This window comes from Mesorhizobium sp. M1396 (genome assembly GCF_040317725.1).
Taxonomy (GTDB): domain Bacteria; phylum Pseudomonadota; class Alphaproteobacteria; order Rhizobiales; family Rhizobiaceae; genus Mesorhizobium.
Window position 1 is genome coordinate 1 of the sequence record NZ_JAMYLA010000031.1, and the last position, 80952, is coordinate 80952.

Here is an 80952-nt window from a genome sequence, read left to right on the forward strand (position 1 = left end):
GCGGCGATCCGATCAACGGCTCGTCCTTCAAGGACATTCTGAAGCTGTTCGAGCAGGACGACGAAACCGACGCCGTGGTGATGATTGGCGAGATCGGCGGACCGCAGGAAGCGGAAGCAGCGATCTGGGCGCGCGACAACATGCGCAAGCCGCTGATCGCCTACATCGCCGGGCTCTCCGCGCCGAAAGGCCGGCGCATGGGCCATGCCGGCGCCATCATCTCGGCCTTCGGCGAATCGGCGCAGGAAAAGGTCGAAATCCTGAAAGAGGCCGGCGTCGCCATCGTGCCGACGCCATCGTCCTTCGGCGAGGTCGTGGCCGATACCCTGGCCCGGAAGAAGAAGGCGGCGTGATTTGAGGGCTTCGCCCCAGATTGCGGCGCGCATCATTCATCCGAGCTCAGCCAAATCGCATCTGTTTGTGAAATTGATTTCACAGTCACAAGAAGCCCGCTGCGTTCGCAGCGGGCTTTTTTTTCGATTTAGGCTAGTGCCTATCGCTTGGTGTTCGAATTCGTTTGAGCGTTCGAAACACTTTTAACGACGAAAGGCCCCCTCAATTCCTGCGGACGCTGACTCAACGATTTTGCAGCTTGGCTGAGGCTTTTCTCAATCTGCATCGAATACTTGTGGTTCGACGTACTCACAGCATGCGCTCCATGAGATTCCTTTGCCATGTTTCAATCCTCCACGATTCTGATTATTGAATCGTTCGGGGAGAACCGACAAGGGCATTGTTGGTTCCGAGGGGGCAAAATGACAAATAGTGATCAAGCGACAGCGGATTCCACCAATTTTCCGGAATTGGTTTTTGGATTGGTGGGGCCAATCGGCGTGAATATGGACATCGTTGAACGGAAACTCGCCGATGCTCTGACTTCTGTCGGCTACCTTTCTGAACGGCTGAGACTGACCGAACTGATGAAGGGCATCGAAATTGAAGGGCTTGATGTCGAAGACAGCCAAGACCCATACGTCCGCTATAAGTCCCGAATTGATTTCGCCAATGCCGTACGAAAGAAATGTGAAAATGATGCCGCGCTAGCTGCTCTAGCGATTGCTGAAATCCGAACCAGGCGGGCAAAATATTCGGTTGGCAATCGAGATGACGTCGAACCAGAAGATATTCCTGTTGAGAAGACGGCTTACATTCTGCGGCAGCTGAAACGGGCTGAAGAAATTCAACTACTTAGAAAGGTGTATGGTCGAAAATTCATACAAATATCTATCCATGCAAGCGATCGCGAACGACTAAAAAACCTGGAAAGGAACATCGCGCTCTCCAATCCCAACCTGTCGCCAGCCGATTGCACCGACGCGGCCGAATTTCTTATGGATACCGACATGAACGAAAGGTCGGACGTTCATGGGCAGCGAATTGAGGAAGTCTTTCATCTCGGTGATGCATTTATAAATGGCAGAAATGAAGACAGCATTTCGCGCACTTTGGTTCGCTTTATTGACGGCCTCTTCGGAAAAAATTCTATCAGCCCTAATCGGGATGAATACGGAGCTTACATAGCTGCGTCCGCATCACTGAGGTCGATCGATCTCGCGCGGCAGGTCGGTGCGGCGATCTTCACTCCCAGAGGCGAAGTTATCGCGATGGGCTGCAACGAGGTCCCTAAGTTCAGCGGAGGAACCTATTGGACCGAGGACCAGGATACGCATCGGGATCTGGACGACGGAATTGACGCAAACAGGACGGAAAAAAATCGGATAATCTTTGATTTCCTTCGAACACTGGAGGAGGCGCAGGTGCTGAAATCCGGTGAAACGGCGTCATCTTTGTTTGCAGATGCCGAAGTCAAAAAGCGGATAAAGTCCGCTTCAATCTCAGACATCACCGAATTTGGTCGGATGACACATGCCGAAATGACGGCGCTTTGCGACGCCGCTCGTTTGGGACGACCAACTGCCGGAGCTTCGATTTTCGTAACGACATTTCCTTGCCATAATTGTGCCAAGCACATTATCGCAGCTGGCCTCAAGCGCGTCGTTTTCATTGAGCCCTATCCAAAAAGCAAAGCTCTGGCATTCCACGAGGATTCTGCGATTTTGGATGAAAAGAACGATCAACGAGTGACCTTCGAACATTTTGTCGGAATATCGCCTCGTCGCTACCGCGACATTTTTGAAAAAGCTTCTCGCCGAGGGTCGGACGGCAAGATTGCAGAATGGTACCGTGGCGAGCCCATGCCAATGATTGAAGATAAAGGACCAGCTTACGTCTACAACGAAGCGTCGGCCATTTTCTCATCTCTATCAAATGTAGCAGCGGAACTGGGCATAGAGGTAGAACCGAAATAAGCGTTCATTGCCAGTCATGCATGACCAGCTACCTAATCAGTGGAACGTGTGCCACACCGACGTCAGCGCAAATCCCAATGGGAAATTTTGGTGCGGTCGAGAAGACTCGAACTTCCACGGGTTGCCCCACAGCGACCTCAACGCTGCGCGTCTACCAATTCCGCCACGACCGCACGTGGTAGAGCCGGAACCGACCGGCTCGCGGCGTGTAGCAAATCGTTTCCGGCGAAACAAGTGCGCGACACGTAATAATCGCCAGCCATTTTGGCATAATGGTCGAGAAGCTTGAAACGCCCCTCGAACTGGACGTTTTGCCCGATTGCCGCCATATGAAGGACTAGGCATGTCGTCCAAAAGGCGCCGAGCGTTTTCGGGACCACGACATGAACAAGACAAGCACCCAGGGCGTGTCGCGCATTTGAAATGACGCGCCGTGGACGAGAGCCGTGATGACAGAACGCAGCCAGATCGCCACGTCGTTCCTGCCCCTGACCGGCTCAGCGCCGGTCGAATGGCGCATTGAGCCCGGCCTCACCGCCTATCCCGATGCGCTTGCCTTCATGGAGGCACGCGCCGAGGCGATCCGAAGCGGGGCCGCCGGCGAAATGGTCTGGCTGGTCGAACACCCCCCGCTCTACACCGCCGGCACCAGCGCCCGTGACAAGGATCTGATCGACGCCAACCGCTTCCCGGTCTTCGCGGCCGGCCGCGGCGGCGAATACACCTATCATGGGCCGGGCCAGCGGGTCGCCTATGTCATGCTCGACCTGAAGCGGCGGCGCGAGGATGTCCGCGCCTTTGTCGCCGCGCTTGAACAGTGGATCATCGGCACGCTCGCCGCCTTCGATGTGCATGGCGAGCGCCGCGAGGACCGGGTCGGCGTGTGGGTGGTGCGGCCGGATCGCCCTTCGCTGCCGGACGGCTCGCCGGCCGAGGACAAGATTGCGGCAATAGGCATCAGGCTGCGGCGTTGGGTGAGCTTCCACGGCATCGCCATCAATGTCGAGCCGGACCTCGACCATTTCAGCGGCATCGTGCCCTGCGGCGTGCAGGACCACGGCGTCACCAGCCTCGTCGACCTCGGCCTTCCCCTGACAATGGCCGACCTTGATCTCGCGCTGAAATCCGCCTTCGAGGACGTGTTCGGTCCCGCCACGGCTTTGCCCGCCGAAGCCGCACGCAAGGCCGGCTGAATCGTCCCGCCTAGGACAAGCTCAGATGAGTTGCGCCGACGCCCACAAAACGCCGCAGCCATGGATAGCAAACACCGCCAGCAACGCCCCGGCGATGGCGAAGCGGTCGACGGTGCGGATCGGCTTCAGCTCATGGCGCGGCTTTATTCCGCTGCTCATCGTCAGCAGGCTGAGAATTGAAAACACCGCTCCTGTAGCGAGCAGAAAGTTGGAAGAAAAGCCGGCCTGCCAACCCACCGCCAGGAAGGCCGAGAGCAGGAAGAACGAGGCCAGCGCCAGCGCGACCGGCCCCGGGCAGATCTGGCGCAGCACCTGGCCGCCGTCGAACTTCCACACCGGCACCAGATTGGCGATGTTGAACAGGGCGGCGAAGCCCGCCAGCGTCGCCAGCAGCCCAGCCGCCAACCGATGCCCTTCCGCGCCGGCAAAGGTGCTGGCGGCGATTGCGATCGGCACCAGGAAGGCGGAGAAGCCGGCGCCCATCAATGCCACGAAGGCGACCTCGAAACGGCTGTCATAGGGCCGCCCGCCAATGGCGATGCCACCGAGCAATGGAATGAAGATCATCCGTGCCCTGTTGTGACCCATCAGCCGAAATGCGGCCATGTGCCCGAGCTCGTGCAAGGCCACGACCGATGTCAGGATCGCGGCCAGTGCCAGCCCGCCGAAGTGAAGGCCGAAGAACGGCCACAGGATCAACGCCGAAAGACCGGCGAACCCGATCTGGCTGAGCGGATGCTCGAACCAGCCGCCCTTGCGATACTGCCCGGTCCGCGTCCAGCGCCGCAGTTTGCCGAGTTCGCGGCGCATGGCGAAATAGCGGAACACCAGGAAGGCAACACCGCGATAACGATCGGTCTGGCTGAGCGTCACCCGCGTGCCGTTGCCCTCGGAAACGAGTTCAGCGGTTTCGCGATAGTCCTTCCAGAACGAAGCGTCGAGCGCGGTGTCCTCGATGACGCGCATCGAGAACCGGCTGCCCTCGACGACGTCTTCAAACCGCGACTTGCGCTCGATCGGCTTGCCGTCGCGTCCTTCCCAGGACAGCGTGATGCGGGCCACGCCCTCGCCGTCCGGCGCCTCGGCGGAAAGGATCTCGCCCGACCAGCCGGCATCGCTGCCATGCGGCCACAGCGCCTGCCAGAGGCGCTGCCGGTCCGCTGCTATCACGCGGCTGAGCCGGACTGTGCGCAGACCAAGCGGCACGGTCATCAAGAGAAAGATCAGCCCGAGATTGCTGGCCACGAGAATGGCCGTGACGATGGGCGACACCTGACGTTGCTCCCTGTCTTTCAGGGCACCCTAACGTCGCGGCGGCAAGAAATGCTTAACGGCGGAGCGGCCCTGTCCCTTCAGGAACAGCGGCGGCGAACGCCGCCAAATCACATGGCTCCGATCCAGATCGCCATGGAAACGAGAAAGGTGCTCATGCAAACCAGTGAGATGACATCCTGAACCAGATCGGTCATAACTCTCTCCTGTTGTTGATATGTTCGTATTTTGTTCTAATTTTGTTCAAATGTCAACGCGCGCAATCCGGCTACATCAGGAATTTTCGGGCGATCAAATCGGCAAGGTTAAGGAAAGGTTGAGGTGCGAGCGACAGCTGCGGAAACAGGCATCGGTGGCGGACTGTCAGTGAGCCCGCCATGATTTGTCGAGACCGAGGTCAGCCCGAGCCGAGCGGCACCACTTTGCCATCTGCCAGCGTCACCCGCCGGTCCATGCGCGATGCCAGCTCGTGATTGTGGGTGGCGATCAGCGCCGCAAGGCCCGATTGCTTGACCAGCGCCGCCAGCGCCTCGAACACATAGGAGGCGGTGACCGGGTCGAGATTGCCGGTCGGCTCATCCGCCAGCAGCACCAGCGGCGCATTGGCAACGGCGCGGGCAATGGCGACGCGCTGCTGCTCGCCGCCGGAGAGCTCGGACGGCCGGTGCGACGCGCGCTTGCCGATCTGCATGTAGTCGAGCAGCTGTGCCGCACGCTCGGCCGCGTCCTTGCGGCTCAGCCCTTTGATGAGCTGCGGCATCATGATGTTTTCCAGCGCCGAGAATTCCGGCAGCAAATGATGGAACTGATAGACGAAGCCGACATCGTTGCGGCGGATCGCCGTGCGCTCGTCGTCGGAGAGCCGCCCGCAGGCACGGCCGGCGAGGATGACGTCGCCGGCGTCGGGACGCTCCAGCAGACCGGCAGTGTGCAACAGCGTCGACTTGCCGGTGCCCGACGGCGCCACCAGCGCCACCATCTCACCGCGCTTCAGCGAGAAATCGGCACCGTTCAAGATAGTGAGCTTGCGCGGCCCCTGGACATAGTGCCGCTCGACGCTCTTCAGCTCGATAATGGCCTCGGCCATCACTCGTACCTCAAGGCTTCGACGGGATCGAGGCGCGCGGCCCGCCATGCCGGAAACACCGTTGCCAGGAACGACAGGCCGAGCGCCATCAGGATGACATAGGTCGTCTCGCGCGGATCCATCTTCGCCGGCAACTGGCTGAGGAAATAGAGTTCCGGATTGAACAGAACCTTGCCGGTCATCCACGAGAAGAACTGGCGGATCGATTCGATGTTGGTGCAGATCAGCACGCCGAGCAGCACGCCGGCGAGCGTGCCCGTCACGCCGATCGCCGCACCCGTCATCAGGAAGATGCGCAGGATGGCGCCGCGCGACGCCCCCATGGTGCGCAGGATGGCAATGTCATGCCCCTTGTCCTTCACCAGCATGATCAGGCCGGAGATGATGTTCAACGCCGCCACCAGCACGATCAGGGTCAGGATCATGAACATGACATTGCGCTCGACCTGCAGGGCGGAGAAGAACGTTTCGTTGCGCTGGCGCCAGTCGACCATGTCGATCGGCCGCTGCGCCGCCGCCTCCACCTTCGGTTTCAGCGCGTCGACATCGTCGGGATTGTCGACATAGATCTCGATCGTCTGCGCCCGGCCGTCCATGTTGAAATAAAGCTGCGCCTCGGAGAACGGCATGTAGACGATGGAAGTGTCATATTCCGACATGCCGACTTCGAAGATCGCCGCGATCTTGTAGCCCTTCATGCGCGGCGTCGTGCCAATCGGGGTCACATCGCCGTCCGGCGAGATCAAGGTGACGGTGTCACCAAGCGTCAGGCCGAGATTCTCGGCCATGCGCTTGCCGATGGCCACGCCCTCGCCGGAGTCGAAATCGGCGATCGAGCCCTGCTTGATGTTGCTGGCAACGATCGAGATCTTGCTGAGATCCTCGCCGCGGATGCCGCGCACCAGCGCTCCGGTTCCGCCGCCGACATTGCCTTGCGCCAGCACCTGGCCATCGATCAGCGGGATGGCGTATTTGACGCCTGATACACCGTTGATGCGGCCGGCGACCTGCGCATAGTCCTCAAGCGGCGAATCGAGCGGCTGCACGATGAGATGGCCGTTGACGCCGAGGATGCGCGTCAGCAGCTCCGCGCGGAAGCCGTTCATCACCGCCATCACCACGATCAGCGTGGCGACCCCCAGCATGATGCCGAGGAAGGAGATCGAAGCGATCACCGAGATCACCGTCTCCTTGCGCCGCGAGCGCAAATAGCGCCACGCGACCATGCGCTCGAAGATGGAAAAAGGCCCGGCGCCCGCCGATCTTGCCGCCACCGCCTCGCTCATGCGGCGACACCGAAGCGCTTCTTCACGTCCGCGACCGGCAGCGTCTCACGCTCGCCGGTCTTGCGATTCTTGATCTCGATCTCGCCGGCAGCCACGCCGCGCGGTCCAACGATCACTTGCCACGGCAGGCCGATCAGATCGGCGGTGGCGAACTTGCCGCCGGGCCGCTGGTCGGTGTCGTCATGGAGCACGTCCTTGCCGGCGGCCACGAAAGCGGCATGCAGCTCGTCGCAGACGCGGTCGCACTCGGCATCGCCCACCTTCATGTTGATCAGCCCGATGTCGAACGGCGCCACCGCCTCCGGCCAGATGATGCCGTTGTCATCGTGGCTCGCTTCGATGATCGCCGCGACAAGGCGCGACGGACCGATGCCGTAGGAGCCGCCGGAGACGAAATGATCCTTGCCGTCGGGCCCGGTCACCTTGGCGCCCATCGGCTTGGAATACTTGTCACCGAAATGGAAGATGTGGCCGACCTCGATGCCGCGAGCCGAAACCTTGTCGTTCTCGCCGATCTTTTCCCACGCCGCCTCGTCATGCATCTCGTCGGTGGCGGCGTAAGGCGTCGTCCACGTCTTGACGATGTCGCCGATCTCGGCGTCGTTGGCGAAGTCGGTCTTCTCTCCGGGCACATCAAGCGAAAGATAGTCGCGGTGGCAGTAGACCTGGCTCTCGCCGGTGTCGGCAAGGATGATGAATTCATGGCTGAGATCGCCGCCGATCGGCCCGGTGTCGGCTCGCATCGGGATAGCCTGCAGGCCCATGCGGGTGAAGGTCCTGAGATAGGACACGAACATCCTGTTGTAGGCCGCCTTGGCGCCTTCGAAGTCGAGGTCGAAGGAATACGCGTCCTTCATCAGGAATTCCCTGCTGCGCATGACGCCGAAGCGCGGCCGTACTTCGTCGCGGAACTTCCACTGGATGTGGTAGAGATTGAGCGGCAGGTCCTTGTAGGATTTGACATAGGCGCGGACGATCTCGGTGACCACTTCCTCATTGGTCGGGCCGTAGAGCATGTCGCGGTCCTGCCGGTCCTTGATGCGCAGCATCTCCTTGCCATAGTCGTCGTAGCGGCCGCTTTCGCGCCACAGATCGGCCGACTGGATGGTCGGCATCAGGATTTCCAGCGCACCGGCGCGATTCTGCTCCTCGCGGATGATGCGGCAGACCTTGTCCAGCACCCGCCTGCCGAGCGGCAGCCATGAGAAACTGCCCTGCCCCTGCTGGCGGATCATGCCGGCGCGCAGCATCAGCCGGTGCGAGACGATCTCGGCCTCGCGCGGATTTTCTTTGAGAATGGGCAGGAAATAGCGCGACAAACGCATGGACTGGTCCGTGAGTGAGAATGGCCGCGCGGGAATCGGCGCGGCACGGGCTTGCTTGCCCCGGCTTCATAGCCATTTCATGGCGGAATGGAAACCCGGACGCACTGGCCCGAAAATCGGAAATTGATTTTCAAAAATACGGCGGTGCTGGGAGTAAAACTATTGCAGTGTACCTCGCGCGTCCGGCAAACGCGCGGCGTTCCAAGGCGCCGCATTTGCCCCGTGCGCCTTAGTGGTCGTTTCCCAAGCAACGCCTGCCGCACTATTGTGCAGTGCAGCACGAGAATGCCCGTTTCAAGGCAAAATTCTTCGTGACATTTTCATTCGCGTTAGGCTAATGTGCCCTGATAACCGAGAGGGTGGAAAAAAATCCGCTCTCCTACGCGGTCAAAGTCTTGGGAGGATGCGATCTAGGCGCGGTTACTCGCTGCCGCCGGAAACCGGAAACAGATCGGACGCGTTTAAATTGCAAGGCCTTGTGCCTTGCATTTTTTTTGTGCAATCATCCGCTTAGCGCAACGAGTTGCCAAACTACCTTACCTTGCGGCAGCACTCGCGCAGCCGCAAAGGACACGGCATTCCTGTTCGGAACGCGCACGATTCCGACTGATAAAAACGCCCTTGCGGGACGGTCTATTTGGTTGGGGTTTGGTTGAATTCCGGCACGATGTGCGGGATGTCGTCGAGGCTGTATCCCAGCCCGTGCGTCAAGCCATAAAAAATGCCCATGAGAACGCCCGTGGCGATGGTGGTGCGGATCACGGCGCGCAGCATATGGGGGCCGCGCGGCGCGCTCGGAACCGTGCCCAGCGTCACATCATGATCGTCATCCTGCGTCTTCACGCTGAACGGCAGCACGGCAAACAGCACCACCCACCAGGTCGCGAAAAACAGGGCGGTGAACGAAACCCAGCTCATGATTGCTCCAGTTCGATCAGCGTGCCGAAGAAATCCTTCGGATGCAGGAACAGCACCGGCTTGCCGTGGGCGCCGATCTTCGGGTTGCCGTCGCCCAGCACGCGGGCGCCGGCAGCCTTGAGCTGGTCGCGCGCGGCGAGGATGTCTTCGACTTCATAGCAAAGATGGTGCATGCCGCCGGAAGGATTCTTCTCCAGGAAGGCAGCGATCGGCGACCCCTCGCCCAAGGGCTCCAGAAGTTCGATCTTGGTGTTGCCGACATTGACGAACACCACGGTGACGCCATGCTGCGGCAGCGCCCGCGGCTCCGTCACGTCCGCGCCGAGCGTATTGCGATAGACGGCGACGGCGGCAGCCAGATCCGGCACGGCAAGCGCGACATGGTTCAGACGTCCGAGCATAGGGTGCTCCGTGGGAATGGTGAATGGTGAATGGTGAATGGTGAATGGTGAACCCAATCTCGATCACCACAGGACGTCGAGCACTATTCACTATTCACTATTCACTATTCACTATTCACTATTCACTATTCACTATTCACTACCTAGTCACAAACACCGTCACCAATGGCTTCTTGCCCCAGGCTTCGTTGGCGGCGCCGCGCACGGCGCGCCGGACTGCTTCCTGCACAAGGTCGAGGTCTTTTCGGCGCTGACGGGGGATCGAGTCCACCGCGCCGATTGCCGCATCGATCATCAGGTCCTCGAGCGTCTCACCACGGCCATCGGCTTCGGCGACGCCGATGGCGACCAGGTCGGGATCACCGGCCAGCTCATATTTGTCGTCGAGCACGACATTGACCGCGACATGACCGGCAAAGGACAGTTTGCGCCGGTCGCGGATGCCCATCGCCTGGTCGGTGCCGATCAATCTGCCGTCCTTGTAGACGCGGCCGAACGGCACCTGGTCGATAATGGTGGCGGGGCCGGGAGCAAGCCTGAGCATGTCGCCGTCGCGCACCTGCGCCACCTGGCCGATGCCAGACATCGACATCAGCGATCCCTGCGCCACCAAATGCGCCGCCTCGCCATGCACGGGAACGCCGATCTGTGGGCGCACCCATTCATACATCTTGCGCAATTCGCTGCGCCGCGGATGGCCGGAGACATGCACCAGCGCGTCGCCGTCCTCGATGATCTTGATGCCGAGGTCGATGAGGCGGTTCTTGATCTCGAGGATCGCCTTCTCGTTGCCCGGAATGGTGCGCGAGGAAAACACCACCGTGTCGCCGGCCGTAAATGATACCGATTTCATCTCGTCGCGCGACAGCTTGGCCAATGCGGCAAGTGGCTCACCCTGGCTGCCGGTGCAGATGATGACGAGGTTCTCGCGCGGGATGAAACCAAAATCCTCCTCGGCGATGAACTCCGGCAGCCCGTCCATGTAGCCGAGTTCGCCAGCCACATCGATCACCCGCTTCAGCGAGCGGCCGAGCACCAGGCACTGGCGGCCGGCATCCCGAGCCGCCCTGGCGATGGAGACGATGCGTCCGACATTGGAGGAAAACGTGGTGACGGCGACACGGCCCTTGGCAGCCTGGATGACGCCTTTCAGTCCTTCGCCGACCGCGACCTCCGACGGCGACTCGCCTTCCCGCAGCGCGTTGGTCGAATCGCAGATCAGCGCCAGAACGCCCTTGTCGCCATAGGCGCGGAAACGCGCCTCGTCGGTCTTCGGCCCGATCGTCGGCTCCGGATCGATCTTCCAGTCACCGGTATGGATGACGGTGCCGGCCGGCGAGGTGATCGCCAGCGACATCGGTTCGGGGATCGAGTGCGCCACCGGAATGGCCTCGATCTCGAACGGACCGACGGTGAATTTCTCACCCGCTTTGTAGATCGTCACCGGTATTTTCGGAGCCCCCTGCTCGCCTTGCCGCTTGGCTTCGAGCAAGCCGGCGCTGAACGGCGTCATCCAGACCGGCGCCCTCAGCTTCGGCCATGTGTCGAGCAGCGCGCCATAGTGGTCTTCATGCGCATGGGTGATGACGATGCCGCGCAGATTGGCGAGGTTCTCCTCGATGAAGCGCGTATCGGGCAAGATCAGATCGACGCCCGGATGCGCGGCATCGGGGAAGGTCACACCTACATCGATGATGATCCACTCGCGCGCACTGGGCGGGCCGTAGCCGTAAAGAGCGAAGTTCATACCGATCTCGCCAACGCCGCCGAGCGGCACGAAGACGAGTTCGGCGTTTTCCGCTTTCGCCATGATTTTTCCCTTCCTGGTCCTCAGACCAAGTCCATAAAGCAATTCCAGGAAAAGTGTCTAACGGTTTTCCCACAGGAATTGCATGAAAACAAACACTTAGAGCCGTTAGCGAACGGGCTCTAAACGCGGGCAGACGCGACCGCTCCGAAATGCACGTCGCCGGCGGCGATCGTCAGAACCGAACCTTCATCGTCGCGGATCACGAAACGGCAGTCCTCGTCAATGGTTTCAAACACCCCACGCACCACACTACCGTCAATTCTGACAGCAACCTGCTCGCCGAGCCCCGCCGCGCGAGCCAACCAGCGTCGCCTGACGGCCGCAAGTCCGCGGCCTTCGTCCCACAAGCGGGCATTCTCGCTCCAGGCATCCGACAGCGCCAGGAACAGTGTTTCCGCATCGCATGTCGCGCCCAGCGCGTTGAGTGATGTTGCCGGATAAGGCAAATCCTCGGGGTATGCCACCACATTCACGCCGATGCCGACCGCCACCGCGAAACGGCCGCCGTCCAGGATCGCCGATTCCAGCAGGATGCCGGCCAGCTTGGCGCCCGAGGCAAGCACGTCGTTCGGCCATTTCAGCTCGAAACGGTTCTTTCCCTCATTGCCGCCGTCGAGGCCGATGGCGATCCGCCCCTTCGGCACCACGGCATCGAGCGCATCGGCCAGCGCCAGCCCGGCGACGAAGCCCAGCGTTGCGGCAAGGCGAAGCTCGGCACTGGTGATGACGAGCAGCGTCGCCGCCAGATTGCCTTCCGGCGTCGCCCAGACGCGCCCGCGCCGCCCACGCCCGCTTTCCTGCCTTTTGGAAACGATCCACAGCCTGCCCGGATCGCCCGCCCTTGCATGGTCCAGCGCCAGCGCATTGGTTGAGCCGACGCTGTCATGCGCTTCGAGCCGGAACCCTTCCGACGCCGAGGTTGGAGCCAGCCGAAATACCATGCCGTCTAGAAAAACGTCTTGGCGGCGGCTTCGGCATAGGTGCCGATCGGTCCGCCGATCAGCACATAGAACAGCACGAAGGCGCCAGAGATGCCGAGGACGACACGCAATTCGCTCGCCATCGGCACGAAGCTGCCAACCGGTTCGTCGAACCACATGATCTTGATGATGCGCAGGTAATAATAGGCGCCCACGACAGAGGCCAGCACACCGATGATCGCCAGCGCGTAGAGATTGGCATTGATGGCGGCGAGGAAGACGTACCATTTCCCCCAGAAGCCGGCGAGCGGCGGGATGCCGGCAAGCGAGAACATCAGGATGGTCAGGATCGTCGCCATGATCGGATTGGTCGACGACAGGCCGGCCAGATCGCTGATCTGCTCGACATTGCCTTCCTTGCGCCGCATGGCGAGAATGAAGGCGAAGGTGCCGAGCGTCATCACCAGATAGATCAGCATATAGATGGCAACGCCGCGCACGCCGGCCTGGCTGTTGGCGGCAAGGCCGACCAGCGCGTAGCCCATATGGCCGATCGAGGAGTAAGCCATCAGCCGCTTGATGTTGGTCTGGCCGATCGCGGCGAAAGCGCCGAGCGCCATCGAAGCGATCGAAATGAAGACGATGATCTGCTGCCAGTCGGCGGCGATCGGCTTGAACGCGCCCATGGTGACGCGCACGATCAGCGCCATCGCCGCCATCTTCGGTGCCGCCGCCAGGAAGGCCGTCACCGGCGTCGGGGCGCCCTCGTAGACGTCGGGCGTCCACATGTGGAACGGCACCGCCGAGATCTTGAAGGCAAGGCCGGCCAGCACGAAGACGAGACCAAAGACAAGGCCAAGCTGGCGCTCGCCGCCGCCCAGCGCCGTGGCGATCTCCTGAAAGCCGGTGTTGCCGGTGTAGCCGTAGACCAGGCTGATGCCATAGAGCAGCATGCCCGACGACAGCGCGCCGAGGACGAAATATTTGAGGCCGGCCTCGGTCGAGCGCAGATTGTCACGATTGATCGCGCACAGCACATAGATCGCCAACGACTGCAGCTCGAGGCCGAGATAGAGGCCGATCATGCCGTTGGCGGAGATCATCAGCATCATGCCGAGCGTGCAGAGCAGGATCAGTACCGGATATTCGAACTTGTCGAACCGTTCCGCCTTGGCAAAGCGCATCGACATAACCAGCGTCACCGCCGAGCCGACCAGCGCCAGCACTTTCATGAAGCGGGCGAAGGTGTCCTGGATGAAGGCATTGCCGTAGGCGCTGCCCTGCACGGTATGGAAGATCAGCCAGGCGCCTGATATCACCAGCACGGCGACCGCAAGGCCGGTCACCGTGTTGGCGGTGTTGGCGCGCGAATAAGCCCCGACCATCAGCAGCGCCAGGGCGCCGACGGCGAGGATCAATTCTGGCGTCGAGAGCGACAGGCTGGAAAGAAGGTCCGGCGTCATGTTTCGCAAAACCTCTGGTCAGTTCGCCGCCGCGGTCTGCGCGGCGCCGATGGATGCAGTGACATTGGTGACGAGCGACTTGACCGATTCGGCCGTAGCGTCGAAGACGGGCGCGGGATAGACGCCGAAGAAGATGACCAGCACGACCAGCGGGTAGATGATCACCCTCTCGCGCGGCGACAGATCCAGCAGGTTCTTCAGGCTGTCCTTGGTCAGCGCGCCGAAGATCACCCGGCGATAGAGCCAGAGCGCGTAGGCGGCCGACAGGATGACGCCGGTGGCGGCGAAGAACGCCACCCAGGTGTTGACCCGGAACACGCCGAGCATGGTCAGGAACTCGCCGACGAAGCCGCTGGTGCCGGGCAGGCCGACATTGGCCATGGTGAAGATCATGAACACGGTGGCGTATTTCGGCATGTTGTTGACCAGGCCGCCATAGGCGTCGATCTCACGCGTGTGCATGCGGTCGTAGATGACGCCGACGCACAGGAACAGCGCGCCGGAGACGAGGCCGTGGCTGAGCATCTGGAAGATGGCGCCCTGCACGCCTTCCTGGTTCATGGCGAAGATGCCCATGGTGACGAAGCCCATATGGGCGACCGACGAATAAGCGATCAGCTTCTTCATGTCCTCCTGCATCAGCGCCACCAGCGAGGTGTAGATGATGGCGACGACGGACAGTGTGAACACCAGCGGCGCGAACATCTCGGACGCCAGCGGGAACATCGGCAAGGAGAAACGCAGGAAGCCGTACCCGCCCATCTTCAACAGGATGGCGGCCAGGATGACCGACCCTGCGGTTGGTGCCTCGACGTGCGCGTCCGGCAACCAGGTGTGCACCGGCCACATCGGCATCTTCACCGCGAAGGAGGCGAAGAAGGCGAGCCATAGCCATGTCTGCATGTTGGCGGGGAAATTGTGCGTCAACAGCGTCGGGATGTCGGTCGTGCCGGACTGATAGAACATCGCCATGATGGCGAGCAGCATCAGCACCGAGCCGGCCAGCGTGTAGAGGAAGAACTTGAACGAGGCGTAGACGCGCCGCTTGCCGCCCCAGACGCCAATGATGATGAACATCGGGATCAGGCCGGCTTCGAAGAAAACGTAGAACAGCACGATATCGAGCGCGCAGAACACGCCGATCATCAATGTTTCGAGCAGCAGGAAGGCGATCATGTAGGCCTTGACGCGCTTCTCGATCGATTCCCACGACGCCAGGATGCAGAGCGGCATCAGGAAGGTCGTCAGGATGACGAACAGCATCGAGATGCCGTCGACGCCCATATGGTAGGAAATGCCGGAGTCGAGCCAGGCGGCCTTCTCGACGAACTGGAAGCCGGACTGCGAATTGTCGAAGCCGGTCCAGATGAACAGCGAGATGATGAACGTGAACGTCGTCGTCAACAGCGCGATGGCGCGGATGTTGCGGCGCGCGTTTTCACTGTCATCGTTGATGAACAGGATGAGCAGCACACCAACCAGCGGCAGGAAGGTGACCAGCGAGAGGATTGGCCAGGCGGTCATCAGAGCATCATCCAGGTGACGAGTGCGGCAACGCCGATCAGCATGGCGAAGGCATAGTGGTAGAGGTAGCCGGTCTGCAGCTTGACGACGCGGTTGGTGACATCGACGACGCGCGCCGAGATGCCATCCGGGCCGAGGCCGTCAATGACGGCGCCGTCGCCGGTCTTCCACAGGAAATGGCCGAGGCGCTTGGCGGGCCGCACGAACAGGAAATCGTAAAGCTCGTCGAAATACCATTTGTTGAGCAGGAAGGCATAGAGCCCGCGATGGTGGGCAACCAGATTGACGGGCATTTCCGGCGAGCGGATGTAGAACTTCCAGGCCACCGCGAAGCCGATCAGCATGGCGATGAACGGCAACAGTTCGACCCACAGCGGCAATTCGTGGATCTCGTGCAATATGTGGTTGTCCGGCAGCGTGAACAGCGACGCCTTCCAGAACTCGGCATAGCCTTCACCGATGAAGGCCCCGTGGAAGATGACGCCGGCAAACAGCGCGCCCGCGGCCAGGATGAACAGCGGCACCAGCATAACCGGCGGCGATTCATGGACGTGGTGCATCACCTCATGGCTCGCCCGCGGCTGGCCGTGGAAGGTCATGAAGATCAGCCGCCAGGAGTAGAAAGAGGTGAAGCAGGCGGCGATGACCAGAAGGATGAAGGCCATGCCGGCAACCGGATTGTGGCTGGCAAAGGCGCTCTCGATGATGGCGTCCTTGGAGAAGAAGCCGGCGGTGCCGATGACCGTCACCGGGATGCCGACGCCGGTCAGCGCCAGCGTGCCGATCACCATCATCCAGTAGGTGGTCGGGATCAGGGTCCTGAGGCCGCCCATCTTGCGCATGTCCTGCTCGTCGGAGACGGCATGGATGACCGAGCCCGAGCCGAGGAACAGCAACGCCTTGAAGAAGGCATGGGTGAACAGATGGAAGATCGCCGCGCCATAGGCGCCGACGCCGAGCGCCACGAACATGTAGCCGAGCTGCGAACAGGTCGAATAGGCGATGACGCGCTTGATGTCGTTCTGCACCAGGCCGACCGTCGCCGCGAAAAAGGCGGTGAAGGCGCCGATGAAGGTGACCACCATAAGTGCCGAATGCGACAGTTCGAACAGCGGCGACAGACGCGCCAGCATGAACACGCCGGCCGTCACCATCGTGGCGGCATGGATCAGCGCGGAAACCGGCGTCGGGCCCTCCATGGCGTCCGGCAGCCAGGTGTGCAGCGGCACCTGCGCCGACTTGCCCATGGCGCCCATGAACAAGAGCAGGCAGACGATCGTCATGGCCGCCTGCTTGTCCAGCGCATAGCCAAGGAAGGTCAGCACGGCGGCCCCCTGCGGCGCGCCTTCAGCCGGAATGAACGTCGCCGCATTGGCGAAGATAGTGCCGAGATTGACCGAGCCGAACAGCACGAACAGGCCGAAGATGCCGAGCGCGAAGCCGAAATCGCCGACGCGGTTGACGACGAAGGCCTTGATCGCCGCGGCGTTGGCCGACGGCTTCTTGTACCAGAAACCGATCAGCAGGTAGGAGGCGAGACCGACCCCTTCCCAGCCGAAGAACATCTGCACCAGGTTGTCCGCCGTCACCAGCATCAGCATGGCGAAGGTGAACAGCGACAGATAGGCGAAGAACCGCGGCCGGTTCGGATCGTGGTGCATGTAGCCGATCGAATAGATGTGAACCAGCGCCGACACGGTGTTGACCACCACCAGCATCACCACCGTCAACGTGTCGATGCGCAGCGCCCAGGACGCTTCCAGTCCGCCCGACTGGATCCAGCGCAGCACCGGCACGGTGAACACCTCGCCATGGCCGAAACCAACGGTTAAGAAGGCGACCCACGACAGCACGGCCGCAATCACCAGGAAACCGGAGGTGATGTATTCGGACGCCTTGGCGCCGAGCGACGTGCCGAACAGGCCGACGATCAGGAAGCCGAGCAGGGGAAGGAAGACGATGGCCTGATACATGGTGGTTCCGTCAACCCTTCATCATGTTCACGTCTTCGACCGCGATCGAGCCGCGGTTGCGGAAGAAGACGACGAGAATGGCAAGTCCGATGGCGGCTTCAGCCGCCGCGACCGTCAGCACGAACAGCGCGAACACCTGGCCGACCAGATCGCCGAGTGCTGCCGAAAAGGCGACGAAGTTGATGTTGACCGCCAGCAGGATCAGCTCGACCGACATCAGGATGACGATGACGTTCTTGCGGTTCAGGAAGATGCCGAACACGCCGAGCGTGAACAGAACAGCCGATACGGTCAGATAATGTGCGATGCCGACAACCATCTCAGAGCCCCTCGCCTGTCTTGACCTTGCGGATTTCCATGCCCGTTGCCGGCGTGCGGCCGACCTGGGCTGCGATCGACTGCCGCTTGATTCCCGGTTTGTGGCGCAGCGTCAGTACGATGGCACCGATCATGGCGACCAGCAGGATGAGGCCCGAAATCTGGAAGTAGTAGAGGTAATCGGTATAGAGGATGTCGCCGAGTGCGGCGGTATTTGTCCGCGCCGCGAGATCCGGGATGGGCTTCGAGACCGTCGAGGCAAGCTGCGGCGCGAATGTATAGCCGCCGAGCACGACGATCAGCTCCGCCGCCAGGATCAGCCCGACCATCGCGCCGATCGGCGCATACTGAAGAGCGCCTTCCTTCATCTCGGCGAAATCGACGTCGAGCATCATGACGACGAACAGGAACAGCACCATGACCGCGCCGACATAGACGACGAGCAGGATCATCGCCAGGAACTCGGCCCCGGTCAGCATGAACAGGCCGGCGGCGTTGAAGAAGGTCAGGATCAGGAACAGCACCGAATGCACGGGGTTGCGCGACGAAATGACCATGAACGCCGACGCCACCGCGACAAAGGCGAAGAGGTAGAAAAAGGCCGCCTCTAGTCCACTCAGCATTGGGGTTCCCCAAGGTTCCTGTCAAAACAGGACGCTCGTCCTGTTTCGATTTTTTGCCACCGCCTCCGGTCGGCAAGTTGCGTGTTCCTAGCCCATGTTCCGATCGGGTTGAAAGGCCCGATCGAAAGAAACATGGGCCACTCTGGATTCCGGAGGACGATCTGGTCCGAAAAGTCTGCAACTTCTCGGGATCATCCTCTGGACGAGGCCCCTCGCCCCGTCCATGCGTCAAATATCAGCGGTAAGGCGAGTCCAGCGAGATGTTGCGCGCCAGTTCGCGCTCCCACCGGTCGCCATTCGCCAGCAGCTTGTCCTTGTCGTAGTAGAGTTCTTCGCGCGTCTCCGTCGCAAATTCGAAATTCGGCCCCTCGACGATGGCGTCGACCGGGCAGGCTTCCTGGCAGAAGCCGCAATAGATGCACTTCACCATGTCGATGTCGTAACGCACGGTGCGGCGTGTGCCGTCATTGCGGCGCGGACCGGCCTCGATGGTGATGGCCTGCGCCGGGCAGATCGCCTCGCACAATTTACAGGCGATGCAGCGTTCCTCGCCATTGGGATAGCGGCGCAACGCATGCTCGCCCCGGAAGCGCGGGCTGGTCGGCCCCTTCTCGTGCGGATAGTTGATCGTCTCCTTCGGCGCGAAGAACTGGCGCATCGACAGGAAGAACGCGCTGACGAAATCCTGCAGCAGCAGCGATTTTGCGGCTTGGGAAAGAGCGGACATCACGCAAACCCCGTGATCTTGAGGAAGGCGGCTGTGGCGACCACCATGAACAGCGAGATCGGCAGGAACACCTTCCAGCCAAGCCGCATCAGCTGGTCGTAGCGATAGCGCGGCACGAAGGCCTTCACCATGGAGATGCCGAAGAACACGAAGCAGACCTTCAGCACGAACCAGATGACACCAGGCACCCAGGTGAACGGCGCGAAGTCGAAGGGCGGCAGCCAGCCGCCGAGGAACAGGATGGTGGCCAGCGCGCACATCAGCACGATGGCGACATACTCGCCGAGGAAGAACAGCAGGAACGGCGTCGACGAGTACTCGACCATGTGACCGGCGACCAGCTCCGATTCGGCTTCCACCAGGTCGAAGGGCGGACGGTTCGTCTCGGCCAGGGCCGAGATGAAGAAGATGATGAACATCGGGAACAGTGCCAGCCAGTTCCAATCGAGGAAGGTGTTGGGCAGGCCAAGCCGCGTACCAAGCCCGTCATGCTGCGACAGCACGATTTCGGACAGGTTGAGCGAGCCGGCCGTGAGCAGCACGGTGACGATGACGAAGCCGATCGAGACTTCGTAGGACACCATCTGAGCTGCCGAGCGCAGCGCGCCGAGGAACGGATATTTCGAGTTCGACGCCCAGCCGCCCATGATCACGCCATAGACCTCGAGCGAAGAGATGGCGAAGACATAGAGGATACCGACATTGACGTTGGCGATCGCCCAGCCCTGGCTGACCGGGATGACCGCCCAGGCCGAGATCGCCAGCACGGCCGAGACCAGCGGCGCCAGCAGGAAGACGCCCTTGTTGGCGCCTGACGGGATCACCGGTTCCTTGAAGACGAATTTCAGCAGATCGGCGAAAGCCTGCAGCGTGCCCCAGGGGCCGACGACATTCGGGCCGCGGCGCAATTGCACCGCCGCCCAGATCTTGCGGTCGGCGTAGAGGATGTAGGCGACGAAGATCAACAGCACGACGATCAGCACGACCGACTTCAACAGGATCAGCAGCGCCGGCAGCACGTAGAAGGAGAAAAAAGTGTCCATGCTTATTCCGCCGCCTGCTTGAAGCCGCTCTTGGCCAGTGCCGAGCATTCCGCCATCACGGCCGATGCCCGCGCGATCGGGTTGGTCAGGTAGAAATCCTTGACCGGCGAGGTGAAGGTGCCCTTGTTCAGGCGCCCGCCGAGCTTCGCCAGTTTGCCGATGTCCTCGGCATTGCCGGCCGCGACCTGATCGATGCGGGCCAGATGCGGGTATTCGCCATAGAGCTTGGCACGCAGCTGCGGCAGCGAATCGAACGGCAGTTTCTTGCCCAGCACATCCGATAGTGCCCGCAGGATAGCCCAGTCCTCGCGGGCATCGCCCGGCGCGAAGCCGGCGCGGTTGGTCTGCTGCACGCGGCCTTCGGTGTTGACATAGGTGGCCGACTTTTCCGTGTAGGCCGCCGCCGGAAGGATGACATTGGCGCGGTGCGCGCCCTGGTCGCCATGCGTGCCGATATAGACGACGAAGGCGCCGCCGGTCTTGGCCATGTCGATCTCGTCGGCGCCGAGCAGGAACAGCAGCTCCATGTCGCCCAGCATGCCGGCGACATTCTTGCCGCCCTCACCCGGCACGAAGCCGAGATCGAGGCCGCCGACACGTCCGGCCGCGTTGTGCAGCACGGCAAAGCCGTTCCAGTCCGCGCGAGCAGCGTTCACGGCGGTGGCCAGTTTTGCCGCCTGGCCGAGCACGGCCGCGCCGTCGGAGCGCGCCAGCGCGCCCTGGCCGACGATAACAAGCGGATGTGTCGCCTTCTTCAGCACCTGGAAGAACTTGCCGTTGCCGTCCGCCAAATCCTTCAGCGAATCCGGTCCGGCGCCCAGCTGTTCGTAGTCGTAGCGCGTGTCGCCGACATCGCCGATGACACCGACCGGCAGATTGCCGATCCGCCAGCGCTTGCGGATGCGGGTGTTGAGCACCGAGGCTTCATAGCGCGGGTTGGCGCCGATGATCAGCACCGCATCCGCCTGCTCGATGCCTTCAATGGTCGGGTTGAAGATGTAGCTGGCACGGCCAAGCGCCGGATCGAGTGCCGCACCATCCTGGCGGCAGTCGGTATTCTTCGAGCCGAGCGAGGCCATCAGCAGCTTCAGTGCGTAGATTTCCTCAACCGCGGCGAGATCGCCTGAAATGGCGCCGATCTTCTCGGGAGCGGTCTTCGACACCTCGTCCTTGATCGCGGCGAACGCCTCGGCCCAGCTTGCCGGAACCAGCTTGCCGTCCTTGCGCACATAGGGGCGGTCGAGGCGCTGCGTGCGCAGGCCGTCCCAGATGAAGCGGGTCTTGTCGGAAATCCACTCCTCGTTCACCGCTTCGTTGACGCGCGGCAGGATGCGCATCACTTCGCGGCCCCGGCTGTCGACGCGGATCGCCGAGCCGACCGCGTCCATCACGTCGATGGATTCGGTCTTGGTCAGTTCCCACGGCCGCGCCTGGAAGGCGAAGGGTTTTGAGGTCAGCGCGCCAACCGGGCAAAGATCGATGACATTGCCCTGCAGCTCGGAAGTCATCGCGCTTTCGAGATAGGTGGTGATCTCGGCATCCTCGCCACGGCCGATCAGGCCGAGTTCGGAAATGCCGGCGACTTCCGTGGTGAAGCGGACGCAGCGCGTGCAGTGGATGCAGCGGTTCATCACCGTCTTGACCAGCGGTCCGATATACTTGTCTTCGACCGCACGCTTGTTCTCGTGATAGCGCGAGGAATCGACGCCGAAGGCCATCGCCTGGTCCTGCAGGTCGCATTCGCCTCCCTGGTCGCAGATTGGGCAATCCAGCGGATGGTTGATCAGCAGGAACTCCATCACGCCTTCCCTGGCCTTCTTGACCATCGGCGTGTTGGTGAAGATTTCCGGCGGCTCGCCATTCGGGCCGGGGCGCAGGTCGCGCACGCCCATGGCACAGGAAGCCTGCGGCTTGGGCGGTCCGCCCTTCACCTCGATCAGGCACATCCGGCAATTGCCGGCGATCGACAGCCGCTCATGGAAGCAGAAGCGCGGCACTTCCGCGCCAGCGTCTTCCGCCGCCTGCAGCAGCGTGTAGTGGTCGGGTACAGTGATCTCTTTCCCGTCGACCTTGAGCTTTGCCATTCGCCTCAAACCTCTGCGGAGTGCCCGCAATCTCTTTTTCCGGACATGGTCGAGACCACACCGGGCATTTCATTCAATTCTTGACGGCGAGCGCCGCCGCTTGGGCCGTCCAGTCGTCGCGGCCGATACGGCCGCCGAGCGACAGATAGTCCTCGACCCAGGCAACCTCTTGCGGCGTCCATGCCGCGATCTGGTCATACGTCCAGATGCCCAGGCCGTTGAGAACCTTTTCCAGCTTGGGACCGATACCCGATATGGCCTTGAGATCCGCCGGTTTCGCCGGCTTTTCCATCGCCCTGGGCTGCCTGAAATCCTCTGGCATCAGCACATCGGCGGCGTCGCCGGCCGCCGGGACGGCATTCGCCGCCGGCACTGCAGGTACGGCTTCCTTCGCGGCAATGTCGGTGACTTCCTGGGCAAAGGACTGCGCCTCGGCGATCATGGTTTTCGCCGTCGCGCGCGCCTTGGTGGAGGACGGGCTCGGATCGTCGAACCGCGCGACGCGCGCCTCGAAATCATCGACGATCGGCTGCAGCAACCGTTGCGAGGCTTCGGCCGCTCCCGAAAGCGCGCCCAGCCAGACGCCGAACGCGTGATTGGCGAACCCGAGGCCAAGCGCCGACATCGCCGCCGCACCCGCCACGGGATGCACGAGAAGGTTGACGGCGCTGGCCATCTCTTTCGGCATCATCCTGGTCAGATCCTGGTTCATTTTCTCGAGCTGGTCCAAATTGGGCATTGGATTGGGTGTCGAATACGGCGCCATAGAGTTCTCCTGGTCGTTTTTCGTTCGCCCGCCCCGGTTGTCTCAAATCGGGCACTCGCCCGTATTTCAAATCGGGCCTTCGCCCGTATCTCGCTTCGGGCCTTCGCCCGCATTCAAAATCTTCTATTCGGCCGCTACCATCACCGGTTCTGCCCGGTGCGCGTTGCGGGAAAACTCGTCGATGCGCCGCTCCACCTCGCCGCGGAAATGCCGCATCAGGCCCTGGATCGGCCATGCCGCCGCGTCGCCCAGCGCGCAGATCGTGTGGCCCTCGACCTGCTTGGTGACGTCGAGCAGCATGTCGATCTCGCGCTTCTGCGCCTCGCCGCGCACCAGTCGCTCCATCACCCGCCACATCCAGCCGGTGCCTTCGCGGCACGGCGTGCACTGGCCGCAGCTCTCATGCTTGTAGAAATAGGAAAGCCGCGCGATCGCCTTCACGATATCGGTCGACTTGTCCATGACGATGACAGCCGCCGTGCCGAGGCCGGATTTGAGGTCGCGCAATGCGTCGAAATCCATCGGTGTGTCGATGATCTGCTCGGCCGGCACCAGCGGCACCGAGGCGCCGCCCGGGATGACCGCCAGCAGATTGTCCCAGCCGCCGCGAATGCCGCCACAATGCGTCTCGATCAGTTCGCGGAACGGGATCGACATCGCCTCTTCGACCGTGCACGGATTGTTGACGTGGCCGGAGATGCAGAACAGCTTGGTGCCGACATTGTTGGGCCGCCCGAAGGACGAGAACCACGCTGCACCGCGGCGCAGGATGGTCGGCGCAACGGCGATCGATTCGACATTGTTGACGGTGGTCGGGCAGCCATAGAGGCCGACATTGGCCGGGAATGGCGGCTTCAGCCTGGGCTGGCCCTTCTTGCCCTCGAGGCTTTCGAGGAGTGCTGTCTCCTCGCCGCAGATATAGGCGCCGGCGCCATGGTGCATGTAGATTTCGAAATCATAGCCGGAGGTGTTGTTCTTGCCGATCAGCTTGGCCTCATAGGCCTCGTCGATCGCCCGCTGCAGCGCCTCGCGCTCACGGATGAACTCGCCGCGTACATAGATGTAGGCGGCGATCGCGCCCATGGCGAAGCCGGCGAGGAATGCGCCCTCGACCAGCGTGTGCGGGTCATTGCGCAGGATGTCGCGGTCCTTGCAGGTGCCGGGCTCGGATTCATCGGCGTTGATGACCAGATAGCTCGGCCGGCCGTCGCTCTGCTTGGGCATGAACGACCATTTGAGGCCCGTCGGGAAACCGGCGCCGCCGCGGCCGCGCAGGCCCGACGCCTTCATCTCGTTGACGATCCAGTCGCGTCCCTTGGCGACGATGCCGGGCGTGTTGTCCCAGGCACCGCGCGCCTTCGCGCCGGCCAGCGACTTGTCGAAGAGGCCGTAGATGTTGGTGAAGATGCGATCTTTGTCCTGAAGCATTTTTCGTCCCTCAGACCGGCTTCTTGCCGAAGACGCGGATGTATTCGGCGACGCCGCCCTTGGCCAGCGCCTTGGCCTGCTTGACCCAGTCGTCGCGGTCGATGCGGCCCTGGAAGGAGAGATAGCCGTCCACCCACTCGCGCTCCGCTTTCTTCCACGAAGCGACCTGCGCGAAGGTGAAGATGCCCAGCGAATGCAGGATGCCTTCGATCTTCGGCCCGACGCCGGAAATCAGCTTGAGGTCATCGACCAGCGCCGGCCTGTCGATACCGGCCGGACGGTTCTTGTCCTCGAGCGACGGTTTGGCCGGCTTGGCCGCCTTCGCGGCTGGCACCTTGACTTCCGGCGATTTGAAGGCAGAAGCCGGCTCGGCCTTGTTCTTGGGGCCACTGCGCTGCTTGGAAACCTGCTCGACCTCGGGGTCCGCCTTGTTGGCATTGGCGGCCGAATGCAACGGTGCCGAAACGCTCGCCGCCTTTTCAACGGCCGGCGCCACCTTGACCGGCGAAGGCGATTTCAGCGCAGGGCTGGTCTCCGGCGCATCGGTTTTCGGCTTGCTGGCCTTCGAAGGCCCAACCGGAGCGGCAGCCGCTATTGGTGCGACCGTGGCGATGATCGCATCAGGCGCCGCCTGGGCGGCCTTGGTCGCGGCCTTGGCTTCCCTGTCGCGGGTCGACTTGAGGATCGCCTTTTCACTCTTCAAGGTTGTGAGGCCGGAGGCCGGCTCCGAGCCGGTGCGGCCGTTCTGCGGCCCCGTTGGCACCGAGGCGCCCTTGCCGGCGCCGTAGAGATCGATGATCTCGGCCAGCCGTTCCGGCGTGAGGTCTTCGAAAGTGTCCTTGAAGATCATCACCATCGGCGCGTTGACGCAGGCGCCGAGGCATTCGACCTCTTCCCACGACAAGGTGCCCTTGTCGTTGGTGTGGAACTGGTCGTGGTGGATCTTCGACCGGCAGACATCCATCAGCGCTTCCGAGCCGCGCAGCATGCAGGGCGTGGTGCCGCAGACCTGGATATGCGCGCGGGTACCGACCGGATTCAGCTGGTACTGCGTGTAGAAGGTCGCGACCTCGAGCCCGCGGATACGGGGCATGCCGAGCATGTCGGAAATCGTCTCGATCGCCGCCTTGGTCACCCAGCCTTCCTGCTCCTGTGCTATCATCAGCAAGGGAATGATGGCCGACTGTTCGCGGCCCTTCGGGTACTTCTTGATCCATTGCTTCGCCGCTGCCGCGTTCGCCCGGTTGAAGGCGAAGGATGCTGGCTGGACGCTGGTTTCTGCGAGACGGCGGACTGACATTTAGCGATCGACCTCACCAAACACGATGTCGAGGGAGCCGAGAACGGCGGTGACGTCGGCCAGCATGTGGCCGCGGCAGAGGAAGTCCATCGCTTGCAGATGCGCGAAACCGGGGGCTCGCAGTTTGCAGCGGTAGGGCTTGTTGGAGCCGTCGGAGACCAGATAGACGCCGAACTCACCCTTCGGCGCCTCGACGGCAGCGTAGACCTCACCGGCCGGCACGCGGTAGCCTTCGGTATAGAGCTTGAAGTGATGGATCAGCGCTTCCATCGAGCGCTTCATCGCCTGGCGCTTGGGCGGCACCACCTTGCCGTCGAGGTTCGACACCGGGCCGGTGCTTTCCTTGCCGAGCAAGAGATCGACGCACTGGCGCATGATCTTCGCCGACTGGCGCATTTCTTCCATGCGTACGAGGTAACGGTCGAAGCAGTCGCCGTTCTTGCCGATCGGAATGTCGAAATCCATTTCCGAATAGCATTCATAGGGTTGCGACTTGCGCAGGTCCCAGGGCGCGCCCGAGCCGCGCACCATGACCCCGGAAAAGCCCCAGGCCCAGGCATCGGCCAGCGAGACGATGCCGATATCGACATTGCGCTGCTTGAAGATGCGGTTGCCGGTCAGCAACTGATCGAGGTCGTCGATCGACTTCAGGAACGGGTCGATCCACTTGCCGATATCCTCGACCAGCTTTTGCGGCAGGTCCTGGTGGACACCGCCGGGACGGAAATAGGCTGCATGCATGCGCGAGCCGGAGGCCCGCTCATAGAACACCATCAGCTTTTCGCGCTCGACGAAGCCCCACAGCGGCGGCGTCAGTGCACCGACGTCCATCGCCTGCGTCGTCACATTGAGGATGTGCGACATGATGCGGCCGATCTCGCAGTAGAGCACGCGGATCAGCTGCCCGCGCTTCGGCACCTCGATGCCGAGCAGCCGCTCGGCGGCCAGCGCGAAGGCGTGCTCCTGGTTCATCGGCGCGCAATAGTCGAGCCGGTCCAGATAGGGAATCGCCTGCAGATAGGTCTTGGCCTCGATCAGCTTTTCCGTGCCGCGATGCAAGAGCCCGATATGAGGATCGACGCGATCGACGACTTCGCCGTCCAGCTCCAGCACGAGGCGCAAAACACCATGCGCCGCAGGGTGTTGCGGGCCGAAATTGATGTTGAAGTTGCGGACGGAGGTCTCAGCCATGGATCGCCCTTGGCGATGAGTGAATGGTGAATGGTGAATGGTGAATGGTCATGCGCGTGCCCCATCCTGGTCCAGCGACCGAACGAACGAAACCAGCCTCTTGCCCAGCTTTGTGTAGCTCGGTTCCAGCTTCGCTGCCTGCTCCTGGGACAACAACCCGATCCGTATGCAAAGCATGGTATGTGTTTCCAGTTCCTTCAAAGAACCTTGTGCGATGCGAAGAAACTGAATGAACGTTCGTCGCTGTGCGCGACCAAACCCTTCCGCTATATTCGCCGGGATTGAGACTGCGCAGCGTCGCATCTGGGATGTGATTCCATACAATTCCTCGCGCGAAAACCCGCGCGTCAAAACATAGATTTCCTCGGCGATATCCATCGCCTCTTTCCAGACGATGAGATCGCGATAATCGCGTATAGCTTCCGGCGTCTTGTCCATTCACCATTCACTATTCACCATTCACTGCTTCGCTTTTTCGTCACCCGGCAGGACGTAATCAGTACCTTCCCACGGGGACAAAAAATCGAAATTGCGGAATTCCTGCTTCAGTTCCACAGGCTCGTAGATGACGCGCTTGGCTTCGTCGTCATAGCGCACTTCGACAAAGCCGGTCAGCGGGAAATCCTTGCGCAGCGGATGGCCTTCGAAACCGTAATCGGTCAACAGGCGGCGCAGATCGGGATGGCCGGAGAATAGCACGCCGTAGAGATCGTAGGCCTCGCGCTCGAACCAGTCGGCGCCGGGGAACACGCCGGTGATCGACGGCACCATGGTTTCCTCGTCGGCCTGCACCTTGACGCGGATGCGTACGTTCTGCTTCGGCGACAGGAGATGGTAGACGACGTCGAAGCGCTTGGCCCGCGACGGATAGTCGGCGCCGCAGACGTCGATGATCGAGATGAACTGGCAGCGCGCATCGTCGCGCAGGAAGGTTATCACCTCGACCAGATCGCGCGGCTCGACGTGAATGGTAAGCTCGCCATAGGCGATATCAGCGTCATTCACGCGGTCGATCAGCTTCTCGCCGAGATAGGTCGACAGTTCACTCAGGGATGCGGTCATGGATTTACCGTTCGATCGTGCCGGTGCGGCGGATCTTCTTCTGCAGCAGAAGGATGCCGTAAAGCAGCGCTTCGGCGCTCGGCGGGCAGCCGGGCACATAAATGTCGACCGGCACGATGCGATCGCAGCCGCGCACCACCGAATAGGAATAGTGGTAGTAGCCGCCGCCATTGGCGCAGGAGCCCATCGAGATGACGTAGCGCGGCTCCGGCATCTGGTCGTAGACCTTGCGCAGCGCCGGTGCCATCTTGTTGGTCAGCGTGCCGGCAACGATCATGATGTCGGACTGGCGCGGAGACGCGCGCGGCGCGACACCGAAGCGCTCGCTGTCATAGCGCGGCATCGAAGTGTGGATCATCTCGACCGCGCAGCAGGCAAGACCGAAGGTCATGAACATCAGCGAACCGCTGCGCGCCCAGGTGATCAGTGCCTCGGTCGAGGTGACGAGAAAGCCCTTGTCGGCCAGCTCATTGTTGATCTCGAGGAAGAAGGGATCGTCCGCCCCTACCGGCTGGCCGGTATTGGGATCGATGATACCTTTGGGCTTCGGCGCGACGAGGGTGCCTGAACTATCGTTCAATCCCATTCCAGCGCTCCTTTTTTCCATTCATAGGCAAAGCCGATGGTCAGCACCGCCAAAAACACCATCATCGACCAGAAGCCGAGCATGCCGATCTTCGAGAACGACACAGCCCACGGAAACAGGAAGGCCACTTCCAGGTCGAAGATGATGAACAGGATCGACACCAGGTAGAAGCGGATGTCGAATTTCATGCGGGCGTCATCGAACGAGTTGAAACCGCACTCGTAGGCGGAGAGCTTTTCGGGATCGGGATTGCGGTAGGCCACCAGGAAGGGCGCGGCCAGCAGCGCCAGGCCGACAACCAGCGCCACGCCGATGAACAGGACGATGGGCAGGTATGAGCTCAAGAGTGCGTTCATGCTCGGCTTTCCGTTGGCGCCAATCCACGTTGATTACAGCACCGGACCCTAATGCGGAAGCGTGACAGTTTAACCGCTGAACCGTTTTAAGGGCCTATGCTGCAACGCGGCGAGGGTTAGCGCAGCACTTCCAGCGAAGCAAGTCAAACCTTGTTCAAAAGACCGACCTGGACGGCATATCGCGGCAAACTGGTCCGATCCGCTCTTGTTTGATTTCCTTCGCTTTTTACTCCACTTTTCTCTCCTGACATGGTTGCCGCCAAAACCCTGCTAGCATCGGCCGGAATCACCCCCTCAAATCGCCCTCAGAGTGACGCCTGCATGAAGGAAAAGATTTCGCTCCCCATGGCCCGGCGCATCGCGCTTGCCGCCCAAGGGTTTCTCGATCCCCGCCCAATCGGCACGCCGAACCGCCGGCACTTCGCCCGGGTACTGGCCCGCACCGGCCTGCTGCAGATCGATTCCGTCAGCGCGGTGGTGCGCGCCCATTATATGCCGCTCTATTCGCGCCTTGGCCCCTACCCGCTCGCTCTGCTCGACAACGCGGCCGTGACGCGCAAGCGCACGGTGTTCGAATACTGGGCGCACGAGGCTTCCTTCCTGCCGGTCGAGACATACCCGCTGATGCGCTGGCGCATGGAACGGGCCGAGCGCGGCGATGAGATGTATCTGGGCCTCGCCAAATGGGGCCGCGAACACGCCGCCTATATCGAAGAGATCTACCGCCATGTCGCCGATCGCGGCCCGATCGCCGCTTCCGCGCTCGAAGGCCAGAAGGGCTCGGGCGGCTGGTGGGGCTGGAGCCACTCCAAGCATGCCTTCGAATGGCTGTTCTGGGCCGGGCGCATCACCACTGCGCACCGTCGCGGTTTCGAACGCTTCTATGATCTGCCCGAGCGTGTGCTGCCGCAGGCGATCCTCGATCTGCCGGTGCCGGCCGCCGAGGACGCGCACCGCGAATTGCTGCGCATTTCGGCCCGCGCCCACGGCATCGCGACATCAGGCGATTTGCGCGACTACTTTCGGCTGTCGCCGGCGGACATGAAGGGCCGGCTGGAGGAACTGGTCGAAACAGGCGAGCTTTTGCCGGTGCGTGTCGAAGGCTGGGACAAGCCGGCTTATCTTCACCGGGACGCCCGCCTGCCACGCAAGGTCGAGGCCCGAGCCTTGCTGGCGCCGTTCGATCCGGTCGTCTTCGAGCGGTCGCGCACCGAGCGTCTCTTCGACTTCCACTACCGCATCGAGATCTACACGCCGGCCGACAAGCGGCAATACGGCTATTACGTCCTGCCGTTCCTGCTCGGCGACAGGATCGTGGCGCGCGTCGATCTCAAGGCCGACCGGCCGGCCAGCGTGCTGCGCGTCCACGCCGCTTACGCCGAAGCTGGCGCCCCGCCGCGGACCGCCGCCGAACTGTTCGAGGAATTGAAGCAGATGCAGGGCTGGCTCGGCCTCGAACACATCGAAGTGACGTCCGCCGGTGACTTGGGTCCGGCGTTGGCCGACCTAACCGTGTCGTAAGCTCGCGTTGACACCGCTACCCGCAAAAGCCTAAATCCCGGTCGAGACGGTCTCTTCTCTTCAACGAGAGGAGCCAAGAGGGAATGCGGTGAGGGATATCTGTCCCAAATCCGCGGCTGTCCCCGCAACTGTAAGCGAAGAGCCAAGGCCTAAAGCCACTGGGATGGTCCCGGGAAGGCGGCTACCAAGGCGATGACCCGCGAGCCAGGAGACCTGCCGTCCGCGACTATAGAATCCGATCGCCCGGCGGGTTTCCGGGCAAGGAGCCGATCTTTGGACCACGACAGCAGTTTTTCGGCTGGCACAGCGGATGTTTCGTCCGGGCATGATGATGCGTTGGCCGGCGTCACCGTGATCGTCTGCGCCTCCTGTCGCGACGAGACCGGCTCCGACGCCCATCCTCGCGCCGGCGAACTGCTGGCGGACGACACGCGCCGCGCCGCATCTGGCGACAACATTCGCGTCCGCGGCGTTGAATGCCTCGGCAATTGCAAGCGACGTCTCAGCGCCGCCATCCTGCGCGACGGCTGCTGGAGCTATGTCTTCGGTGACCTGACCGCGACCAGCGGCGCCGACCTCGTTACCGGCGCCAAGCTCTTCGCCACCTCGACCGACGGCCTGATCCCGTGGCGCGGCCGACCCGACAGCCTGAAGCGCGGCCTCGTTGCCCGCATCCCTCCACTCGACATGCTGAAGGACTTGAAATGACAGTTTCCGTCTCCCGTGTTCCGTGCACCGTCGTCACCGGCTTTCTCGGCGCCGGCAAGACGACGCTGGTCCGCCATCTCCTGGAAAACGCCGGCGGCAAGCGTATTGCTATCATCGTCAATGAATTCGGCGACATCGGCATCGATGGCGAGATCCTGAAAGGCTGCGGCATCGATACCTGCCCGGAGGAAAACATCGTCGAACTGGCCAATGGCTGCATCTGCTGCACCGTCGCCGACGACTTCGTCCCGGCGCTCGACCAGATCCTGGCGTTGACGCCGAGGGTCGACCATATCCTGATCGAGACCTCGGGCCTGGCGCTGCCCAAGCCGCTGGTCCAGGCTTTCCAGTGGCCAAGCGTGAAGAGCCGCGTCACCGTCGATGGTGTGATCGCCGTGGTCGACGGCCCGGCGCTGGCCGACGGCCGCGTCGCCAACGACATGGATGCCTTGCAGGCGCAGCGCACCCAGGATGAGACGCTCGATCACGACGATCCGGTCGAGGAGGTGTTCGAGGACCAGATCGCCTGCGCCGACCTGATCATCCTGTCGAAGAGCGACCTGATGGACGCAGCCGGCACCGCCCGCGCCAATGCCATCATCAACGAACACTCCGCTCGCGCGGTGAAGATCGTGCCGACGTCGCACGGCAAGGTCGATCCCTCGGTGCTGCTCGGCCTGGGTCTGGCCGTCGAGGATGACATCGAAAACCGCAAGTCCCATCATGACGGCGCATTCGACCATGAGCATGACGACTTCGATACGTTCATCGTCGACATTGCCTCGATCGCCAATCCCGATGAACTGGCAAAGCGCGTCGCCACCGCCGCCGAGGAAGAAAACGTGCTGCGCGTAAAGGGCTTCGTCGAGGTCGGCGGCAAGCCGATGCGGCTGCTGCTGCAGGCCGTCGGGCCGCGCGTCAACCACTACTATGACCGCGCCTGGACCGCCACGGACGACCGCCGCTCGCGCCTCGTCGTCATCGGCCTCAAGGGGCTGAACCGCCCGGCTATCGAGCGTATACTCGCCGGCTGATTTCGGACACGGGTCGCGATGCACATCCTAACCACGACATCCGCCTCGCTCGACGACCTCGCCGAGCCGGTCGATCTGCGGCAGATGCCGGCGGATATTGTGGCCCTGTCCTTCACCGACAGCGATCTCGCCGGACTGGCAGCGGCCTGGAAGGCCGATGCCGGCCGCCTGCCCTCGATGCGGCTGGCCGCCCTGCGTGATCTGCGCCATCCCATGTCCGTCGACCTCTGGGTCGACAGCGTCGCCCGCCACGCCAAAATCATCCTCGTCCGCATCCTCGGCGGCTACGACTGGTGGCGCTACGGCTGCGACCAGCTTGCCTCGACCGCCCGCGAGCGCGGCATAAAACTGGCGCTGCTGCCCGGCGAATGCCGCGACGAGGATCTGCGCCTGATCGAAGCCTCGACGCTGCCGCGCGAAGAACTCGACGGCCTGCTCGACTATTTCCGCGAGGGCGGCCCGACGAATATGAGCGCGCTGATGCGGAGGCTGGCAAGGTTGGCGGGGTCTGATGCGGACGTAGCAGAGCCGGTCGCAGTGCCGAAAGCCGGTTACTACGACCCCGAACGCGGCGTCGTCCCCCTCCCCCTCGAGGGGAGGGTCCGGCCGCAGGCCGGGGGTGGGGTCCTCTCCGCAGCGCGCCGGCTCAAAGAGACGTCGAGTCCGGTCGTACCGACCCCACCCGGCCCTTCGGGCCACCCTCCCCTCGAGGGGGAGGGAAAGGTCGTGCCGATCCTGTTCTACCGCTCGATGCTGCTCGCCGCTGATGTCGCGCCCATCGATGCGCTGTTTGACGCTCTGCGGCAGCGTGGCATCAACCCGATCCCCATCTTCGTCTCCAGCCTCAAAGACCCAACGTCACTCGCCTTTGTCGAGACCGCGCTTGCCGCGCTGAAACCCTCTGCAATCATCACCGCGACCGCTTTCGCCTCCGGTGCCGAACCTGACGTCGAAACCCTGTTCGACAGAGCAGGCGTGCCTGTCTTCCAGGTTATCGTCGCCACCACCCGCCGCGACATCTGGCAGAACAACCAGCGCGGCCTGGCGCCCGCCGACCTTGCCATGCATGTCGTGCTGCCCGAACTCGACGGCCGCATCCTCGCCGGCGCCATTTCCTTCAAGGGCGAGAGCGAGGTCGACCCGGCACTCGGCCACCGCGCCTTCGCCAACCGGCCGGAAGCGGATCGCGTGGCGCAGGTGGCTGATCGTGTAGCGGCCTTTATCCGCCTACGGGAGACGCCCCGCGCGACGCGCAAGCTGGCCATTCTGATTCCGGACTATCCCAGTGCCCCGGGCCGCACCGGCTATGCCGTTGGCCTCGACGTGCCATCCAGCGTGCTGGCCATGCTGCATGATCTGAGGGAGCAGGGTTATGGTGTTGAGGGGATTCCGGAGACGCCGCGTGGGTTGCTGGGGCTGCTGGCGCGGAGCGGCGAAGGGCTGGGGCTGGAAGACTATGTTGGGTTCTCAAAAGAGTTGCCCGCCGAGGCAATCACAGCCGTAGAAGCCGCTTGGGGCAAGGCTGAAGGCGAGACAGGTTTGCGCGAGGCACCCCCCTCTGTCCTGCCGGACATCTCCCCCGCAAGGGGGGAGATTGGCAGTTCCGCCGCCGTCGCTCATTCTGCGACGTTCGTAGTTGGCGAAAGCAGCAGTGACAGCTCAATCTCCCCCCTTGCGGGGGAGATGTCCGGCAGGACAGAGGGGGGTGTTCAAGCGCACACCTCTGCCAAATTCTCCTTCCGCGCCGCAACCTTCGGCAACGTCACCGTTGCACTTGCCCCAGACCGCGGCCGTTCAGCCGACCGTCGCGCCGATTACCACGACCCGACACTACCGCCGCGCCATGCACTGATCGCCTTCGGTCTGTGGCTGCGCAAATCGCTCGGCGTTCATGCGCTGGTCCATGTCGGCGCCCATGGCACGCTGGAATGGCTGCCTGGCAAGACAGTTGCGCTCTCGGAAAACTGCTTTCCCGAGATCGTCACCGGTCCCCTGCCCGTGATCTATCCGTTCATCGTCTCCAACCCCGGCGAAGCGGCACAGGCCAAGCGGCGCATCGCCGCCGTCACGCTTGGCCATCTGCCGCCGCCGCTGACCGGTGCCGGCTTGGATGAAGACCAGCACAAGCTGGAAAGGCTGGTCGACGAATACGCCCAGGCCGACGGGCTCGACCGCCGCCGCCGCGACCGTCTGGCCAAGCTTATCGTCGACACCGCGCAAAAGACCGGCCTCGCCTCCGAAGCCGGCGTCGCCAGGACCGACGCGCCGGACGAGGCGCTGCGCCGCATCGACGCCTGGCTCTGCGACCTCAAGGATTTCGCTATCAAGGATGGGCTGCATATCTATGGCCGCGCCCCCGAGGACGAGCCCGACGCCATGCGCCGCCAAAGCGCGCAAGCCGAGAAGATGGCGCTGCTAGCGGCGCTCGATGGCCGCCACGTCAAGGCCGGTCCGGCCGGAGCGCCCGCGCGGGGGCGCTCCGATGTGCTGCCCACCGGCCGTAATTTGTTCACGTCGGACCCACGCACCATGCCGACGCCGACCGCTTATGATCTGGGCAAGGCGGCGGCGGAGGAAGTCGTGCGCGGCTACATGCAGTCGCATGGCGACTGGCCGCGCTCGCTGGTCATCGACCTCTGGGGCTCGGCATCGCTGCGCACTGGCGGCGAGGAGATCGCGCAAGGCCTGGCACTGATGGGCTGCCGGCCACAGTGGGACTCGGCGACCGGCCGCATCACCGGCATCGAGGTGCTGCCGCCGGCTGCCCTCGGAAGGCCGCGCGTCGACGTCACCTGGCGTATCTCCGGCCTGTTCCGCGACATGTTCCCGACGCAGATCGCGCTGATCGATGCCGCCGCCAACGCGGTTGCCGCGCGCGACGAGGAGGATTCTGAAAACCCGCTCGCGGCCAAAACCCGTGCCGATGGCAGAATCAGCCCGCGCATCTTCGGCACCTCGCCCGGCACCTATGGCGCCGGCGTCGAGGATCTGCTGTCGAGCGGCGACTGGGCGGCACGCGAGGAGATCGGCCGCGCCTATCTCGACGCCACATCGCATGCCTATGGAGGCGCGGAGGGCGAAGGCATCTCGGCGCCCGGCGCCTTCGAGGGCCGCATCGCCGAGGCCGATCTTCTCGTCCACACCGGCGACGACCCCGGCCGCGACATTCTCGAAGGCTCCGCCGATGTCGCCTTCATCGGCGGGTTTTCGGCCGCCCTTGCGGCGCTCGGCAGGAATGCCGACGTCATCGTGCTCGACACCACGGACCCGCAAAAGCCGAAGCCCCGCTCGGTCAGCGAGGCCGTATCGCGGGTGGTTCGCGCCCGCGCCGTCAATCCGCGCTTCATATCAGGCCAGATGCGCCACGGCCCGCGCGGCGCCTCCGAATTCGCCGAAACGGTCGACCGGCTGGTCGGCTTTGCCGAAACCACGCATGCCATATCGGGAACGCTGATCGAAGCCGTGCATGACGCCTATCTGGGCGATCCGGCTGTTCGCGCCTTCATCCTGCGCGAGAACCCCGCCGCCGCAAAAGTCATCGCCGAGCGCTTCCTGTCGGCGCGCCGGCGGGGCCTCTGGCATCCCTTGCGCAATTCCATAGACGACGATCTCACGGCCCTGATTGCCGAGGCGGAAGCGCTTGGGGTGGCGGCATGAACGCCTTCTCGCGTCGCGGCGCCTGCCCGGCTCTGGCAGCGCCCATGCAGACCGGCGATGGCCTGCTGGTGCGGCTCAACCCGGTCGCTGGAGGCCCATCTTCCGGAGGGTTGTCGCCGAAGCTTTTGATCGAACTTGCCCAATCCGCTTTGCGTCATGGCAACGGCATCATGGAAGTGACAGCGCGCGGCAGCCTGCAGATACGCGGGCTGACGGCGGAAAGCGCCGCGTTGCTGGCAACGGAGGTCGATGCGCTGGGCATTGCGGTGCGCACCGGTGTGCCGGTCGAGACCGGGCCGCTTGCCGGCATCGATCCTCAGGAGATCGCCGATCCGCGGCCTTTGGCGGAACGGATCAGGGCAGCGGTCGAAGAGGCCGGGCTGACGGAACGGCTCGGCCCGAAGGTTTCGGTTGTCGTGGATGGGGCTGGGCAGCTTGGGCTGGATTCGGTGACCGCCGATATCAGGCTGAAGGCGGTGCGCATCGATGCCGGAGTTCGGTGGCGGGTGTCTGTCGCGGGTGATGGGCAGAACGCGAAGCCGCTCGTCATCGTAGAAGACGATGCTGCGCGCGATATCGCTGTGGCTACGCTGAGGATGGTTGCCGAGAAAGGCCGCGAGGCTCATGGGAGGGATTTGTCGGAGAGGCAGTTGGCTTCTCTCGCAGGTTGGCATTCCTTCACACCCCCCTCTGTCCTGCCGGACATCTCCCCCGCAAGGGGGGAGATTGCGCTGTCGTCAATGATTTCGCCAATCACCAACGTTGTGCGAATCGCTGAGGCTGCAAAAGGAGTGCCGGCGCTGGAACTGCCGATCTCCCCCCTTGCGGGGGAGATGTCCGGCAGGACAGAGGGGGGTGTGAAGGATCTCCGACCCATCGGGCTTTTCCCTTTGAGCGGCCATGCCATCGCCCTCGGCATCGCTCTCCCCTACGGCAGCATGCCGGCGGACAAGATCATCGGCCTCGCCCAAAACGCCCTCACCCTCGGCACAACCGAAATCCGCCTCGCCCCCGGCCGCGCCTTGCTTCTCCTGGGCCAACCGGCGGCCGCCAGCCAATCTCTCCAGCAGACAGCCGCCACCCTCGGCTTCGTCACCTCTCCCACCGACCCGCGCACGCGCATTGCCGCTTGTCCTGGCACGCCGGCCTGCGGTTCCGGCCGGATCGCCACGCGCGACATCGCCGAGACGATCGCCGCCGAAAACGCCGACATTCTCGACTTCACGCTGCACATTTCCGGCTGTGCCAAGGGCTGCGCCCACCCCGGCCCGACGGCACTGACGGTGGTCGGCGGCGAAAACGGAGCCGGACTTGTCGTGAACGCGACGGCGAAGGGTCTTCCTGCCGGCTACAGGCCGGGCTATGACGCCGCACGTGGCATCGGCCACGTCGCGGCAATGATCCGCAGCGAACGATATCAAGGCGAAACCGCCGCCGCTTGCCTGACAAGGCTCGGGCCAGACGGTATCGCCGAGGCTTACCGACAGGCCCGAACTTACCAACAGGAATGAGCATGGCCGCCTACGACTACATCCATGACGGCACGGCGATCTACGAGCGCTCCTTCGCCATCATCCGCGCCGAGGCTGATCTTTCGCGCTTCTCCGAAGCCGAGGCCGATGTCGCCATCCGCATGATCCATGCCTGCGGTCAGGTCGAAGCATCAAGTCATTTCGTGTTCTCCACCGATTTCGTCGCCGCCGCGCGCACCGCTCTGGCGGCTGGCGCACCGATCTTCTGCGACGCTGAGATGGTCTCGCATGGCGTCACCCGCGCCAGGCTGCCGGCCGGCAACGAGGTGATCTGTACCTTGCGCGACCCGCTCACGCACGGCATTGCCAGGGAGATCGGCAACACCCGTTCGGCCGCCGCGATCGATTTGTGGGGCGAGCGCATGGCGGGGTCAGTGGTCGCCATCGGCAATGCACCGACCGCACTGTTTTATCTCCTGGAAAAACTGCGCGACGGGGCGCCGAAGCCGGCGGCCATCATCGGCATGCCGGTCGGCTTCGTTGGCGCGGCCGAATCCAAGGATGCATTGGCCGAGAATTCCTACGGCGTTCCCTATGCCATCGTGCGCGGCCGGCTTGGCGGCAGCGCCATGACTGCCGCCGCGCTCAATTCGTTGGCGAGGCCTGGCCTGTGAACGCACTTGTCAAAGGTCGTCTCGTTGGCGTCGGCACCGGTCCCGGTGACCCCGAGCTGCTGACGCTGAAGGCCGCGCGGACTCTGGCCGAGGCCGATGTCGTGGCGTATTTCGCCAAGCGTGGCAACAACAGCAACGCGCGCGCCATCGTCGAGGCCCAGTTCCGGCCTGAAATGACGGAACTGCCGTTGCTCTACCCTGTCACCACGGAAATCGACAAGGATCACGACGACTACCGGTCGCAGATCACGGCTTTCTACGAGGAGTCGGCCGAGAAGGTCGCCGAGCACCTCCAGGCAGGCCGAATGGTTGCCGTGCTGTCCGAAGGTGACCCGCTTTTCTACGGCTCCTACATGCATCTGCATGTGCGCCTTGCCCATCGCTTCCCCACAGAAGTCATTCCCGGAATCACCGCGATGTCCGGCTGCTGGTCGCAGACTGGTGTTCCGATCGTCCAGGGCGATGACGTTCTGACCGTGCTGCCGGGCACGATGAGCGAGTTCGAGTTGACCCGCCGGCTGGCCGACACCGATGCCGCCGTCATCATGAAGGTCGGCCGCAACCTGCCTAAGATCAGGCGGGCGCTGGAAGCCACCGGCAAGCTGACGCGCGCCGTCTATATCGAGCGCGGCACCATGGCCGGCAGCGTCTCGATGAAGCTTGCCGACAAACAAGACGACAAGGCCCCCTATTTCGCCATCGTGCTGGTCGCCGGCTGGTCCGGCCGGCCCGGCGTCTTGGGAGCGCAGGCATGAGCGGCCGTCTCACCGTCATCGGCCTCGGGCCTGGCAATGCCGATCAGGTCACGCCGGAAGCCAGCCGTGCCGTCGCCGAGGCCAAATTCTTTTACGGCTACAAACCCTATCTCGATCGGCTGGAACTGCGCCCGGACCAGACCCGCGTGGCTTCCGACAATCGCGAGGAACTTGCCCGCTCCAAGGACGCACTGGTCAAAGCCGCCGAGGGCCATGACGTCGCTGTCGTCTCCGGCGGCGATCCCGGGGTGTTCGCCATGGCGGCGGCCGTCTGCGAGGCGATCGAGGCCGGCCCGGCCGAATGGCGCACGGTCGATGTCGCCGTCGTGCCCGGCATCACCGCCATGCTTGCCGTTGCCGCCCGCATCGGCGCGCCGCTCGGCCATGATTTCTGCGCCATCTCGCTGTCCGACAATCTGAAGCCGTGGGAACTGATCGAGCTGCGCCTGCTGGCGGCGGCCGGCGCCGGCTTCGTCATCGCGCTCTACAATCCGATCAGCAAGGCGCGCCCCTGGCAGCTCGGCCGCGCCTTTGAATGCCTGACCGCGATCCTGCCTGGCACCACGCCGGTGATTTTCGGCCGCGCCGCCGGCCGCCCGGACGAGCGCATCGAGGTCTATCTGCTGGCGGACGTCGACGCGCAAAAGGCCGACATGGCCACCTGCATCATCATCGGCTCGCCGGAAACCAGGATCATCAAGCGCGCGGAGAAACCGGCGCTGGTCTACACGCCCCGTTCGGCAGCGGGCTCGACAAAATGATCGACCCCAAATTGATCAACAATGGCGGCCAGCGCTTCGACGGTTTCAGCCGAAGGCACATCCGGCAGATCAGGTCGTCGGATCATGATCACCTCGATGCCAAGCGCCCGCGCCGCGGCGATCTTGCCATAGGTCGCCTCACCGCCGCTGTTCTTGGACACGATGACATCGATGCGATGCTCTTCGAGCAGAGCGCGTTCGTCGGGCTCGCGAAACGGCCCTCGGGCCAGAAGATAGCGCGCATCCGGCACCGCCAGCCTCGGCTCGACCGGGTCGACGCTGCGAACGAGATAGTGGTGCTGGGACGCTGCTTCGAAGGCGGCGACCTCTTGCCGGCCGAGCGCCAGGAAAACGCGGCGCGGCGCGGGACCCAGCGCTTGCACGGCGTCGCCGACCGTATCGACCTGCGTCCAGCGGTCGCCCTCGACAATCTCCCAGCCCGGGCGCCGCAGGGCAAGGATCGGCACCCCGGCCGCGCGCGCGGCTTGCGCGGCATTGGCGGAGATTTGCGCCGCATAGGGATGCGTGGCGTCGATCATCAGGTCGACGCCCGTCTCCCGGAGATAGGCGGCCAGCCCATCGGCACCGCCAAAGCCTCCGCTTCGTACAGGCACGCCCTGCGCAACCGGGCTCTCGGTGCGCCCAGCCAGCGAGAGCGTGATCGACAGATCGGCGCGCTCGGTCAGTTTTCCAGCCAGTTGCCGGGCTTCCGTGGTACCGCCGAGGATCAGAATGCGGTGGGTCATCATGCCTGCTAAGGGTCCGCGCGGCGCCAAGCTCACCTCAAGATGGCTCACCATCGTCGGTATCGGCGAGGACGGTTTAGCGGGTCTCGGCGACGAGGCCAAGCAGCGGATTGCGCAGGCGGAGATCATCTACGGCGGCAAGCGGCACCTGGCGCTTGTCACTTCCTTCGCCAAGGGCGAAGCGCGCCCATGGCCGGTTCCTTTCGATGCCGAGATGCGAGACGTACTCGCCCTTGCCGGCAGGCACGTCTGCGTGCTCGCCTCCGGCGACCCTTTCTTCCATGGCGTCGGCGCCACCCTCGCCCGCAAGGTCAAGCCCCGGGAGATGCATGTCATCCCGGCGCCATCGGCCGTTTCGCTGGCGGCCGCGCGGCTTGGCTGGGCGCTGCAGGATATCGATACCGTCTCGCTGCATGGCCGGCCGCTCGACCTGATCCGCCCGCTGTTGCAGCCGAACGCGCGCATCCTGGCGCTGACGTCGGATGCCGAAGCACCCGCGGCAATCGCTCGCCTGCTCACCGAACTCGACTTCGGCGCGTCGCGGCTGACTGTCCTGGAGGCGCTGGGCGGGCCAAACGAGAATCGGCGCACGGCCCGCGCCGACGCCTTCGACCTCGAAAACATCAATCCACTCAACGTGCTGGCCATCGAGATTGATTCTAGCCCGCAAGCGCGCGTGCTGCCGCTCACATCAGGCCTTGCCGATCATCTGTTCGACCATGACGGCCAGATCACCAAGCGCGAAATCCGTGCCGTCACCCTGTCGGCTCTGGCGCCGAGGCGTGGCGAATTGCTGTGGGACATCGGCGCCGGCTCCGGTTCCATCGGCATCGAATGGATGCTGGCCCACCCCTTGATGCGCGCAATCGCCATCGAGGCCGATCCGATCCGCGCCGCCCGCATTGGCCGCAACGCGACCGCCTGTGGCGTTCCCGGCCTTGTCGTGGTGGTAGGCAGCGCGCCCAAGGCGCTTGCCAGGCTCGACATGCCTGACGCGATCTTCATCGGCGGCGGCGGCAGCGATGCCGGCGTGTTGAACGCCGCCATCAAGGCCCTGCGCGCCGGCGGTCGTCTTGTGGCCAATGCGGTGACGCTGGAGATGGAAACCCTGCTTCTCGCCCGCCATGTCTCGCTCGGCGGCGACCTTACCCGGATCGCCATATCCCGCGCTTCGCCCGTCGGCTCGATGCAGGCCTGGCGGCCGGCCATGCCGGTCACCCAATGGAGCTGGCTGAAGCCATGATGGTCGCGGGCATCGGCAGCCGAAAGGGCGTGAGTGTCGAGGACGTGCTTGCCGCGATAGAAACCGCGCTCGAAGCGCATGGGCTGACGATGACGGCGCTTTCGGCGCTGGCGACTGCCGCGCTGAAGAAGGATGAAGAAGCCATCCCTTCCGCTGGCCGCGCGCTGCGTCTTCCGGTCATCGTCGTCGATGACTCAGCGCTCCAGGCCGCCTCGCCGGACACGCTCAGCCATTCCGACCTCTCGCAGGATCTGGCCGGCACGCCATCGGTTTCCGAGGCATCAGCCCTTGCCGTCGCCGGCGCCGGTGCAAAACTGCTCGGCCCCCGCACGGTGCTCGGCCCGGTCACTTGCGCCATCGCCATCAGCGGAGACGCGCCATGACCGTCCATTTCATAGGCGCCGGTCCTGGCGCCGCCGACCTCATCACGCTGCGCGGCGCAAGGCTGCTGGCAAGCTGCCCGGTCTGCCTTCATGCCGGTTCGATCGTCGCGCCCGAGCTTTTGCAGCACTGCGCGCCGGGGACAAAACTGATCGACACCGCGCCGATGTCGCTCGACGAGATCGAGGCCGCATTTCTGGACGCTCATAACGCCGGCCATGATGTCGCCCGCCTGCATTCCGGCGACCTGTCGGTATGGAGCGCCGTGGCCGAGCAGATCCGCCGGCTGGAAAAGCATGGTATTCCCTACACGCTGACGCCGGGTGTGCCGTCCTTCGCCGCCGCCGCCGCCGCACTTCGCCGTGAGCTGACCATTCCCGAGGTCGCGCAAAGCCTGGTGCTGACCCGCATTTCCGGCCGCGCATCAAAAATGCCGCCCGGCGAAACGCTGGCCGGCTTCGGCCGCACCGGCGCCACGCTCGCCATTCATCTTGCCATCCACGCCATCGACCGCGTCGTCGCCGAGCTGACCCCACACTATGGCGGCGATTGCCCGGTGGCGATCGTCTTCCGCGCCTCCTGGCCGGACGAACGCGTGCTGACCGGCACGCTGGCGACCATCGAGGCGCTGCTGGCCGCCGACCCGATGGAGCGCACGGCCATCATCTTCGTCGGCCGCTCGCTGGCGGCGGAGGGCTTTGGCGAGAGTTCATTGTACGACGCCCACTATCAGCGGCGTTTTCGCGGGCGGGACGGATTGTGAGCGGCAGCACTAAAAATACCGGCGATAACGCCACGCTCGAAAAAGCTTTGTCCCGGCTGAATTTCAAGCCGCGCCGGCTCGAGCCAGGCCATGTCTGGCTGGCCGGCGCCGGCCCCGGCGACCCCGGCTGCCTGACGCTGGAAGTGCTGGCGGCGTTGGCCGAGGCGGATGCGCTGGTCTACGACGCGCTGGTGTCATCGGATGTCGTCGCCGTAGCCGAAAATGCCGAGCTCTTCTTTGCTGGCAAGCGCGGCGGAAAACCGTCGATGAAACAGGACGACATCACCGCCCTTTTGGTGCGGCTGGCACGCGGCGGCCGCCGCGTCGTCAGGCTGAAGGGCGGCGACCCCTATATTTTCGGCCGTGGCGGCGAAGAGGCTTTGGCGCTGGCGCGAGAAGCTATCCCGTTCCGCGTCCTGCCCGGCCTGACATCGGGGCTCAGCGCGCTGGCCGCGACCGGCATCCCGGCCACCATGCGCGGCATCAACAAGGCCGTGATCCTGGCCACCGGCCACGCCGCCGGCACCGATGACGATCTCGACTGGGCGGCAATCGCCCGAACCGGCCAGCCTGTCGTCGTCTATATGGGCATGGCCAATCTGCCCCTGATCGCCGCGGCGCTGCTCGACGGCGGGCTGGCGCCGTCGACCCCGGCGGCGGTGATCGTCGCCGCGACGACGCCGCAGGAGCGGACTGTCGTTGCCACGCTCGCCACCATTGCCGAGGAAGCGGTCGCCGCAGGCCTTGCCTCGCCGGCGCTGATCGTCGTCGGCGGCATCGTCGCCATGCGCGCGGCCCTGGCAGGCGAAGCATGACGGCTCGCGCGATCATCATCGGCGCGCCGCGCTCCGGCTCGGGCAAGACCAGCGTCACCATCGGCATCCTGCGCGCGCTCACCCGGCGCGGGCTGAAAGTGCGGGGCGCCAAATCCGGTCCCGACTATATCGACCCCGGCTTCCACACCGCAGCCACGGGGCTTTCCGGTGTCAATCTCGACAGCTGGGCGATGCCGCCGTCACTGCTCAACGCGCTGGCGGCGCAGGCAGCGGACGACACCGATTTCGTCATCCTTGAAAGCGCCATGGGCCTGTTCGATGGCATTCCGGCTTCGCCGGGCCGCACCGGTTCGGCGGCCGACCTGGCGCGGCTCTACGGCCTGCCGGTGCTGCTGGTGCTCGACGTGTCCGGCCAGTCGACCACCGCAGCCGCCGTCGCCAAGGGTTTTGCCACCTATGATCCGGATGTCCGCATGGCCGGCGTCGTGCTCAACCGGCTGGGCAGCGAGCGGCACCGCCGGCTGTCGGGCGACGCCATCGAGGCGATCGGCCTGCCGGTCGTCGGCGCCATCCTGCGTGATCCCTCGCTCAACCTGCCCGAGCGCCATCTCGGCCTCGTCCAGGCCGGCGAATATGCTGACCTGATGGCGCATCTCGACCGGCTGGCCGACATGGCGGAAAAGTCGCTCGACCTCGATGCGATCATGGCCCTGGCAACGCCCCTCACCCCAGCGCCCGGCGGCTTCGACGACGCGCTTGTGCCGCCCGGTCAACGCATTGCGCTGGCCGAGGATGCCGCCTTCACCTTCCTCTATCCGCATGTCGCCGCCTACTGGCGCAAGGCGGGCGCGGAAATCGTCCCGTTCTCGCCGCTCGCCGACGAGGCACCCGACGAGGATTGCGATGTCTGCTGGCTGCCCGGTGGCTATCCCGAGCTTCACGCCGGCCGGCTCGCCGCCGCCGCGACTTTCCGCGCCGGGATGGAGCGTTTTGCCGCGACGAAGCCCATTCATGGCGAGTGCGGTGGCTTCATGGTGCTTGGTGAAGCGCTGGAGGACGCGTCTGGCGAAACGCACAAGATGCTCGGCCTGCTTGGCCATTCCACCAGCTTTGCCAAGCGCAAGATGAACCTGGGCTATCGCGAGGCGCGGCTGCGTGCCGACTGCCCGCTGGGCCCGGCTGGCGCGCTGATCCGTGGCCACGAATTCCACTATGCGCAGATGCTTGCTGCCGGTAACGACGAGCCGCTGGCCGACCTCGCCGACGGCCAGGGCAATCCGATCGGCGCCTCGGGCTATCGGCGCGGCCATGTCAGCGGCACCTTCTTCCACGCCATTGCGAGGGGCTAGAGCATGAAGTTCAAGAACTTGGCTCTTTCACCGCGGCAGATCCTCGATGACATCGCGCTTTGCCTGGTCTTCTTCACCCGCCTGCCGCTGCCCGTCTTCGATTTTCGTGGCCGCGGCCTTGCCGTGGCGATCTGGGCCGCACCGGTCGCCGGCCTCGTCGTCGGCCTGATCGGCGCCATCGTCTTTGCCACGGCGGAACGGTTTGGCCTTGCCATGGCTCCGGCGGCCGCCCTTGCCCTTGCGGCTACCCTGCTCACCACCGGCTGCCTGCATGAGGACGGGCTGTCGGATGTTGCCGACGGCTTTGGCGGCGGCAAGGCGCGCGGCAAAAAACTGGATATCATGCGCGACAGCCGCATCGGCGCCTACGGTGCGGCGTCGCTGGCTCTGTCGCTGCTCATCCGCTGGAGCGTCCTTTCGCAACTCGTCGACCCCACACAGGCGCTCTTCGCCCTTGTGGCCGCACACGCGGCCTCGCGCGGCGTGCTTGGCGCCTTCATGCATCTCTTGCCGCCGGCGCGGATCGACGGCCTGTCGGCCGACGCCGGCACCGTTTCGCAGGAAATCGCCATTGCCGGCGCCGTGCTCGGCGCGATCCCGCTCCTCCTGCTCGGGCTGGGCGGCGCCGTCTTCGCGCTCATCCTGCTCGGCCTGCTGTTTGCCGCGTTCCGAGCTCTTTGCCTCAACCAGATCGGTGGCCAGACCGGCGACACGATCGGCGCCTTGCAACAGGCGAGTGAAATCGCGGTGCTGCTCGTCGCTTCAGTAGCCCTTTCCTGATTCCCCTTTGACTTGATTCCCTTTTGGAGACTTTGCCCCCATGCCCTTCAAATCACTCGATGAATTGCGCGCCGCTTGCCTCGACCTGCCGGCCGGCAGCGATGCCGCGGCCAATGCCGTTGCGCACCGCCAGGACACCCTGACCAAGCCGCAAGGGAGCCTCGGCCGGCTGGAGACGATCGCCGCATGGCTGGCACGCTGGCAGGGCCGCGACATGCCAAAACTCGACCGCGTAAAAGTCTTCGTCTTCGCCGGCAACCATGGCGTCACCGCGCAAGGTGTGTCGGCCTATCCTTCTGAGGTCACCGTGCAGATGGTGGCGAATTTCGCCGGCGGCGGTGCCGCCATCAACCAGCTCGCCCGTGTGGCTGGCGCCGAACTCGACGTCATTCCGCTCGATCTCGATCATCCGACCGGCGACTTCACACAAGTACCGGCCATGGACGACAAGGCATTTCTGGCGGCCGTATCGGTCGGCTATGACGCGGTGACGAAAGACCTCGACCTCATTTGCTTCGGCGAAATGGGCATCGGCAACACCACGCCGGCCGCCGCCATTACGGCGGCGCTGTACGGCGGTGGTGCTGAAAAATGGACCGGGCGCGGCACCGGCGTCGATGACGCCGGCTTGAGGCGCAAGGTGGTCGCCATCGAAGCCGGCCTGAAGCGCCACGCCTCCGCCCTCGCCGATCCGCTGGGGGTTGCTGCCGCGCTCGGTGGCCGCGAACTCGCCGCCATCTTCGGCGCGACACTGGCCGCCCGCCATCTAGGCATCCCCGTGCTGCTCGACGGCTTCGTCTGCACCGCCGCCGTAGCTCCGCTGGCCAGGCTGCATCCGACCGGGCTCGCCCACACAATTGCCGCGCACGTTTCGGCAGAATCCGGCCACCGTGGCCTGCTCGAAGCCCTCGGCCTGCCGCCGCTGCTCGATCTCGGCATGCGGCTCGGCGAAGGCTCCGGCGCCTGCCTCGCCGTCAACATCGTCCGCTCGGCGCTGGAGTGCCATGCCCGTATGGCGAGTTTTGCCGAGGCGGGGGTGTCGGAGAAGTAAATCCGTCAAAATCTCAACGTAATTGAGCAAAAATAATAACGCCGTTTTTGATTGTTCCATGAGACGAGAAAAGCTCATGGAGAGATCAAACGATGTATTTGAAGACAACAATTTTCATTGCACTGCTTTGCAGCACTGTTGCGCCAGCGTTTTCTCAGACGAGACAGGCGGGCCGCGGCGGGCCGATGACGCCGGCCTTGCCAAGGTGCAGTCCGGCATCACCATGAGCATTCCGGTCAAGGACGGTGAAGACATCGCCGCGCAGCAAGAGGCCGGGCTGCGTTCCTTCTACAAGCTCGCAGCCGGCAGTTGCGCCATGGTGATCGAAACCATCGCCGACAGTTGCGAAGTCACCAACGTCACCACCAACGTCAACGCCAGGGATCGCAGCATGGGTGCCGCTGCCGGATCGCAGATCACCGTGACCGGTCAGATCGCCATGAAGGTCAAGTTCAAGGCCAGCCTCGGCAAGCCTGCACCGTAACCAACCCATACCTAAGACGCGTCAAAACGCGCCTCGCTTTCAAGGTTTTCCACCAGTCTGTGAAGAATTTGGTGGGTATGGTTCGACTTCAGGGCTTCTTTTCGTCGGCGTAGCCTGCTCCTCCGCGATAAGGAGGTCCGATATCTCGTGGAACAGCGCCTGAACCTTTGCCTGCCTCTCCACCGACTTCTCCGACTTTCCGCCGGATGCCAGGTTTGCCGCCAGTTTCTTCAAGCCGCGCTCAATGAATTCGTCGGACTTGCTCTCCTTGAAGAGCCCGAGGAATTTCTGCCAGGCCCAAAGTGGGATGCCCGACAGCCTGTCGTCGAAGAGATTCTCGATGTATTCCTTCATCACGCCCGACCGGGCCAGCCGCCCGAAGTTGCCGCCGCCATCGCTCACGGCACGGTCGGCGATCGCATCGCTCTTCATCGGATAGTTCGTCGAGACCGTCGACAGGATGAGGCTGTTGTCGTTCGTCCCGCCTTTGGCATGCTCCCAGTGCCAGTTCCGGAACTCCGCAGCATGCCGCGCCCCGATGACGAACGGGGTGAACACCTGCGGCGACCCGGAGATCACCTTCGACAGCGTCCACGGAACGACGACCAGCAGGTCGGCCGACGCACATACGGCTGGGGTGACTTGGAAGCGGAAGCTCGGCTCCTCTTCCTTGGCCAGGGCATACCAGCCCTTCAGCTCGATCCCGAGGATCACCTTCGGCTCCACGTCCGGACCGGACGCGCGCAGAACAACGTCGGGGAACGTCTGAGGCTGCCGCTCAAAAGCGTAGAGCGAATACTTCTGGTCCGGGTCCGCACAGGCCGCCGAAGGGTTCCCAAACGACGTCGCCGACGTCAGTCGACGCGTTGATGATCCGCTCGATCAGCTTGAGCGGCTTCTGGTTGATGTGCAGGCTCTTCATCCCCTGGCTCCGCAGCCGCTCGTCGCCGCGCACGGCGGGCTCGTCCCAGACGTTCGTGACGCCATGGACGTGCGACCATTTCGAACGCATCCGGGACCACTGCTGCTCCGTCAGGGGTGTGGTTCCGTCGAGGGAGAAATAGGGGCGGCTCGTCGGCTCGCCGTGCTTCGTCGCGTACTTGGCCAGCTGCTCCATCTTGTCGGCAGGCGGGAAATACCAGAGGTGGCACTGGGTGAAGTATTTGCGGGTCGCCGCGTTCTTGACCCCGCAGGCCTCGTTCGTCTTATAAAGGGGGAGGCCACTGCGCAGCCACTCGCGCCGCAGCCAGTCCTTCATGGACAGCATTTCGCCTTCGGCCGTGGGCACCCTCCAGTCGCGGATGTACTGGACGCATATTTCGGTGACGACCGGGAAGCCGCGGATTGTGTCGCCGTTGACGTTGCCAGCGATGTGCCCGATGCCCTTGTTCCAGACGTGCGCGGCCTTGTACCTCCAGCCGTTCGCTTTCAGGACGTGATGGACCTCGGCCCAGCCGACCTCCGAACACCAAAACCAGAGCGTCGTTTCAGGGGTCGCGGCGCGCGACCATTCCGCGATGTGCGGTGCGTACCACTCGTCGAGCCCATCTGCGGTGTGTGGCTCTCCCGGAAACAGCGCTAGCCCGTAGGGACCGTCGGCAATGATGGCCGTCGGCTTGGGCCATTGTGAATAGCAGTTCATGGAGTCGCCGAGCGCGATAGACGCCTTGCCGCCGCTACTGGTCTCCGCGACAGCCGGAGACTTCGGCATAGCTTTTGCGAGCTTTACGACGTTGTTCTCGGTCATGACCACCCCCATGTACTCCCTTAACCGGAACGACGCAGTCCTTCCGGTGCCCCGACAAACAGGGAACATATATCCGAAACGAATTCTAGATGCCAGAAGAAGTTCTTTATTTGTTCTCTTCGCTCGGCTACGATTCCCGGCACGTCACCTGGCGCTGAACGATGCCTACGCGACGCTGCTGCACGTGGCGCTCGCCTAAAGCCCCATGTGGGGCGTGAGGCGCGCAAAACCACGCCTAACGTTCACGCCCTGTTCCAGGGTCTTTCCACCAAGTCTTTGAAGAATTTGGTGGGTGCGCACAGGATTGAACTGTGGACCCGCTGATTAAGAGTCAGCTGCTCTACCAACTGAGCTACGCACCCACTCGGCCGGCAAAAACCGGCGTTGGCGGGCATATAGCCGCCACCATCGGTCCTGTCCAGCCCTGCCGGAATCATTTCCCGACAAATCGCTTAAGTGCCGCACATGGTCAGACGAACAGCTTGCCTTCGGCCACCTTGACCGCATTACCGCCGATGCGTGCGGAGGCCAGTTTTCCGCCTTCCACGGTCAGTTCGAGGCGAATTCGCGATGGCCTGCCCATCTCCAACCCCTGTTCGATCCACAGCTGCCAAATGCCGTCGGTCGGCGCGTCGAAATGCATGATCGCGCCGGCAAAAGCCGCTGCCGCCGAGCCGGTTGCCGGATCCTCGTAGGAAGGCGTGCCTGGCACGATCATACGCACATGGAAGGCGCTTTCGTGGTTCACCGTCTCGCGGCAATAGACATAGGGGCTGGCGAAGGCCCACTCGCTCTTGCGTGGCGCCAGTTCCGACCAGGCCTGGTTGTCCAGACGGATGCGGCCCGCCACTTCGAGATTGGCGACCGGAATGGTCACATAGGGCACGCCCGCCGACCAGAACGCGACGCGATGATTCTCGAAACCGATTTCGTGCGGCGTCAGGCCAAGGGCCGCACCGATAGCCTCCGGGTCGGCCTCCAGCTTCAGCGGCTCCGGCAGCTTCGCCAGGTCGAACTCGGCAAAGGTCGCTCCATCATGCTTGCTGACGGCACAACGCACCGGGCCGATGTTTTCCTCCAGCACGAAGATGCCGGCGCCGCCCTCCTCCGCCAGCTCGGCCAGCGCGATCGCCGAACCCACCGTCGGGTGGCCGGCGAACGGCATTTCATAGTCGGGCGTGAAAATGCGGATGCGGTTTTTATGCTTGGGATTGTCCGGCGGCAGCACGAACACCGATTCCGACAGGTTGAATTCGCGCGCGATGGCCTGCATCGCGGCGGTATCCAATCCCTTGCTGTCCAGCACGACGGCCAACGGATTGCCGGCCAGTCGCTCGGTCGTAAACACGTCGTAAAGCAAGTAATTCCGGGTTTTCATTCCTGCCTCAATCCCAACATGGGCGAAATTTAATTTGATATTTGAACCGTCAAGCCTGATCTGTGCACAGATAGAGACATTGCCCATTATAGGGGTCCAGCGTGGACCAGATTGTCAATCTGCCAAAGACGGAATCGGATTCCGCCATCGAGACGGCGCTCGGGCTCGACAAGACGGACCTGCGCAAGTCGCGCCGGCGCGGCTGGCTCTATGCGCTGCCGGCGCTGATCGTGCTCGCCGCCGGGCTTGGCGCCTATCAGTGGTATGCCGGCTCGCCGGCCAAGGTTGATTACACCACAGTGCCTGCCGCCAAGGCCGACCTCACCGTCGCGGTGTCGGCGACCGGCACGCTGCAGCCGCTCACCCAGGTCGATATTTCCAGCCAGCTCTCCGGGATCATCCGTTCGGTGTCTGTCGAGGAGAACCAGCAGGTCAAGAAGGGTGACGTGCTGGCGGCGCTCGACACGACCAAGCTGCAGGTCCAGATCGAACGGGCCGAAGCCTCGGCCAAGGCAGCGGCGGCCAATGTCGAGGACGCCACGGTGACGCTGACCGAGAACGAAAAGGCGCTTGTCCGCGCGGCGGCTTTGACCAAGCGCGGCATGGCGACCGACCAGTCGCTCGAGGCGGCGACCGCGACGCGCGATCGCTCCAAGGCCGCGCTCGACAGCGCCCAGGCTAACCTCGCCATCGCCAATGCCGATCTGAAATCGCAGCAGACCGACCTTGCCAACAGCACCATCTATGCGCCGATAGACGGCATCGTGCTGACGCGCTCGGTCGACCCCGGCCAGACGGTCGCTTCCTCGCTGCAGGCGCCGGTGCTGTTCATCATCGCCGCAGATCTCAGAAACATGGAACTGGTGGCGGCGGTGGACGAGGCCGACATCGGCGCGGTCAGATCCGGCCAGCATGCCCGCTTCACCGTCGATGCTTTCCCGGAGCGGCCGTTCGATGCCGAGATCCGCGACATCTCCTATGCCTCGGTGACCACCGACGGCGTCGTCACCTACAATGCGCGGCTCAAGGTCGACAACAACGAGCTGTTGCTGCGACCCGGCATGACCGCCACCGTTTCGGTCGTCACCAAACAGGCCAAGGGCGTGCTCACCGTGCCGGCCACCGCCTTTCGTTATCGGCCCACGGCGCCTGCCACCCGCGCGTGGAGCATGAGCGACCTGTTCACCGGCCGCATGGGTCGCCCCGGCGGCAACCGCCAGCGCCAGGCCGCGACGGCGCCTACCGATGGCTCGCGCACGCTGTACGTGCTGGAGAACGGGCGTCCGCGCCCGGTCAACGTCAAGATCGGTTCCACCGACGGCGAACTGACCGAGATCACCTCCGGCCTGGACGAAGGCGCTCAGGTTATCACAGCGTCGCAGCAGCGGAGCTGATACCGTGGCCCCGAGCGCGACGCTCATCACCTTCGACAAGGTCTGGAAGAGCTACGGCCAGGGCGAAGCCAAGGTTCATGCGCTGGCCGGCGTCGACCTTGCGATCCAGCGCGGCGAATTCGTCGCCATCATGGGGCCGTCCGGCTCCGGCAAGTCAACGGCGATGAACATCATCGGCTGCCTCGACACGCCGACGGCCGGAACCTATTCCTTCATGGGTATCGACGCCGGCCGTCTCGACCGCAACCGCCGCGCCATGCTGCGCAACCTCTATGTCGGCTTCGTCTTCCAGGGCTACAATCTGCTGGCCCGCACCACGGCGGCCGAAAATGTCGAACTGCCGCTGATCTACCGCGGCGTTGCCGCCCGCCAGCGCCGCGACCTTGCCATGCAGACGTTGGCGGAGGTCGGCCTTGTCGGCCGCGAACACCACACCCCGGCGGAACTCTCCGGCGGCCAGCAGCAGCGGGTGGCGATCGCGCGCGCCATCGTTACCCGCCCAACCTTACTCGTCGCCGACGAGCCGACCGGCAATCTCGACACCGCCCGCACGCACGAGATCATGGAGTTGCTGACCAGGCTGAACACCGAACTTGGCCTGACCATCGCCATGGTCACGCACGAGGCCGACGTTGCCGGCTATGCCGAACGCACCATTCGCTTCCTCGACGGCCACGTCGCCTCCGATACAATAAAGCTGGAGACGGCGTAGCCATGATCTGGGAAACCGTCCGCCTCTCGCTCCGCTCGATCCGCCGCAACGTGCTGCGCTCGTTCCTGACATTGCTCGGCATCGTCATCGGCGTTGCAGCCGTCATCGCCATGCTCACCATCGGCTCGGGCACCACCGAAAAGGTCAAGGCCGACATCTCCAAGCTCGGCAGCAATCTGCTGGTCGTCCGTTCCGGCCGCCCGGCCGGTCCCGGCGGTCCGGGAGGGCTCGATCAGGTGGCGCGTCCGCTGGCCGAAAAGGACCTGGCGGCGCTCGTTGCGCACCTGACCGGCGCTCGCGCCATTTCGCCGGCCTCGCAAAAGCAGGTCCGCGTCATCTTCGGCACCGAGAGCCTGACCTCGGGCGTCACCGGCACCGACAGCGCCTATCTCGATGCGCGCGACTGGAAGCTGGTGTCCGGCCGCCCATTCAGCGATTCCGAAACCCGCTCGGGCACCGGCGTGTGCCTGATCGGCGAGACGGTGCGCCAGCAGTTCTTCGGCGCCGGTGATCCGGAGGGCGAGATCATCCGCGTCAACCGCACCTCCTGCAAGATCATCGGCCTGCTCGAGCCCAAGGGCTATACCGGCTTCGGCCAGGACCAGGACAATGTCGTCTTGATGCCGCTGCATGCCTATCAGCGCCGCATCGCCGGCAACCGCGACATCGACAACATCTACATCGCCGCCGACGACCGCACGCCGACCAGCGAACTGCAGCCGCGCGTCGAGGACATTTTGCGCGATGCGCGCCGCATCACGCCCGAGCGCGAGAGCGATTTCGCCATCCGCGACATGACCCAGATCGCCGACGCCATGGCCAGCGCCACCACCACCATGACCGGCATGCTGGGCGCGGTCGCCGGCGTCAGCCTGCTGGTCGGCGGCATCGGCATCATGAACATCATGCTGGTGTCGGTCACCGAACGCACCCGCGAGATAGGCATCAGGCTGGCCATCGGCGCGCATGAAAAGCACATCCTCATCCAGTTCCTGGTCGAGGCGACGGTGCTGTCGCTGCTCGGCGGCATCATCGGTATCCTGATCGGCCTGGCGTTGGCCGGCCTCGCTTCCGTAACGCTGACCATCCCCTTCGCGCCAAGCCCGGCGGTCATCCTGCTCGCCGTCGGCTTCTCCGCGCTGATCGGCATGGTGTTCGGCTTCTTCCCGGCGCTGCGCGGCGCCAGGCTCGACCCGATCGATGCGCTAAGGCACGAGTAGGGGCAACGCAGTCGGAAACGCTCCCAGCGCTCCGACCGGCTTTTGCACAGTCTTCACAGCTCCACCTTGCTCCGCCACTGTCGCCGCACCGTTCGCGATGCTAGGGCACTCGCCTTGGGCGGAGGAATAGCGGATGAGCAAAAAAGCGCGGCTGATCCTGGCGATGGTCATCATCGAGGCCTGTCTGGCGGGCATCTGGTGGTATCTCGCCCGCTACGGCCTTGCCAATCCCGATCGCGTCACATCGGATTTTCAGGCGATCGTCGGCCAGACCATAGGAATGGCGATGGGCGGCTTGCTGGGCATCGGCTTTATCCTGTTCCTCGTCGCTGCTCGCAACGATCGCAAGGACGCGCAGAACAAGACGCGCGGTTAGAGCAATTCCAGGAAAAGTGTGAAGCGGTTTTCCGTCCGGAATTGCGTCAAAACAGAGAGTCCTTGCCCGCAAAATGCCACTCGATCAGCGGCTTCATATGCGGCGACAGCCCGACCGGCAGGTCGGCGGCATGGCGGATGATCACCGGGCCCTCGATCTCCGGATCGGTTTCGGTGGCGACGAAAGCCGAGATGCGCCGGGCGATCTCGTCGGCGGGCGCTGTCGCGTGATAACGCCGGAAGATCACCGTGCCGCTATTGGTCGACAGGGCGTGGTAGCGCTTGCCGCGTTCGGCACCCGACAGGTCGAGCCCGGTTTCCTCGCGCACCTCGCGGATCATGTTGAAATCGACATCGACCAGACCATCGCGAAAGTCGATCGGCTCGAACGAGCCGGCGGCGAAATAGACGCTGCCTGCGTTGACCGTGTGCGGTCCCATGCGGATCGCCACCAGCGCATTGTCGCCGGCCACCAGCATGGCATGCGCATAGGCATGCTCGGCGCCCGAATTCTCACGCCTTTTTCGCCACAGCAGGAAAGTCGAGTAATTGACCGCATGGCAGCGGCCGACGAGACGGTTGTCGCGGTACGCGAGTTGCGACAGCAGCACCACTATGCCATCGAACAGCGCCGGATTGGCGGCGATTTCGCGCTGCCAATTCTCGGCGATGGCCTCTGCATTGTCCCAGGCGAAGGGATGCGGACGGGGATCGAGCCTGACGTCGACGGCGTCGACGGGCAGGATGACATTGCGCGGCAGGTCGAAACTCATGGGCGTATCAAACGATGTCCAGGGTGATGGCCACCGGACAATGGTCCGACGCCTTCGGCCGATCCCAGCCGGCGCGCGGAAAGCGGTCGACCTCCTGGCCGGGTGGGAAAATCGTGCGCCAGGGCTGGCCGTTGCGGATGATGTCGGGAACGGCCGTCGCGTTGCTGGCAGCGAGCCCCTTCGACAACAGGATATAGTCGAGTTGGCACAGATGCCGCTCTTCTGGTCCGCGCGTGTGATAAAAACTCCAGCGATCTATCTCGGGCCGCCGCTCGACGAGGTTTTCGCAGAAACCGCCGGCCGTCAGCACGTTGATGCAGGATAGGGTCTCGTCGACCACCTCGAAGCGGTAGCCGTCGATCGCATCGCCGGCGACCGTCACGCGCTGGCGGTAATCGTTCATGTCGCCGCAGATCGCCCAGCGTTTGTCGGCGGCGTGGTCCTTGCCGAAACGCTCCTCGATGATCCGCCGCACGGCCTGCGCCTCGGCGATGCGGATCGGCATGGTCGCCTCGCGCCCGTCGAGCCCATTGCGCGGCGAGCCCATCGATTTGAAATGCACGAGGTAAAGCGTCAGCGGCACGCTGCCCACCGTGATGTCGATTTCCAGGCAATCGCGCCGGAAGATGCGCTCATTGGCCTGGTTGCCGAGTGCCGCCAGTTCCGGCGTGTGCAGCCCGAACTGTTCGTAGGTGACATGGGCGTGGCTGGTCATGCGCACGAATTCGATCGGCTGGCCCTGCGCGGTTTCGTTGCGCATCATCACGGCAACGTCGATGCCGCGCGTATCATTGCCCGATGTGGTGTATTTCTGCCGGTAGCCTTGCCCCACCATCTTGAACAGGTAGCCGTGTTCGAACGCCTTCAGCGCCTCGATGTTGTCGACTTCCTGCATGCAGACGATGTCGGCGCGGGTGGCGGCGATCGCCAGCGCCGTCAGTTGGCGCGTATCGTCGGACTGTGCGATGGCGCGGGCCTGCTCCAGCATCTTGTATTCCACCTCGCTCTGGATATCGAACAGCGCCAGCGTGCGATCCTCGTTGAGCTGGTTGCGGTAGCCGGAAAAATCGAACCTGTTCATCAGGTTCTCGACGTTGAAGGTGGCAAGGCGCAGTGACATGCCATGACCTTTGCCCGCAAGTGCCGCGGAAAACAAGATCGCAGGACCGCCAGCGGAGACCGGTTGGGTCCTAGGCGCCTTCGCGCCATGGTTGACGGAACCTTTCCGTTCATCCGCCGTTCAGATGCAAACGTCCACATTAGGCCCATTCCTCGGCTTGGCGTGGGGCCTGTACCCCTTGGAGAGTGCAATGAATTCGCTCTTTTCGTCCACGGTAAAATCCGGGCTAATAGCGCTCGGTATCGTCTCCGGCATCACGGCACCGTCCGCTGCCGGCCCGATCATGCAGCCGACACTGTCGATTCCCACCAGCACGGTGGCGCCAACGGTCACCCCGGTCCGCGACGAATGGGCGGGCGGTAATGACCGTCAGTTCTACGGTGACAATTGGAGGTGGCGCCGCCATGACGGCCGTCGCTACTGGAACCATGACAACTGGCGCCGCGGCAACTGGGATGGCGGAAATGACTGGCGTTGGCGTCACGGTCGCCATCATTATCGCGGCGGCCGCTATTACGATGATGGAGCGGCCGCGCTCCTGGGCCTAGGGCTGGGGCTCAGCCTCGGCAGCATGTACAACAACTACAACTACTATGACAGGCCGGCGCCGCGCCGCTATTACCGCGCAGGACGGCTTTCGAGTGCCCATGTCCAATGGTGCTACAACCGTTACCGGTCGTATCGCGCCTGGGACAACACGTTCCAGCCTTACAACGGCCCGCGCCAGCAGTGCTGGTCGCCCTACAGCTGATCTGCAGCCACTTACCGACAGAATAAGGAAACGGCGCCACGGGGCGCCGTTTCCGATTCGGCTGTAGACGCTGTCTGTCTTGGAATGTGCTGATTTCGCTTAGTTTTTCGCCTTGTCGACCAGCTTGTTCTTCGAAATCCAGGGCATCATCGCGCGCAGCTTGGCGCCGACTTCCTCGATCTGGTGGCTGTCGTTCATACGGCGGATGCCCTTGAAGCGCGACATGCCGGCGCGGTATTCCTGCATCCACTCCGACGTGAACTTGCCGGTCTGGATGTCCTTCAGCACGCGCTTCATCTCGGCCTTGGTCTCGGCGGTGATGATGCGCGGACCCGAGACGTATTCGCCCCATTCGGCGGTGTTCGAGATCGAGTAGTTCATGTTGGCGATGCCACCTTCGTAGATCAGGTCGACGATCAGCTTGACCTCATGCAGGCACTCGAAATAGGCCATCTCAGGCGCATAACCAGCTTCCACCAGCGTCTCGAAACCGGCGCGGATCAGCTCGACCAGACCGCCGCACAGCACGACCTGCTCGCCGAACAGATCGGTCTCGCATTCCTCGCGGAAATTGGTCTCGATGATGCCCGAACGGCCACCGCCGACGCCGCAGGCGTAGGACAAAGCGAGATCGAGCGCATTGCCCGAGGCGTCCTGGTTGACCGCGACCAGGCACGGCACGCCGCCGCCCTTCTGGTATTCGCCGCGCACCGTGTGGCCGGGGCCCTTGGGCGCGATCATGACGACGTCGACCGTCGACTTCGGCTCGATGAGGCCGAAATGCACGTTGAGGCCGTGAGCGAAAGCGATCGCCGCACCATCGCGGATGTTCGGCGCGATCTCGTTCTTGTAGATGTCGGCCTGCAGTTCGTCGGGCGTTGCCATCATCATCAGGTCGGCCCATTTGGCGGCGTCCGCCACGCTCATCACCTTGAGGCCATCGGCCTCAACCTTCTTGGCGGTCGCCGAGCCGGCCTTCAGGCCGATGGCGATCTCCTTGGCGCCGGAATCCTTGAGGTTGAGCGCATGCGCCCTGCCCTGGCTGCCATAGCCGATGATGGCGACCTTCTTGCCCTTGATCAGATTGAGATCGGCATCACGATCGTAATAGACGCGCATTTTGTCTTCCTTCCCGTTTTATGAATCAGCCTTGCGGCCGGTTTTTGCTCCGAAAAGAGCGAGAAACTGCTGCGTCGCCCGCGCGGCATCGCCGCCGATCGCCGCCTCAGTCAATTCCAGCCGGTCGCCGAGCAGCAGACGGATCTGCACATCGCGGGCGACCAGCCCGAAAAAGGTGCGGAACGCCGTCTCGGCATCCGCGAATTCCAGAAGTCCGGCCCGCCGGCCGGCCTCAAGCACCGGCTTCAGCCGTTTGGCCAGCGCGAAGCGGCCATTCTCCAGCACGACGGCGCCGAGATCGTCCTTGCCCGAGCCCGCATGACCGACCGCCACGCGATTGAGCGCGATCGAGGTATCGCTGGAGATTACCTGGAGCCAGTCCGAGGCGAAGCGTTCGAGGCTTGCCGTCAGCGAGGCGAGATCAAGCCCCTTGCCATCGACCTGCGCCACCCGCACCTTCGAGGCCTGCCATTGCACTGTCGCCGTCAGCAGCCCATCACGATCGCCGAACCATTTGTAGAGCGTTTCCTTGGAACAGCTCGCGCGGCGCGCCACGGCGGTCATGGTCAGCTGATCGCCCTCCTCGACCAGCAGCCGCAACGCCGCGTCGAGCACGGCCTTCTGCCGCTCTGTCAGCGCTTGGCTGGTGTCGATCTCGGGTACGATGTGCAACACGCTCTTCTCTCGGCAGGTAAGGCCGGCCGGTTATTTCGGCAAGCCGTACCGTACGTTACGGTTCGCCTGATCTATGGCGTATTGTTTTGGGCCTTGCAAGCCCTATTTCTTTCTGGACGGCGGCGGCTTGCGCGGGGAAAGAAGATGCTGATCGGATTGCTCGCCTTGACGGTTGCCGCCGTATTCTCCGGCGCCGCGATTTACGTCGGCGTCGCCGAACAGCCGGCGCGGCTTCGTCTCGACGACAAGGCACTGCTGCAGGAATGGCAGCCTTCCTACAAACGCGGCGCCGCCATGCAGGCGTCGATTGCCATTGTCGCCTGCGTTCTCGGCCTGATTGCCTGGTGGCAGACCGGCGGTCTCGCCTTCCTAGTTGGCGCTGTGTTGATCATCCTGCCCTGGCCGTGGACGCTGATCGCGATGATGCCGACCAACAGGGTGCTGGAGGCGATGGATGCAGGCGCCGGCAATCCGCAAGCCAGGCCCCTGATCATCAAATGGGGCAATCTGCATCTGGTTCGCACGGCGCTCGGTGTTTTGTCGACGCTGGCGTTTCTCTGGGGCAGCCATCCGGCTTGACCTCGCCGAGCCGGCTCGGCGCCGTGGCATCAGTCCGCGATGGGCGGATGGCGCAGTCGGCCAAGCAGTGCCGAGACCATGGTCAACTCATTTCCCGAGAGCTTGGCGCCGACCAGTTCGGCGATCGACCGTCCGTAGACAGCCCACATTCGACGCCGCGTCTCGCGGCCTTTGGTGGTGATGCGGATGGTCTGGCCACGGCCGTCATCGGCCACCGGCAGCTTCTCCACCAGCCCATCGGCCTCGAGCCGCGCCAGCAGCCGCGATATGTTGTATTGCGCGAATAGAGTGCGCTCGATCAGCTGAAACGGCCGCAGCCCGCCCTCGCCGGCCTCGGCGATCTCATGCAGCACGTCATACCAGGCAAGCGGCGGCAGGCCGGCGGCCTTTAACGCCTCTTCAGCGCTTTCCACCAGCTGGCGCGAAACGCGCATCAGGCGGGCCCAGGCCTTGATGGCTTCGGGCGAAGGCATGGCTGTCTCGGTCATGGCCCAGCATAGGCAATAGATGCAATTGCATCAAGCTTGACGTTCAATGCATATGCATTTACATAGATGCAAGTGCATTAAATTATGGAAAGCCAGTCCAATGAAACACGAAATCCGCGAACTCGCCGACATTGGGGCGAGTAAAATGACCGACAAGCTCATTCTCGTCAGCCACCATCTCTGCCCCTATGTTCAGCGCGCCGCGATTTCACTGGCTGAAAAGGGCGTGCCGTTCGAGCGCATCGATATCGACCTAGCCAACAGGCCGGAGTGGTTCAAGGCGATTTCACCGCTCGGCAAGGTGCCGCTGCTGCGCGTGCAGCGAAATGGCGAGGAAACTGTGATCTTCGAATCCGCGGTCATCCTCGAACTCCTCGAAGAGACGCAGGCCAATCCCCTCCACCCCACCGACCCCTATACCCGCGCCCGGCACCGAGCCTGGATCGAGTTCGGCTCGGCCACGCTCAACGCCATCGGCCGGTTCTATTCAGCGTCGACCGAGGCCGGCTTCCTGGCCGAATCCAGCGCGCTGTCAGCCATGTTCGATCGTCTCGAAACCGAACTGGCGGACGAGCTTGGCGGACCCTGGTTCGCCGGCGAGCACTTTTCGCTGGTCGACGCCGTTTACGGTCCGGTCTTCCGCTATCTGGACGCCTTCGACCGGATCGGTGATTTCGGCATCCTTGACGGTAAACCGCTCGTCCGCGCCTGGCGCCAGGCGTTGAGTGAACGCCCGTCGATCAAGTACGCCGTGGCGCCGGGCTACCCGCAAGGCCTGCATGCCTTCCTGCGGGCGAAGGGATCATACCTTTCGAGCCTCATCCACCGAAGCGATCCGGCCATTTCGCCTCTGCAAGCCCGATCCGCCTGAACGGATCGATCACCGTGCCGGCCACCATCGAGGCGAGGAACCGCGGTGCCGGCGGAATTTTTGCCACCGTCACCACCAGCGTGTCGCGGATGAAGGGCGGCGCCACGGAATCCGACTGGTAGAACGGCGTGAACGCCAGCGACAGCGCCTGGAAGATCCGCACATGCCAGCGGCGCGCCTTCGCATAGGCTTCAAGCGCTGCCTCGACACTCGCCGTCCGTGCCAGCGCATGGCTGAGCGCCGCGGCATCAAGCAGCGCCATGTTCGCCCCTTGCCCGAGCTGCGGGCTGGTCGAGTGCGCCGCATCGCCGATAATGGCCAGCCGCCGGCCGGCCGGCCATTTCATCGTGTGGTGGCCATAGCGCGCCAGCGAGAGCTGGTCGAAATCCTCGATCTGGCTGGTGAACGCCTCGCATTCGGGCCACAGCGCGACCAGCCTCTCCTTCCAGGCGTCGAGACCCACTGCCCGCACCCGCTCGGCATCGGCCGGCTTGAGGCTCCAGAAGAACGCCGCCATCTTTTCAGCGCCCGACTCCGGCCGGCCGATCGGCAGCACGCCGATCATCACGCTCGCTTTGTCGTAGCGTTGCAGCAGCGCATGCTCGTCAAAACCTTCGCCGCGCCAACCGAGCGAGGCCCAGAACGCGCCATAGGTAAGTGGTCGTGGCTCGCCTGGAGCGCTTGCGCGTCGCAGTTTCGAGCGCGAACCGCTGGCGTCGACGACCAGATCGAATGGCCCCGCCCTTCGTCCGTTGCCACGGATCAGCGTCGCCCGCTCGCCGTTCTCCAGAGCCTCGATCTCGACGCCGGTTTCGATAGCGATCGCCTCGCGCTGCGTGGCGCGAAAGAGCACGCCGAATAGGGCCGCCCGGTGTATCGCCGACCCAAAACGATGGCCTCGTTGCGCATCATAGCGTACATCGAGCACGGTGCGGCCGCTGCGGGCGTCGGCGCCATACAAGCGGTCGATGCGGCTGCCCAGCGCCAGTATGTCGTCGAGCAGGCCAAGATCGGCCAGCACCGTCAGCCCGGTCGGCTGCAGGATCAGTCCGGAGCCGACCGGCTTCGGTTCGTCGAAGCGCTCGAAGACGGTGACCCGATGCCCGGCACGCTTGAGATAGAGCGCCATGGCCAGCCCAGCCGGGCCGGCGCCGGCAATTGCGATATGGTATGAAATCTCGATGCCCCAAGCCTGATTGGCGAGGACAATCCTTCAGCCGTCGGGCGAAATCAAGTTGCGGCTCCGGGCATTGGCCGGCTCAACCTTGGGCGGCATCAAAATCGGCGCGCGCTATCCGCACCGCATCGTGGTTGAGTTCGGCCCATAGAATCAATTGATGAAAAGCGCCGAACATCGAGCGCCCTAGATCGGTCAGGCTGTATTCAACACTCGGTGGTTTGGTCGGGAACACCTCACGATGGACATAGCCATCGCGCTGCAAATCGTGCAGCGTCTGGGTCAGCATGCGTTGCGAAATATCGGGCACCAGGCGCCTCAACTCGCCGAAGCGATAGGGTCTTTCAGCCAGCGCCATCATCAGCAGCGATCTCCATTTGCCGCTGACGCCCTGGATGACATCGCGGACCGGACAATTGGCGAAATTGCCGTCCCCGCTCATCGCCTTATAGATCTCCATCTTCGATTTCAGATTGATGACCTTGCCGTCCATGGGTGGTTCCCTGCCTGTGCCTACCTCCCGAAAAACTGCCTTCTTTACGGCGGTGGGTCAATTCCTATTTTAGTGCTGGTCTCTTTCCGAGACTACCGCTCGATCCGCCCTTGCGGCGCAACGTCAGGATCCCCCATGACCGAAACCCTTCTCGTCACCGGCGCCTCCGGCCAGCTTGGCCGCGGCGTCATCCACTATCTCCTGGACACGCACAAAGTTCCGCCGGCAAAGATCATCGCCACAACACGCAATCCAGAAAACGTGGCCGATTTGGCGGCGCGCGGCGTTGTCGTCAGGACCGCCGATTTCAACGACGCGGCCTCGCTGGAAACCGCATTCAAGGGCGCCGACAAGGTGCTGATCATTTCGACCGGCGATCTCGATCTCAAAAGCGGCAAACGCCTGAAGCAGCACGAAAATGCAGTCGCCGCGGCCAAGAACGCCGGCATTTCGCATCTGCTCTACACCTCGATGCCCAATCCCGAGCCAGTTTCGCCCGTGCTGTTCGCCAACGATCACTACAGCACCGAGCAGGCGATCAAGGCGAGCGGCATCCCCTACACGATCTTCCGCAACGGCTGGTACCAGGAGAATCTGTTCATGGCACTGCCGCACGCGATCGCCTCGGGACACTGGTATACGTCCGCCGGCGAAGGTCGCATTGCGCACGGCGCACGCGATGACATGGCCGCGGCGATCGCCGCCGGCCTCGCTGGCGCCTCAAACGAAAGCAAGACCTACACGTTGACCGGCCCGCACGCCTACACCACGGCCGAAATCGCCGCCCTGGTGAGCGAGGTCACCGGCAAGCCGCTCAATGTCGTGCAGGTTCCGGATGAAGCCCTGACCGAAGGCGTGAAGGCGGCCGGTGTCCCCGAGGATTTCGCTGACGTCGTCGTGTCCTTCGACGCCAACACGCGCTCCGGCCGCATCGCCATGGTGACCGACGCGATCGAGAAACTTTCCGGCAGGACGCCAAAGACGTTGAAGCAATTTCTCGAGGCGAACAAAGCAGCCCTGGCGGGCTGAAGCGGCGTTTTCGCCGGGCATAGTCCTGAGATGCCTGCGCGGCACGGACCCCCACCCCTAACCCCTCCCCACAAGGGGGAGGGAGACTTCCGTTGGTGCTGACCTAGGCGAATCGCCTGTCTTTTCGGCGCCAAAGAAGAATTAAAGGCACGCGGCAGCGTTCCCTCCCCCTTGTGGGGAGGGTTAGGGTGGGGGTCTTCTTCGCAAGAATCCATATGCGATAGCCCTGCCCTCGTGGGGGATGTCCGGCAGGACAGAGGGGGGCGCGAAGGATCGCGGCAGAGCCGGTTTTATTCCGAGCCGGTCAGATCGCCACCTGTGTACCGATCTCCACCACACGACCGGTCGGGATCTGGAAATACTCCGTCGCGTCGGCCGCCGTGCGCGCCAGGCCGATGAACAACCGGTCCTGCCACACAGGCATTCCGGAATTGGGCGAGGCCTTGAGCGAACGCCGCGACAGGAAGAACGAGGTCGTCATGATGTCGAACTTCCAGCCTTGCTTGCGGCAGATCGCCAGCGCGCGCGGGATGTTGGGCTGCTCCATGTAGCCGAAGGTCAGCGTCACCCGCATGAACAGCTCGTTGACCGTCTCCATCTTGACCCGGTCGCTGTCAGGCACCACTGGCTGCGGCGCCGTCACCACCGAAAGAATGACGTTCTGCTCATGCAGCACCTTGTAGTGCTTCAGGCTGTGCATCAGCGCGGTTGGCGCGCTGAGCGGATCGCTGGTCAGGAACACGGCGGTGCCGGACACCAGCTGCGGCTTTTTCTTCAACAAATTGCCGGCGAGGAAATCGAGCGGGATCTCGTTGCGGCGGGTCTTGTCGAACAGGTAGCGACTGCCGCGCACCCAGGTCCACATGGCCATGATTATAGCGAAGGCCACCGCCAACGAGGCCCAACCACCCTCGAATACCTTGACGATGTTGGAGGCAAAGAAGCCTATATCGATGAACATGAACAGCGCCGTCAGCGCGATTGCCGGCCAGAGGTTCCATTTCCAGATGCGTGTCATGATGACGAAGAGCAGGGTCGTCGTCACCAGCATGTTGCCGGTCACCGAGATGCCATAGGCCGAAGCCAGCCTGCTGGACTCGCCGAAGCCGACGACCAGCATCATCACCACCAACGCCAGCAAGAGGTTGACGCGCGGCATGTAGATCTGGCCGGACTGTCTCTCCGACGTGTGCAGGATTTCGAGGCGCGGCAACATGTTGAGCTGCACCGCCTGCCTGGTCAGCGAGAAGGCGCCTGAAATCACGGCCTGGCTGGCGATCACCGTCGCGGCAGTCGCCAGAACGACCATCGGGATCAGCGTCCAGCCTCCGTTCATCTCGAAGAATGGATGGCCGACGACTCCGCCATTGGCCAACACGAATGCGCCCTGCCCGGCATAGTTGAGCAGCAGGCAAGGAAACACGATCGCCAGCCAAGCCAGCACGATCGGCTTGCGGCCGAAATGACCGAGATCGGCATAGAGCGCCTCGGCACCGGTGACCGCGAGGAAGACGGCGCCGACGGTGACGAAAGCGACGTCGGGCGAATTGATCAGGAAGGCGGCGATATAGTGCGGACTGATTGCCCACAGGATTTCCGGATCGGCGACGATGTGATTGAGACCGGAAAGGCCAATGGCCAGGAACCACACGGCGGTCACCGGGCCAAACACCAAGCCGACACCACCCGTGCCGAACCGCTGCACCGCGAACAGTATGGCCAGAATGACCAATGTCAGCGGTACCACATAAGGCTGGAAAGCAGGCGTGACGACATTCATGCCCTCGACCGCCGACAGCACCGAGATGGCCGGCGTGATGACGGCATCGCCGAAAAACAGCGAGGCCCCGACAATGCCGATAGCGAGAATGATCGCCGAGCGCGTCGGGAAGCTGCCGCGCGCCAGCGCCATCAGCGACAGCACGCCGCCCTCGCCGCGGTTGTCGGCGCGCAGCACGAACATGATATATTTTACTGTAACCGTGATCGTGAGCGACCAGATGATCAGCGACAACACGCCAAGGATGTCGCCACGTTCGGCGACATCGCCGCCGGACGAGGCGTGCAATGCTTCGCGAAAGGCGTAGATCGGGCTGGTGCCGATATCACCATAGACGACACCGAGCGCGCCCAGCATCAGAATCTTGGTGCTGTGCTGTTCGACCTCTGGATGGCTCGATTGTTCGACAGATTCTGCCTCAGTACCAGCATTGGTAAGGGCCATGGACGACACTCCGATAAGCGCGCGGTGCTCTACGCTTGCTGCGATGCAATATCAAGTGCCGTTGGGTAATGGCTGCCATGTCTGTCGCGCGAGTCTGCCATCGCTACCACCCGCAGGCCTTGAGAAATCGCCCCACCGTGCCGGCCATGCCATACTCCAATGCGTCGGCTGTCAACCCATGTCCGATCGACACTTCGGCCAGTGCCGGAATGCGCTTGGCAAGCGCAGGCAGATTGCTGACCACCAGGTCATGCCCGGCATTGACCTGAAGCCCGACGGCAAGCGCGGCATCGGCGGTTTTTCCCAACCTTTCCAATTCCTTGGCTGCTTTGGCGGAATCCGAATGATAGCTTCCATACGGACCCGTATAGAGCTCGATGCGGTCAGCCCCGGTATCGCGCGCGGCGGCCACGCAATCGGGGTCCGGATCGGCAAACAGCGACACGCGAAAGCCTCCCTTCTTCAGGCGTTTGACGATCGGAGTGAGGAACGCGGCCTGTGCCGCGAAGTTCCAGCCGTGGTCGGAGGTTGCCTGGGCCGGATCGTCCGGCACCAGCGTCACCTGTTCGGGCTGATGCTTTTCCACAAGTGCCAGGAACTCCTCGGTCGGATAGCCCTCGATGTTGAATTCCGCACGCGGAAACTCGTCGTCGATCAGCGACCGGATCTCGGGCAAGTCGGAGTGTCTTGTGTGCCGCTCGTCGGGGCGCGGATGCACCGTCAGTCCGTGCGCCCCGGCCGCGAGCGCAATGCGGCCGAGGCCGGTGACGCTGGGCCACGGCAGGTCGCGCCGGTTGCGCAGCATGGCGATGGCATTGAGATTGACGGAGAGTTTTGCGGGCATGGCGATGGCCTCGGAAATCATTCGATGCGCCACCTATAATGCCTTTGACGGGAACAGACAGGGGGTTTCGGGTGTTCCAAGAGCCTGATGAATGAGTCCGGGAAAGGACGCACCCATGAATTTTCTCGATGCCGTGCCGGCGATTCGCCGTGTCGAGACCAACCGTGACGACCTTTTCGCCATCGACGTCGTCGGGCACGTTTCCGCGGCCGATGGCGAAAACCTTTTCGGGTTGCTGGAGGCTGCCTATGCCCTCCACCAGCGCATCGACGTACTGGTGCGCCTCATCGACCACGAGGGCGTCGACTGGGCCGATATCGCGGACGAGACCCTGAAGCAGGGCGCCATTCATGCATTGGAACATGTCGGCCGTTGCGCGGCGATAGGCAAACCGGACTGGATAGCGGACGCAAAACGCTTCCTGCCGCCCTCACCGCCTATCGAATTCAGACACTTCAAGGCGGAAGACGAAGCCGCCGCCTGGCAATGGCTTGCTGCGCAGCCTGTCGGGGAGCGATAGCGTCCGATTGCCTGCTACCTGACGATCGTCAGCCGCTCTGCCGCCCGCGTGATTGCCGTGTAGAGCCAGCGCTGGCGGGTTTCCTTGAAGGCCCAGCTTTCATCGAACAGCACGATCTCGTTCCACTGCGAGCCCTGTGCCTTGTGCACGGTCAGCGCGTAACCATAGTCGAAATCGTCGAAGCGTTTCTTCTGCTGCCACGGAATATCGGCGTCGGGATCCTCGAACGCCGCCTTGAGCAGCTTGATCTTGGCGACACCGCGATCCGGATCGTCCTCTTCCGGTGACACCAGCAGATTGATGCCGGGCTTCACCGTTTCGCGCGACGAGGTCATCACCTTCCATAGCGAGCCGTTGAGCAGGCCCTTGGCCGGATCGTTGCGCAGACAGACCAGTTTGTCGCCGGCCTGCGGATAGTCGGCATTGAAGCCTTTGAGTTCGCGCAGCCGCTGATTGTAGCGGCGCCGCGTGCGGTTGGTGCCGACCAAGACCTGGTCGGCCTTCAGCACCAGCTCCTGGGTGACGTCTTCCTTGCCGATCACCTGCGCCGTGCCGTAGTCGCCACGCATGAATTCACGGCCCTCGCGCACATCGAGCGCCAGCCGCAGGATCGGGTTGTCGCGCGCCTGCCGGTGGATTTCAGTGAGCAGGAAATCCGGCTCGTGGTCGGTGAAGAAGCCGCCCCCCGAGATCGGCGGCAACTGGCCGGGGTCGCCGAGCACCAGGATTGGCGTGCCGAAGCTCATCAGGTCGCGGCCGAGCTGTTCGTCGACCATCGAACATTCGTCGATGACGACCAGTTTCGCCCGCGTGATCGGGCTCTGCCGGTTGAGCGAAAAGGTCGGCGACATCGAGGTCTTGCCGGTGATCTCGTCCGACACCGATTCCTCGCCTTTCGGCCGGTAGATCAGCGAATGGATGGTGCGCGCATTGACCGCGCCCTTGGAGCGCAGAACCTGTGCCGCCTTTCCGGTGAAGGCGGCGAACTGCACCTGGCCGTCGACATGCTCGGCGAAATAGCGCGCCAGCGTCGTCTTGCCGGTGCCGGCATAGCCGAACAGCCGGAACAGCTGCGGCTTGCCGGTCTTGAGCCAGCGGGCAACCGCTTGCAGCGCCTCGTCCTGTTGGGGAGAGAATTCCATCAGCGCGAGAGACCGGATTCGCAAGGGAAAGACAAGACAGCCATCACCACCATCGACGGGTCGAGCGCCTCAGTGCCGCCGACAGGCTAGGCTATCAGGGGCAAATCAGAACGTAAAGAGAACGCACGATCTCGCTCGACGTCATTAGGGCGGGTTGCCGACCTATCGGGTCGGGCCGCCACGACCCTGTCGGGTCGCACTGGGATCGTTCTCCAGCAGGATCGGCTTGCCGTGCGGGGTGGCGTGCGCTGCGCGTTCCCAGGCCTCAGCCATTGCGTCGACATCCGCCTTGGCGGCCAGCCCTTTCGAGACAAGCAGGCTTTCGAGTGCCGCCAGCCAATGTTCGTAATAGTCATGGCCATCAGCCGCGGCACCTGGCTTCTTCACCTGCGCCGACAGCGCCTGCGCCCATTCACTCCACGAAAACAGGCCCTTGTCGTGCAACGCTACCGTCATGGCGAAGGCTTCGGCCTGCCATGGCTCGGCAAAGACCGGAGCATCGACGCCCGGCGGCAGATCGGCGACGAGGCCCTCACGCCGGCTCAAGATAGCTCTCCCAGGCATCGATCGAAACGCTCAGCGTCGGGTCGGCCCCCTCGCCCCAGATTTCCGCCCCTTCGAAAACCACGGTGTAGACCCATTGCGGGTTTTCACCGTGCCCATGTGCGTTGCTGTCGGGAAACACGAACCCGTCGCGCACCGCCTCGATTGTACCCTGCCTGCCGCGTGCGTAGCGCGGCAGCCGCGTGTGGCCGGTCGCGTTGAAGTTCTTGGTCCGCACGAGGTCGCCGGCCTTGAACCGCGCCGGCCGCGCCACCGGCCGGTCGCAGGGACCGCCCTTGGCCAGCACATCAGGCACGCATTCAGCCTTCAATACCCGCTTCGGCACCGCTGCCGGATCGACCGCCATGCCTGCCTCGAGATCGCGCTCCGTGACGAAGCCATGGCGCTTGAGCAGGATCTCCAGCGCCTTGATCCAGATCTCATAGTAGCTGGAGGCATAATAGTCGGCCGGATGCAGCGATTCCCGCGCATGCCGGCTTTCGTCGATGTTCCACGCTCCCATCGCGCCGGCAGTCAGCGTCACGCCGAGCGCCCGCCTTTCCCAGGCGGCATGAAAATACGGCTCGTCCTTTTCCGGCGCGACCGGGCCGAACCCCATCTGTCCGCCGAGATCGTGCGGCCCGTTCATGCCGGCTGCCTCGCCAGGCCGGTGCCGATCATCGCATCGCGGCTCACCAGTTCCGCTAGCCGCTCCTCGCTCCAACCCTCGGTGCCCTCCGGCCGTATCGGCACGACGAGATAACGCAATTCGGCGGTCGAATCCCAGACACGGATCTTCTTGGTCGCCGGCAGCGTCAGCCCGAATTCCTCCAGCACCCCGCGCGGATCGATGACGGCGCGCGACCGATAGGGCGGCGCCTTGTACCAGACCGGCGGCAGGCCGAGCACCGACCACGGATAGCAGGAGCACAGCGTGCAGACGACGAGGTTGTGCGTGTCCTCGGTGTTGAACACCGCCTGCATATGCTCGCCCTGACGGCCGGTGTAACCGAGCGATCCGATCGCCGCGGTCGCATCGCGTTTCAGCCAGTCGGCAAACTCCGCGTCGGCCCAGGCCTTGGCCACCACCCTGGCGCCGTTGCGCGGGCCGATTTTCGTCTCGTAAGTATCGACGATGACATCGATCGCCGCCGGATCGATCAGCCCCTTGCGGGTGAGGATGGTCTCCAGCGCGCGCACGCGGGCTGCAAACGGATCGAGTTCGTTGTCGTGGTCATGATCGTGTGACATGGCGCCAAATTACGGTTCCGGTGTTGCCACCGCAAGCGCAACGCCTTGGGCCAGCGGCATATGGAGCTGGCCCTGCCTCTATTCGGCGGCCGCCCGCTGCGGTTCGGGCAGCATTTCTTCCCTCGCCTTGAACAGCGAGGGCTGGTCGATATCTTCGACACGACTCGGCTCGCCCTTGCGCTTCGACCATAGCCCGACCAGCCAGCCCGAGAAATTCTCCATGTAGACATAGATCACCGGGGTCACGAACAGGGTCAGCGCCTGCGACGCAAGCAGACCGCCGACAACGGCAACGCCCAGCGGCTGGCGCAATTCGGCGCTGGCGCCCGTGCCGAGCGCGATCGGGAACGTACCCATCAATGCCGCCAGCGTCGTCATCATGATCGGCCGGAAACGCATCAGGCAGGCCTTGTGGATCGACTCGGTCGCCGACATGCCTTCTCGTCGCAGTTCGAGCGCGACGTCGACCATCATGATGCCGTTCTTCTTGACGATGCCGATCAGCATCAGGATACCGATCACCGCGATGACAGACAGATCCATGCCGGCAAAGCGCAGGGCAACAACCGCCCCGAGCACAGCCGACGGCAGGCCGGTGAGGATCGTGAGCGGGTGGATGAAGCTCTCATAGAGGATGCCGAGCACGATATAGATGGTCAGGATCGCGCCGCCGACCAGAAGACCCTGGTTGGCCAGCGAATCCTGGAAGGTCTTGGCCGTGCCGGCAAAGGTGGTCGAGATCGCCGTCGGCATGCCGATCTGCTCTTTGAGCGCGTCGATGCGCGTCACGCTGTCACCCAGCGCAACGCCCTGCGGCAGGTTGTAGGAGATCGTCACCGCCGGAAGCTGGCCGAGCTGGTTGACCGTCAGGGCGCCTGCCGTGCGCTCGACCCGGGCGAAGGCGCCGAGCGGAACCAGACTGCCGCTTGCCGTCCTCATCTGGATGGCGAGCATCCGCTCGGGCGACCATTCGATCTTGGGATCAAGCTCGGTTATGACTTCGTAGCTGTCGGCCGAACCGAAGATCGTCGAAACCTGGTCGGTGCCGAACCCGCCATAGAGGGCAGAGCGCAGCGTGTCGGTATCGATGCCGAGCTGCGCGGCCTTGTCGCGATCCACCACCAGCGTCGCCTGCAGCGCATTGTTCTGCAGGTCGCTGGTGACATCGGTGAAGTTCGTATGGTCGGCCGCCATCGCGTCATTGAGTTTCTGCGCCCAAATATCGGTCTGGCCGGCATCGAGCCCCTGAACCACGAGCTGGTAGGCGCTGGCCGACGACCGTGAGCCCAGCCTCAGGTTCTGCACCGGCTGCATGTAGGTCTCGATACCCGCCACGCCGGCCAGTTGCTTGCGCAGATCCGAAAGCACCTTGTCGATATCGGGACGCTGGTCCTTGCCCTTGAGCTGGACGAAGAGCTGCCCCTGGTTGAGCGCATTGTTGCCGCTACCCGCCGACCACGCCACATGGTCGACATAGGGCGAATGCGAGAAGACGCTGGCGACCTGCCCTTGCAGCTTGGACATGGCGTCGAACGAGATGTCCTGGCGCGCAATGGTGGTCACCGATATCTGGCCGATATCCTCCTGTGGGAAGAACCCCTTCGGCGAGACCTCGATCAGCCACACCGACGCTGCCGCGGTTCCCATGAAGACGAGGAACACCAGGAAGGTGTGCCGCAGGCAGAAACTCAAGATCCGGTCGTAGCCGCGTGTGACGAGGTCCTGCTTATGGCCAGGGCCATGCTTGTCGCGGTCGGCCTTGGTGACCGACAGCAGCCGCGAGCACAGCATCGGCGTCAGCGTCAGCGACACGAACATCGACGCCAGGATGGCGACCGTCACCACGACTGCGAACTCGTTGAAGATGCGCCCGATGACGCCGCCCATCAGCAGCACCGGGATGAACACCGCCACCAGCGAGATCGAGATCGAGATGATGGTGAAGCCGATTTCGCGCGCGCCCTTCAGCGACGCATCGAAGGCCGACAGCCCATCCTCCTCCATGTGGCGGAAGATGTTTTCCAGCATCACGATGGCGTCGTCGACGACGAGGCCGACGGCGAGCGTCAGGCCCATCAGCGATATGTTGTCGATGGAAAAGCCGAACAGGAACATCGCGCCGAGCGTGGCGATCAGCGAGATCGGCACCGCCACGGCCGGAATGATCGTCGCCGTCACCCGGCGCAGGAACACGAAGATCACCATCACCACCAGCGCGATGGTCAACAGCAGCGTGAACTGCACATCGTCGACGGCCTGGCGGATCGAGGTCGAGCGATCGTTGAGCAGCTTGATCGAGGCAGCGGCCGGCATCTGGTCCTGGAAGGACGGCAGCATCGCCTTGACCTTGTCGACGACGTCGACCGTGTTGGCGTCGGGCTGGCGCTGCACCGCCATGATGATCGCGCGGGTACCATCGTACCAACTTGCGGTCGTGGTCGTCTGCACCGAATCGACGACGCGGGTGACCTCGCCCAGTCGCACCGGGTGACCGTTTTTGGCGGCGATGATGATGTTGGAGAAGCCGGCCGCGTCATTGAGCTGCGTGTTGGCGGTGATCGTGAGCTGCTGCTTGTCGTTCTGCAGCACGCCGAGCGGCGTGTTGCTGTTGGCGGACGCGATCGCCGCCTGCAGTTGATCGATCGAGATGCCGCGCGCGGCAAGCGCGGTCGGGTCGATCTGGATGCGCACCGCGTATTTCTGCTGGCCGAAGATCGAGACCTGCGCCACCCCGTCGATGGTCGACAGCGACGGCGAGATGACGTTTTCCGCGAAAGCATCGAGATCGGTCAGCGGAACCGTGTCGCTGACCAGCGACATCAAAAGAATGGGCGCGTCGGCCGGATTGACCTTGCGATAGCTCGGCGGCGCCGTCATCTGCGGCGGCAGCGATCTTTGCGTGCGCGCGATCGCCGCCTGTACATCCGCGGCGGCGGCGTCGATGTCCCGGTTGAGCACGAACTGGATGGCGATCGAGGTCTGGCCAAGCGAGTTGGTGGTCGAAATGGAATCGATGCCGGCAATGGTGGCGAACTGCTTGATCAGTGGCGTCGCCACCGAGGTCGCCATGGTCTCCGGCGAGGCGCCGGGCAGCGAGGCCGAGACATTGACCACCGGGAATTCGGCGCTGGGCAGTGCGGCCACCGGCAGGAATTTGTAAGCGAACAGTCCGCCCAGCACCAGCGCGAATGACATCAGAAGGGTGGCGACAGGCCGGCGTATGCAAAATTCGGAGATCATCGAGCCGCCTCGCCGGCATTGGCTGCCTCGGCCACCTTGGGCGCGGCAGCACCCGCCGCGGCCTTGCCTTCATGCACGGCGGCGCCGTCCTTCAGCCCTGTCTGGCCTTCGGTGACAACTTTCTCACCGCTTTTCAGCCCTTGGCTGATGGCGCTGTTCTCGCCGTCGGTCAGCGCCACCTGCACCGGGCGCATCTCGACGGTATTGTCCGGCTTGACCACATAGACGAATGGCCCCTTCTGGCTGGGCTGGACCGCGACCGTGGGAACGGAGGTCATCCGCGGCATGATGCCGGCGTCGAGCACGACATTCACATACTGGCCCGGCCAGAGCGAAAGATCGGCATTCGGAATGCTTGCCCGCGTGGCGATCGTGCCCGACGCGGTGTCGACGCTGGAGTCGACGAAATCGAGCGTGCCCTTGCCGATCGGCGTCGGGTCGCCGTCCTTGGTCAGCGTCACTGCCCCTTGCCGCGGGTTGGCGAGCGCCTTGTGCAGCAGCGCCAGGTTGCTTTCCGGCAGATTGAAGTTGACCTGCAGCGGGTCCATCTGCGTGATGGTCACCAGCGGGGTCGCCGTGCTGCTGTTGCCATTGCTGGTGGTGACGAGGTCGCCGACGGCGACATTGACCGCACCCAGCCTGCCGGCAATCGGCGCCGTGATCGTGGCAAAGCCAAGCTGGACGTTGTCGGCGTCGATCGTCGCCTTGTCGGCATCGACGGTCGCCGCGGCAGCCTTCTCCGCGGCGACGGCCTGGTCGTAGGTCTGCTGCGTGCCGGCCTGCTTGGCGACCAGGTCCTTGGCGCGCTGCAGATCCGAACGCGAGCTGGCGAGCATCGCCTGGTCCTTGGCGAGCGCCGCCTGGTCCTTGGCCAGTTGCGCCCTCAGCGCCCGGTCATCGAGCGAAAAAAGAACGTCGCCAACCCTGACCATCTGCCCGTCCTTGACGTCGATCGAGACGATCTGGCTGGAGACCCGCGCATTGATGCTGACGACGGCCGGAGAGGAGACAAAACCGATCGCATAGCGCCGGATCGGGAAATCGGCGGTCGAGGCGACGGCCGAGAGGATGGATGCGGAGCGCGACGCGCCAGCGGCTTTCTTGTCCAAACCCGCAGCCGGTTTGTCCGACGGCGCGGCCACCTGCCTTGCGCCGACGAGCTGTCGAACCCTGCCCAGCGCATCAGGCGAAAGATAGAGCCAGGCCGCTGCCAAGCAGGCGAGGGCAAGCAACGAAAGAACGGCTTTTCCACGCATGGTCAAAAGGCCCTCTTCACCCGACGCGCCGTGGTCCGATGGTTCTTATTCTAACGCAAATCACGGCCGTTGCCGCGATTACGCCGAATACATAGGACACGCCTTTGTTGGAAAAGGGCCAAAACACGGCATTACGAAGATTTAATGTGCACTGCACAATGGATGTGCAACACGGCTTGGCTCCCAATCTGGACGGTCCGCCGAGAGTCGGGATCCCGTTTCGCGACGATCAGATGGTGCGCCCCACGACCTATCTCAGCATCGGCCAAAGCGTCGCCGCCAGCAGCACGCCCATGGCGATGTTGAACCATTTCAGCCGCAGCGGGTCCGACAGGAAACTGCGCAGCGCGGTGCCGAACCCCGCCCACACCGAGACGCTTGGCAGATTGACGACGGTGAAGGCCACGGCGATCAACACCACCGACAGGAATGGACGCTCAGGATTGGCGTAGACGGCCATGGCGGTGATCGCCATCACCCATGCCTTCGGATTGACCCACTGGAATGCCGCCGCATCGATGAAGCGCATCGGCTGTGCCTTCACCTCGCCCTTGCCGCTGAGTGAGCGCGACATGGCGATCTTCCAGGCGAGATAGAGCAGATAGGCACCGCCGGCGATCTTCAATCCGGTGTGCAGCGCCGGGAAAGCCGTAAGCACCGCACCCAGGCCAAGACCCACGGCAACCAGCAGCACCAGGAAACCGATGCTGATGCCCAGCATGTGTGGAACCGATCTGACGAGGCCGAAATTCACACCCGATGCCAGAAGCATGAGGTTGTTCGGCCCCGGCGTGATCGAGGTCACGAAAGCGTAGACAAGCAGGGCAAGGAATGCGTCAAGCGACATGATATCCTCCCAGATATGTCAGCATTATTGTCGCTTCGTGAGGTCCGCGCAAAGGCCAGCGGCCGGCTCGTGGCCGGACCAGGCGCGCCCCGCCAAAACTGTCGATGCCGCAGGCTTACATCGCCTGTGGGCCGCGATTCAACGCCGCCACGCCGGTGCGGCAGATTTCGACCAGGCCGAGCGGCTTCATGATGGCGATGAACTGGTCGATCTTGGAGCCCTTGCCGGTGATCTCGAAGATGAAATGCTCGGTATTGGCGTCGATGACGCTGGCGCGAAAGGCGTCGGCCAGCCGCAGTGCCTCGACGCGGGCCTCACCGGTGCCGCCCACCTTGACCAGCGCCAGTTCCCGCTCCAGCGGCCGCTCCTGGCCGGATTCGTGCGAACGCACGGTCAGGTCGACGACGCGGTGCACCGGCACGATGCGCTCGAGCTGATGCTTGATCTGCTCCAGCACATGCGGCGTGCCGCGCGTCACGATGGTGATGCGCGACAGGTGCTTCTCATGTTCGGTCTCGGAGACGGTCAGGCTTTCGATGTTGTAGCCCCGCCCGGAAAAGAGGCCGATGACCCGGGCAAGCACGCCCGGCTCGTTGTCGACCAACACGGAAAGCGTGTGGTTTTCCGGCTTTTCGGTTTCCTTGGCGATGAAATAAGCGGAACCGGTCGGCTGTAGCTGTGCGTTCATGACATGAATCTCGATTTCAAACTCTTGATCTAACTCTCTGTTTGCGCACGGCTTCTCGCGACAGCCCTGCCCCCGTTCTGACGGCTACACCAGTTCCCTGCCCCTGGCGTCGATGGCGTTGGCCACCGCCTCGTCGGTCGCCTCGTCGGGCAGCAGCATCTCGTTGTGCGCCTTGCCCGACGGGATCATCGGGAAGCAGTTGGCGAGCGTCGCGACGCGGCAATCGAACAGCACCGGTTTCCTGACCGAGATCATCTCCTTGATGGCGTCGTCCAACTCGTCCGGCTTCTCGCAGCGGATGCCGTGGCCGCCATAGGCCTCCGCCAGCTTGACGAAGTCCGGCATCGCCTCGGTATAGGAATGCGACAGCCGATTGCCGTGCAGCAGTTGCTGCCACTGCCGCACCATGCCCATATACTGGTTGTTCAGGATGAAGATCTTGATCGGTGCGTCGTGCTGCACCGCAGCGCTCATCTCCTGCATCGTCATCTGCACCGAGGCATCGCCGGCGATGTCGATGACCAGCGCGTCGGGATGCGCGATCTGGACGCCGAGTGCCGCCGGCAGGCCATAACCCATCGTGCCCAGCCCGCCCGACGTCATCCAGCGGTTCGGCTTCTCGAAATGATAGTGCTGCGCGGCCCACATCTGGTGCTGGCCGACCTCGGTCGTGATGTAGGTGTCCATGCCCTTGGTCAGTTCGTAGAGCCGCTCGATGGCGTATTGCGGCATGATGACGTCGTTGTTCATCTTGTATGCGAGCGAGTCGCGCGCGCGCCATTTGGCGATCTGCTCCCACCAGGGATAGAGCGCCTTCTTGTCGGCCTTGGCGCTCGCCCGCCACAGCCGCACCATATCCTCCAGCACCCGGCCGACATCGCCGATGATCGGCACCTCGGTGTGGACGTTCTTGTTGATCGACGACGGATCAATGTCGATGTGGATTTTCTTCGAGTTCGGCGAAAACGCGGTCAGCCGCCCGGTGATGCGGTCGTCGAAACGCGCGCCGATGCAGATCATCACGTCGCAATCATGCATGGCCATGTTGGCTTCATAGGTGCCGTGCATGCCCAGCATGCCCATCCAGTTCTTGCCCGATGCCGGATAGGCGCCGAGGCCCATCAGCGTCGAGGTGATCGGGAAACCGGTGAGATCGACCAGCTCGCGCAGCAGGTGGCTTGCTTCCGGGCCTGAATTGATGACGCCGCCGCCGCTATAGATGATCGGCTTCTTGGCGCCGGCCATCAGTTCGACCGCCGCCTTGATCTTTTCCAGGTCGCCCTGGACCTTGGGCTGATAGCTGGTGCGCGGCGCGATCTGCGGCGGGACGTAGAATCCCTTGGCGAACTGCACATCCTTCGGGATGTCGACGACGACCGGACCGGGACGGCCGGTGGTCGCGACATGGAAGGCCTCGTGGATGGTCGCGGCGAGCTCGTTGACGTCCTTCACCAGCCAGTTGTGCTTGGTGCAGGGACGCGTGATGCCGACGGTATCGCATTCCTGAAAAGCGTCGGAGCCGATCAGCGAGGTCGGCACCTGCCCGGTCAGGCAGACCAGCGGGATCGAATCCATCAGCGCGTCCTGCAGCGGCGTCACCGCATTGGTGGCGCCGGGGCCGGAGGTCACCAGCATGACGCCGGCCTTGCCGGTCGAGCGCGCATAGCCTTCCGCCGCATGGCCGGCGCCCTGTTCGTGGCGCACCAGGATGTGCTCGACCTCGTCCTGCTGGAAGATCTCGTCATAGATCGGAAGGACGGCGCCGCCCGGATAGCCGAAGACATGCTTGACGCCATTGTCCTTCAGCGCCTGCACCACCATTTCGGCGCCTGTCATCTCGCGCCGTTCGTTCTGTCCGTTGCTCATCGGTCTGGTCCCGTACTGTCCGCCATCTGGCGATTGCTGGTCGTTTAGTCGTGTTTCAGGCAATAAAAAAGGCTCCCGAGGGAGCCTGTGTCTGCGCATGGGGGGTTTTCGCCCGGCGGTTACACCGCCTTGCCCATGCGCTTTCCTACGAGAATGAGTGCCGTTTTCATGGTGGCGGACACTAAGGGCGGGAAAGGCACCCTGTCAACGGGAAAAAGTCGCGCCGGCAATGAAGGCGTTCCATGGCTCGGTGCCACGACGGAGCGTGGGTGCTGTCTTTGCTGCCGACGTTTCTGAAGCATGAGTTGTGTTCAGCCGCCGCCGCAACGTATTTTGGAAATCGCGGCTTCGGATAAGCCGTTGAAACCGCTGAAAACTATGGTGGGGCGTGACGAGGGCCGCTATCTTTGCCGATACTTGATCGTCCGGCCGGCACGTCCGGCGGAGCCACCATGACGATCTGGATTTCACGGGAGGAAACCTGATGCTCGACAAGGCCCCTAGCAAGAAACTGTCCGACCTGCTCGACCAATTCGGCGCCGCCCTGGCCGCCAATGACATCGAAAAGGCGGTCGATTGCTTTCAGGAGGATTGCTATTGGCGCGACCTCGTCACCTTCACCTGGAACATCAAGACCATGGAAGGCCGCGACCAGGTCCGCGACATGCTGAAAAGCCAGTTGTCGAAAACCAGGCCGTCACACTTTGCCATCGCCAAGGGCGAGGATGCGACCGAGAGCGGCGGGTTGATCGAGGGCTGGATCAGCTTCGAGACGGAGGTAGCACGCGGTTTCGGTCATGCCAGGCTGAAGGACGGCAAGATCTGGACGCTGCTGACCACCATGGTCGAATTGAAAGGCCACGAGGAGCCGGCGGGTTTCGCGCGGCCGATGGGCGCCAAACATGGCTCGGGCAAGAACCGGCCGACATGGAAGGAAGAGCGCGAGAAGGAAGCTGCCGAACTCGGCTTCAAGACGCAGCCCTACACGGTCATCATCGGCGGCGGCCAGGGCGGCATCGCGCTCGGCGCGCGGCTGCGGCAACTGGGCGTGCCGACCATCATCATCGAGAAGAACGAGCGCGCCGGCGACAGCTGGCGCAAGCGCTACAAGTCGCTCTGCCTGCATGACCCGGTCTGGTACGACCATCTGCCCTATATCGACTTCCCCAGGAACTGGCCGGTCTTCTCGCCCAAGGACAAGATCGGCGACTGGCTGGAAATGTACACCAAGGTGATGGAGCTGAATTACTGGTCCTCGACCGAGGCAAAAAGCGCTTCCTATGACGATAAGAACAAGGAATGGACCGTCGTCGTCCGGCGCGACGGCAAGGACATCGTCCTGAAACCCAAGCAATTGGTGCTGGCCACTGGACAATCCGGTAAGGCCAACATGCCGAAATTCAAAGGCATGGAAGACTTCAAAGGCGATCAGCATCACTCCTCGCAGCACCTCGGACCCGACGCTTATGTCGGCAAGAAGGCCGTTGTCATCGGATCCAACAATTCCGCCCATGACATCGCCGCGGCACTTTGGGAAGCCGGCGCCGACGTCACCATGGTGCAGCGCTCGAGTACCCATATCTCCAGATCCGACACGCTGATGGAAATCGGACTGGGTTCGCTCTATTCGGAGCAGGCGGTGCAGAACGGCATCACCACGGCCAAGGCCGACCTGATCTTTGCTTCGCTGCCCTACAAGATCCTGCACGAGTTCCAGATCCCCGCCTATGCCGAGATGAAGAAACGCGACGCGGCGTTCTACAAGGGATTGGAAGACGCCGGTTTCATGCTCGACTGGGGCGACGACGAGTCCGGCCTGTTCATGAAGTACCTGAGGCGCGGCTCTGGCTATTATATCGATGTCGGCGCCTCACAGCTGATCATCGATGGTTCGATCAAGCTGAAGAGCGGCGTCGACGTCGAAGAGATCAAGCATCATTCGGTTCTGCTCAGCGACGGGTCGGAACTGCCCGCGGACCTCATCGTCTATGCCACCGGCTACGGCTCGATGAACGGCTGGGCCGCCGATCTGATCTCCAGGGACGTCGCCGACAAGGTTGGCAAATGCTGGGGCCTCGGCTCGAACACCACCAAGGATCCCGGTCCTTGGGAAGGCGAGTTGCGCAACATGTGGAAGCCGACGCAACAGGAGGCGCTGTGGTTCCATGGCGGCAATCTGCACCAGTCACGCCACTATTCGCAGTTCCTGTCGCTGCAATTGAAGGCGCGGCACGAAGGCATCGCGACGCCGGTCTACGGCCTGCAGCAGGTCCACCACAAGGGATAGTCGATCGCCATTCCAGCCGAGCAGCATGAAGGAGGCACGGCTTGCACCCTGCCTCCTTCCCCGATTGGATTAACTGACTACGCTGGCTTATCCACCGCGAACTGCGTCACGACCCGCTGCAGCAGCGGCACGTAGTCGCGAAAGGTCCGCGTCTTCATGTTGGCGATCTTGCCGCTCTCATCCCAGATGCGGACCCGGACCGCTTCCTCGTGGAAGGGGTTCTTGCGGAACTCGGCCACCTCCTCGGCGCTCATCGGCCCGCCCTGCAGCGAGAGCGTATGCATCGAGGCCTGCGAAAGCCTGCCAAAATAGGTCGGGTCGGTGGCGCAGAGGTAACGCTTGGCCGCGACATGCAGCCTGACGCATTCGACGATGACAGGCGGAAAGAACGGCGCCAGCACCTCGCCACCGGCCACATCATGATGCTTGTCCTCGACATCCTCCGGCGAATAGGTGCCGAACTCGCTGGTGTAGTGGCCGATGTCGTGCAGCAGGGCCGCCGCGACCAGTTCGTCGGGCGCGCCGTCCTTTTCGGCGAACCAGGCGCCCTGCAGCATGTGCTCGGACATGGTGACGGGTTCGCCGAGATAGGATTCCGCGCCCCTGCGTTCAAAGATGTCGGCGATGAACTCGACGATGGTGTCCGCGTCCAGGTCCTTGCCGCTCATTCCGCTGCCTCCTTGAACCCGTGCTCGATCGCCGCGAGCGTCGACAGCAGACCGTCCTTGTCGGCATAGCAACCCTGCAGCCAGCGTTTGCCGGTGCCGGAAAATGCCTTGCGCGCATGCATGACGCGCGTGTTGTCCACGATGAACGCCTGCCCCGCTTCGAGCTTGAACGTCACCTCGAAGGACGGATCCTCGATCAGTTCGGCGAACCGGCGATAGGCGGCGTAATACCCCTCCATATCGGCGAACGGCACGTCGACCGTCGGCGCCAGCGAACGGTTGTTGAAGCGGATGCAGATCAGCTCGCCATCGGGTCCGAGCTCGATCATCGGCCGCTTCGCCTGCAGCCGCACACCGGACGAGCCGGCATATTCGAAGCGTGCCGGGCATGAACTCAACAGCCGGAAGCCTTCGGGATTCTCAGCCTGCAGCGCGGCCGCGGCGGGAAAACCCGGCCCGCCGCAGGGCGCGCCCCCCACCACACGATATTTGATTGGGGGCCCGGGGTGGCGAGTAGGCGCCGGGGACGGGGAGGGGTTTTGGGTGTTGGCCGGG

The 80952-nt window shown here is 63.4% G+C and carries 76 protein-coding genes, 2 tRNA genes, 1 pseudogene and 1 riboswitch; of the genes and pseudogenes, 29 read left to right on the forward strand and 50 right to left on the reverse strand.

Going from position 1 to position 80952, the window contains the following annotated elements:
- A pseudogene (locus NKH02_RS20265) lies at positions 1 to 353 on the forward strand (succinate--CoA ligase subunit alpha); the annotation flags it as partial.
- A gap of 402 nt (positions 354 to 755) precedes the next feature.
- Entirely contained in the window at positions 756 to 2309 is a 1554-nt protein-coding gene (locus NKH02_RS20270; protein WP_352880969.1) for an anti-phage dCTP deaminase, read from the forward strand.
- A gap of 88 nt (positions 2310 to 2397) precedes the next feature.
- On the opposite strand, the gene NKH02_RS20275 is transcribed toward NKH02_RS20270, so the two are convergent.
- Positions 2398 to 2482 (reverse strand) — tRNA-Leu (locus NKH02_RS20275).
- A gap of 276 nt (positions 2483 to 2758) precedes the next feature.
- Between NKH02_RS20275 and lipB the strand changes: the two genes are divergently transcribed.
- A complete protein-coding gene (lipB, locus tag NKH02_RS20280; RefSeq protein WP_352880970.1) occupies positions 2759 to 3502 on the forward strand; it encodes a lipoyl(octanoyl) transferase LipB in 744 nt (247 codons plus the stop codon).
- Between the two features lie 21 nt (positions 3503 to 3523).
- Here the strand turns inward: lipB and NKH02_RS20285 are convergent, their stop codons facing one another.
- The 24 genes from NKH02_RS20285 to NKH02_RS20400 all read right to left on the reverse strand — a co-directional run bounded on the left by NKH02_RS20285 (position 3524) and on the right by NKH02_RS20400 (position 28965).
- A complete protein-coding gene (locus NKH02_RS20285; protein WP_352880972.1) occupies positions 3524 to 4774 on the reverse strand; it encodes a site-2 protease family protein in 1251 nt (416 codons plus the stop codon).
- 397 nt (positions 4775 to 5171) lie between these two features.
- Positions 5172 to 5864 (reverse strand): ABC transporter ATP-binding protein, encoded by a 693-nt coding sequence (locus NKH02_RS20290; RefSeq protein WP_352880974.1) that lies wholly within the window; start codon positions 5862 to 5864, stop codon positions 5172 to 5174.
- Entirely contained in the window at positions 5861 to 7147 is a 1287-nt protein-coding gene (locus tag NKH02_RS20295; protein WP_352880976.1) for a lipoprotein-releasing ABC transporter permease subunit, read from the reverse strand. Before NKH02_RS20295 ends, NKH02_RS20290 begins: the two co-directional genes overlap by 4 nt.
- Complete coding sequence (gene proS / locus NKH02_RS20300; RefSeq protein ID WP_352880978.1) at positions 7144 to 8472, reverse strand: proline--tRNA ligase; 1329 nt, start codon at positions 8470 to 8472, stop codon at positions 7144 to 7146. Before proS ends, NKH02_RS20295 begins: the two co-directional genes overlap by 4 nt.
- Before the next feature lie 633 nt (positions 8473 to 9105).
- Positions 9106 to 9390, reverse strand: coding sequence for a DUF1467 family protein (locus NKH02_RS20305; RefSeq protein WP_352870980.1), 285 nt, complete (start codon positions 9388 to 9390; stop codon positions 9106 to 9108).
- The gene (gene mce / locus NKH02_RS20310; protein WP_352880980.1) at positions 9387 to 9791 is read right to left on the reverse strand and encodes a methylmalonyl-CoA epimerase; all 405 of its coding nucleotides are present in this window, start codon (positions 9789 to 9791) and stop codon (positions 9387 to 9389) included. Before mce ends, NKH02_RS20305 begins: the two co-directional genes overlap by 4 nt.
- A 139-nt stretch (positions 9792 to 9930) precedes the next feature.
- Entirely contained in the window at positions 9931 to 11601 is a 1671-nt protein-coding gene (locus NKH02_RS20315; RefSeq protein WP_352880982.1) for a ribonuclease J, read from the reverse strand.
- Between the two features lie 119 nt (positions 11602 to 11720).
- Complete coding sequence (locus tag NKH02_RS20320; RefSeq protein ID WP_352870977.1) at positions 11721 to 12542, reverse strand: biotin--[acetyl-CoA-carboxylase] ligase; 822 nt, start codon at positions 12540 to 12542, stop codon at positions 11721 to 11723.
- 5 nt (positions 12543 to 12547) lie between these two features.
- Positions 12548 to 13984, reverse strand: a complete 1437-nt coding sequence (gene nuoN / locus NKH02_RS20325) for an NADH-quinone oxidoreductase subunit NuoN (RefSeq protein ID WP_352880984.1) — start codon at positions 13982 to 13984, stop codon at positions 12548 to 12550.
- Positions 13985 to 14002: 18 nt separating this feature from the next.
- Positions 14003 to 15508 carry an NADH-quinone oxidoreductase subunit M gene (locus NKH02_RS20330; protein ID WP_352880986.1) on the reverse strand — a complete coding sequence of 502 codons (1506 nt, stop codon included), beginning with the start codon at positions 15506 to 15508 and terminating at the stop codon, positions 14003 to 14005.
- Positions 15508 to 17481, reverse strand: coding sequence for an NADH-quinone oxidoreductase subunit L (gene nuoL, locus NKH02_RS20335; RefSeq protein WP_352880988.1), 1974 nt, complete (start codon positions 17479 to 17481; stop codon positions 15508 to 15510). The genes NKH02_RS20330 and nuoL overlap by 1 nt, the downstream gene beginning before the upstream one ends.
- 10 nt (positions 17482 to 17491) lie before the next feature.
- On the reverse strand, positions 17492 to 17800 hold the full coding sequence (nuoK, locus tag NKH02_RS20340) for an NADH-quinone oxidoreductase subunit NuoK (protein WP_010910101.1): 309 nt from the start codon (positions 17798 to 17800) through the stop codon (positions 17492 to 17494).
- 1 nt (position 17801) lies between these two features.
- A complete protein-coding gene (locus tag NKH02_RS20345) occupies positions 17802 to 18422 on the reverse strand; it encodes an NADH-quinone oxidoreductase subunit J (RefSeq protein ID WP_352727724.1) in 621 nt (206 codons plus the stop codon).
- A 235-nt stretch (positions 18423 to 18657) separates the two neighbouring features.
- Positions 18658 to 19149 (reverse strand): NADH-quinone oxidoreductase subunit NuoI, encoded by a 492-nt coding sequence (gene nuoI / locus NKH02_RS20350; RefSeq protein WP_023812382.1) that lies wholly within the window; start codon positions 19147 to 19149, stop codon positions 18658 to 18660.
- Entirely contained in the window at positions 19149 to 20192 is a 1044-nt protein-coding gene (gene nuoH, locus NKH02_RS20355) for an NADH-quinone oxidoreductase subunit NuoH (RefSeq protein ID WP_352870971.1), read from the reverse strand. Before nuoH ends, nuoI begins: the two co-directional genes overlap by 1 nt.
- Positions 20193 to 20194: 2 nt before the next feature.
- Positions 20195 to 22276 (reverse strand): NADH-quinone oxidoreductase subunit NuoG, encoded by a 2082-nt coding sequence (nuoG, locus tag NKH02_RS20360; RefSeq protein WP_352880990.1) that lies wholly within the window; start codon positions 22274 to 22276, stop codon positions 20195 to 20197.
- Between the two features lie 73 nt (positions 22277 to 22349).
- Complete coding sequence (locus NKH02_RS20365) at positions 22350 to 23042, reverse strand: helix-hairpin-helix domain-containing protein (RefSeq protein ID WP_352880992.1); 693 nt, start codon at positions 23040 to 23042, stop codon at positions 22350 to 22352.
- A gap of 123 nt (positions 23043 to 23165) precedes the next feature.
- Complete coding sequence (nuoF, locus tag NKH02_RS20370; RefSeq protein ID WP_352880994.1) at positions 23166 to 24470, reverse strand: NADH-quinone oxidoreductase subunit NuoF; 1305 nt, start codon at positions 24468 to 24470, stop codon at positions 23166 to 23168.
- A gap of 10 nt (positions 24471 to 24480) precedes the next feature.
- Positions 24481 to 25770, reverse strand: coding sequence for an NADH-quinone oxidoreductase subunit E (locus NKH02_RS20375; protein ID WP_352880996.1), 1290 nt, complete (start codon positions 25768 to 25770; stop codon positions 24481 to 24483).
- A complete protein-coding gene (locus tag NKH02_RS20380) occupies positions 25771 to 26961 on the reverse strand; it encodes an NADH-quinone oxidoreductase subunit D (RefSeq protein ID WP_023812387.1) in 1191 nt (396 codons plus the stop codon).
- A 48-nt stretch (positions 26962 to 27009) separates the two neighbouring features.
- Positions 27010 to 27399, reverse strand: a complete 390-nt coding sequence (locus NKH02_RS20385) for a four helix bundle protein (protein WP_352880998.1) — start codon at positions 27397 to 27399, stop codon at positions 27010 to 27012.
- A 21-nt stretch (positions 27400 to 27420) separates the two neighbouring features.
- On the reverse strand, positions 27421 to 28023 hold the full coding sequence (locus tag NKH02_RS20390) for an NADH-quinone oxidoreductase subunit C (RefSeq protein WP_352880999.1): 603 nt from the start codon (positions 28021 to 28023) through the stop codon (positions 27421 to 27423).
- A gap of 4 nt (positions 28024 to 28027) precedes the next feature.
- Positions 28028 to 28609, reverse strand: a complete 582-nt coding sequence (locus NKH02_RS20395) for a NuoB/complex I 20 kDa subunit family protein (RefSeq protein WP_352870961.1) — start codon at positions 28607 to 28609, stop codon at positions 28028 to 28030.
- On the reverse strand, positions 28600 to 28965 hold the full coding sequence (locus tag NKH02_RS20400) for an NADH-quinone oxidoreductase subunit A (protein ID WP_010910112.1): 366 nt from the start codon (positions 28963 to 28965) through the stop codon (positions 28600 to 28602). The genes NKH02_RS20395 and NKH02_RS20400 overlap by 10 nt, the downstream gene beginning before the upstream one ends.
- 321 nt (positions 28966 to 29286) lie before the next feature.
- On the opposite strand from NKH02_RS20400, the gene NKH02_RS20405 reads away from it, so the two are divergent.
- From NKH02_RS20405 to NKH02_RS20440, 8 genes are all read left to right on the forward strand, one after another.
- Entirely contained in the window at positions 29287 to 30486 is a 1200-nt protein-coding gene (locus NKH02_RS20405) for a winged helix-turn-helix domain-containing protein (RefSeq protein WP_352881001.1), read from the forward strand.
- Positions 30487 to 30517: 31 nt separating this feature from the next.
- Positions 30518 to 30721: riboswitch (cobalamin riboswitch) on the forward strand.
- 38 nt (positions 30722 to 30759) lie between these two features.
- Positions 30760 to 31194, forward strand: a complete 435-nt coding sequence (locus NKH02_RS20410) for a DUF1636 family protein (RefSeq protein WP_352870958.1) — start codon at positions 30760 to 30762, stop codon at positions 31192 to 31194.
- Complete coding sequence (cobW, locus tag NKH02_RS20415) at positions 31191 to 32228, forward strand: cobalamin biosynthesis protein CobW (protein ID WP_352881003.1); 1038 nt, start codon at positions 31191 to 31193, stop codon at positions 32226 to 32228. Before NKH02_RS20410 ends, cobW begins: the two co-directional genes overlap by 4 nt.
- An 18-nt stretch (positions 32229 to 32246) precedes the next feature.
- On the forward strand, positions 32247 to 35885 hold the full coding sequence (locus NKH02_RS20420; RefSeq protein ID WP_352881005.1) for a cobaltochelatase subunit CobN: 3639 nt from the start codon (positions 32247 to 32249) through the stop codon (positions 35883 to 35885).
- Positions 35882 to 37396, forward strand: a complete 1515-nt coding sequence (cobG, locus tag NKH02_RS20425) for a precorrin-3B synthase (protein ID WP_502913842.1) — start codon at positions 35882 to 35884, stop codon at positions 37394 to 37396. Before NKH02_RS20420 ends, cobG begins: the two co-directional genes overlap by 4 nt.
- A gap of 2 nt (positions 37397 to 37398) precedes the next feature.
- The gene (locus NKH02_RS20430) at positions 37399 to 38031 is read left to right on the forward strand and encodes a precorrin-8X methylmutase (RefSeq protein ID WP_352881006.1); all 633 of its coding nucleotides are present in this window, start codon (positions 37399 to 37401) and stop codon (positions 38029 to 38031) included.
- Complete coding sequence (locus NKH02_RS20435; RefSeq protein WP_352881008.1) at positions 38028 to 38786, forward strand: precorrin-2 C(20)-methyltransferase; 759 nt, start codon at positions 38028 to 38030, stop codon at positions 38784 to 38786. The genes NKH02_RS20430 and NKH02_RS20435 overlap by 4 nt, the downstream gene beginning before the upstream one ends.
- Entirely contained in the window at positions 38783 to 39547 is a 765-nt protein-coding gene (locus NKH02_RS20440) for a precorrin-3B C(17)-methyltransferase (protein WP_352881009.1), read from the forward strand. Before NKH02_RS20435 ends, NKH02_RS20440 begins: the two co-directional genes overlap by 4 nt.
- Here NKH02_RS20440 and NKH02_RS20445 read toward each other — a convergent pair.
- The gene (locus NKH02_RS20445) at positions 39511 to 40293 is read right to left on the reverse strand and encodes a cobalt-precorrin-6A reductase (RefSeq protein WP_352881011.1); all 783 of its coding nucleotides are present in this window, start codon (positions 40291 to 40293) and stop codon (positions 39511 to 39513) included. The two genes, NKH02_RS20440 and NKH02_RS20445, sit on opposite strands and share 37 nt — an antisense overlap.
- A 1-nt stretch (position 40294) precedes the next feature.
- Here NKH02_RS20445 and cbiE point away from each other — a divergent pair, with 1 nt between their 5' ends.
- The 8 genes from cbiE to NKH02_RS20485 all read left to right on the forward strand — a co-directional run bounded on the left by cbiE (position 40295) and on the right by NKH02_RS20485 (position 47120).
- The gene (cbiE, locus tag NKH02_RS20450) at positions 40295 to 41536 is read left to right on the forward strand and encodes a precorrin-6y C5,15-methyltransferase (decarboxylating) subunit CbiE (RefSeq protein ID WP_352881012.1); all 1242 of its coding nucleotides are present in this window, start codon (positions 40295 to 40297) and stop codon (positions 41534 to 41536) included.
- The gene (locus tag NKH02_RS20455; protein WP_352881014.1) at positions 41533 to 41919 is read left to right on the forward strand and encodes a cobalamin biosynthesis protein; all 387 of its coding nucleotides are present in this window, start codon (positions 41533 to 41535) and stop codon (positions 41917 to 41919) included. Before cbiE ends, NKH02_RS20455 begins: the two co-directional genes overlap by 4 nt.
- The gene (gene cobM, locus NKH02_RS20460) at positions 41916 to 42680 is read left to right on the forward strand and encodes a precorrin-4 C(11)-methyltransferase (protein WP_352881016.1); all 765 of its coding nucleotides are present in this window, start codon (positions 41916 to 41918) and stop codon (positions 42678 to 42680) included. The genes NKH02_RS20455 and cobM overlap by 4 nt, the downstream gene beginning before the upstream one ends.
- Complete coding sequence (gene cobA / locus NKH02_RS20465) at positions 42677 to 43495, forward strand: uroporphyrinogen-III C-methyltransferase (protein ID WP_352881018.1); 819 nt, start codon at positions 42677 to 42679, stop codon at positions 43493 to 43495. Before cobM ends, cobA begins: the two co-directional genes overlap by 4 nt.
- Complete coding sequence (locus NKH02_RS20470; protein WP_352881019.1) at positions 43492 to 44805, forward strand: cobyrinic acid a,c-diamide synthase CobB; 1314 nt, start codon at positions 43492 to 43494, stop codon at positions 44803 to 44805. Before cobA ends, NKH02_RS20470 begins: the two co-directional genes overlap by 4 nt.
- 3 nt (positions 44806 to 44808) lie before the next feature.
- The gene (locus NKH02_RS20475) at positions 44809 to 45585 is read left to right on the forward strand and encodes an adenosylcobinamide-GDP ribazoletransferase (RefSeq protein WP_352881021.1); all 777 of its coding nucleotides are present in this window, start codon (positions 44809 to 44811) and stop codon (positions 45583 to 45585) included.
- A gap of 40 nt (positions 45586 to 45625) precedes the next feature.
- Positions 45626 to 46636 (forward strand): nicotinate-nucleotide--dimethylbenzimidazole phosphoribosyltransferase, encoded by a 1011-nt coding sequence (gene cobT / locus NKH02_RS20480; protein WP_352881022.1) that lies wholly within the window; start codon positions 45626 to 45628, stop codon positions 46634 to 46636.
- Between the two features lie 76 nt (positions 46637 to 46712).
- On the forward strand, positions 46713 to 47120 hold the full coding sequence (locus NKH02_RS20485; protein ID WP_352881024.1) for a hypothetical protein: 408 nt from the start codon (positions 46713 to 46715) through the stop codon (positions 47118 to 47120).
- Positions 47121 to 47159: 39 nt separating this feature from the next.
- On the opposite strand, the gene NKH02_RS20490 is transcribed toward NKH02_RS20485, so the two are convergent.
- From NKH02_RS20490 to NKH02_RS20505, 4 genes are all read right to left on the reverse strand, one after another.
- A complete protein-coding gene (locus NKH02_RS20490; protein WP_352881026.1) occupies positions 47160 to 47834 on the reverse strand; it encodes a hypothetical protein in 675 nt (224 codons plus the stop codon).
- 64 nt (positions 47835 to 47898) lie between these two features.
- Positions 47899 to 48867, reverse strand: coding sequence for a DNA methyltransferase (locus NKH02_RS20495; RefSeq protein ID WP_352881028.1), 969 nt, complete (start codon positions 48865 to 48867; stop codon positions 47899 to 47901).
- Positions 48868 to 49153: 286 nt separating this feature from the next.
- A tRNA-Lys gene (locus tag NKH02_RS20500) sits at positions 49154 to 49229 on the reverse strand.
- A gap of 107 nt (positions 49230 to 49336) precedes the next feature.
- The gene (locus NKH02_RS20505) at positions 49337 to 50245 is read right to left on the reverse strand and encodes a PhzF family phenazine biosynthesis protein (protein WP_352881030.1); all 909 of its coding nucleotides are present in this window, start codon (positions 50243 to 50245) and stop codon (positions 49337 to 49339) included.
- A gap of 101 nt (positions 50246 to 50346) precedes the next feature.
- Between NKH02_RS20505 and NKH02_RS20510 the strand changes: the two genes are divergently transcribed.
- The 4 genes from NKH02_RS20510 (at position 50347) to NKH02_RS20525 (ending at position 53947) form a co-directional block, all read left to right on the forward strand.
- Positions 50347 to 51639, forward strand: coding sequence for an efflux RND transporter periplasmic adaptor subunit (locus NKH02_RS20510; protein ID WP_352881031.1), 1293 nt, complete (start codon positions 50347 to 50349; stop codon positions 51637 to 51639).
- Between the two features lie 4 nt (positions 51640 to 51643).
- Positions 51644 to 52351, forward strand: coding sequence for an ABC transporter ATP-binding protein (locus NKH02_RS20515; protein ID WP_352870934.1), 708 nt, complete (start codon positions 51644 to 51646; stop codon positions 52349 to 52351).
- A gap of 2 nt (positions 52352 to 52353) precedes the next feature.
- Positions 52354 to 53571, forward strand: a complete 1218-nt coding sequence (locus tag NKH02_RS20520) for an ABC transporter permease (RefSeq protein WP_352870933.1) — start codon at positions 52354 to 52356, stop codon at positions 53569 to 53571.
- 133 nt (positions 53572 to 53704) lie between these two features.
- A complete protein-coding gene (locus NKH02_RS20525) occupies positions 53705 to 53947 on the forward strand; it encodes a hypothetical protein (RefSeq protein ID WP_352870932.1) in 243 nt (80 codons plus the stop codon).
- 46 nt (positions 53948 to 53993) lie between these two features.
- Here NKH02_RS20525 and NKH02_RS20530 read toward each other — a convergent pair whose 3' ends face one another.
- Together NKH02_RS20530 and NKH02_RS20535 are read right to left on the reverse strand one after the other, a co-directional pair.
- Positions 53994 to 54719: an NUDIX hydrolase gene (locus NKH02_RS20530; protein WP_352881033.1), complete on the reverse strand. Its 726-nt coding sequence runs from the start codon at positions 54717 to 54719 to the stop codon at positions 53994 to 53996.
- 7 nt (positions 54720 to 54726) lie between these two features.
- Positions 54727 to 55839, reverse strand: a complete 1113-nt coding sequence (locus tag NKH02_RS20535; RefSeq protein ID WP_352881035.1) for an endonuclease/exonuclease/phosphatase family protein — start codon at positions 55837 to 55839, stop codon at positions 54727 to 54729.
- Between the two features lie 190 nt (positions 55840 to 56029).
- Here NKH02_RS20535 and NKH02_RS20540 point away from each other — a divergent pair, with 190 nt between their 5' ends.
- Entirely contained in the window at positions 56030 to 56590 is a 561-nt protein-coding gene (locus tag NKH02_RS20540) for a BA14K family protein (protein WP_352881036.1), read from the forward strand.
- 99 nt (positions 56591 to 56689) lie between these two features.
- On the opposite strand, the gene ilvC is transcribed toward NKH02_RS20540, so the two are convergent.
- Positions 56690 to 57709 carry a ketol-acid reductoisomerase gene (gene ilvC, locus NKH02_RS20545; protein ID WP_023757108.1) on the reverse strand — a complete coding sequence of 340 codons (1020 nt, stop codon included), beginning with the start codon at positions 57707 to 57709 and terminating at the stop codon, positions 56690 to 56692.
- A gap of 18 nt (positions 57710 to 57727) precedes the next feature.
- The gene (locus NKH02_RS20550; RefSeq protein WP_352881039.1) at positions 57728 to 58384 is read right to left on the reverse strand and encodes a TetR/AcrR family transcriptional regulator; all 657 of its coding nucleotides are present in this window, start codon (positions 58382 to 58384) and stop codon (positions 57728 to 57730) included.
- 144 nt (positions 58385 to 58528) lie between these two features.
- Here NKH02_RS20550 and NKH02_RS20555 point away from each other — a divergent pair, with 144 nt between their 5' ends.
- Positions 58529 to 58963 (forward strand): anthrone oxygenase family protein, encoded by a 435-nt coding sequence (locus tag NKH02_RS20555; protein ID WP_502913843.1) that lies wholly within the window; start codon positions 58529 to 58531, stop codon positions 58961 to 58963.
- A gap of 29 nt (positions 58964 to 58992) precedes the next feature.
- On the opposite strand, the gene NKH02_RS20560 is transcribed toward NKH02_RS20555, so the two are convergent.
- Entirely contained in the window at positions 58993 to 59451 is a 459-nt protein-coding gene (locus NKH02_RS20560) for a MarR family winged helix-turn-helix transcriptional regulator (RefSeq protein ID WP_352881041.1), read from the reverse strand.
- Positions 59452 to 59596: 145 nt separating this feature from the next.
- On the opposite strand from NKH02_RS20560, the gene NKH02_RS20565 reads away from it, so the two are divergent.
- Positions 59597 to 60322, forward strand: coding sequence for a glutathione S-transferase family protein (locus NKH02_RS20565; RefSeq protein ID WP_352881069.1), 726 nt, complete (start codon positions 59597 to 59599; stop codon positions 60320 to 60322).
- Here NKH02_RS20565 and NKH02_RS20570 read toward each other — a convergent pair.
- Both NKH02_RS20570 and NKH02_RS20575 read right to left on the reverse strand, forming a co-directional pair.
- A complete protein-coding gene (locus NKH02_RS20570; protein ID WP_352881043.1) occupies positions 60270 to 61451 on the reverse strand; it encodes an FAD-dependent oxidoreductase in 1182 nt (393 codons plus the stop codon). The two genes, NKH02_RS20565 and NKH02_RS20570, sit on opposite strands and share 53 nt — an antisense overlap.
- A 130-nt stretch (positions 61452 to 61581) precedes the next feature.
- The gene (locus tag NKH02_RS20575; protein ID WP_352870921.1) at positions 61582 to 61992 is read right to left on the reverse strand and encodes a winged helix-turn-helix transcriptional regulator; all 411 of its coding nucleotides are present in this window, start codon (positions 61990 to 61992) and stop codon (positions 61582 to 61584) included.
- Between the two features lie 135 nt (positions 61993 to 62127).
- Here NKH02_RS20575 and NKH02_RS20580 point away from each other — a divergent pair, with 135 nt between their 5' ends.
- Positions 62128 to 63021, forward strand: a complete 894-nt coding sequence (locus tag NKH02_RS20580) for an SDR family oxidoreductase (RefSeq protein ID WP_352881045.1) — start codon at positions 62128 to 62130, stop codon at positions 63019 to 63021.
- Positions 63022 to 63325: 304 nt separating this feature from the next.
- Here the strand turns inward: NKH02_RS20580 and NKH02_RS20585 are convergent, their stop codons facing one another.
- Positions 63326 to 65245, reverse strand: a complete 1920-nt coding sequence (locus NKH02_RS20585) for a potassium transporter Kup (protein ID WP_352870917.1) — start codon at positions 65243 to 65245, stop codon at positions 63326 to 63328.
- A gap of 103 nt (positions 65246 to 65348) precedes the next feature.
- Complete coding sequence (locus tag NKH02_RS20590) at positions 65349 to 66089, reverse strand: pyridoxine 5'-phosphate synthase (protein ID WP_352881071.1); 741 nt, start codon at positions 66087 to 66089, stop codon at positions 65349 to 65351.
- Positions 66090 to 66204: 115 nt separating this feature from the next.
- On the opposite strand from NKH02_RS20590, the gene NKH02_RS20595 reads away from it, so the two are divergent.
- The gene (locus tag NKH02_RS20595) at positions 66205 to 66609 is read left to right on the forward strand and encodes a SpoIIAA family protein (RefSeq protein WP_352881046.1); all 405 of its coding nucleotides are present in this window, start codon (positions 66205 to 66207) and stop codon (positions 66607 to 66609) included.
- Positions 66610 to 66623: 14 nt separating this feature from the next.
- Here NKH02_RS20595 and NKH02_RS20600 read toward each other — a convergent pair whose 3' ends face one another.
- The 9 genes from NKH02_RS20600 to NKH02_RS20640 form a co-directional block, all read right to left on the reverse strand.
- The gene (locus NKH02_RS20600) at positions 66624 to 67751 is read right to left on the reverse strand and encodes an ATP-dependent DNA helicase (RefSeq protein WP_352881047.1); all 1128 of its coding nucleotides are present in this window, start codon (positions 67749 to 67751) and stop codon (positions 66624 to 66626) included.
- Between the two features lie 162 nt (positions 67752 to 67913).
- On the reverse strand, positions 67914 to 68297 hold the full coding sequence (locus NKH02_RS20605; protein ID WP_352881049.1) for a nitrile hydratase accessory protein: 384 nt from the start codon (positions 68295 to 68297) through the stop codon (positions 67914 to 67916).
- Positions 68284 to 68943 (reverse strand): nitrile hydratase subunit beta, encoded by a 660-nt coding sequence (nthB, locus tag NKH02_RS20610; RefSeq protein WP_352881051.1) that lies wholly within the window; start codon positions 68941 to 68943, stop codon positions 68284 to 68286. The genes NKH02_RS20605 and nthB overlap by 14 nt, the downstream gene beginning before the upstream one ends.
- On the reverse strand, positions 68940 to 69545 hold the full coding sequence (gene nthA, locus NKH02_RS20615; protein ID WP_352881052.1) for a nitrile hydratase subunit alpha: 606 nt from the start codon (positions 69543 to 69545) through the stop codon (positions 68940 to 68942). Before nthA ends, nthB begins: the two co-directional genes overlap by 4 nt.
- Before the next feature lie 78 nt (positions 69546 to 69623).
- Positions 69624 to 72785, reverse strand: coding sequence for an efflux RND transporter permease subunit (locus NKH02_RS20620; protein WP_352881054.1), 3162 nt, complete (start codon positions 72783 to 72785; stop codon positions 69624 to 69626).
- Complete coding sequence (locus tag NKH02_RS20625; protein WP_352881056.1) at positions 72782 to 74041, reverse strand: efflux RND transporter periplasmic adaptor subunit; 1260 nt, start codon at positions 74039 to 74041, stop codon at positions 72782 to 72784. Before NKH02_RS20625 ends, NKH02_RS20620 begins: the two co-directional genes overlap by 4 nt.
- 250 nt (positions 74042 to 74291) lie before the next feature.
- Entirely contained in the window at positions 74292 to 74888 is a 597-nt protein-coding gene (locus NKH02_RS20630) for a LysE family translocator (RefSeq protein ID WP_352881058.1), read from the reverse strand.
- Positions 74889 to 75003: 115 nt separating this feature from the next.
- On the reverse strand, positions 75004 to 75576 hold the full coding sequence (ilvN, locus tag NKH02_RS20635; protein WP_352881059.1) for an acetolactate synthase small subunit: 573 nt from the start codon (positions 75574 to 75576) through the stop codon (positions 75004 to 75006).
- Positions 75577 to 75660: 84 nt separating this feature from the next.
- Positions 75661 to 77442 (reverse strand): acetolactate synthase 3 large subunit, encoded by a 1782-nt coding sequence (locus tag NKH02_RS20640; RefSeq protein WP_352865159.1) that lies wholly within the window; start codon positions 77440 to 77442, stop codon positions 75661 to 75663.
- Positions 77443 to 77926: 484 nt separating this feature from the next.
- Here NKH02_RS20640 and NKH02_RS20645 point away from each other — a divergent pair, with 484 nt between their 5' ends.
- On the forward strand, positions 77927 to 79729 hold the full coding sequence (locus NKH02_RS20645; RefSeq protein ID WP_352881061.1) for an NAD(P)-binding domain-containing protein: 1803 nt from the start codon (positions 77927 to 77929) through the stop codon (positions 79727 to 79729).
- Positions 79730 to 79806: 77 nt separating this feature from the next.
- Here NKH02_RS20645 and tmpB read toward each other — a convergent pair whose 3' ends face one another.
- Both tmpB and NKH02_RS20655 read right to left on the reverse strand, forming a co-directional pair.
- Positions 79807 to 80397 (reverse strand): (R)-1-hydroxy-2-trimethylaminoethylphosphonate oxygenase, encoded by a 591-nt coding sequence (gene tmpB, locus NKH02_RS20650; protein WP_352881063.1) that lies wholly within the window; start codon positions 80395 to 80397, stop codon positions 79807 to 79809.
- A partial coding sequence (locus NKH02_RS20655; protein ID WP_352881065.1) for a TauD/TfdA family dioxygenase occupies positions 80394 to 80952 on the reverse strand: 559 nt, incomplete at its 5' end. The genes NKH02_RS20655 and tmpB, both read right to left, overlap by 4 nt.

Excerpts from the sequence above, each read along its gene's own strand:
- NKH02_RS20270 (WP_352880969.1), top strand. The coding sequence starts at position 756 with ATGACAAATAGTGATCAAGCGACAGCGGATTCCACCAATTTTCCGGAA.
- lipB (WP_352880970.1), top strand. The coding sequence starts at position 2,759 with ATGACAGAACGCAGCCAGATCGCCACGTCGTTCCTGCCCCTGACCGGC.
- NKH02_RS20295 (WP_352880976.1), bottom strand. The coding sequence starts at position 7,147 with ATGAGCGAGGCGGTGGCGGCAAGATCGGCGGGCGCCGGGCCTTTTTCC.
- proS (WP_352880978.1), bottom strand. The coding sequence starts at position 8,472 with ATGCGTTTGTCGCGCTATTTCCTGCCCATTCTCAAAGAAAATCCGCGC.
- NKH02_RS20305 (WP_352870980.1), bottom strand. The coding sequence starts at position 9,390 with ATGAGCTGGGTTTCGTTCACCGCCCTGTTTTTCGCGACCTGGTGGGTG.
- mce (WP_352880980.1), bottom strand. The coding sequence starts at position 9,791 with ATGCTCGGACGTCTGAACCATGTCGCGCTTGCCGTGCCGGATCTGGCT.
- NKH02_RS20315 (WP_352880982.1), bottom strand. The coding sequence starts at position 11,601 with ATGGCGAAAGCGGAAAACGCCGAACTCGTCTTCGTGCCGCTCGGCGGC.
- NKH02_RS20320 (WP_352870977.1), bottom strand. The coding sequence starts at position 12,542 with ATGGTATTTCGGCTGGCTCCAACCTCGGCGTCGGAAGGGTTCCGGCTC.
- nuoN (WP_352880984.1), bottom strand. The coding sequence starts at position 13,984 with ATGACGCCGGACCTTCTTTCCAGCCTGTCGCTCTCGACGCCAGAATTG.
- NKH02_RS20330 (WP_352880986.1), bottom strand. The coding sequence starts at position 15,508 with ATGACCGCCTGGCCAATCCTCTCGCTGGTCACCTTCCTGCCGCTGGTT.
- nuoL (WP_352880988.1), bottom strand. The coding sequence starts at position 17,481 with ATGTATCAGGCCATCGTCTTCCTTCCCCTGCTCGGCTTCCTGATCGTC.
- nuoK (WP_010910101.1), bottom strand. The coding sequence starts at position 17,800 with ATGGTTGTCGGCATCGCACATTATCTGACCGTATCGGCTGTTCTGTTC.
- NKH02_RS20345 (WP_352727724.1), bottom strand. The coding sequence starts at position 18,422 with ATGCTGAGTGGACTAGAGGCGGCCTTTTTCTACCTCTTCGCCTTTGTC.
- nuoI (WP_023812382.1), bottom strand. The coding sequence starts at position 19,149 with ATGTCCGCTCTTTCCCAAGCCGCAAAATCGCTGCTGCTGCAGGATTTC.
- nuoH (WP_352870971.1), bottom strand. The coding sequence starts at position 20,192 with ATGGACACTTTTTTCTCCTTCTACGTGCTGCCGGCGCTGCTGATCCTG.
- nuoG (WP_352880990.1), bottom strand. The coding sequence starts at position 22,276 with ATGGCAAAGCTCAAGGTCGACGGGAAAGAGATCACTGTACCCGACCAC.
- NKH02_RS20365 (WP_352880992.1), bottom strand. The coding sequence starts at position 23,042 with ATGGCGCCGTATTCGACACCCAATCCAATGCCCAATTTGGACCAGCTC.
- nuoF (WP_352880994.1), bottom strand. The coding sequence starts at position 24,470 with ATGCTTCAGGACAAAGATCGCATCTTCACCAACATCTACGGCCTCTTC.
- NKH02_RS20375 (WP_352880996.1), bottom strand. The coding sequence starts at position 25,770 with ATGTCAGTCCGCCGTCTCGCAGAAACCAGCGTCCAGCCAGCATCCTTC.
- NKH02_RS20380 (WP_023812387.1), bottom strand. The coding sequence starts at position 26,961 with ATGGCTGAGACCTCCGTCCGCAACTTCAACATCAATTTCGGCCCGCAA.
- NKH02_RS20385 (WP_352880998.1), bottom strand. The coding sequence starts at position 27,399 with ATGGACAAGACGCCGGAAGCTATACGCGATTATCGCGATCTCATCGTC.
- NKH02_RS20390 (WP_352880999.1), bottom strand. The coding sequence starts at position 28,023 with ATGACCGCATCCCTGAGTGAACTGTCGACCTATCTCGGCGAGAAGCTG.
- NKH02_RS20395 (WP_352870961.1), bottom strand. The coding sequence starts at position 28,609 with ATGGGATTGAACGATAGTTCAGGCACCCTCGTCGCGCCGAAGCCCAAA.
- NKH02_RS20400 (WP_010910112.1), bottom strand. The coding sequence starts at position 28,965 with ATGAACGCACTCTTGAGCTCATACCTGCCCATCGTCCTGTTCATCGGC.
- NKH02_RS20405 (WP_352881001.1), top strand. The coding sequence starts at position 29,287 with ATGAAGGAAAAGATTTCGCTCCCCATGGCCCGGCGCATCGCGCTTGCC.
- cobW (WP_352881003.1), top strand. The coding sequence starts at position 31,191 with ATGACAGTTTCCGTCTCCCGTGTTCCGTGCACCGTCGTCACCGGCTTT.
- NKH02_RS20420 (WP_352881005.1), top strand. The coding sequence starts at position 32,247 with ATGCACATCCTAACCACGACATCCGCCTCGCTCGACGACCTCGCCGAG.
- cobG (WP_502913842.1), top strand. The coding sequence starts at position 35,882 with ATGAACGCCTTCTCGCGTCGCGGCGCCTGCCCGGCTCTGGCAGCGCCC.
- NKH02_RS20430 (WP_352881006.1), top strand. The coding sequence starts at position 37,399 with ATGGCCGCCTACGACTACATCCATGACGGCACGGCGATCTACGAGCGC.
- NKH02_RS20440 (WP_352881009.1), top strand. The coding sequence starts at position 38,783 with ATGAGCGGCCGTCTCACCGTCATCGGCCTCGGGCCTGGCAATGCCGAT.
- NKH02_RS20445 (WP_352881011.1), bottom strand. The coding sequence starts at position 40,293 with ATGACCCACCGCATTCTGATCCTCGGCGGTACCACGGAAGCCCGGCAA.
- cbiE (WP_352881012.1), top strand. The coding sequence starts at position 40,295 with ATGCCTGCTAAGGGTCCGCGCGGCGCCAAGCTCACCTCAAGATGGCTC.
- NKH02_RS20455 (WP_352881014.1), top strand. The coding sequence starts at position 41,533 with ATGATGGTCGCGGGCATCGGCAGCCGAAAGGGCGTGAGTGTCGAGGAC.
- cobM (WP_352881016.1), top strand. The coding sequence starts at position 41,916 with ATGACCGTCCATTTCATAGGCGCCGGTCCTGGCGCCGCCGACCTCATC.
- NKH02_RS20470 (WP_352881019.1), top strand. The coding sequence starts at position 43,492 with ATGACGGCTCGCGCGATCATCATCGGCGCGCCGCGCTCCGGCTCGGGC.
- NKH02_RS20475 (WP_352881021.1), top strand. The coding sequence starts at position 44,809 with ATGAAGTTCAAGAACTTGGCTCTTTCACCGCGGCAGATCCTCGATGAC.
- cobT (WP_352881022.1), top strand. The coding sequence starts at position 45,626 with ATGCCCTTCAAATCACTCGATGAATTGCGCGCCGCTTGCCTCGACCTG.
- NKH02_RS20485 (WP_352881024.1), top strand. The coding sequence starts at position 46,713 with ATGGAGAGATCAAACGATGTATTTGAAGACAACAATTTTCATTGCACT.
- NKH02_RS20495 (WP_352881028.1), bottom strand. The coding sequence starts at position 48,867 with ATGACCGAGAACAACGTCGTAAAGCTCGCAAAAGCTATGCCGAAGTCT.
- NKH02_RS20505 (WP_352881030.1), bottom strand. The coding sequence starts at position 50,245 with ATGAAAACCCGGAATTACTTGCTTTACGACGTGTTTACGACCGAGCGA.
- NKH02_RS20520 (WP_352870933.1), top strand. The coding sequence starts at position 52,354 with ATGATCTGGGAAACCGTCCGCCTCTCGCTCCGCTCGATCCGCCGCAAC.
- NKH02_RS20525 (WP_352870932.1), top strand. The coding sequence starts at position 53,705 with ATGAGCAAAAAAGCGCGGCTGATCCTGGCGATGGTCATCATCGAGGCC.
- NKH02_RS20530 (WP_352881033.1), bottom strand. The coding sequence starts at position 54,719 with ATGAGTTTCGACCTGCCGCGCAATGTCATCCTGCCCGTCGACGCCGTC.
- NKH02_RS20535 (WP_352881035.1), bottom strand. The coding sequence starts at position 55,839 with ATGTCACTGCGCCTTGCCACCTTCAACGTCGAGAACCTGATGAACAGG.
- NKH02_RS20540 (WP_352881036.1), top strand. The coding sequence starts at position 56,030 with ATGAATTCGCTCTTTTCGTCCACGGTAAAATCCGGGCTAATAGCGCTC.
- ilvC (WP_023757108.1), bottom strand. The coding sequence starts at position 57,709 with ATGCGCGTCTATTACGATCGTGATGCCGATCTCAATCTGATCAAGGGC.
- NKH02_RS20555 (WP_502913843.1), top strand. The coding sequence starts at position 58,529 with ATGCTGATCGGATTGCTCGCCTTGACGGTTGCCGCCGTATTCTCCGGC.
- NKH02_RS20560 (WP_352881041.1), bottom strand. The coding sequence starts at position 59,451 with ATGACCGAGACAGCCATGCCTTCGCCCGAAGCCATCAAGGCCTGGGCC.
- NKH02_RS20565 (WP_352881069.1), top strand. The coding sequence starts at position 59,597 with ATGACCGACAAGCTCATTCTCGTCAGCCACCATCTCTGCCCCTATGTT.
- NKH02_RS20570 (WP_352881043.1), bottom strand. The coding sequence starts at position 61,451 with ATGGCGCTCTATCTCAAGCGTGCCGGGCATCGGGTCACCGTCTTCGAG.
- NKH02_RS20575 (WP_352870921.1), bottom strand. The coding sequence starts at position 61,992 with ATGGACGGCAAGGTCATCAATCTGAAATCGAAGATGGAGATCTATAAG.
- NKH02_RS20580 (WP_352881045.1), top strand. The coding sequence starts at position 62,128 with ATGACCGAAACCCTTCTCGTCACCGGCGCCTCCGGCCAGCTTGGCCGC.
- NKH02_RS20585 (WP_352870917.1), bottom strand. The coding sequence starts at position 65,245 with ATGGCCCTTACCAATGCTGGTACTGAGGCAGAATCTGTCGAACAATCG.
- NKH02_RS20590 (WP_352881071.1), bottom strand. The coding sequence starts at position 66,089 with ATGCCCGCAAAACTCTCCGTCAATCTCAATGCCATCGCCATGCTGCGC.
- NKH02_RS20595 (WP_352881046.1), top strand. The coding sequence starts at position 66,205 with ATGAATTTTCTCGATGCCGTGCCGGCGATTCGCCGTGTCGAGACCAAC.
- NKH02_RS20600 (WP_352881047.1), bottom strand. The coding sequence starts at position 67,751 with ATGGAATTCTCTCCCCAACAGGACGAGGCGCTGCAAGCGGTTGCCCGC.
- nthB (WP_352881051.1), bottom strand. The coding sequence starts at position 68,943 with ATGAACGGGCCGCACGATCTCGGCGGACAGATGGGGTTCGGCCCGGTC.
- nthA (WP_352881052.1), bottom strand. The coding sequence starts at position 69,545 with ATGTCACACGATCATGACCACGACAACGAACTCGATCCGTTTGCAGCC.
- NKH02_RS20620 (WP_352881054.1), bottom strand. The coding sequence starts at position 72,785 with ATGATCTCCGAATTTTGCATACGCCGGCCTGTCGCCACCCTTCTGATG.
- NKH02_RS20625 (WP_352881056.1), bottom strand. The coding sequence starts at position 74,041 with ATGCGTGGAAAAGCCGTTCTTTCGTTGCTTGCCCTCGCCTGCTTGGCA.
- NKH02_RS20630 (WP_352881058.1), bottom strand. The coding sequence starts at position 74,888 with ATGTCGCTTGACGCATTCCTTGCCCTGCTTGTCTACGCTTTCGTGACC.
- ilvN (WP_352881059.1), bottom strand. The coding sequence starts at position 75,576 with ATGAACGCACAGCTACAGCCGACCGGTTCCGCTTATTTCATCGCCAAG.
- NKH02_RS20640 (WP_352865159.1), bottom strand. The coding sequence starts at position 77,442 with ATGAGCAACGGACAGAACGAACGGCGCGAGATGACAGGCGCCGAAATG.
- NKH02_RS20645 (WP_352881061.1), top strand. The coding sequence starts at position 77,927 with ATGCTCGACAAGGCCCCTAGCAAGAAACTGTCCGACCTGCTCGACCAA.
- tmpB (WP_352881063.1), bottom strand. The coding sequence starts at position 80,397 with ATGAGCGGCAAGGACCTGGACGCGGACACCATCGTCGAGTTCATCGCC.